At 62.5% G+C, this 113,792-nt stretch carries 101 protein-coding genes and 4 tRNA genes (1 of these 105 running past the window's edge); 39 read left to right on the top strand and 66 right to left on the bottom strand.

Features of this window, described 5'->3' with window-relative positions; all coding sequences use genetic code 11:
- The 9 genes from JQ628_RS21665 to JQ628_RS21705 form a co-directional block, all read right to left on the bottom strand.
- On the bottom strand, positions 1-63 hold the 5' portion of the coding sequence (locus JQ628_RS21665; protein ID WP_212225213.1) for a 50S ribosomal protein L23. Its footprint begins 237 nt before the window's first position; the window shows 63 of its 300 coding nt (coding positions 1-63); the start codon lies at positions 61-63; the stop codon falls past the left edge of the window.
- The gene (gene rplD, locus JQ628_RS21670) at positions 60-680 is read right to left on the bottom strand and encodes a 50S ribosomal protein L4 (RefSeq protein ID WP_212225214.1); all 621 of its coding nucleotides are present in this window, start codon (positions 678-680) and stop codon (positions 60-62) included. The genes JQ628_RS21665 and rplD overlap by 4 nt, the downstream gene beginning before the upstream one ends.
- 1 nt (position 681) lies before the next feature.
- Positions 682-1,404, bottom strand: coding sequence for a 50S ribosomal protein L3 (gene rplC / locus JQ628_RS21675; protein WP_212225215.1), 723 nt, complete (start codon positions 1,402-1,404; stop codon positions 682-684).
- Between the two features lie 54 nt (positions 1,405-1,458).
- Complete coding sequence (rpsJ, locus tag JQ628_RS21680) at positions 1,459-1,767, bottom strand: 30S ribosomal protein S10 (protein ID WP_002712302.1); 309 nt, start codon at positions 1,765-1,767, stop codon at positions 1,459-1,461.
- A gap of 85 nt (positions 1,768-1,852) precedes the next feature.
- The gene (gene tuf / locus JQ628_RS21685; protein ID WP_212225217.1) at positions 1,853-3,043 is read right to left on the bottom strand and encodes an elongation factor Tu; all 1,191 of its coding nucleotides are present in this window, start codon (positions 3,041-3,043) and stop codon (positions 1,853-1,855) included.
- A gap of 39 nt (positions 3,044-3,082) precedes the next feature.
- Entirely contained in the window at positions 3,083-5,155 is a 2,073-nt protein-coding gene (gene fusA, locus JQ628_RS21690) for an elongation factor G (protein ID WP_212225219.1), read from the bottom strand.
- Positions 5,156-5,185: 30 nt separating this feature from the next.
- Complete coding sequence (gene rpsG, locus JQ628_RS21695; RefSeq protein ID WP_212225221.1) at positions 5,186-5,656, bottom strand: 30S ribosomal protein S7; 471 nt, start codon at positions 5,654-5,656, stop codon at positions 5,186-5,188.
- Positions 5,657-5,671: 15 nt separating this feature from the next.
- The gene (gene rpsL / locus JQ628_RS21700; protein WP_028168167.1) at positions 5,672-6,043 is read right to left on the bottom strand and encodes a 30S ribosomal protein S12; all 372 of its coding nucleotides are present in this window, start codon (positions 6,041-6,043) and stop codon (positions 5,672-5,674) included.
- 611 nt (positions 6,044-6,654) lie between these two features.
- Complete coding sequence (locus JQ628_RS21705) at positions 6,655-7,815, bottom strand: GNAT family N-acetyltransferase (RefSeq protein WP_349628101.1); 1,161 nt, start codon at positions 7,813-7,815, stop codon at positions 6,655-6,657.
- 117 nt (positions 7,816-7,932) lie between these two features.
- On the opposite strand from JQ628_RS21705, the gene JQ628_RS21710 reads away from it, so the two are divergent.
- The gene (locus JQ628_RS21710) at positions 7,933-9,132 is read left to right on the top strand and encodes an FAD-dependent oxidoreductase (protein WP_212225223.1); all 1,200 of its coding nucleotides are present in this window, start codon (positions 7,933-7,935) and stop codon (positions 9,130-9,132) included.
- Positions 9,133-9,137: 5 nt separating this feature from the next.
- Here JQ628_RS21710 and JQ628_RS21715 read toward each other — a convergent pair whose 3' ends face one another.
- The 6 genes from JQ628_RS21715 to rplJ all read right to left on the bottom strand — a co-directional run bounded on the left by JQ628_RS21715 (position 9,138) and on the right by rplJ (position 23,576).
- The gene (locus tag JQ628_RS21715; RefSeq protein WP_212225225.1) at positions 9,138-11,198 is read right to left on the bottom strand and encodes an ABC transporter ATP-binding protein; all 2,061 of its coding nucleotides are present in this window, start codon (positions 11,196-11,198) and stop codon (positions 9,138-9,140) included.
- Between the two features lie 125 nt (positions 11,199-11,323).
- Positions 11,324-13,384, bottom strand: coding sequence for an FAD-dependent oxidoreductase (locus tag JQ628_RS21720; RefSeq protein WP_212225227.1), 2,061 nt, complete (start codon positions 13,382-13,384; stop codon positions 11,324-11,326).
- Between the two features lie 274 nt (positions 13,385-13,658).
- Positions 13,659-17,858, bottom strand: a complete 4,200-nt coding sequence (rpoC, locus tag JQ628_RS21725) for a DNA-directed RNA polymerase subunit beta' (protein ID WP_212225229.1) — start codon at positions 17,856-17,858, stop codon at positions 13,659-13,661.
- 154 nt (positions 17,859-18,012) lie between these two features.
- Positions 18,013-22,140: a DNA-directed RNA polymerase subunit beta gene (gene rpoB / locus JQ628_RS21730; RefSeq protein ID WP_212225231.1), complete on the bottom strand. Its 4,128-nt coding sequence runs from the start codon at positions 22,138-22,140 to the stop codon at positions 18,013-18,015.
- A gap of 483 nt (positions 22,141-22,623) precedes the next feature.
- Positions 22,624-23,004, bottom strand: coding sequence for a 50S ribosomal protein L7/L12 (gene rplL / locus JQ628_RS21735; RefSeq protein WP_208829916.1), 381 nt, complete (start codon positions 23,002-23,004; stop codon positions 22,624-22,626).
- Between the two features lie 53 nt (positions 23,005-23,057).
- The gene (gene rplJ, locus JQ628_RS21740) at positions 23,058-23,576 is read right to left on the bottom strand and encodes a 50S ribosomal protein L10 (protein ID WP_212225232.1); all 519 of its coding nucleotides are present in this window, start codon (positions 23,574-23,576) and stop codon (positions 23,058-23,060) included.
- Positions 23,577-24,230: 654 nt separating this feature from the next.
- On the opposite strand from rplJ, the gene JQ628_RS21745 reads away from it, so the two are divergent.
- The 3 genes from JQ628_RS21745 to JQ628_RS21755 are packed head-to-tail and all read left to right on the top strand — an operon-like array spanning position 24,231 to position 26,017.
- On the top strand, positions 24,231-24,608 hold the full coding sequence (locus JQ628_RS21745; protein WP_212225233.1) for a hypothetical protein: 378 nt from the start codon (positions 24,231-24,233) through the stop codon (positions 24,606-24,608).
- On the top strand, positions 24,601-25,146 hold the full coding sequence (locus JQ628_RS21750) for a hypothetical protein (protein ID WP_212225234.1): 546 nt from the start codon (positions 24,601-24,603) through the stop codon (positions 25,144-25,146). The genes JQ628_RS21745 and JQ628_RS21750 overlap by 8 nt, the downstream gene beginning before the upstream one ends.
- Positions 25,124-26,017: a sigma-70 family RNA polymerase sigma factor gene (locus JQ628_RS21755; RefSeq protein WP_212225235.1), complete on the top strand. Its 894-nt coding sequence runs from the start codon at positions 25,124-25,126 to the stop codon at positions 26,015-26,017. The genes JQ628_RS21750 and JQ628_RS21755 overlap by 23 nt, the downstream gene beginning before the upstream one ends.
- Before the next feature lie 5 nt (positions 26,018-26,022).
- Here JQ628_RS21755 and JQ628_RS21760 read toward each other — a convergent pair whose 3' ends face one another.
- The 7 genes from JQ628_RS21760 to JQ628_RS21790 form a co-directional block, all read right to left on the bottom strand.
- Positions 26,023-26,976, bottom strand: coding sequence for a 2-hydroxyacid dehydrogenase (locus tag JQ628_RS21760; protein ID WP_212225236.1), 954 nt, complete (start codon positions 26,974-26,976; stop codon positions 26,023-26,025).
- Positions 26,977-27,057: 81 nt separating this feature from the next.
- A complete protein-coding gene (gene rplA / locus JQ628_RS21765; RefSeq protein ID WP_212225237.1) occupies positions 27,058-27,750 on the bottom strand; it encodes a 50S ribosomal protein L1 in 693 nt (230 codons plus the stop codon).
- Between the two features lie 6 nt (positions 27,751-27,756).
- A complete protein-coding gene (gene rplK, locus JQ628_RS21770; RefSeq protein WP_212225239.1) occupies positions 27,757-28,185 on the bottom strand; it encodes a 50S ribosomal protein L11 in 429 nt (142 codons plus the stop codon).
- 132 nt (positions 28,186-28,317) lie between these two features.
- Positions 28,318-28,848 carry a transcription termination/antitermination protein NusG gene (gene nusG, locus JQ628_RS21775; protein WP_212225240.1) on the bottom strand — a complete coding sequence of 177 codons (531 nt, stop codon included), beginning with the start codon at positions 28,846-28,848 and terminating at the stop codon, positions 28,318-28,320.
- Positions 28,849-28,868: 20 nt separating this feature from the next.
- Positions 28,869-29,060, bottom strand: coding sequence for a preprotein translocase subunit SecE (gene secE, locus JQ628_RS21780; protein WP_212225241.1), 192 nt, complete (start codon positions 29,058-29,060; stop codon positions 28,869-28,871).
- Positions 29,061-29,329: 269 nt separating this feature from the next.
- Positions 29,330-29,405 (bottom strand) — tRNA-Trp (locus JQ628_RS21785).
- A gap of 84 nt (positions 29,406-29,489) precedes the next feature.
- A complete protein-coding gene (locus JQ628_RS21790; RefSeq protein WP_212225242.1) occupies positions 29,490-30,110 on the bottom strand; it encodes a hypothetical protein in 621 nt (206 codons plus the stop codon).
- A gap of 193 nt (positions 30,111-30,303) precedes the next feature.
- Here JQ628_RS21790 and JQ628_RS21795 point away from each other — a divergent pair, with 193 nt between their 5' ends.
- Positions 30,304-31,524 (top strand): serine hydrolase domain-containing protein, encoded by a 1,221-nt coding sequence (locus tag JQ628_RS21795; protein ID WP_212225243.1) that lies wholly within the window; start codon positions 30,304-30,306, stop codon positions 31,522-31,524.
- 153 nt (positions 31,525-31,677) lie between these two features.
- On the opposite strand, the gene JQ628_RS21800 is transcribed toward JQ628_RS21795, so the two are convergent.
- On the bottom strand, positions 31,678-32,445 hold the full coding sequence (locus JQ628_RS21800) for an SDR family NAD(P)-dependent oxidoreductase (protein ID WP_212225244.1): 768 nt from the start codon (positions 32,443-32,445) through the stop codon (positions 31,678-31,680).
- A 131-nt stretch (positions 32,446-32,576) separates the two neighbouring features.
- Positions 32,577-33,284 carry a histidine phosphatase family protein gene (locus JQ628_RS21805; protein ID WP_212225245.1) on the bottom strand — a complete coding sequence of 236 codons (708 nt, stop codon included), beginning with the start codon at positions 33,282-33,284 and terminating at the stop codon, positions 32,577-32,579.
- Positions 33,285-33,419: 135 nt separating this feature from the next.
- On the opposite strand from JQ628_RS21805, the gene JQ628_RS21810 reads away from it, so the two are divergent.
- Positions 33,420-34,205: an SDR family NAD(P)-dependent oxidoreductase gene (locus JQ628_RS21810; RefSeq protein ID WP_212225246.1), complete on the top strand. Its 786-nt coding sequence runs from the start codon at positions 33,420-33,422 to the stop codon at positions 34,203-34,205.
- A 750-nt stretch (positions 34,206-34,955) separates the two neighbouring features.
- Positions 34,956-35,321, top strand: a complete 366-nt coding sequence (locus JQ628_RS21815; RefSeq protein WP_212225248.1) for a DUF2200 domain-containing protein — start codon at positions 34,956-34,958, stop codon at positions 35,319-35,321.
- A 49-nt stretch (positions 35,322-35,370) separates the two neighbouring features.
- On the opposite strand, the gene JQ628_RS21820 is transcribed toward JQ628_RS21815, so the two are convergent.
- From JQ628_RS21820 to JQ628_RS21840, 5 genes are all read right to left on the bottom strand, one after another.
- A complete protein-coding gene (locus tag JQ628_RS21820; RefSeq protein ID WP_212225250.1) occupies positions 35,371-36,165 on the bottom strand; it encodes an adenylate/guanylate cyclase domain-containing protein in 795 nt (264 codons plus the stop codon).
- Between the two features lie 126 nt (positions 36,166-36,291).
- Complete coding sequence (locus tag JQ628_RS21825; protein ID WP_212225251.1) at positions 36,292-37,728, bottom strand: multicopper oxidase family protein; 1,437 nt, start codon at positions 37,726-37,728, stop codon at positions 36,292-36,294.
- 117 nt (positions 37,729-37,845) lie between these two features.
- Positions 37,846-38,757, bottom strand: a complete 912-nt coding sequence (locus JQ628_RS21830; RefSeq protein WP_212225252.1) for a DMT family transporter — start codon at positions 38,755-38,757, stop codon at positions 37,846-37,848.
- A 185-nt stretch (positions 38,758-38,942) separates the two neighbouring features.
- Positions 38,943-40,001: a phosphotransferase family protein gene (locus JQ628_RS21835; RefSeq protein WP_212225253.1), complete on the bottom strand. Its 1,059-nt coding sequence runs from the start codon at positions 39,999-40,001 to the stop codon at positions 38,943-38,945.
- Positions 40,002-40,064: 63 nt separating this feature from the next.
- Positions 40,065-41,300 carry an acyl-CoA dehydrogenase family protein gene (locus JQ628_RS21840; protein WP_212225254.1) on the bottom strand — a complete coding sequence of 412 codons (1,236 nt, stop codon included), beginning with the start codon at positions 41,298-41,300 and terminating at the stop codon, positions 40,065-40,067.
- 175 nt (positions 41,301-41,475) lie between these two features.
- On the opposite strand from JQ628_RS21840, the gene JQ628_RS21845 reads away from it, so the two are divergent.
- Positions 41,476-42,165: a TetR/AcrR family transcriptional regulator gene (locus tag JQ628_RS21845; RefSeq protein ID WP_212225255.1), complete on the top strand. Its 690-nt coding sequence runs from the start codon at positions 41,476-41,478 to the stop codon at positions 42,163-42,165.
- Here JQ628_RS21845 and JQ628_RS21850 read toward each other — a convergent pair.
- The 4 genes from JQ628_RS21850 to JQ628_RS21865 form a co-directional block, all read right to left on the bottom strand.
- A complete protein-coding gene (locus tag JQ628_RS21850) occupies positions 42,162-42,758 on the bottom strand; it encodes a DUF4336 domain-containing protein (protein ID WP_249128219.1) in 597 nt (198 codons plus the stop codon). The two genes, JQ628_RS21845 and JQ628_RS21850, sit on opposite strands and share 4 nt — an antisense overlap.
- A gap of 102 nt (positions 42,759-42,860) precedes the next feature.
- Positions 42,861-44,084, bottom strand: a complete 1,224-nt coding sequence (locus tag JQ628_RS21855; protein ID WP_212225257.1) for a CaiB/BaiF CoA transferase family protein — start codon at positions 44,082-44,084, stop codon at positions 42,861-42,863.
- Positions 44,085-44,328: 244 nt separating this feature from the next.
- Positions 44,329-46,674 carry an ABC transporter substrate-binding protein gene (locus tag JQ628_RS21860; RefSeq protein ID WP_433996155.1) on the bottom strand — a complete coding sequence of 782 codons (2,346 nt, stop codon included), beginning with the start codon at positions 46,672-46,674 and terminating at the stop codon, positions 44,329-44,331.
- Between the two features lie 192 nt (positions 46,675-46,866).
- Entirely contained in the window at positions 46,867-47,565 is a 699-nt protein-coding gene (locus JQ628_RS21865) for an alpha/beta fold hydrolase (protein WP_212225259.1), read from the bottom strand.
- 162 nt (positions 47,566-47,727) lie between these two features.
- Here JQ628_RS21865 and JQ628_RS21870 point away from each other — a divergent pair, with 162 nt between their 5' ends.
- The gene (locus tag JQ628_RS21870) at positions 47,728-48,507 is read left to right on the top strand and encodes a winged helix-turn-helix transcriptional regulator (protein WP_212225261.1); all 780 of its coding nucleotides are present in this window, start codon (positions 47,728-47,730) and stop codon (positions 48,505-48,507) included.
- Between the two features lie 3 nt (positions 48,508-48,510).
- On the opposite strand, the gene JQ628_RS21875 is transcribed toward JQ628_RS21870, so the two are convergent.
- The 3 genes from JQ628_RS21875 to JQ628_RS21885 form a co-directional block, all read right to left on the bottom strand.
- A complete protein-coding gene (locus JQ628_RS21875; RefSeq protein ID WP_212225262.1) occupies positions 48,511-49,716 on the bottom strand; it encodes a M20/M25/M40 family metallo-hydrolase in 1,206 nt (401 codons plus the stop codon).
- Between the two features lie 95 nt (positions 49,717-49,811).
- Positions 49,812-50,189 (bottom strand): YbaN family protein, encoded by a 378-nt coding sequence (locus tag JQ628_RS21880; protein WP_212225263.1) that lies wholly within the window; start codon positions 50,187-50,189, stop codon positions 49,812-49,814.
- A 198-nt stretch (positions 50,190-50,387) separates the two neighbouring features.
- Positions 50,388-54,104: an Ig-like domain-containing protein gene (locus JQ628_RS21885; RefSeq protein WP_212225264.1), complete on the bottom strand. Its 3,717-nt coding sequence runs from the start codon at positions 54,102-54,104 to the stop codon at positions 50,388-50,390.
- A 171-nt stretch (positions 54,105-54,275) separates the two neighbouring features.
- On the opposite strand from JQ628_RS21885, the gene JQ628_RS21890 reads away from it, so the two are divergent.
- Positions 54,276-55,196 carry a LysR substrate-binding domain-containing protein gene (locus JQ628_RS21890; RefSeq protein ID WP_212225265.1) on the top strand — a complete coding sequence of 307 codons (921 nt, stop codon included), beginning with the start codon at positions 54,276-54,278 and terminating at the stop codon, positions 55,194-55,196.
- 5 nt (positions 55,197-55,201) lie between these two features.
- Here the strand turns inward: JQ628_RS21890 and JQ628_RS21895 are convergent, their stop codons facing one another.
- Positions 55,202-58,309 (bottom strand): FG-GAP repeat domain-containing protein, encoded by a 3,108-nt coding sequence (locus JQ628_RS21895; protein ID WP_212225266.1) that lies wholly within the window; start codon positions 58,307-58,309, stop codon positions 55,202-55,204.
- Between the two features lie 230 nt (positions 58,310-58,539).
- Between JQ628_RS21895 and JQ628_RS21900 the strand changes: the two genes are divergently transcribed.
- A complete protein-coding gene (locus tag JQ628_RS21900; RefSeq protein ID WP_212225267.1) occupies positions 58,540-59,214 on the top strand; it encodes a FadR/GntR family transcriptional regulator in 675 nt (224 codons plus the stop codon).
- Positions 59,215-59,216: 2 nt separating this feature from the next.
- Here the strand turns inward: JQ628_RS21900 and JQ628_RS21905 are convergent, their stop codons facing one another.
- The 3 genes from JQ628_RS21905 to JQ628_RS21915 form a co-directional block, all read right to left on the bottom strand.
- Positions 59,217-60,194: a Bug family tripartite tricarboxylate transporter substrate binding protein gene (locus tag JQ628_RS21905; protein WP_212225268.1), complete on the bottom strand. Its 978-nt coding sequence runs from the start codon at positions 60,192-60,194 to the stop codon at positions 59,217-59,219.
- A 63-nt stretch (positions 60,195-60,257) separates the two neighbouring features.
- On the bottom strand, positions 60,258-61,394 hold the full coding sequence (locus JQ628_RS21910) for a serine hydrolase domain-containing protein (RefSeq protein ID WP_349628102.1): 1,137 nt from the start codon (positions 61,392-61,394) through the stop codon (positions 60,258-60,260).
- Positions 61,395-61,396: 2 nt separating this feature from the next.
- On the bottom strand, positions 61,397-63,016 hold the full coding sequence (locus JQ628_RS21915; RefSeq protein WP_212225272.1) for an FAD-dependent monooxygenase: 1,620 nt from the start codon (positions 63,014-63,016) through the stop codon (positions 61,397-61,399).
- A 311-nt stretch (positions 63,017-63,327) separates the two neighbouring features.
- On the opposite strand from JQ628_RS21915, the gene JQ628_RS21920 reads away from it, so the two are divergent.
- Together JQ628_RS21920 and JQ628_RS21925 are read left to right on the top strand one after the other, a co-directional pair.
- Positions 63,328-64,038: a substrate-binding domain-containing protein gene (locus JQ628_RS21920; RefSeq protein ID WP_212225274.1), complete on the top strand. Its 711-nt coding sequence runs from the start codon at positions 63,328-63,330 to the stop codon at positions 64,036-64,038.
- 207 nt (positions 64,039-64,245) lie between these two features.
- Complete coding sequence (locus tag JQ628_RS21925) at positions 64,246-64,818, top strand: hypothetical protein (RefSeq protein ID WP_212225276.1); 573 nt, start codon at positions 64,246-64,248, stop codon at positions 64,816-64,818.
- Between the two features lie 434 nt (positions 64,819-65,252).
- Here JQ628_RS21925 and JQ628_RS21930 read toward each other — a convergent pair whose 3' ends face one another.
- The 3 genes from JQ628_RS21930 to JQ628_RS21940 all read right to left on the bottom strand — a co-directional run bounded on the left by JQ628_RS21930 (position 65,253) and on the right by JQ628_RS21940 (position 66,371).
- The gene (locus JQ628_RS21930; RefSeq protein ID WP_212225278.1) at positions 65,253-65,546 is read right to left on the bottom strand and encodes a hypothetical protein; all 294 of its coding nucleotides are present in this window, start codon (positions 65,544-65,546) and stop codon (positions 65,253-65,255) included.
- A 178-nt stretch (positions 65,547-65,724) separates the two neighbouring features.
- A tRNA-Gly gene (locus JQ628_RS21935) sits at positions 65,725-65,798 on the bottom strand.
- Positions 65,799-66,176: 378 nt separating this feature from the next.
- A complete protein-coding gene (locus JQ628_RS21940; protein ID WP_212225280.1) occupies positions 66,177-66,371 on the bottom strand; it encodes a hypothetical protein in 195 nt (64 codons plus the stop codon).
- Positions 66,372-66,555: 184 nt separating this feature from the next.
- Between JQ628_RS21940 and JQ628_RS21945 the strand changes: the two genes are divergently transcribed.
- From JQ628_RS21945 to JQ628_RS21970, 6 genes are all read left to right on the top strand, one after another.
- Positions 66,556-66,936: a YciI family protein gene (locus tag JQ628_RS21945; protein WP_212225282.1), complete on the top strand. Its 381-nt coding sequence runs from the start codon at positions 66,556-66,558 to the stop codon at positions 66,934-66,936.
- A 522-nt stretch (positions 66,937-67,458) separates the two neighbouring features.
- Positions 67,459-68,871, top strand: coding sequence for an MBOAT family O-acyltransferase (locus JQ628_RS21950; protein ID WP_212225284.1), 1,413 nt, complete (start codon positions 67,459-67,461; stop codon positions 68,869-68,871).
- A gap of 2 nt (positions 68,872-68,873) precedes the next feature.
- Entirely contained in the window at positions 68,874-70,049 is a 1,176-nt protein-coding gene (locus JQ628_RS21955; RefSeq protein WP_212225285.1) for an alginate O-acetyltransferase AlgX-related protein, read from the top strand.
- Positions 70,050-70,245: 196 nt separating this feature from the next.
- A complete protein-coding gene (locus tag JQ628_RS34545; RefSeq protein WP_249128221.1) occupies positions 70,246-70,716 on the top strand; it encodes a hypothetical protein in 471 nt (156 codons plus the stop codon).
- 165 nt (positions 70,717-70,881) lie between these two features.
- Positions 70,882-72,102 carry an ABC transporter substrate-binding protein gene (locus JQ628_RS21965; RefSeq protein ID WP_212225286.1) on the top strand — a complete coding sequence of 407 codons (1,221 nt, stop codon included), beginning with the start codon at positions 70,882-70,884 and terminating at the stop codon, positions 72,100-72,102.
- A gap of 14 nt (positions 72,103-72,116) precedes the next feature.
- Positions 72,117-72,293 (top strand): hypothetical protein, encoded by a 177-nt coding sequence (locus tag JQ628_RS21970; protein ID WP_212225287.1) that lies wholly within the window; start codon positions 72,117-72,119, stop codon positions 72,291-72,293.
- A gap of 84 nt (positions 72,294-72,377) precedes the next feature.
- On the opposite strand, the gene JQ628_RS21975 is transcribed toward JQ628_RS21970, so the two are convergent.
- Positions 72,378-72,635, bottom strand: a complete 258-nt coding sequence (locus JQ628_RS21975) for a GlsB/YeaQ/YmgE family stress response membrane protein (protein WP_212225288.1) — start codon at positions 72,633-72,635, stop codon at positions 72,378-72,380.
- A gap of 150 nt (positions 72,636-72,785) precedes the next feature.
- Between JQ628_RS21975 and JQ628_RS21980 the strand changes: the two genes are divergently transcribed.
- Both JQ628_RS21980 and JQ628_RS21985 read left to right on the top strand, forming a co-directional pair.
- Complete coding sequence (locus tag JQ628_RS21980; RefSeq protein WP_212225289.1) at positions 72,786-73,013, top strand: hypothetical protein; 228 nt, start codon at positions 72,786-72,788, stop codon at positions 73,011-73,013.
- 147 nt (positions 73,014-73,160) lie between these two features.
- Positions 73,161-74,414 carry an ATP-binding protein gene (locus JQ628_RS21985; protein ID WP_212225290.1) on the top strand — a complete coding sequence of 418 codons (1,254 nt, stop codon included), beginning with the start codon at positions 73,161-73,163 and terminating at the stop codon, positions 74,412-74,414.
- A gap of 42 nt (positions 74,415-74,456) precedes the next feature.
- On the opposite strand, the gene JQ628_RS21990 is transcribed toward JQ628_RS21985, so the two are convergent.
- The 5 genes from JQ628_RS21990 to JQ628_RS22010 form a co-directional block, all read right to left on the bottom strand.
- Entirely contained in the window at positions 74,457-77,681 is a 3,225-nt protein-coding gene (locus tag JQ628_RS21990; protein WP_212225292.1) for an SNF2-related protein, read from the bottom strand.
- A 76-nt stretch (positions 77,682-77,757) separates the two neighbouring features.
- On the bottom strand, positions 77,758-79,035 hold the full coding sequence (locus tag JQ628_RS21995) for an EH signature domain-containing protein (protein WP_212225293.1): 1,278 nt from the start codon (positions 79,033-79,035) through the stop codon (positions 77,758-77,760).
- 56 nt (positions 79,036-79,091) lie between these two features.
- A complete protein-coding gene (locus JQ628_RS22000; RefSeq protein WP_212225294.1) occupies positions 79,092-80,021 on the bottom strand; it encodes an OmpA/MotB family protein in 930 nt (309 codons plus the stop codon).
- Positions 80,018-81,736: a hypothetical protein gene (locus tag JQ628_RS22005; RefSeq protein WP_212225295.1), complete on the bottom strand. Its 1,719-nt coding sequence runs from the start codon at positions 81,734-81,736 to the stop codon at positions 80,018-80,020. The genes JQ628_RS22000 and JQ628_RS22005 overlap by 4 nt, the downstream gene beginning before the upstream one ends.
- Positions 81,737-82,042: 306 nt before the next feature.
- Positions 82,043-82,128, bottom strand: a tRNA-Tyr gene (locus tag JQ628_RS22010).
- Positions 82,129-82,340: 212 nt separating this feature from the next.
- Here JQ628_RS22010 and rlmB point away from each other — a divergent pair.
- A complete protein-coding gene (gene rlmB, locus JQ628_RS22015; RefSeq protein WP_212225296.1) occupies positions 82,341-83,168 on the top strand; it encodes a 23S rRNA (guanosine(2251)-2'-O)-methyltransferase RlmB in 828 nt (275 codons plus the stop codon).
- Between the two features lie 160 nt (positions 83,169-83,328).
- Here the strand turns inward: rlmB and JQ628_RS22020 are convergent, their stop codons facing one another.
- The 4 genes from JQ628_RS22020 to JQ628_RS22035 form a co-directional block, all read right to left on the bottom strand.
- Positions 83,329-83,808 (bottom strand): hypothetical protein, encoded by a 480-nt coding sequence (locus JQ628_RS22020; RefSeq protein WP_249128223.1) that lies wholly within the window; start codon positions 83,806-83,808, stop codon positions 83,329-83,331.
- Positions 83,809-83,867: 59 nt separating this feature from the next.
- Positions 83,868-84,326 carry a hypothetical protein gene (locus JQ628_RS22025; protein WP_212225297.1) on the bottom strand — a complete coding sequence of 153 codons (459 nt, stop codon included), beginning with the start codon at positions 84,324-84,326 and terminating at the stop codon, positions 83,868-83,870.
- 166 nt (positions 84,327-84,492) lie between these two features.
- On the bottom strand, positions 84,493-85,188 hold the full coding sequence (locus JQ628_RS22030) for an urease accessory protein (protein WP_212225298.1): 696 nt from the start codon (positions 85,186-85,188) through the stop codon (positions 84,493-84,495).
- Between the two features lie 145 nt (positions 85,189-85,333).
- On the bottom strand, positions 85,334-86,053 hold the full coding sequence (locus tag JQ628_RS22035) for a dienelactone hydrolase family protein (RefSeq protein ID WP_212225299.1): 720 nt from the start codon (positions 86,051-86,053) through the stop codon (positions 85,334-85,336).
- 123 nt (positions 86,054-86,176) lie between these two features.
- On the opposite strand from JQ628_RS22035, the gene JQ628_RS22040 reads away from it, so the two are divergent.
- The 6 genes from JQ628_RS22040 (at position 86,177) to JQ628_RS22065 (ending at position 88,847) form a co-directional block, all read left to right on the top strand.
- Entirely contained in the window at positions 86,177-86,551 is a 375-nt protein-coding gene (locus tag JQ628_RS22040; protein WP_212225300.1) for a hypothetical protein, read from the top strand.
- Between the two features lie 140 nt (positions 86,552-86,691).
- Positions 86,692-86,766 (top strand) — tRNA-Thr (locus JQ628_RS22045).
- A gap of 118 nt (positions 86,767-86,884) precedes the next feature.
- Positions 86,885-87,694 carry a hypothetical protein gene (locus JQ628_RS22050; RefSeq protein ID WP_212225301.1) on the top strand — a complete coding sequence of 270 codons (810 nt, stop codon included), beginning with the start codon at positions 86,885-86,887 and terminating at the stop codon, positions 87,692-87,694.
- Between the two features lie 173 nt (positions 87,695-87,867).
- Positions 87,868-88,017 (top strand): hypothetical protein, encoded by a 150-nt coding sequence (locus JQ628_RS22055; protein ID WP_212225302.1) that lies wholly within the window; start codon positions 87,868-87,870, stop codon positions 88,015-88,017.
- Between the two features lie 53 nt (positions 88,018-88,070).
- On the top strand, positions 88,071-88,280 hold the full coding sequence (locus JQ628_RS22060) for a hypothetical protein (protein WP_212225303.1): 210 nt from the start codon (positions 88,071-88,073) through the stop codon (positions 88,278-88,280).
- 195 nt (positions 88,281-88,475) lie between these two features.
- Positions 88,476-88,847, top strand: a complete 372-nt coding sequence (locus JQ628_RS22065; RefSeq protein WP_349628103.1) for a hypothetical protein — start codon at positions 88,476-88,478, stop codon at positions 88,845-88,847.
- Position 88,848: 1 nt separating this feature from the next.
- Here JQ628_RS22065 and JQ628_RS22070 read toward each other — a convergent pair whose 3' ends face one another.
- Together JQ628_RS22070 and JQ628_RS22075 are read right to left on the bottom strand one after the other, a co-directional pair.
- A complete protein-coding gene (locus tag JQ628_RS22070) occupies positions 88,849-89,697 on the bottom strand; it encodes an alpha/beta fold hydrolase (protein ID WP_212225304.1) in 849 nt (282 codons plus the stop codon).
- On the bottom strand, positions 89,694-90,059 hold the full coding sequence (locus tag JQ628_RS22075) for a hypothetical protein (protein ID WP_212225305.1): 366 nt from the start codon (positions 90,057-90,059) through the stop codon (positions 89,694-89,696). Before JQ628_RS22075 ends, JQ628_RS22070 begins: the two co-directional genes overlap by 4 nt.
- A gap of 433 nt (positions 90,060-90,492) precedes the next feature.
- Here JQ628_RS22075 and JQ628_RS22080 point away from each other — a divergent pair, with 433 nt between their 5' ends.
- Entirely contained in the window at positions 90,493-90,747 is a 255-nt protein-coding gene (locus tag JQ628_RS22080; protein ID WP_212225307.1) for a hypothetical protein, read from the top strand.
- An 83-nt stretch (positions 90,748-90,830) separates the two neighbouring features.
- Here JQ628_RS22080 and JQ628_RS22085 read toward each other — a convergent pair whose 3' ends face one another.
- From JQ628_RS22085 to JQ628_RS22095, 3 genes are all read right to left on the bottom strand, one after another.
- Positions 90,831-91,070, bottom strand: a complete 240-nt coding sequence (locus tag JQ628_RS22085) for a hypothetical protein (RefSeq protein WP_212225309.1) — start codon at positions 91,068-91,070, stop codon at positions 90,831-90,833.
- A 196-nt stretch (positions 91,071-91,266) separates the two neighbouring features.
- Positions 91,267-91,995, bottom strand: a complete 729-nt coding sequence (locus JQ628_RS22090; protein ID WP_212225311.1) for an outer membrane protein — start codon at positions 91,993-91,995, stop codon at positions 91,267-91,269.
- A gap of 258 nt (positions 91,996-92,253) precedes the next feature.
- Complete coding sequence (locus tag JQ628_RS22095) at positions 92,254-92,811, bottom strand: hypothetical protein (RefSeq protein WP_433996156.1); 558 nt, start codon at positions 92,809-92,811, stop codon at positions 92,254-92,256.
- Between the two features lie 347 nt (positions 92,812-93,158).
- Here JQ628_RS22095 and JQ628_RS22100 point away from each other — a divergent pair, with 347 nt between their 5' ends.
- Entirely contained in the window at positions 93,159-93,689 is a 531-nt protein-coding gene (locus JQ628_RS22100) for a tetratricopeptide repeat protein (RefSeq protein ID WP_212225313.1), read from the top strand.
- A gap of 62 nt (positions 93,690-93,751) precedes the next feature.
- Here the strand turns inward: JQ628_RS22100 and JQ628_RS22105 are convergent, their stop codons facing one another.
- The 3 genes from JQ628_RS22105 to JQ628_RS22115 form a co-directional block, all read right to left on the bottom strand.
- Positions 93,752-95,299: a S10 family peptidase gene (locus JQ628_RS22105; protein ID WP_212225315.1), complete on the bottom strand. Its 1,548-nt coding sequence runs from the start codon at positions 95,297-95,299 to the stop codon at positions 93,752-93,754.
- A 142-nt stretch (positions 95,300-95,441) separates the two neighbouring features.
- Positions 95,442-95,684, bottom strand: a complete 243-nt coding sequence (locus JQ628_RS22110; RefSeq protein WP_212225317.1) for a hypothetical protein — start codon at positions 95,682-95,684, stop codon at positions 95,442-95,444.
- 136 nt (positions 95,685-95,820) lie between these two features.
- Complete coding sequence (locus tag JQ628_RS22115; protein ID WP_249128225.1) at positions 95,821-98,232, bottom strand: caspase family protein; 2,412 nt, start codon at positions 98,230-98,232, stop codon at positions 95,821-95,823.
- A gap of 428 nt (positions 98,233-98,660) precedes the next feature.
- Here JQ628_RS22115 and JQ628_RS22120 point away from each other — a divergent pair, with 428 nt between their 5' ends.
- From JQ628_RS22120 to JQ628_RS22140, 5 genes are all read left to right on the top strand, one after another.
- Entirely contained in the window at positions 98,661-100,619 is a 1,959-nt protein-coding gene (locus tag JQ628_RS22120; RefSeq protein ID WP_212225319.1) for an autotransporter outer membrane beta-barrel domain-containing protein, read from the top strand.
- 175 nt (positions 100,620-100,794) lie between these two features.
- Positions 100,795-101,568 carry an NAD kinase gene (locus JQ628_RS22125; protein ID WP_212225321.1) on the top strand — a complete coding sequence of 258 codons (774 nt, stop codon included), beginning with the start codon at positions 100,795-100,797 and terminating at the stop codon, positions 101,566-101,568.
- 209 nt (positions 101,569-101,777) lie between these two features.
- A complete protein-coding gene (locus tag JQ628_RS22130; RefSeq protein ID WP_212225322.1) occupies positions 101,778-102,323 on the top strand; it encodes a response regulator in 546 nt (181 codons plus the stop codon).
- A 1-nt stretch (position 102,324) separates the two neighbouring features.
- Complete coding sequence (locus JQ628_RS22135) at positions 102,325-102,897, top strand: Hpt domain-containing protein (protein ID WP_212225323.1); 573 nt, start codon at positions 102,325-102,327, stop codon at positions 102,895-102,897.
- Between the two features lie 141 nt (positions 102,898-103,038).
- Complete coding sequence (locus tag JQ628_RS22140; protein ID WP_212225324.1) at positions 103,039-104,016, top strand: ABC transporter substrate-binding protein; 978 nt, start codon at positions 103,039-103,041, stop codon at positions 104,014-104,016.
- 120 nt (positions 104,017-104,136) lie between these two features.
- Here JQ628_RS22140 and JQ628_RS22145 read toward each other — a convergent pair whose 3' ends face one another.
- Positions 104,137-105,315 (bottom strand): DUF2336 domain-containing protein, encoded by a 1,179-nt coding sequence (locus JQ628_RS22145; protein ID WP_212225325.1) that lies wholly within the window; start codon positions 105,313-105,315, stop codon positions 104,137-104,139.
- Positions 105,316-105,533: 218 nt separating this feature from the next.
- Positions 105,534-106,601, bottom strand: a complete 1,068-nt coding sequence (locus JQ628_RS22150; RefSeq protein WP_212225326.1) for a transglycosylase SLT domain-containing protein — start codon at positions 106,599-106,601, stop codon at positions 105,534-105,536.
- 292 nt (positions 106,602-106,893) lie between these two features.
- Between JQ628_RS22150 and mddA the strand changes: the two genes are divergently transcribed.
- The 3 genes from mddA (at position 106,894) to JQ628_RS22165 (ending at position 110,544) form a co-directional block, all read left to right on the top strand.
- Positions 106,894-107,676 (top strand): methanethiol S-methyltransferase, encoded by a 783-nt coding sequence (mddA, locus tag JQ628_RS22155; protein WP_249128227.1) that lies wholly within the window; start codon positions 106,894-106,896, stop codon positions 107,674-107,676.
- A 126-nt stretch (positions 107,677-107,802) separates the two neighbouring features.
- The gene (locus JQ628_RS22160) at positions 107,803-108,420 is read left to right on the top strand and encodes a TetR/AcrR family transcriptional regulator (RefSeq protein ID WP_212225327.1); all 618 of its coding nucleotides are present in this window, start codon (positions 107,803-107,805) and stop codon (positions 108,418-108,420) included.
- 3 nt (positions 108,421-108,423) lie between these two features.
- Complete coding sequence (locus JQ628_RS22165; RefSeq protein WP_212225329.1) at positions 108,424-110,544, top strand: alpha/beta hydrolase; 2,121 nt, start codon at positions 108,424-108,426, stop codon at positions 110,542-110,544.
- A gap of 28 nt (positions 110,545-110,572) precedes the next feature.
- On the opposite strand, the gene JQ628_RS22170 is transcribed toward JQ628_RS22165, so the two are convergent.
- Entirely contained in the window at positions 110,573-111,949 is a 1,377-nt protein-coding gene (locus JQ628_RS22170; protein ID WP_212225331.1) for a PLP-dependent aminotransferase family protein, read from the bottom strand.
- An 80-nt stretch (positions 111,950-112,029) separates the two neighbouring features.
- Between JQ628_RS22170 and JQ628_RS22175 the strand changes: the two genes are divergently transcribed.
- Positions 112,030-112,467 (top strand): DUF983 domain-containing protein, encoded by a 438-nt coding sequence (locus JQ628_RS22175; RefSeq protein WP_249128228.1) that lies wholly within the window; start codon positions 112,030-112,032, stop codon positions 112,465-112,467.
- 15 nt (positions 112,468-112,482) lie between these two features.
- Here the strand turns inward: JQ628_RS22175 and hisI are convergent, their stop codons facing one another.
- Positions 112,483-112,908 (bottom strand): phosphoribosyl-AMP cyclohydrolase, encoded by a 426-nt coding sequence (hisI, locus tag JQ628_RS22180; protein WP_212225334.1) that lies wholly within the window; start codon positions 112,906-112,908, stop codon positions 112,483-112,485.
- A 25-nt stretch (positions 112,909-112,933) separates the two neighbouring features.
- On the bottom strand, positions 112,934-113,656 hold the full coding sequence (gene folE / locus JQ628_RS22185) for a GTP cyclohydrolase I FolE (RefSeq protein WP_212225335.1): 723 nt from the start codon (positions 113,654-113,656) through the stop codon (positions 112,934-112,936).
- Positions 113,657-113,792: the final 136 nt, after the last annotated feature.

Genomic DNA, 113,792 nt, shown 5'->3' on the forward strand with positions numbered 1-113,792 from the left:
CGCCTTTTCCGTCACAACCGGAGCCACGATGACGTCGTAATGGCGCGGATCGATGTTCTTCATTTGAAGCGCGCCTCCAGCGCATCGACCGCAGCCTTGGTCAGAACGAGCTTCTGGCGGCGGAGAATGTCGTAGACGTTGATGCCCTGGATCGGCAGCACGTCGATGTTGGGAATGTTGCGGGCGGCGCTCGCAAAACCGGTGTTCAGCTCGGCGCCGTCGATGATCAGCGCGTTGGTGAGCCCGAGACCGGAGAAGTGGCCGACCAGCGCCTTGGTCTTGGCTTCCTTGACCTCTGCACTGTCGATCACGACCAGCCCGCCATCCTTGGCCTTCGCGGACAGCGCATGCCTGAGCGCTAGCGCACGCACCTTCTTCGGCAGCGCGGTCTCGTGCGAACGCACGACCGGGCCGAACGCACGGCCACCGCCGCGGAACTGCGGCACGCGGGCCGAGCCGTGACGGGCGCCGCCGGTGCCCTTCTGCTTGTACATCTTCTTGCCGGTGCGCCAGATCTCGGCGCGGCCCTTGGCCTTGTGGGTGCCAGCCTGGCGCTTGTTGAGCTGCCACTGCACGCAACGCGCAATGATGTCCTGGCGCGGCTCGAGGCCAAAGATGGCGTCGGAAAGCTGGACGGAGCCGGCTTCCTTGCCTTCAAGGGTTGTGACTTTCAGTTCCATCTCACGCGCCCTCCTTCTCGGCCGGCGCTTCCGCGGCAGCCTCACCGCCCGCGACCTTGAACTTGCCGGGCTTGGGGGCTTCCTTCGGCAGCGGCTTCTTGACGGCGTCGCGCACCGAGATCCAGCCGCCCTTGGAGCCGGGAACGGCGCCTTCGACGAGGATCAGGCCGCGTTCGACATCGGTCGAGACCACGCGCAGGTTGAGCGTGGTAATGCGGTCGACGCCCATGTGGCCGGGCATCTTCTTGTTCTTGAAGGTCTTGCCGGGATCCTGACGGCCGCCGGTCGAACCGATCGAGCGGTGCGAGATCGACACGCCGTGGGTGGCGCGCAGACCGCCGAAATTCCAGCGCTTCATACCGCCGGCAAAACCCTTGCCGACCGAGGTGCCGGTGACGTCGACGAACTGGCCGACGACGAAGTGGTCGGCCTGAATCTCGGCGCCGACCGGGATCAGCGAGTCCTCGGACACGCGGAACTCGGCGACCTTGCGCTTGGGTTCGACCTTGGAGACGGCGAACTGGCCGCGCTCGGCCTTCGGCATGTAGACGGTCTTGCGGGAACCCGAGCCGAGCTGCAACGCGACGTAACCGTTCTTCTCGGTCGTGCGGTGGCCCAGCACCTGGCAGTTACCCAGCTTCAGCACGGTCACAGGGATATGCTCGCCGGTCTCCGTAAAGACCCGCGTCATCCCGACCTTTTGTGCGATCACTCCGGAGCGCATCGGCGTGCTTCCTGTTCTTTCTGTCCGCTAAAGCGCGAACCTCGATCCAAAAACTTAGAGCTTGATCTCGACGTCAACACCGGCAGCGAGGTCGAGCTTCATCAGGGCATCGACGGTCTGCGGGGTCGGGTCGACAATGTCGAGGAGGCGCTTGTGGGTGCGCATCTCGAATTGCTCGCGGCTCTTCTTGTCAACGTGCGGCGAACGGTTGACGGTGAACTTCTCGATGCGGGTCGGCAGCGGAATGGGTCCGCGCACCTGGGCACCGGTACGTTTCGCCGTATTCACGATCTCACGGGTCGACGTATCGAGGATTCGATGATCGAACGCCTTGAGCCGGATGCGGATATTCTGGCCGTTCATTGCCGTATCTTTCTATGTCGTCTTGTCGCCAATGGTGGGTGGCGGACAGCGGTTGAAACCACCGCTGTCCGTCATTCCCTTTGCCTTACTCGATGATGCTGGCGACGACGCCGGCGCCGACGGTGCGGCCGCCTTCGCGGATCGCGAAGCGCAGCTTTTCTTCCATCGCGATCGGCACGATCAGGTGCACTTCCATCGCGATGTTGTCGCCCGGCATCACCATCTCGGTGCCTTCGGGCAGGTGCACGACACCGGTCACGTCGGTGGTGCGGAAGTAGAACTGGGGCCGGTAGTTGGTGAAGAACGGGGTGTGACGACCGCCCTCCTCCTTCGTCAGGATGTAGGCCTCAGCCTTGAACTTGGTGTGCGGCTTGACCGAGCCGGGCTTGCAGAGAACCTGGCCGCGCTCGACTTCCTCGCGCTTGGTGCCGCGGAGCAGCGCGCCGATGTTGTCGCCGGCCTGGCCCTGATCGAGCAGCTTGCGGAACATTTCGACGCCGGTGACGGTGGTCTTCTGGGTCGCACGCAGACCGACGATCTCGATTTCCTCGCCGACCTTGACGATGCCGCGCTCGACACGGCCGGTCACCACGGTGCCGCGGCCGGAGATCGAGAACACGTCTTCGACCGGCATCAGGAAGGGCTGATCGATCGGGCGCTCAGGCTGCGGAATGTACTCGTCGACATTGCGCATCAGCTCGAGGATGGCGTCATGGCCGAGCTTCTTGTCCGAATCTTCGAGCGCGGCGAGCGCCGAACCCTTGATGATCGGGATCTTGTCGCCCGGGAATTCGTACTTGGAGAGGAGTTCGCGAACCTCGAGCTCAACGAGCTCGAGCAGTTCCGGATCGTCGACCATGTCGCACTTGTTGAGGAACACGACCAGCGCCGGCACGCCGACCTGGCGGGCGAGCAGGATGTGCTCGCGGGTCTGCGGCATCGGGCCGTCAGCGGCCGACACGACGAGGATCGCGCCGTCCATCTGGGCAGCGCCGGTGATCATGTTCTTCACATAGTCGGCGTGGCCGGGGCAGTCGACGTGGGCGTAGTGGCGGTTCTTGGTCTCGTATTCGACGTGAGCGGTCGAGATCGTGATGCCGCGCGCCTTCTCTTCCGGCGCCTTGTCGATCTGGTCGTATGCCGTGAACGTTGCACCGCCCGTCTCGGCCAGGATCTTGGTGATCGCCGCCGTCAGCGACGTCTTGCCATGGTCGACGTGACCGATGGTGCCGATGTTGCAGTGGGGTTTGTTACGTTCAAACTTTGCTTTGGCCATTTGACTCTCCGTTCAGTCGTTGACTGTTATCAACGACAATCAAGCAAATTTCTTCTGGACTTCCGCCGACACGTTTGCCGGCGCTTCAGCGTAGTGATCGAACTGCATCGTGAAGGTCGCGCGACCCTGGCTCATCGAGCGCAGGTTATTCACGTAACCGAACATGTTCATGAGCGGCACCATCGCGTTGATGACGTTGGCGTTGCCGCGCATGTCCTGGCCCTGGATCTGGCCACGGCGTGAATTGAGGTCGCCGATCACAGAACCCGTATAGTCTTCCGGCGTCACGACCTCGACCTTCATGATCGGCTCGAGCAGCACCGACTTGCCCTTGGTCAGGGCTTCGCGGAACGCCGCACGCGAGGCGATTTCGAACGCCAGCGCCGAGGAGTCGACGTCGTGATACTTGCCGTCAATCAACTGCACCTTGACGTCGACCACCGGGAAGCCGGCGACCACGCCCGAGGTGAGCACGCTCTCGAGGCCCTTTTCGACGCCGGGGATGTATTCCTTCGGCACCGCACCGCCGACGATCTTCGATTCGAATTCATAGCCCTTGCCGGGCTCGTTCGGCTCGACGATGAACGACACCGCCGCAAACTGGCCGGTACCGCCGGTCTGCTTCTTGTGGGTGTAGGACACCTCGGCGCGCTTGGTGATGCGCTCACGGAACGCCACCTGCGGCGCGCCGATATTGGCTTCCACCTTGTAGGTGCGCTTGAGGATGTCGACCTTGATGTCGAGATGGAGTTCGCCCATGCCCTTCAGGATGGTCTGGCCGGACTCGTGATCGGTCGAGACGCGAAAGGACGGATCCTCCGCGGCAAGCTTCGCCAGCGCCACGCCCAGCTTTTCCTGGTCGGCCTTTGTCTTCGGCTCGATCGCGATTTCGATCACCGGCTCCGGGAATTCCATCTTTTCGAGGATGACCTCGTTGTTCGGATCGCACAGCGTGTCACCGGTGCGCGCTTCCTTGAGGCCCGCCAGCGCGACGATGTCGCCGGCATAGGCTTCCTTGATGTCTTCGCGGTTGTTCGCATGCATCAGCAGCATGCGGCCGATACGCTCTTTCTTCTCGCGGGTCGAGTTCACCACGCCAGTGCCCGAGATCAGCACGCCCGAATAGATGCGGCAGAACGTGATGGTGCCGACGAACGGGTCGTCCATGATCTTGAACGCGAGCAGCGCGAGCGGCTCCTTGTCGTCCGCCTTGCGCACGACTTCGTTGCCCTTGTCGTCGGTGCCCTTGATCGCAGGCACGTCGACCGGCGACGGCAGATAATCGACCACGGCGTCGAGCAGCGGCTGCACGCCCTTGTTCTTGAAGGCCGAGCCGCACAGCACGGGATAGAAGGCGCCGGTCAGCACCGCCTTGCGGATCAACCGCTTCAGCGTCGCTTCATCGGGCTCGTTGCCGTCGAGGAAAGCGGCCAAAGCATCGTCGTCGAGCTCGACGGCGGCTTCCACCATCTTCTCGCGATATTCCTTGGCCTGGTCGACGAGGTCTTCTGGAATGTCGACATAATCGAACTTCGCGCCGAGCGATTCGTCGTTCCAGATGATGCCCTTCATCTTCACGAGGTCGACGAGACCCTTGAAGTTGCTCTCGGCACCAATGGGGAGCTGGATCGCGATCGGCTTGGCGCCGAGGCGGTCGACGATGTCGGCAAGGCACTTGAAGAAGTCGGCGCCGGTCTTGTCCATCTTGTTGGCGAAGACGATGCGCGGAACCTTGTACTTGTCGCCCTGGCGCCAGACGGTCTCGGTCTGCGGCTCGACGCCCTGGTTGGAGTCGAGCACGCACACGGCGCCGTCGAGCACGCGCAGCGAACGCTCGACTTCAATGGTGAAGTCGACGTGGCCGGGGGTGTCGATGATGTTCAGACGCTTGCCGTTCCAGAACGCGGTGGTCGCGGCCGAGGTGATCGTGATGCCGCGCTCCTGCTCCTGCTCCATCCAGTCCATCGTCGCGGCACCTTCGTGCACTTCGCCGATCTTGTGGCTCTTGCCGGTGTAATAGAGGATGCGCTCGGTGGTCGTGGTCTTGCCGGCGTCGATATGCGCCATGATACCGAAGTTGCGGTAGTCCTCGATGGCATGTTGGCGGGGCATGGGGCTGTTCCTTAAATCCGTTGTTCGCCGTTACCAGCGATAGTGCGAGAAGGCGCGGTTGGCTTCCGCCATCCGGTGCACGTCTTCACGCTTCTTGACGGCGTTCCCACGGTTGTTCGACGCGTCGAGCAGCTCGGCGGAAAGCCGCTCCGTCATCGTCTTTTCGTTGCGCTCGCGCGCTGCGGCGATGATCCAGCGGATGCCGAGCGCCTGACGGCGCACCGAGCGGACTTCCACCGGAACCTGGTAGGTGGCGCCGCCGACGCGACGCGAGCGGACCTCGATGGTCGGCATCACGTTTTCCAACGCCTGCTCGAAAACCGGCAGCGGACCCTGCTTGGTCTTGGTCTCGATCATGGAGAGCGCGCCATAGACGATGCTTTCGGCGGCAGACTTCTTGCCGTCGTACATGATCGAATTCATGAACTTCGTAATGATGATGTTCCCGAACTTCGGGTCCGGAAGCACTTCACGCTTTTCGGCAGAATGGCGACGCGACATCTGATCTGTTCCCGCTTATTTCGGACGCTTCGCGCCGTACTTCGAACGGCGCTGCTTACGATTCTTGACGCCTTGGGTGTCCAGCACGCCGCGGAGGATGTGGTAGCGCACGCCGGGCAAGTCCTTGACGCGGCCGCCGCGGATCATCACCACCGAGTGCTCCTGAAGGTTATGGCCTTCACCCGGGATGTAGCCGATCACCTCAAAGCCATTGGTCAGGCGCACCTTGGCGACCTTGCGAAGCGCCGAGTTCGGCTTCTTCGGAGTCGTCGTGTAGACGCGCGTGCAGACGCCGCGCTTCTGCGGCGACTGCTGGAGCGCGGGCACCTTCTTGCGCGACTTCTGGACTTCGCGCGGTTTTGCGATCAGCTGATTGATCGTCGGCATGTAGCCTTCACCCTTTTATTCACGCGCTTCCGATAACCGGTTGCGCAAATTCTTCTTTCGGGACTGGCCGTCCCGTCCGGCCGCCTCGCGTGACAAAAAGCATTCACGCAAAACGAAATCGCGCCAACCACTCATCGCTGAGCGGAAAGCGCTTCGACGCCACAGAGGACCTCGGCGAGATGCTGATCAGCGTTCGCTGTTCAGTCCGGCACCGGGGTCATGCATCCGATTCACCCCCAAGAGAACAGGCTCTCGAGAACTACAATCGCACTGGCATTGCCTAGCTATGATCGACAGCGTTTGAGCGGCATTCGTCGAGGTTGGTGCCCGTCCCGGCAAAAAATCCGGTTCGGGTGTTCCGTTCCGACGCTGGCTATGCTCACCGCCTGTCGTGAAGTGCGCGCCTTGTATAAGCGGTATGCCGTCAAGTCAAGGCGAAAGAACGCCGAAGAAACGCCTGCGGCGCTTGCAGAATGTGGAGTTGGCTGGGGCTTATTGCAAGGCAGCAAAGGACGAAGTTGGGGCGCCCCTGAGAGTTCGATTCGCCTGGTCACTCCTTTCGAGCGCCTTCGTTGAGAAAGTCAGGCCCGCAAGAGGTAGAATAGTAGTTGTCAGGCCACTTTCGTGATCTTCGCAGGGAGCGCCGGCCGCTCGCGCAGCCGATCCCGCAAGTCGCGCAGGCGCTGATAACCAGTCAATCGCAAGGCTTCTACCCGATATCCGAATGATTTTCCGGGCCCGACGTCTATCAGCATGTCCGCCATGGCCCGGCGTCCCGACCAGAGCTGCCCCATGAAACTCGATTCGGCCGCGCAGGAATTGACGGCCCGAATCGTCTCGCTCGCGAGGAGCTCGTCCGTGATCTTGTCGACCAGCAGCGTCCCGGGCGAGTATCTGGCGTAGCCCGCGTCAAATGCAGTTTTCCAGGTATAGGCCGTGTTTCCGCAATACATCAGCACCTGGGCGGCGATGACCTCCCCATTGACGCGCAATTGCGCCACCGAGGCGTTCTGTCTCTCCGCCAGATTTTGAATCAGGCGCCGGACGAAAGCGGCATCCGATTCGTGCGAGAGCAAGGCCGTGCCGCGTTCGCCCTTCCACGATGCCTTTTCGAGGGCGAGGAATATCTCGAACGCGCCCTGCACCTCCGCGGGCGTCCTGTCGTTTCGGATGTCGACCGTCCCCAGCGCCGAAAGCCGGTTCCAGTCCTGCCGCAGCTTCTTGCGGGTCGAGCCGGACCGCTTCACGCCGGACTCGCTGGTGACGTAAGGCCGCGAGAGCTTCGACAGGACAAGGGGTTCGGCACCGCGCTCGGCAAGCGCCCGGAGGATGGCCGAATAGACCGGACCTTCCGCATCGATCGACGAAAGATTCAGAATCTTGGGCAGCCCGCTCTTGCCGATCGCCGACAGGAACGCCGCGATGACGGCATCCGCATAGGCCGGATCGACCACCGGACTGGAAACGAAGGCGTAGTTGAACGGCAATGCGTCGAGAACGATCGGCCAGAGCGGCGCGAACTTTCGCAGCCGTAGCGCCCATACCCCGACAAGTTTGCGTGCGGCGCCCTCTCCCTCCCAGGCCAGCAGCACGCGGATAACGGCAAACCCGGTCGCGACCGCTGCCAGCAGTGCGGCCGGGTCCATGAATACGTTCGGCGAGGCGCGCGCGACCAGATCGTCCCAATGCGGGCCGAGGTCCGGCTTTGGTGAATCAATCGTTACCGTGATCATCGGAATCCAATGCAGCCGCGCTGCGACAATCTTGCCCACCCGCCATTGTTTTTCGGTTAAGTCGCTGCCGGCGATGCCGTCATTGTGAGGATCTCCTTCAGGCTTTCTTTGCGTTTGCGGGCGCAATGATCGCCCAAGGGGATCCAAGGCTTTTCCATGCGCTACACGGATGTTGCGATCGTCGGTGGCGGCCTCGCCGGCTCAACAGCCGCGGCGATGCTGGGCCGCGCCGGCATCCCGGCGGTCTTGATCGATCCCCACGAGACCTATCCGCCGGAACTGCGCTGCGAAAAGCTCGGCGGCAATCAGCTCACCCTGCTTCGCAAGACAGGCCTTGCCGACACCACCTTGCGCGCAACGACCCTCGACGGCGAAGTGTGGGAAGCCCGCTTCGGCTATGTCGTGACCAAAAAGCCGTCCGACCAGCACGGCATCATGTACGACACGCTCGTCAACACGATGCGTGCGCAGATTCACCCTGCCCTGGCGAGCATCCACGCCAAGGTGTTGTCCATTGCGAACAGTGCAGACCGCCAGAAGCTCAGGTTGTCGAACGACGAGGAAATCTCGGCACGGCTCGTCGTGCTCGCGACCGGCCTTAATCTCGGCATGCGCCATATGCTCGGCATCAAGCGCCGGGTCATCAGCCCGTGCCATTCGATCACGCTCGGCTTCGATGTCGAGCCCGTCGGCCGGCCCGCCTTCGACTTTCCGGCGCTGACGTACTGGCCGGCGAGCACCGAAGCCCGGATGGCGTATCTGACGATCTTCCCGATCGGCAATGCGATGCGGGTCAACCTGATGGTCTATCGCGACATGGACGATCCGTGGCTCCGGACCTTTCGGACCGCCCCGGAAGCAACGATGTGCAAGCTGATGCCGCGCCTCGAACGCATGATGGGAAAGTTCAAGGTCAGCGGTCTCATCCGGATTCGGCCTGCCGATCTCGTCGTCAACGACAACTATCTACAGCCGGGAGTCGTGCTGGCGGGCGATACCTTCTCCACCTCGTGTCCCGCCGCAGGTACCGGTACGACCAAGGTGTTCAACGACGTCCAGCTATTGTGCAACACCCACATTCCACGCTGGCTTGCCAGCGAAGGAATGGATTCGGACAAGCTCGCCGCGTTCTACGGCGATCCGGAGAAGGTGGCGTGCGAACGGGACTGCCTGGCGAAAGCGTATGATTTGCGGTCGCTCTCGACCGACGACAGGCTGTCATGGCGTGCGCGTCGGCTGGCCCGATTCGGGGTGCGCCTGTCGGACGGAATCGCGCGGTCGATTCGGAAGCGGGTTTTGAAGGGAGCGGCCAGCCCCTCACCAGCCGCCTATCCGAAGCAGAGCCGGATCGCCTGAGCGCCTCACTCCTCCTCGTCGTCCTCATCCTCGTCGTCTTCATTGTTATCGTCGGCTTGAGCTGCATTTTGCAGCGCATGGCCCTGATCGTCCCAGAGCTTGCGGTACATGCCGTTGCGGGCGAGCAGTTCGGCGTGTGAGCCGCGCTCGATCGCCTGGCCGCCTGATATCACGATGATCTCGTCCATCTCGACCACCGATGTCAGGCGGTGGGTCGACCAGATCATGGTGCGGCCTTCGGAAACCTTCATCAGCGTGCGATTGATCGCGGCTTCCGTGGTCTGGTCGAGCGCGGACGTGGCTTCGTCGAGCAGCAGGACGGACGGATTGCGGATGATGGCGCGCGCAATCGCGATACGCTGGCGCTGGCCGCCCGACAGCGTGTCGCCGCGCTCGCCGACCTGGGTCTCATAGCCCTGCGGCAGGCTCACGATGTAGCGGTGGATCTCGGCCTTCTTGGCGGCCTCCTCGACTTCCGCATCGCTCGCGCCTTCCTTGCCGAGCCGGATGTTTTCCCGGATCGTCATGTTGAACAGCATGTTTTCCTGGAACACGACCGCCATGCCGCTGCGCAACGATTCGCGCGTCACGCGGCGGATATCGACGCCGTCGATGGTCACCCTGCCCTCATCAGGCGTATAGAGCCGCAGGATCAGGTTGAGCAGCGTGCTCTTGCCGGAGCCCGAGGGGCCGACGATGGCGATGGTCTTGCCGACATCGAGCTTGAGCGTGAGGTTGTCGAGCACCGGCTGCTGGCCGCCCTCGTACTGGAAGCTGACGCGCTCGAAGGTGATGTCGTTGGTGATCGGCGGCAGATCCGGCGCGCCCGGCCGGTCGGCGCCGCGAGTCGGCTCATCGAGCAGTTCCTGGATGTGGCGCACGGCCGCGGCCGACTGGATCGACACCGGAATGAAATGCATGAGATGGGCGATGTTGTAGGACACCTCCCAGAACGCGCTTTCGAAGGTGACGAAGGTGCCGACGGTGATCTGGCCCTTGGTGGCGAGGTAAGCGCCGATCGCCAGCACCACGAGGTGCAGCAGCAGCACCGAGATGGTGACCGTGCGCTCCACCATGGTCGACAGGAACACGGCCGATGCCGTCTTGATGCGCACATCCTGGTTGCGAAAGGTGAACCAGCCGAAGGTACGGCGCTGTAGGCTGAAGGCCTTCACCACCGCTTGCGCGGCGACGTTTTCCTGCACGGTCGCGAGCAGCGCCGCCTCGTTCAGCTTCTGCTCGTAATTGGCCTGCACCGCCTTCGGGGTGAGGATGCGCGGCCCGATCAGCGTGATCGGAAAGATCAACAACGCGACGGCGGCGAGCTGCCAGTTCAGGAACAGCATCAGGATGATGCCGGCGATCAATTCCAGGAACGGCAGCGCGGCGCTGTTGGCAAAGGTCTTGACCGAGCCTTCGAAGGCGGACAGGTCGATCGAGAAGCGCGACAGGATTTCGCCGCGCTTGGTGCGCGCGAAATAGGAGGCCGGCAGGTTCTGGACGTGCTCGAACAGGTTCGAGCGCACATCGGCAATGATCGAAGCGGCGAGCCGCGCGTCCCAGCGCTCGTACCAGACCGCGATGATCGAGGTCAGGATGCCTGCGACCGCCAGTACGCCGAGGATCTTGTAGAGGGCCTGAAAATCTTCCTCGCCGAGCGCGTCGTCGATCAGGAATTTCAGACTGAGCGGCATGATGACGTTGAACAGCGTCTCGACGAGGACACCGAACGTCACAAATGCCAGCAGCCTTTTGTAATTGGCGAGATGCGGCTTGACGAAGCCGTAGATCGTCGACAGGGCGCCGGCGGCTTCCTTGGCGGTGAAGACGACGAGGTCCTCGTCGTCTTCATCGTCGTCGAGCTCGAGTTCGTCGTCCTCGTCGTCTTCATCCTTCTTGTCAGTCGCTGGAGGCGCTCCCTTGCCGCCTGCGCTTTGATTACCGGCGGCGCCTGGATGGCTGGCGGCGCCTGGAACCGCCGCGGCCGCGAGCTTCTTCTCCAGCTCGGAATCCTCCTCGCCCGGGACGAGTTTTTGACTATCCGATGAAGGAGGCCGCTTTGCCATGAAACCAACCGAAGCATATACGGCCGGCATGACCGCAGGACGAAGAGGGTAGCGGCGTCGCTACCGTTTCGATCCTAGGCGATCAGGATGAATTCGGCAAAACAAATGGAATAACCCCATCAGGGTTATTCGTCGTCGTCGGCCTCGACCTTGTCGAAGAACGAATAGCGAAGGCTGTCAGCGTCCGCGTACCACTGGCCCGGCCCCTTGTTGGCCGCAAGCGTCGCAGCCCACAGCGCATCGGTGCAGTCGCGCCGGTGCATCGACAGATCGAAGCCGTTGCCGAAGAACAATTCCGACCATTCCCACCAGGTGCCGAGCTTCTTGACGCCGCGCAAGAGGTCGTAGCGGTCGATTAAAGCGGGCGCCATGTCTGATGTGACCGAGCCGAACACGAGGCCGGTCCTGACCACGCGGTTGAGCTCGCGCACGGCGCGGGCCACCTGCTTTTCCGCCACGTGGCACAGGCTGGTCTCGAACACGAAGTCGAACGAGCCGTCCTTGAACGGCATGTCGAGAACCGATCCGAGCTTGTTGTACTTCTTCAGCGCCTTCGGCGTTTTGGCATGGATGGCGCGGTTGTTCTCGATGCCCCAGGCATCGATGCCGCGCTCGCGCAGCGCGCCGACCAGTTCGCCGCTGGCCGAGCCGGCGACCAGCAGCTTTGCGCCCCTTGCCTTGCCCCAGACGATCCTGATCAGCTCCAGCAGATAATCGGGGTTGGTGAACTGACGCCACGCCTCGCTGTAAGGCCCGTGCCCGCGATAGTCCTCGAAATAGTCGCGGTCGATCTTGTCGGATACCGGCTTGCCGGCCTGAGTTCTGGCGCGGCGCAGCCGCATCATCTCGGTCAGGATGATGTCGGTCGCTGCGTCCGAGGAGTCGAGCAGCCCGTTGAGCGTGGAATCGAACAGGTAGTCGCCGACCACCACGATCCCCGGATGCTCCTTCGGCTCGGGCCGGTGGTTGGTCATGACATCGCGCACCGGCAGGCCGCCGGGCAGCGCATTCACCGACGACAGCCAGCGATGGATCTTGCCTTCCAGCAAATGCGCGCGGGCATCGCCGAGCGAAGCCGGCAACGATTTCAGCGCCGCGTCGATCAGTTCATTGTCGCTGAGATTGGCGAAGGCCAGCGCATCCGAGCCCGCGATCAGCCAGTTCAAGACGCCATGCTTGCCGACGTCGTGGCGCGCGCCTTCGTTGTAGACGCAGCAGCCGCCGAAAGCTTCCGACATGAACCAGGCGCCGGGAATCTTTTCGCCCCAGAACGGCTCGTCGAACAGGATCGAGACGCGCAAATAATGCGCCGGCCGGTCGAAATAGGCGACGTGTTTGACCATCGACTTGCGAAGTTGCTCGCCGTCCCAGCGCATGGTCGCGAGCCAGGAATGCGGCAGGCACATCAGCACGAGATCGAAATCCCGCGTTTCCGGCCCCTTGCCGTTCATCATGTTGAGCTGATAGCGGCCCGCGGCGGTCTTGCCGACCTTGAGGACGCGGTGATTGAGCTGGATGTCCGCGTTCACTTCCGAACGCAGGCACTCGATCAACTGCTCATTGCCGTTCTGGATGGAATAGAGGCCGATGTAGCCCTCGATATCCATCACAAAATTCTTCAGCGCGTTGAGGCCGTTGGTGTTGTGGCTCTCGGTCGCAATGTCCGAGCGCGCCATCACCTTGAAGAATCGCTTTGCGGTCGGGTCCTCGACTTCCTCGTCCAGTACCTGCTCGCAAGTCTTGTAGGCCCAGGGATGTTCGTTGTCGTGGGCGCCGACGCCTTCGTAATATTCGATCGGCGACACCATATCCGAGCAACGCTTGCGGAATGCCTCGATGGCGGCGGCGGTCTTCGCGCCGTATTTGCGGCGCATGCCCGGCACGTCGTCGAGCAGTTCGCCGTCGAGCAGCACCTGCTCGGCATCCATCGGTATCGTCTGGAGCCCGAAATGCTGGATCAGCTCGCGTAGCGGATCGGGGCCGGTCATCGAGTAATCGTAGATTTCGGCGACGCCCGCCTCGTACATCGCGTTGGCGGTGTCGAACTTGCGGGTGACGATCTTGCCGCCGAGTCGGTCGGACGCCTCATAGATCGTGACGCGGCAGAGATCGCCGAGCTTTTTCTTCAGATACCAGGCGCTCATCAGCCCGCCCGGGCCGCCGCCAACGATCGCTAGATCCAACATGTCCGTTCCGTCGCCTACGCACCCCCCTGCGCAAGCGCGCCGGGCCAAACCGTCCTAGCAAAAGCGCTTTTCATCCTGAAAGAAAGATGAACAAAGCGCGTTCCTGCACCGCAGCAAGCAAAAAAGGCCGGCGCGTGGCCGGCCTTTCGCATTCACCCGTAAACTTACGGACGCCTGGAGCGGGATGACTTTCTTCGAATCGTCATCCCACTCTATCTTTTTGTTTGAGCATGATCTCTTCGGAAAACCGGTACCCACTTTTCCGGATCATGCTCTATTCCGCGGGCGGCAACGCCAGCGGTTCGGCTTCCGGCGCTGTCGGCACGATCGCCGCCTGCTTCTCGCGCTCGTCGAGGATCAGCTTGTCGCGCTTCATGGCGACTTCGCGGATCCGGGCCATCGAGGCGCCGGTGCCCGCCGGGATCAGCCGGCCGACAATGACGTTCTCCTTGAGGCCTTCGAGCGGATCGACCTTGCCGTTGACGGCCGCTTCGGTGAGCACGCGCGTGGTCTCCTGGAACGAGGCCGCCGAGAAGAACGAGCGGGTCTGGAGGCTCGCCTTGGTGATGCCGAGCAGAACCGGCGTTCCCGTGGCGGGCTTCTTGCCCTCTTCCCTGGCCTTGGTGTTGATCTGGTCAAACTCGATCTTGTCGACCTGCTCGCCCGCGATCATGTCGGTCTCGCCCTGATCGGTGATCTCCACCTTCTGTAGCATCTGACGGACAATCACCTCGATGTGCTTGTCGTTGATGAGCACGCCCTGCAATCGGTAGACCTCCTGGATTTCGTTGACCAGGTAGGCAGCGAGCTCCTCGATGCCCTTGATCGCCAGGATGTCGTGCGGCGCCGGATTGCCTTCGACGATGAAATCGCCCTTTTCGACGATGTCGCCGTCCTGAAGGTGGATGTGCTTGCCCTTCGGGATCAGATACTCGCGCGGCTCCTCGGTCTTGTCCGTGGGCTCGATCGAGATGCGGCGCTTGTTCTTGTAGTCGCGGCCGAAGCGGATGGTGCCGGCGGTCTCGGCAATGATCGCCGCGTCCTTCGGCTTGCGTGCCTCGAACAGTTCCGCCACGCGCGGCAGACCGCCGGTGATGTCACGCGTCTTGGCGCTCTCGGTCGAGATACGCGCCAGGATGTCGCCGGGCTTCACCTTCGCGCCGGTGTCGAGCGACAGAATGGCGTCGACCGACAGCATGTAGCGGGCATCGCCGCCGCGCGGCAGCTTGAGGACCTTGCCGTCCTTGCCCTTGACCACGATGGCCGGACGCAGGTCCGCACCGCCCCGCGTCGTGCGCCAGTCGATGACGACGCGCTTGGCGATACCGGTGGATTCGTCCAGCGTTTCGGAGATCGACTGCCCCTCGACCAGGTCCTCGAAGCCGATGGTGCCCTCGACCTCGGTGAGAACCGGACGGGTGTAGGGATCCCACTCCGCGATGCGCGTGCCGCGCTTGACCATGTCGCCTTCGTCGACAAGCATGCGCGAGCCGTACTGGATACGATGGGTCGCACGCTCGGTGCCGTCGGCATCGACGATGGCAACGACCATGTTGCGGACCATCGCGACCGAATGGCCTTCGCTGTTGCGGGCGATCGCCTTGTTCCGGATGACCACCTTGCCTTCGAAGTTCGATTCGACGAACGACTGCTCGTTGATCTGCGCCGCGCCGCCGATGTGGAACGTGCGCATGGTCAACTGCGTGCCGGGCTCGCCGATCGACTGCGCCGCGATGACGCCGACGGCCTCACCGTGGTTGACCGGCGTGCCGCGCGCGAGATCGCGGCCGTAGCACTTGCCGCAGATGCCGTTGACGAGCTCGCAGGTCAGCGCCGAGCGGATCTTCACTTCCTGGATGCCGGCCTGGTGGATGGCGTCGACATGCGACTCCTCCATCAGCGTGCCGCGCTTGACCACGACCGTGTTGGACGCGGGATCGCGCAGATCCTCGCATGCGACGCGGCCGAGGATGCGCGAAGCCAGCGAAGCCACGACCGTGCCGGCATCGATGATGGCTCGCATCTTGATGCCGAGCTTGGTGCCGCAGTCGTCCTGCGTGATGATGCAGTCCTGCGCGACGTCGACCAGACGGCGGGTCAGGTAGCCGGAGTTCGCGGTCTTCAACGCGGTGTCCGCGAGGCCCTTGCGGGCGCCGTGGGTCGAGTTGAAGTATTCGAGCACCGAGAGGCCTTCCTTGAAGTTGGAAATGATCGGCGTCTCGATGATCTCGCCCGACGGCTTGGCCATCAGGCCGCGCATGCCGGCGAGCTGGCGCATCTGCGCCGGCGAGCCGCGCGCACCGGAGTGCGCCATCATGTAGATCGAGTTGATGTCGGCATCCGCGCCCTTCGCGTTCTTCTTGGTGGCGGAGATTTCCTTCATCATCTCCTTGGCGATTTCTTCCGTCGCCTTCGACCAGGCGTCGACGACCTTGTTGTACTTCTCGCCATGGGTGATCAGACCGTCATTGTACTGCTGCTCGAAATCCTTCGCCAGCGTACGGGTGGTGTCGACGATCTTCCACTTGCCGTGCGGCACGACCATGTCGTCCTTGCCGAACGAGATGCCGGCCTTGAACGCATTGTAGAAGCCGAGCGCCATGATGCGGTCGCAGAAGATCACCGTCTCCTTCTGGCCGCAGTGGCGGTAGACCTGATCGATCACGCCCGAGATTTCGCGCTTGGTCATCAGCTTGTTGATGATGTCGTACGAAATCCGCGGGTTCTTCGGCAAGAGATTGCCGAGCATGACGCGTCCCGCGGTGGTCTCGATCCAGCGCTTGGCCGGCTTGCCGTCCTCGCCCACGCCTTCCCAGCGATACTTGATCTTGCTGTGAAGGTGGATGACTTTCGAATGCAGGGCGTGCTCGAGCTCGGCCATGTCGCCGAAGATCTTGCCCTCGCCGGGCAGGCCTTCGCGCATGATCGAGACGTAATAGAGGCCGAGCACGATGTCCTGCGACGGCACGATGATCGGCTGGCCGTTCGCGGGATGCAGGATGTTGTTGGTCGACATCATCAGGACGCGCGCTTCGAGCTGTGCTTCCAGCGACAGCGGAACGTGCACGGCCATCTGGTCGCCGTCGAAGTCGGCGTTGAACGCGGCGCAGACCAGCGGGTGAAGCTGGATCGCCTTGCCCTCGATCAGCACCGGCTCGAACGCCTGGATGCCGAGGCGATGCAGCGTCGGCGCGCGGTTGAGCAGCACCGGATGCTCGCGGATCACCTCGTCCAGAATGTCCCAGACCTCGGGACGCTCCTTCTCAACCAGCTTCTTGGCCTGCTTGACGGTGGTGGACAGGCCCTTGGCGTCCAGCCGCGAATAGATGAACGGCTTGAACAGCTCGAGCGCCATCTTCTTCGGCAGGCCGCACTGATGCAGGCGCAGCTCGGGACCGACCACGATCACCGAACGGCCCGAATAGTCGACGCGCTTGCCGAGCAGGTTCTGGCGGAAGCGGCCCTGCTTGCCCTTGAGCATGTCGGCGAGCGACTTCAGCGGCCGCTTGTTGGCGCCGGTGATGACGCGGCCGCGGCGGCCGTTGTCGAACAGCGCATCGACAGCTTCCTGTAGCATGCGCTTTTCGTTGCGGATGATGATGTCGGGCGCGCGCAGCTCCATCAGCCGCTTCAAACGGTTGTTGCGGTTGATGACGCGGCGATAGAGGTCGTTGAGGTCGGAGGTCGCAAAGCGGCCGCCGTCGAGCGGCACCAGCGGACGCAGGTCCGGCGGAATCACCGGCACGACCGTCAGGATCATCCACTCCGGCTTGTTGCCGGAATGGCGGAAGGCCTCGACGATCTTCAGACGCTTGGCGAGCTTCTTGTGCTTGATCTCGGAGTCGGTCTCCTGCATCTCGGCACGCAGGGTCTGCTCGAGCTTTTCGAGGTCGAGACCCTTGAGCAGCTCGCGGATCGCCTCCGCGCCGATCATGGCGGTGAAGCTGTCCTGGCCGTATTCGTCCTGCGCCTTCAGGTACTCGTCTTCAGACAAGAGCTGACGGTCCTTGAGCGCGGTCAGGCCCGGCTCGAGCACGACGTAATATTCGAAGTAGAGGATGCGCTCGAGATCCTTCAGCGTCATGTCGAGCAAGAGGCCGATGCGCGAAGGCAGCGACTTCAGGAACCAGATGTGCGCAACGGGAGCGGCGAGCTCGATGTGGCCCATGCGCTCGCGACGGACGCGCGACAGCGTGACCTCGACCGAGCACTTTTCGCAGATGATGCCCTTGTACTTCATCCGCTTGTACTTGCCGCACAGGCACTCGTAGTCCTTGATCGGCCCGAAGATGCGGGCGCAGAACAGGCCGTCGCGCTCGGGCTTGAAGGTGCGGTAGTTGATGGTCTCCGGCTTCTTGATCTCGCCGTAGGACCACGAGAGAATCTTCTCCGGAGACGCGATCGAGATCCGGATCTGGTCGAAGACCTGCGCCGGCGTCGTCGGGTTGAAAAGATTCATAATCTCTTGATTCATGGTCTTCTCCTCGCGTGCCGGTCAAAAGCCGGCAGCAAATTCGAAATTGTCTTGTCGCGGGCGCCCCGCCCGATGCGCGGGCGAAACGCCAGAGCCCGGCACATTCGAGCGAAGACGCGCTTCGCGCTTATGGGCCGGGCCTTGAATCTTCGTCTTACTCGGCCGCCTCGGCCGGCGGCGGCACGCCGATCTTGGAATTGTGCAGATCGACGTTGAGGCCGAGCGAGCGCATTTCCTTGACCAGCACGTTGAACGACTCCGGGATACCCGCTTCGAACGTGTCGTCGCCGCGCACGATCGCCTCGTACACCTTGGTACGGCCGGCGACGTCGTCCGACTTCACGGTCAGCATTTCCTGGAGCGTGTAGGCGGCGCCGTAGGCTTCGAGCGCCCAGACCTCCATTTCGCCGAAACGCTGGCCGCCGAACTGCGCCTTGCCGCCCAGCGGCTGCTGGGTGACGAGCGAGTACGGACCGATCGAACGGGCGTGGATCTTGTCGTCGACGAGATGGTGCAGCTTGAGCATGTAGATGTAGCCCACCGTGACCTTGCGATCGAAGGGATCGCCGGTGCGGCCGTCATAGACGGTCGACTGCCCGGAGGCGTCGAGGCCCGCAAGCTTGAGCATCTCTTCGATATCGGTCTCCTTGGCGCCGTCGAACACCGGCGTCGCGATCGGCACGCCATGGCTGAGGTTACGGCCGAGCTCGATCAATTCGCTGTCGTTGAGCGATTTGATCGTCTCGTCGTCGCCGTAGATCTTCTTCAAGGTCTCCTTCAGCGGCTTGGTGTCCTGCTTGTTGGCGCCGTGCAGGTACGCATCGACCGTCTGGCCGATACGCTTGCCCAGACCAGCACAGGCCCAGCCCAGATGGGTCTCGAGAATCTGACCGACGTTCATGCGCGAGGGCACACCGAGCGGGTTGAGCACGATGTCCGCATGCGTGCCGTCCTCGAGGAACGGCATGTCCTCGATCGGCACGATCTTGGACACCACGCCCTTGTTGCCGTGACGGCCGGCCATCTTGTCGCCGGGCTGGATCTTGCGCTTCACCGCGACGAAGACCTTGACCATCTTCATCACGCCAGGCGGCAATTCGTCGCCGCGCTGTAGCTTCTCGACCTTGTCGAGGAAGCGCTGTTCAAGCCCCTTCTTCGACTCGTCGTACTGCTTGCGCATCGCCTCGATCTCGCCCATCAGCTTGTCGTTGGGCGAAGCAAACAGCCACCACTGCGACTTCGGATACTCGTCGAGCACCGCGCGCGTGATCTTGGTGTCCTTCTTGAAGCCCTTGGGACCCGCGATGCCCTGGCGGTTTTCCAAGAGCTCCGCGAGACGGCTGTAGACGTTGCGGTCGAGGATCGCCTGCTCGTCGTCGCGGTCCTTGGCCAGACGCTCGATCTCCTCGCGCTCGATCGCCAGCGCACGCTCGTCCTTGTCGACGCCGTGGCGGTTGAACACGCGGACTTCCACGATCGTGCCCTGCACGCCCGGAGGCACGCGCAGCGAGGTGTCGCGGACGTCGGAGGCCTTTTCGCCGAAAATGGCGCGCAAGAGCTTTTCTTCCGGCGTCATCGGGCTTTCGCCCTTCGGCGTGATCTTGCCGACCAGGATGTCGCCGGCGCGCACTTCCGCGCCGATATAGACGATGCCGGCTTCGTCGAGGTTCTTCAGCGCTTCTTCCGAGACGTTCGGAATGTCGCGGGTGATTTCCTCAGGTCCGAGCTTGGTGTCGCGGGCCATCACCTCGAACTCCTCGATGTGGATCGAGGTGAAGACGTCGTCCTTCACGATCCGCTCGGAGAGCAGGATCGAGTCTTCGAAGTTGTAGCCGTTCCACGGCATGAACGCGACCAGCACGTTGCGGCCGAGCGCGAGCTCGCCGAGATCGGTCGAGGGACCGTCGGCGATGATGTCGCCCTTCTTGACGGTGTCGCCCACCTTCACCAGCGGACGCTGGTTGATGCAGGTCGACTGGTTCGAGCGCTGGTATTTCATCAGGCGGTAGATATCGACGCCCGACTTGGTGGGGTCGAGATCTTCGGTGGCGCGGATGACGACGCGGGTGGCGTCGATCTGGTCGATCACGCCGGAGCGACGGGCGGCAATCGCCGCGCCGGAGTCGCGGGCGACCACGCCTTCCATGCCGGTGCCGACGAACGGCGCTTCGGCGCGAACCAGCGGCACCGCCTGGCGCTGCATGTTCGAGCCCATCAGCGCGCGGTTGGCGTCGTCGTTCTCAAGGAACGGGATCAGCGCCGCGGCGACCGAAACGAGCTGCTTCGGCGACACGTCCATGTAGTCCACCTTGTCCGGCGTCACCGGCAGCACTTCGCCAGCGTTACGGCAGACCACGAGGTCTTCGGTGAAGCGGCCACGGTTGTCGAGCGGCACGTTGGCCTGCGCGACACGGTAGCGGCCCTCTTCCATCGCCGAGAGGTACACGACCTCATCGGTGACGCGGCCGTCCTTGACCTTGCGATAAGGCGTTTCCACGAAGCCGTACTTGTTCACGCGCGCAAAGGTGGCGAGCGAGTTGATCAGGCCGATATTCGGGCCTTCCGGCGTCTCGATCGGGCAGATGCGGCCGTAATGCGTCGGATGCACGTCGCGGACTTCGAAGCCGGCGCGCTCGCGGGTCAGACCGCCCGGGCCAAGCGCCGACAGGCGCCGCTTGTGGGTGATCTCCGACAGCGGGTTGGTCTGGTCCATGAACTGCGACAACTGCGAGGAGCCGAAGAATTCGCGCACGGCAGCGGCGGCAGGTTTGGCGTTGATCAGGTCCTGCGGCATGACGGTGTCGATATCGACGCTCGACATGCGCTCCTTGATGGCGCGTTCCATGCGCAACAGGCCGATGCGGTACTGGTTCTCCATGAGCTCGCCGACCGAGCGCACCCGGCGGTTGCCGAGGTGGTCGATGTCGTCGATCTCGCCCTTGCCGTCGCGCAGGTCGACCAGCGTCTTGATGACGGCCAGGATATCTTCCTTGCGCAGCGTGCGATGGGTATCGGGCGCATCGAGCTCGAGGCGCATGTTCATCTTGACGCGGCCGACCGCGGAGAGGTCGTAGCGCTCGGCATCGAAGAACAGCGACTGGAACATCGCCTGCGCGGAATCGAGCGTCGGCGGCTCGCCCGGACGCATCACGCGGTAGATGTCGAACAGCGCGTCCTCACGCGTCATGTTCTTGTCGGCATGCAGCGTGTTGCGGATGTAGGCGCCGACATTGACGTGGTCGATGTCGAGCAGCGGCAGCTCCTTGTAGCCCTGCTCGTTGAGGGCCTTCAGCAGCTTGTCGGTGATTTCCTCGCCCGCTTCGGCATAAATCTCGCCGGTCTTGGGGTTGACGAGGTCTTCGGCGAGATAGTTGCCGGCCAGCTCCTCATCCGACATGCGCAGCGCCTTCAGCCCCTTCTCCTGGAGTTGGCGCGCGGCACGCACGGTGAGCTTCTTGCCGGCCTCGAGCACGACCTTGCCGGTGTCGGCGTCGATCAGGTCGTTGATGGTCGAGTAGCCGCGGAAACGGGTAGCGTCGAACGGCACGCGCCAGCCTTCCTTGGCGCGCTTGTAGAGGATCTTCTTGTAGAAGGTCGACAGGATTTGCTCGCCGTCGAGACCGAGGGCGAACATCAGCGAGGTCACGGGGATCTTGCGGCGGCGGTCGATGCGGGCGAACACGATATCCTTGGCGTCGAACTCGATGTCGAGCCAGGAACCGCGATACGGAATCACACGCGCAGCAAAGAGCAATTTGCCCGAGGAGTGGGTCTTGCCCTTGTCGTGGTCGAAGAACACGCCGGGCGAACGGTGCATCTGCGAGACGATGACGCGCTCGGTACCGTTGACGACAAAGGTGCCGTTCATGGTCATGAGCGGGATGTCGCCCATGTAGACGTCCTGCTCCTTGATGTCCTTGACCGACTTGGCGCCGGTTTCCTCGTCGATATCGAACACGATGAGGCGCAGCGTCACCTTCAGCGGCGCAGCATAGGTCATGCCGCGCTGGCGGCACTCGTCGACGTCGTATTTCGGCGGCTCGAATTCGTAGCGGACGAACTCCAGCATCGAGGTGCCCGAAAAATCCGAGATCGGGAACACCGAGCGGAACACGGCCTGGAGGCCCTCATCCAGCCGGCCGCCGGTGGGCTCATCCACCATCAGGAACTGGTCATAAGATGCCTTCTGAACCTCGATGAGGTTCGGCATCTCCGCGACTTCCTTAATGTGTCCAAAAAACTTGCGGACCCTCTTGCGACCGGTGAATGTCTGCTGCGCCATCGTGGCCTCTCATTTGTGCCGCCCTTTGGGGCGAACCTTCCGAAGCGCGATTGCCGTCGCCCCCGGGTTGAATTTCGATTCGTTCCGACCGCTGGAGGGCCGAATTTTCAGGGCTCTCGTCCTGAATTCGTTCTCCAGACCTTCAAAACGCAAAACGACGCGCGGATGCATCGCTGCTTCCGCCCGTCCAAATCGCTCATCTCACGGACTGAAAAAGCCCGAAATTTGACTGTCTCCCAACGGCTTGCGCCGGGAACCCTGCCGTTCCCGTCACCTTAACCGTGCTTTCCTGCTGCCAGCCCGATATGGGATGGCAATAGTGGAGATTCGAGGGTTAAGTCCACGAATCCCCACACTTTTTTGTGTACACCCTCCTCCAGGCCCTCCCGGAGCACGGGTTTTGCATACCGAACCCGCTTTTTTGGCGGGAGATCCCGGGTCTGGCGTTGCTCGCCCGGGATCTTTGCTCGAGTAACCCCGCGGTTACTTGAGCTCGACCTTCGCGCCAGCCTTTTCGAGCTGGGCCTTGATCTTGTCGGCCTCTTCCTTGTTGACGCCTTCCTTGACCGGCTTCGGCGCGCCTTCGACGAGGTCCTTGGCTTCCTTCAGGCCAAGACCGGTGATGGCGCGGACTTCCTTGATGACCTCGATCTTCTTGTCGCCGGAGGCGGCAAGCACGACCGTGAATTCGGTCTTCTCTTCAGCCGGAGCGGCAGCGCCACCGCCACCAGCAGCCGGGCCGGCCACCGCGACGGCGGCAGCGGCGGAGACGCCCCACTTTTCTTCCAGGAGCTTGGCGAGTTCGGCGGCTTCGAGCACGGTCAGGCTCGAGAGGTCGTCGACGATTTTCTGCAAGTCAGCCATTGATCTGTTTCCTTAAAACGTTTGGTTCGAACCAGGTTGATATTTGCGAAGGGTCAGGCCGCTTCGCCCTTTGAGGCATGAGCCTGAATGACGCGCGCGAGCTTGGCCGCGGGCGCGTTCGAGAGCTGAGCGAGCTTGGTCGCCGGGGCCACGATGAGGCCGACCAGCTTGCCGCGCAGTTCGTCGAGCGACGGCAGCGAGGCAAGCGCCTTCACGCCGTTCACATCCAGGACGGTTTTACCCATCGAGCCGCCGAGGATAACGAACTGTTCGTTCGCCTTGGCGAAGTCGATGGCAACCTTTGGCGCCGCGACCGGATCGTTTGAAGTAGCGATCACGGTCGGCCCCTTCAGCAGGGAGCCGATGGCTGCGACGTCAGTGCCTTCAAGAGCAATTTTGGCGAGACGGTTCTTCGAGACCTTCACGGAAGCGCCAGCCTGCTTCATCTGCATGCGCAGCTTCTGCATCTGGGCAACGGTCAGGCCGGAATAATGGGCGACGATGGCAACGCCCGTGGTCTTGAAGACCTCGTTGAGCGCTACGACCGCGTCCTTTTTTGCCGCTCTTTCCACAGCAAGCTCTCTCCGGTTGGCGGCCTTCGCATGAAGCGGGACCGCCGGGTTACACCCATCGTCCCGCCCAAAACCTGACCTTGGGACAACAGTCCCGGGACACGAAGGGGCAAGACGACATCTTTAAAGCCTGCCCTCCCGAACCAGATGGCGCGGGGTGTCGAGGTTCGAACCAAACTGGCTTCGCGGCGCCGGAAACCGGCGAGGCGAAGCAAAAATCCGGTCTTCACCCGTCTATGCAGGCCATGCGATTAAGCCGTTGAGAAACTTATCGTTCTCGCTGGCGCCTGCAGTCTCGGACAGGATCGAGGCGATCAGCCGAAGCTGAGCACCCCTGCTCCCATTCCACCAAGACGAAGGTTCCTCTTCCTTTCGGTATCCATGCGGACGGCCGGAAAGGACTAGTCTCCTGTCGATTCGGGTTCGGAATGCGAGCACAGACGCGCCGGCAACAGCCAGCACGCCCGGAGGCGGCTGTTTATCCGCTCTCGTCCCACTTGCCAAGAGCAAAAATCAGACCAGACGCACTCGGCGTCTCGACCAAATTGCGCCCGAAACGGCCCCAGTTTCGTCGATCCATTCCTGCGATTTTGTTTGACCCATCCCTGTCACAAACGAGCCGGCTCGCTCGTCTTGCCTGCGCGGGAGATTCACATGCAGCGTTTGATAGCAGCGATTATTGCGGTACCGACCCTGTTCAACGGGCTGGTCATGATCTTTGCCGGTTCCCGCTGGTACCAAACCGTTCCCGGCGTAACCGATACCGGCCCATTCAACCCGCATTTTGTCCAGGACATCGGCATTGCGTTCCTCGCGGCCGGTCTCGCACTTGCAGCGCGGGCCTGGCGACCCCGCTATTGGCCGGCTGCGGTTGCAGGCGCCGGCTTCCTGGCAGCGCACGCCCTGCTCCACATTTTCATAATCATCGGCGGCCACGACCATCACGCCGCGTTCAGCCTGTTCGCCGTCGTTCTGCCGTCGGCCATCGCCCTCTATTCCGCCTTCCCAAGCCAAGGAGAACGTCATGCGTAGCTGGATCGCGCGCCGCATATTGCGCAAGTACGGCAAACGTTATGGATACGACGTCAGCTATCTCGAAATGATGCTGAATGAGTCCCCCGCCGCTTTCTTCAAGTTCGCACCGGTCATGAAGGCCTCGGGCCATCGCGAGGTGGTTCCGGTCGAGGCAAGCTATGCGGCCAAGATCGTTGGCGCACTGGCGGAGGATTGCGGCCCCTGTACCCAACTGGTCGTCGACATGGCGCTGGAGGCCGGCATGCCGAAGGACCAGATCGAAGCTGTGCTGCGCCGCGATCCGCGCGCGATGAACGACGCGACCACGCTCGGCTTCAGGTTCGCCGACACCTTGGTGCGCCGGTCTGGCGACGAAGATGAATTCCGCGATGCCGTCCGCGCTCAGTGGGGCGATAAGGGCGTGATAGATTTGACGCTATCGCTGCAACTCGGCCGGATGTTTCCGATGGTCAAGGCAGGGCTCGGCTATGCGAGGGAGTGCCGTCGGGTCACGGTGGATGGACATGACGTCGATGTCGTCAAACAGGCCGCGTGACAGCGATCCGCTCGCGCCCCACCGCGGGCGCCTGCTTGGCCTTGCCTATCGCATGCTCGGCAGCCGCAGCGATGCGGAAGACGTCGTGCAGGACGCCTATCTTCGCTTTGCCGGCGCGCAGGATGTGCAAAATCCCGAGGCCTTTCTGGTGACCGTCGTGACCCGGCTTTGTCTCGATCGCCTGAAGAGCGCGCGGGCCCAGCGTGAGCTCTATGTCGGCCCCTGGCTTCCCGAGCCCGTGTTCGACGCGGATGGTCTTTCGGCAGGCGCCGCCACCGAGCTCGCCGACGACCTGTCGTTCGCCTTGCTGCTGGCGCTCGACCGTCTATCGCCGCCCGAGCGTGCGGCCTTCCTGCTTCACGACGTGTTCGATACTCCCTTTCACGAAATCGCGGCGATGCTCGGCCGCAGCGAGGCGGCCTGCCGGCAATTGGCATCGCGGGCCCGCCGCGCGGTGCGCGACAACCGCCCCGCCCCCGCTGCGACACCCGACAGTCATGCGCGTCTTCTGCAAGCGTTCAGCGACGCGGTCGCCAGCGGCGATGTCAAGCAACTGGCCGAACTGCTGCGCGAGGACGCCGTGGCGCTCACGGATGGCGGGGGCCGCAAGTTCGCGGCGCTCAATCCGATCGTCGGCGCCGACAAGGTCGCGCGCTTCTTCATCGGTCTTGCCGGCAAGACCGCCAGCCAGAGCCAGGATATGCGCATCGAGCCGGCCGCCATCAACGGCGCCGCGGGCGCCCTGCTCTATCTGGACGGCGAACTCGATCTCACCCTGAGCATGGCGATCGACGGCGAGAAAATCGCGGCGATCTATGTGGTCCGCAATCCCGACAAACTGCGTCACCTGCCGATTTCAGTAACGCACTGAAGCCGTCAGGGGAGCTTCACCGGATAGGGCAAGGCCTTGCCGGCGAAATACGCATCCAGATTGGCGAGCACGCAGTCCTGCATCGCGACATGCGATTCCAGGGTGTGGCCGCCGGTATGCGGGGTGAGCACCACGTTGGGGAACGCGGTCAGCGTATCCGGCGCGTGCGGCTCCCTGGCGTAGACATCCAGGCCGGCGCCGGCGATGACTTTTTCGGTGAGCGCGGCGACCAGCGCCGGCTGGTCGATCACCGAGCCGCGCGAGATGTTGACGACGTAACCGTCTTCGCCGAGCCGTTTCAGGATGTCGGCGCTGACGGCGTGGCGAGTGTCTTCGCCGGCGCGGACCGCGATCATCAACACGCTGCACCAATCCGCCAGCGCTTCAAGACTTTCAAAGTACCGGTACGGCACCTCGCGCTTCGTACGGCTGAAATAGCCGACCTCGGTCTCGAAGGCCGCGACGCGTGCGGCGATTTTTCGGCCGATCTCGCCCATGCCGTAGACGCCGACCTTTCGGCCGCGCATGCCGTTTTGCGGGCGCATCATCGGCGACGGCTTTGCCCCAGCCCAGTCGCCGTTGCGCACATATTGGTCGGCGACGGTGAGGCGGCGCACCGCCGCCAGCATCAGGGTCACCGCGATGTCGGCCACGGAAGAGGCATTTGCGCCGGGACTATTGCCGACCGCGATGTTCCGCTTCGCCGCCGCCGCAAGGTCGACGCCGTCATAGCCGGTGCCGTAGCAGACGATCGCGCCGAGCTTCGGCAGCATATCCATCGCATCGGCTCCCAGCGGCGTGCCGCCCGCCGTGATCATCGCGCGGATATCGGCGAGTTCGTCAGCGGAAAACACCTCGTTCGGCCGCCGGCCGGCGGCGTTCAGCAATTCATAGCGCTCGCCGAAGCGCACCATCTGCGCCTTGGGGAAGCGCGAGAAAACCAGGACCTTGTCGGGCATCGGCTCAACTTCCTCCTCGACGGAAAAGGCGGGACCGGTTGCCCGATCCCGCCTTTAATTCTTACGCGCAGCGCAAGGACCTTAGCCGAGGATGGTGCCCGGCTCGACCTTCACGCCCGGCCCCATGGTGGAGGAAACTGCGACGCGCTGGATGTAGGTGCCCTTGGCGCCGGCGGGCTTCGCCTTGGAGACCGCGTCCGCGAGCGCCTTGACGTTCTCGACCAGTTTTTCCTCGGAGAACGAGGCCTTGCCGACGCCGGCCTGCACGATGCCGGCCTTCTCGACGCGGAACTCGACCGAGCCGCCCTTGGCGCCCTTCACGGCGGTGGTGACATCCATGGTCACCGTGCCGATCTTCGGGTTCGGCATCATGCCGCGCGGGCCGAGCACCTTACCGAGACGGCCGACCAGCGGCATCATGTCGGGGGTCGCAATACAACGATCGAAATCGATGTTGCCGCCCTGCACCTTCTCGACCAGGTCTTCGGCGCCGACGACGTCAGCGCCCGCAGCCTTGGCTTCTTCTGCCTTGGCGCCACGCGCAAACACGCCGACGCGCAGCGTGCGGCCGGTGCCGTTCGGCAGGTTGACGACGCCGCGGACCATCTGGTCGGCGTGACGCGGGTCGACGCCGAGATTGATCGCGATCTCGATCGTCTCGTCGAACTTCGACTTGGCGCGCTCCTTGACCATCTTGATGGCGTCCGCGAGCGGATAAAGCTTCTCGCGATCGACGCCTTCGCGGGCCTTCTTCAAACGTTTTCCGATTGCCATGGCCCGTTACCCCGCAACTTCCAGACCCATCGAACGGGCGGAGCCCTCGACCATCTTCATGGCCGCTTCAATGGTATCGCAATTGAGATCCTTCATCTTCTTCTCGGCGATCTCGCGCACCTGCGCCTTCGTCACCTTGCCGGCCTTGTCGCGGCCCGGGGCTTTCGAGCCGGACTGGATCTTTGCAGCCTGCTTGAGGAAGTGGGACATCGGCGGCGTCTTCATCTCGAAGGTGAAGGAACGGTCCGCATAGATGGTGATGATCACCGGGATCGGGGTGTTCTTTTCTTCCTTCTGCGTCTGCGCGTTGAACGCCTTGCAGAATTCCATGATGTTGAGACCGCGCTGACCAAGCGCGGGGCCGATCGGGGGCGACGGATTGGCCGCGCCCGCCGGCACCTGAAGCTTCAGGTATCCGGTCACTTTCTTTGCCATGTATCACTCCTGTTGTGCCGGGTTTTGACGCCGGCGGTTTCAGGTTCGTGGTTCGGATCGAAAGCGGCTGGCAACCGCCCTCTTCCTCCCACGGCCTCTTGCTACGCGAGGACAAACCTCACGCAATTACGATCAGACCTTCTCGACCTGACCGAATTCCAGTTCGACCGGCGTTGCGCGGCCGAAGATCGACACGGCGACCTTCACGCGCGAGCGGCCCTCGTCGATTTCCTCGACCACACCCGAGAACGAGGCGAACGGGCCGTCGGCCACGCGCACGTTCTCGCCGATCTCGAACGACACCGATGCCTTCGGGCGCTCCACGCCTTCCTGCACCTGGTGCAGAATGCGCATGGCCTCGGCTTCCGAAATCGGCATCGGCTTGTTTTCCGCGCCGAGGAAGCCGGTCACCTTCGGCGTGTTCTTGATCAGGTGAAACGCCTCATCGGTCAGCTTCATCTTCACAAGGACGTAGCCGGGGAAAAACTTGCGCTCGGCATCGATCTTGCGGCCGCGGCGGACTTCCGTGACCTTTTCGGTCGGCACCAGCACCTGCTCGAACAGCTCCTCGAGCCCGCGCTGCTTGGCCTGTTCGCGGATCGATTCGGCGACCTTCTTCTCGAAATTCGAGTAGGCGTGGACGATGTACCAGCGCTTGTCCATGAGTTGCGTTCCGGCGCTCATCAGCGGATGCCCAGGAGGAAGGTAACGAAATAACGGATGATCAGGTCCGCGGCGAAGAAGAAGATCGAAGCCAGCGTCACCATGACGAACACCATGATGGTGGTGATGGTCACCTCGCGGCGTGTCGGCCAGGTGACCTTGGAGGCCTCCGAGCGCACTTCCTGGAGGAACTTGAACGGGCTGATCGCCATCTTGAGGGGTCCGCGTCGGTCGTGAGACGAAATTAGGTGTTTAAGGGAATCCGAACAGCCGACGTTTGCCCAGCCCTCTGTCGTGAAGGATGAGCCGGAAAAGCGGGCTCGATTGTTCGGGGATTTCAAAGCCGCGCCGGATATCCGCATTTAGCGGGCCGGCTACAGGTTGGCGGCTATGTACTGCCCCGGGGGCGAAAGGTCAAGGTATCGTGAGGCGGCCGCGACGAATGGCGCCGGTTCAGACCGATCAAAATCAAGGATTTAGCTGGCAGGAGTGGCAGGGCTCGAACCTGCGACCCCCGGTTTTGGAGACCGGTGCTCTACCAATTGAGCTACACTCCTACAGGAACCGGCATTGCTGCCGATTCAGGCGCTTTGAAGCATAGGCCATGCCCAGATTGCAAGGGCGAAGCCGCCGGCCGGCCTTCAACTCGTCTTACGGATCAGCCAGTCGCGGTAGTTCTGCCCGTAGCGATCGGCCACCTGCTGGGCGACGCTCTTCGTATTGGCGCTGTCGATCGCGGCCTGCACGATGACGCCGCCCACCCCCTGCCCGGTATACAGCAGCGCCTGCAGGTCCGGATGCGAAATGATCACTGCGCCGGTTCGCGCATCGACCAGATTGGCATCCGCCATCATGCCGCGGTGCCCCCCGATCAGGATGCGCTGCACCGCCCCTGCCACGATGAAATTCTTGACGACGATCTCGAGCCGCACGGGCCTCGTGCCGGTGAGTGCACCTCCCATTGCGAATTCGACGGCGGACTTGATCTGCGGCGCCAGCGCGTTTTGCACGTAGGCCTTGCCTTCCGGCGTGTTCGCCGCCGCTGTGAGCTCGTGGTCGGGAATCGACTTGGCTGCCGCGTAGGCGCGGATACCGTCCTCCCACTGCACGGTGGCTTCCGGCGTATAGCTGACCGTCACGGCCGTCAGCTTCATGCTCGAAATATCGTTCGCCGTCAGCGAATTCTCGACGGTCTTGCAGCCCGCAAGCGCGAGCGCCGCCCCAAGCACGGCAAGCCGTGCCAGCCCCAACAATGTCCCCACGCAGTACCCCTGTCCCCACAGACTTCGCTACCACCCATAATTGTCCGGGAGGAATTACGCAACGCCCCTTGCCGGTTTTCGCGCGGGTCTGCGATGGGGACAGCGATGCCGTGCAGGAAATGCGCTGTTCAAGCCACGCCTTCTGCGTCAGACTTTGTCCCAAGCTGGAACAACAGCAGCATTGGGAGAGACCATGAACGCGCAAGTCGCCGCCAGACAGGCATCCGCCCCGCAGACCCCATCCCTGCCGCAGGCCAAGCCTGATACGATCGGGCTTTCCGCCGCGCGGTTGCAGCGGATGTCGGATGCCTTCAAGCGGGAGGTCGACAAGGGCACCCTGCCCGGCGCGACCGTGCTGGTCGCCCGCAAGGGGCAGATCGGCTGGTTCGACGCCATCGGCCGGCAAGCCCCCGGCGGCGCGCCGATGGCGCAAGACAGCATTTTCCGCATTTTCTCCATGACCAAGCCGATCGTCTCGGTTGGCATCATGATGCTGGTGGAGGACGGGCACTTCATCCTCAGCGATCCCGTCGCAAAATTCATTCCCGAGTTCGCTGGCCTCAAGGTCGGCGTCGAGAACAACGGCAAGCTTGACCTCGTGCCTTTGAAGCGGCCGATGACAGTGCAGGATCTGCTGCGCCACACCTCCGGCCTCACCTACGACCACACCGGCAATGGCCCGGTGCAGCAGCTTTATCAGCAGTCGCGGCTGCGCAGCCGCAAGATCACCAATGCCGAGCACGCGGCCATGATCGCGGAGATGCCGCTGATCTGCCAGCCGGGCGAGGCGTGGAACTACAGCCGCTCCACCGACGTGCTCGGCCGCATCATCGAGGTCGTCAGCGGCAAGACTCTCGGCGCGTTCCTGACCGAGCGCATCCTGGCGCCGCTGCAAATGGCGGAGACCGCCTTCCATACCAGTGAAGCCAATGCCGGCCGTCTCGCCGAGCCGTTCGCGACCGATCCGTGGAATGGCGACAAGGTGCAGCTCTTCAATATGCTGGAGAAGCCGGCGATGGAATCCGGCGGCGGCGGGCTGGTGTCGACCACGATGGACTATGCACGCTTTGCGGCGATGCTGGCCGGCGGCGGCGCGCTCGACGGCACCAGGATCATCGGCCGCAAGACGCTGGAGCTGATGGCGTCGAACCATCTCGGGCCGAACGTCAAGGTCGACTCGCCGCTGATGCCGGCAGGTCACGGCTTTGGTCTCGGCTTTGCAGTGCGCACGCAGGCTGGGCTCGCGCCGTTCACGGGCTCGCCCGGTCAGTATTTCTGGAGCGGGATGGCGGGTACGTTCTTCTGGATCGATCCGGCCGAGGACCTGTTCGCGGTGTTCATGATGCAGGGACCGGGACAGCGCGAGTATATTCGCTCGATGCTACGGAATGCGGTGTACGCGGCGGTGGAGTGAGGCGTTAGCTCTCGCCTCCACTCAGTCGTCATGCCCGCGAAGGCGGGCATCCATTACGCGGCGGCTTCTCGGCTCTATCACTACCGTCTCCGGAATACTGGATCGTCCGCCTTCGCGGACGATGACGGTTGTGTGTGAGGCGATCACCGTCGCTCAACTAATGGTCGCCCCGCCATCGATCACGATCGTCTGTCCCGTCATAAAGTCCCCTGCCCGCGATCCCATCAGTACGGCGGCGCCGGCGATCTCGTCGGGGACGCCGATGCGCAGGAGCGGCGAGCGCGCGGTGGAGGCCTTCAGCGTGTCCGGATTGTCCCACAGCGCTTTGGCAAAGTCGGTCTTGATCAGGCCGGGCGCGATGCAGTTCACGCGAATATTGTGCTTGCCGTATTCGCAGGCGAGATTGCGCGCGAGCTGCATGTCGGCGGCTTTCGAGATCGCGTAGGCGCCGAGCACGGTCGAACCCTTCAGCCCGCCGATCGAGGACACGATGATGATCGAGCCGTCCTTGCGCTCGATCATCTGCGGCACCACCATCGAGATCAGCCAGTTGTTGGCGACGATGTTGTTATCGAGGATTTTCCGGAACTGGTCGTCGGAGATGCCGCCGAGCGGTCCGTAATAAGGATTTGAGGCGGCGTTGCAGACCAACACGTCAATCTTGCTGAACGCGCGGTTGCTCTCGTCGACGAGGTTTTGCAGGTTCTCCTTTGACGAGATGTTGGCCGCGATCGCGACCGCCGTGCCCTTGCCGAATTTGTCATTGATCGCTTTGGCCACCTGATCGCAGACGTCGGCCTTGCGCGAGGAGATCACGACTTTTGCGCCGTGCTCGGCCATGCGCTCTGCGATGGCGAGGCCAATACCGCGCGTCGAGCCGGTGATGACGGCGACCTTCCCCTTCATGTCGAACAGGCTCATCGATTTCCTCCCAGTTATTTTCCGGCTGCGCCGGTGTTTTTTATTTAACGTCATTCCGGGGCGATGCGAAGCATTGAACCCGGAATCTCGAGATTCCGGGTTCGGCTCTGCGAGCCGCCCCGGAATGACGGTCAAGCGAGCTTCTTCTCCGGATTCACTTCCGGCCCCGCGAGCTGATGCATGGCCGCGTGCCTGGGGTCTGCGATCCAGGGCTGCTGGTTGACCATCGGAAATCGCCAGATGCTCTTGCCGGGAGTCGCAAAGTGGTCGAGCCGCGTCACCGAGACATTGTCGATGTCGAAGGCAAGACCCGTTTCCAGCAGGCCGCCGAGGGCGAGAGCCACGGCCGCCCTGATCGTTCCGCCATGGGCGACCGCGATCACATCCCTGCCCGCCTGCTCGGCGTTGATGCGCTCGATCGCACCGCGGGTGCGGTTGTAGAGGTCCATAAAACTTTCGCCGCCGGGCGGCGGCTCGTTCACATCGGCGAACCAGTGGCTGCCGGGTGGGCGGCTGGCGATGAACGCCTTGCGGTTCATGCCCTGCCACTGTCCAAGATTCTGTTCGGCGAAGGCGGCGATGTGAGTCATGACGGCCGGCTTGGGGAAGCCGGCGGCCCAGATCGCTTCGGCGGTCTGGTGCGTGCGTTTCAAATTGCTCGAGAACCACACCGCGTGGTGCGGCAGGATTTTTGCGACGGCCTCGAACACTTCAATGTCCCCGCAATCGCATTCGATGTCCTGCTGGCCGTAGATGTTGCCGCCGTCGCTGCGCACCGGCGCGTGGCGTATCCACCACCAGCGGGTGATGATGACATCGGAGTTGTTGCTATTGGACATCGCTCGAAAAACCCTTCAATAGAGGTGTGTGTCCTACGTCAGAGCATACTTCGTCTCAAGTGACTTTGACGTTTGAAATCTTGTTTGAATTCCGTAAGGCGGCAAGCGCCAACGCAAACGATCCGGGAGAAACAAATGGGCCGCCTTGAAGGCAAATCCGTCATTATCACCGGCGCAGGCAGCGGCATCGGCCGCGCCGCATCGCTGCTGTTCACGAAGGAAGGCGCAAAACTGATCGCGGTCGACAAGACCGAGGGCGTGAAGGAGACCGCAAGGCTCGTGAGCGATGCCGGCGGCACCGTGGAAGCCGTGATGGCCGATGCTGGTTCCGAGAGCGACGTGAAGGCCTTCATCGACAAGGCGGTGTCGAAATACGGCAAGCTCGATGCGATCTGGGCCAATGCCGGCATCAGCGGCGGGCTGGTGCCGCTCTCCGAGCAGACGCCCGAACACTGGCAGGAAGTGCTGCGCGTCAACCTGATCGGGCCGTTTTTGGCGATCAAGCATTCGATCCCGCATATGACGAAGCAAGGGCACGGCTCGATCATCTGCACGGCGTCGGTCGCGGGCCTGAAGTCTGGCGCCAGCGGCCATCCCTACGGCGCCAGCAAGGCCGGCGTGATCAGCCTGGTGCAGACCACCGCCTACTCGCTGTCGGGCACCGGCGTGCGCATCAACGCGGTGTGTCCGGGCCTGATCGAGACCGGCATGACCAAGCCGGTGTTCGACCGTGCCAAGGAGCGCGGCACGCAGGACAAGATCGGCCAGCTCAATCCGCTCAAGCGCGCAGGCCAGCCGCATGAACTGGCGGCGATGGGCCTGTTCCTGGCGAGCGATGAAGCGTCGTATGTGAATGGTCAGGCGATCCCGGTGGATGGCGGGCTGACGGCGTCGATGCCGTATACGGGGAAGCCGGTTTAGTCCCGGCCGTTGCCGCAACAACAGGCGTCGTCCCTGCGAACGCAGGGACCCATAGCCCCAGTCGGTTGTTGTTGAAGCAAAGCCGTCTGCCATCTTGATCTTACCATTTCCGCCGCGGCGTATGGGTCCCTGCGTTCGCAGGGACGACGTGGAAGAGAATATGGGCTCGCGTTCTCGCGGCATGTTTTTGCCCGAGCTTTCAAATTCATCGCGCCTCCAAAGATAGAGGGCGCAGGGAATGCCGGGTGCGCGCTGCACCCGAGGTCTCGTGTGCGCTGCTTGCGCATCAAAAAACTGCACACGAGCATACAGGTGAGCGGAGGCAGTCCGACATCCCCTGCGCAATGGCTTTACGACTTATATCGCGCTCTCCCTGGTGAGCGGGCTTGTTGTCACCATCGCCTGCGGGATTGCTCCCGCCGACTTAACGCCAGCGTCGCGGCGCCAGGACCACACGACTTCGCCGTACGCCCTTGCCCAGTCGTCTGCTGAACAAGCGCGTCCACCGCATCCCATCCCAACGTTTGGTGGCGATGGCCAACGCCCCTCCTTGGGGATGAGGTGGCCCTGTTATAATTCTGATTTGCCGAATTTGGCCAGCGGAATATTTTTTATTTCGGGGCTTGACATTTCTTCCGAAAATCAGAAGTTGATTTGCCCGTCGGGTCATGGCTTTCTTGTAGCGCTCAGTCGACCGGGTTGCCGACAGCCGCCGCCAGGTCCTCAGCCTGTCACCTTGCAAGAGCGCCCATGACAAAACACCGCATCTACACAACGAGCCTCGCAAGCGTCTATCCGCTTTACATCGCGAAAGCAGAGAAAAAGGGACGCACGAAGGCAGAAGTGGATCAGGTTATCTGCTGGCTGACAGGCTACAGCCGGAGGGCGTTGGACACTCATCTGAGAAAACAGACTGATTTTGAAACGTTCTTTGCGAAGGCCCCCGCAATAAATCCGTCGCGAGCACTGATCAAAGGCGTGGTTTGCGGTGTTCGCGTCGAGGACATCAAGGAGCCGACCATGCGGGAGATTCGCTATCTGGATAAACTGATCGACGAATTGGCGCGAGGAAAAGCAATGGATAAAATCCTGCGAGGAAACGATCCCGGGCTATGAGACTCGGCTGCGATCCGCTGGCGACAAGCAGGCGCCGTTGCGGGACACCCTAATGTTCGACCCGGTACAGGCGCCATCGCTTCGGCACGCCTTTGAGCTGGTGAACGCCGCGATCGGCGAAGCGAATTTCGGACTCCGATATCAAATCCTTGACCGCGCTCGAGACCAGGACTTCGCCGGCGCGCGCTTTCGCGGCGACGCGCGTGCCGATGTGAAACGCGAGGCCGACCACCTCCGATCCGCTCACCTTGTACTCGCCCGCATGCAGCCCGATCCTGATCTCCAGTCCCAGCGTGCGCACCGCCTCGCGGATCGCGGCCGCGCAACGGATGCCGGCAGCCGGCGCGACGAACGTCGCCAGCAGGCCGTCCCCCGTCGTCACGATTTCCTTGCCACGCAGGATCTTCAGCTCCCTGCGGACGGCGGCGTAATAGCGATTCATCACCTGCGTCCAACGCGCATCGCCCAGCCGCGCAGCTTGTTCGGTGGATCGGACGATATCGACGATGAGAATCGTGGCCAGTGCCTGTTTGAGCTCGGTGCCGCGATCGGCGGTTCGGCGCCGGTTCGCAATATTTCCTGTCAGCGGTTCATAGCGATGACTGCGGCGCCGGGCGATTGCCGCCCTTGCATATTCGTTGGCGCGCTTCACCGTGCCGCAGCGAATTGTTTTGTCCCTCGGCGGAAGTGTCCAGTAAACCTTCTGCCCATCCCCGGCGCCCTGAACCTCCACCGCACCCCATTTCAGGAAAATCGTCGAGCCAACCCGCCGGATACACCACGCCTTTGACGTGTATCCGGAAACGTTCTTCTGATGGACGCCGATGCGAAGGAATTTTGGCATGAACGTGCGGCCGACTGATGACCGTTTGGGCCTACCCTCGGAGAAAGCGTAGTCAGACATTCCTGCATTGGCAACAGCGCTCGCAATCGCACTGCGCCGACTGAACTGGAAACCGGCTTCGATCGATCATTCATACAAGATCAACCCGGCGAAGCCCTCGTCCATATGGTCCTGGTGATGGCAGTGGAACAAGGTCGGCCCGGGGTCGTCAGCCACGAAATCGACCTCCGCCGTCGAGAAGCGCGGCAGGCTGATCGTATCCTTGATGATAGCGGATGTCGGCTTGTCGCCGACCTTCGTGATTTCAAAGGAGTGGCGGTGCAGGTGCACCGGATGTTCGTCGCCACTGTTGTTGTCAAGGAGCAGGCGGTAACGCCTGCCCTGCCTGACAGTGAACAGAGGATTCGTGTCCGGCCAGGACTTCCCATTGATCGTCCAGCGGTTATAGCCGCCCCGTCCTCCCGGCACCTTCTCGAATTTGAGACTGACCGTTTCGTCAGGCGCCGCGGCAGCCGCACCGGAACGTCCGAAGACGGTGTAGTCCCATTTGGAAGCGGCGGACGCTCGCCAAGCGGGCCGGCCGGTTTGATTGGCGTATTCAACGACGACGCCCATTCCCATGTTGCGATCTTCGTCGTCGGTCGAGCCGAAAACCCATATACCCGGATTGTTCATTTCCACGATCACGTCGGCGCGCTCCGCCACATCCAGTTTGAGCACATCGACGGTCGCGGTTGTCGGAACCGGATTGCCGTCGAGGGCCAATACCTTGAAGCGATGCCCCGGCAGGGCAAGTGAAATGCCCATGTTGCCGCTCGCGTTGAGCACTCGGAAAAGCACGCGTTCACCCGCGCGCACTTTGATCGGATCGCCATGACCGAGCATACGATCGCCCAGCGTAGCGGCGTGGTACATGACTTCGAGACCGTTATCCGGAGGCGGCCCCTTCTTGATGTCCTGGAGGCTGACCCAATGGCCTTCCCAGTGGTGCGCTGCGAGCAGCACCTCCCGATCGTAGCTTCCCGCGTCGCCAGCGGCGGGCTCCACGATGAGAAAGCCGAACTCGCCCGAATAGGTGCTCCTGGCCAGATCGGTCATTGCCATCGCATGGCTGTGATACCACCGGGTGCCGGAAGGTTTCGCGACGTACGAATAGGTCAAGGACTCCCCGACCCCGATGATCGGAGAGCCCTCTTCCGTTGCGCCATCCTGTAGCGAGGGAATCATCAGGCCATGAGAGTGGATCAGGTTGGGATAACCTGAATCATTCGTGACATCGATCCGGACAGGCCGGCCCTCCTTGATCCGCAGTACCGGGCCCGGGACGGTACCGTTGTAAGCGGTGGTCCTGATCACCTTCCCGGGCGCTATTTCGATGGAGGCCGGCGCGATCCTGATCTTGTAGTCCGCGCTCTCATCTTGCATTGCCTGCGCGTGCGCGCGCGGTAAGGTCCGGGCTGCTGCAAGTGAGAATGCGCCGGCCTGCGCGCCGCGAAGCAGCGCTCTCCGGCTGAGCAGCAGTTGGCTATGGCGCGTTCCTTCCCGTTGATCGAACTTCGCCATCACGCACTCCCTTCACAGCAACGTCACGCTGGAAGTAGGCATTGATCGGCCGAACGGCGCGGCGAAGCGGCTATGGGCAGGACAAAACAATTTGATCCTGATGTAGCGATCCCTTCGCTACACGCCTTCCGGCGGCGGGCCGGAGGCGCTGGCGGCGAGCTCGCGGTGGCGAACGCGCTCGCGGTAAAAAGCGTAGAGGCCGGACAGCACGATGATGCCTGCGCCCAGCAGCATGAAGGCATCCGGCCGGTCGCCGAAGGCGAGATAGCCGAGCAGCATCGCCCAGATCAGCGCGGTGTAGCGGAACGGGGCGACGGCGGAGATGTCGCCGGTGCGCAGCGCCGAGATGATGCATTGATAGCCGATCAGCAGCAGGACGGCGGCGACCGCGAGCAGTCCAACCGCGCGGCCGGACGGCGGCGTCCACCCGCCGAGCGGATACATGATGGCGGCCCCGCCGGCGCTGACCGTGAAGGTGGTCAGGAGCGCGATGAACAGCGAGGGGATTTCCGCAGGGATTTTGCGCGTCGCAAGATCGCGCACGGTGCAAAAGGCGACCGACGCGAGCGCCAGCAGCGAGAACTCGTTGAACCCCGCGGTGCCCGGCCGGACAATGACGAGCACGCCGATGAAGCCGAGTGCGATCGCCAGCCAGCGCCGCCAGCCGACGGGCTCGCCGAATATCAGCGCGGCGCCGAGCGTGATGACCAGCGGCAGCGCCTGGAAGATTGCCGCGGCGTTCGCCAGCGGCATGTGCGCGATCGCGGACAGGAAAGTCAGCGTGCCGCCGATCTCGCCGATGACGCGTATGCCGACCGGCCTGATGAACAGCGTATTTAGGGGACGCAGCGCGCCGCGCCAGGCGGCGAACGCCGCGATCAGCACCATCGCGAACAGGCCGCGCACCACGATGATCTCGCCGATGTTGAGCTCCGACGACACCGACTTGGTGATGGTGTCGTTCAGCGTGAAGGCCGCCATGGCTGCGGCCATCAGCAGGCTGCCGCGAATGTTGGGGGAAAGGGGCAAGTGAAATTTCCGGCGATCGTCGTGTGGGCAAATCGCTGCACACCCACCGCATGTCATCGCCCGCGAAAGCGGGCGATCCAGTATTCCAGAGACGCCGATGATAGAGCCGAGAAGCCGCGGCGTACTGGGTCCCCCGCCTTCGCGGGGGACGACGAGTTATTGTTGCAGAAACAGCGTTGCCCGCATCACACCGCGCCGGCCTTTTGCGCGTATTCCCATGAAGCCTGCGACAGCGGCACGGTGCGTTTGGCCGACTCGATGGCCTTGGCGTTGGCGGCGGTGCCGTCGCGGATGCGGCCGGCGATGCCCTGCGTGATGCCGGCAAGGCGGAACAGGTTGTAGGAGAAGTACCAGTTGAGGTCGGGCACGGCCATGCCGGTGAAGTCGCAGTAGATTTTTGCCGCCTCTTCCTGGCTCGGGATGTTCAATGCCTTGAGGTCGGTATTGGCGAGACCGGGCATGGTCCACTGCATCAGCAGATAGGTGAAGTCGGCCATGGGATCGCCGAGCGTCGACAGTTCCCAATCCAGCACCGCGAGCACGCGCGGCTCGGTCGGATGGAAGATCATGTTGTCGAGCCGGTAGTCGCCGTGAACGATCGAGATGCGTTCCTGCGCCGGCACCGTCTTCGGCAGCCATTCGGCGAGCTTGTCGAATTCCGGGATGTGCTGGGTCTCGGAGGCGCGGTACTGCTTGGTCCAGCGGTCGATCTGGCGTGCAAAGTAATTGCCGGGCTTGCCGAAGTCGCCGAGGCCGATCTGTTCAGGATTGAACATGTGAAGCTTCGCCAGCGTCTCGATCTTGCTGGCGAAGATTTTTCGCCGCGCATCCGGCTGCTGGCTCGGCAGCGTCGGATCCCAGAACACCCGGCCCTCTTCCATCGACATGATGTAGAAGGCCGAGCCGATCACGGCATCGTCCATGCAGAGCGCATAGGCGCGTGCGACCGGAAAATCCTGCTTGCCGAGCGCGGAGATGACGCGGAACTCGCGATCGACCGCATGCGCCGACGGCAGCAATTTGCCGAACGGGCGGCGGCGCATCACATAGGAGCGCTTTGGCGTGTTGAGCCGGTAGGTCGGATTGGACTGGCCGCCCTTGAATTGCAGGACGGTCAGCGGGCCTTCATAGCCCTCGACATTTTCCGACATCCATTTGGCGAGGTTGGCCTCGTTGACGCGGTGGCGTTCCTCGACTTCTCGTGTGCCGGAAAATTCCTCGTCTTTCCTGACGCCGTCGTTCACGCTGACGCTCCCTGAAAGTTTCTTCTAGGTTTTTAGGGAGCGCCGCGTGACGTGGCGTTCCCTTTAGTGCTGCGGAGCGTTTTGATACTTCCGAAGTTCAAGTCTGGCAATGGCGCGGTTATGCACCTCGTCCGGGCCGTCCGCCAGCCGCAGCGTGCGGATACCGGCATAGGCCTTGGCGAGCCCGGCATCGTCGGAGACGCCGCCGCCGCCAAAGGCCTGGATCGCCTGGTCGATGATCTTCAGCGCCATGTTCGGCCCCGCCACCTTGATCATGGCGATTTCAAGCTGCGCGGTCTTGTTGCCGACCTTGTCCATCATATCGGCGGCCTTGAGGCAGAGCAGGCGGTTCATTTCGATATCGGTGCGGGCCTCGGCGATACGCTGTTCCCAGACCGAATATTCGATGATCTTCTTGCCAAAGGCGGTGCGCGACATCAGCCGCTTGACCATCTTCTCCAGCGCTTCCTCGGCAACACCAATGGTGCGCATGCAGTGATGGATGCGGCCGGGGCCGAGGCGGCCCTGCGCGATCTCAAAGCCCCTGCCCTCGCCGAGCAGGATGTTTTCCTTGGGAACGCGGACGTTCTCGAGCAGCACTTGCGCGTGGCCGTGCGGCGCATCGTCGAAGCCGAACACGGGGAGCATCTTTTCGACCGTGATGCCGGGCGTGTCGAGCGGAACGAGAATTTGCGACTGCTGCTGGTGGCGCGCGGCGGAAGGATCGGTCTTGCCCATCAGGATCGCGATCTTGCAGCGGGGATCGCCGACGCCGGACGACCACCATTTGCGGCCGTTGATGACGTAATGGTCGCCGTCCTTCTCGATGCGGGTCTCGATGTTGGTGGCATCGGAGGAAGCGACCGCCGGCTCCGTCATCAGGAAGGCGGAACGGATCTCGCCGTCCATCAGCGGACGCAGCCATTTGCGCTTCTGCTCTTTCGTCGCATAGCGCATGAACACTTCCATGTTGCCGGTGTCGGGCGCCGAGCAGTTGAACACTTCGGAAGCAAAGTTGATGCGGCCCATTTCCTCGGCGAGCGGCGCGTATTCGAGGTTGGTCAATCCCGCGCCGCGGAATTCGTCATCTTCATGCGAATTCGGCGGCATGAACATGTTCCAGAGGCCTTCGGCCTTCGCCTTCTTCTTGAGATCCTCGAGGACCGGGATGACCTTCCAGCGCGGGCCTTCGGCGTCCTGCTGCTTGTAGATGGGCACAGCGGGCCGGACATGTTTGGTCATGAACGACTGAACGCGGTTCAGCCAGTCCTTCTGCCGGTCGGTCATCGTGAAATCCATCGGACGCTCCTCGCCTGGTGCTTTTTGAATGCGGCGGCCGGCACTGTCCGCCCGCGGCCGCATCATCGCAAGGTCATCTTGCGTTTAGACGCCGCGACGGATTGACATTTCCGACCCTTCAAACGATAGTTTCATACATATGTTTGAAAAGCAACTCCCGGAGCGGGGGTAACTCATGGCCAGCGATCAGACCCGATCTGCAATTCTCGCCGCCGCCGAACGGCTCTATGCCGACCGCGGCTTCGGCGATGTGACGCTACGCGACATCGTCGCGGAGGCGAATGTCAACCTTGCAGCAGTGAACTACCACTTCGGCTCGAAGGACGAATTGATCGCCGAACTGTTCGTCACGCGCAGCATCGCCGGAAACCGCGAGCGCCTCGCCGAACTGCGGGCCGCGGAAGAAGCCGGCGGCGGCAGAGCCAGCATCGATGCGATCTTCCGCGCGCTGGTGGGCCCGCCCCTGCGCGGCTGCCTCGGCCGCGACCGCGAGAGCTCGGCGGCGGCGCGCTTCATGATCCGCGCCTCCATTGAAACGGTGCCGCCGATCCGCCGCATCCGCAATCGCGAGATCGACCACCTGCGAAAATTCGCCGCCGCGATGCGCCGCGCCCTGCCGGGCTATGACGAAGCCGAACTCTATTGGGGCCTGCACTTCGCGCTGGCGATGAGCCACCACACCATCCGCGAAAAGGAACGGCTGACAAAATTGTCGGAAGGCAAATGCGACCTCGGCGATGTGCAGGCGATCATCGAGCGCGTCGTCTCGGTGTCGGTGATGGCGCTGACGGGCGGCGAGGCAAAGAGCAAACCGCCGGCGCGGCCGGCGGCGCTGCACGGGCGGCTGACGCGGCAGGATCTTTAGGTTAGCCATGCGAACGCGCGGCGCAGGAACGCCGTGGCATCCCCTTCGACCGGTGTTCCGTGGGCCATCACTACCCTTTCGGCGGGCCAGGCGAGAACGCGCCGTAGGGATTTTCGTGCCGCGCGGCGATTGACGAACGCGACGCGAAATTTGCGCGGCACCGATGGCTCCGGGCCGACCATGAGGTCCAGCCTCGCGACAGCCGCCCGCCAGCCTGACAGCGTGTCAGGCGGGATCTGCTGCAACAGGTCGGTGAAGAGGATGGTCCCGCTCCTTGCGTGAAAGAACACCGCTTCGGTCGTGATCAGGTTGCCGTGCATCAGGACATGATCGATGTCTCCGGCCCAGTCCGGGTTCGGCGCATCTGTCAGGTCAGCGTCGAAGGCGATGTCGCTGCGCTTCTTTCGCAGCCCCGGCGGCGCATGGAGCCTGGCGGCAGGATAGGCGCGCTGCCATTCGCCGAGAAACAGGTGATGGAGCGAATTGGGCGCAACGATGTGCCGCACGCGACCGATGGCATCCACTTCCGAGCGCAGGCGATCGGTGAGCTGGATCGGCGACCAGACGAAGAGCCCCCCGTCCGGCAACCTCATGACGGCCATCCGGGTCGGATAGTGAAATCCGGCCACTGCGACGCCGGAGCCATCCGCAATCCAGATATCGCGACCGAACTCCCTCAACGCCGCTGGTCCCGTTCAGACGATCTTCCGCTCCTTCAGCGCCGCCAGCTTCGCCTCGTCATAGCCGATGCCCGCCAGCACTTCCCTGGTGTCGGCGCCGAGCAGCGGCGGCGCGCGGTATTCCTTCACGGGCGTGCCGGAGAAGGTGATGGCGTTGCGGATCAGCGACAGCTCGGGCTCGAACGGATGGCTCGTCTTCACCCGCATGCCGCGCGACTGCACGTGCGGATCGTTGAATATCTGTTCAAAACTGTTGATCGGCCCGGAGGGCACGCCGGCCTTTTCCAGCTCGTCCAGCCAGTAGGCCATCGGCTTCTTCAGGAACAGGCCGGCAAAGATCGCCATGATCTCCTTGCCATGCACGACGCGGTCGTTGTTCTTGAGGAAGCGCGGGTCGCTGGCGAGCTCGGGCTGGCCGAGCACGGCGCAGGTGCGCGCGAACTGGCCGTCATTGCCGACCACCAGCATCAACTCGCCGTCGGTACAGCGGAACACGCCCGCGGGCATGCCGCCATTGCCCCAGGTGCCGCGGCGCGGCGGGGTGACGCCGTTGACGAGGTAGATCTGGAGCCAATGCGACAGCGAGGCGATTACGGTATCGAGCAGGCAGACGTCGACATGCTGCCCTTCCCCGGTGTTCTTGCGGTGATAGAGCGCGGCCAAAATGCCGATCGAGGAATTCATGCCGGTCATGTAATCGACGATGGAGGGGCCGACCTTCATCGGCCCTGCACCGGGCTCGCCGTCGAGATGGCCGGTGACGCTCATCAGGCCGCCCATCGCCTGTAGGATCGCATCATAGCCGGCGCGCGGCGCGTAGGGTCCGGTCTGGCCGAAGCCGGTGACGGAGCAATAGATGATGGAAGGGTTGATCGCCTTGATCGATTCATAGTCGAGGCGATAGCGCTTGAGGTCGCCGACTTTATAATTCTCCATCATCACGTCGCAGGTTTTCGCCAGCTCGCGGACGATGTCCTGGCCCTCTTCGGAGGCGATGTTGACGGTGACGGATTTCTTGTTGCGGTTGGCGCAGAGATAGAACGAGTTGTTGTTGTTCGCCTTGCCTTCGGGGTCCTTGAGGTAGGGCGGGCCGAAGGCGCGCGCATCGTCGCCGCCGCCGGGGCGCTCGATCTTGATCACCTCGGCGCCGAGATCGGCCAGCATCTGCGCCGACAAGGGCCCTGCGAGCACCCGCGTCAGGTCAAGGATTTTGATGCCCGAAAGTGGCAGAGCCGACATGAAGCATTCCTCCGGAGGATTCTTGGGTTTTTCGGCGCGGGAACTTTCCGCGCCGTTCCGGAGGAAGCGAATATACTATTTTTGCGAGGCGAGCACTGCACCTGCGGCATGAAGCCATACACGGCTTGCTGCCCGGCGATCACCTAGAGCAGGATGACTTTTCTTCGAATCGTCATCCCGCTCTATCTTTTTGTTTGAGCATGATCTTTTCGGAAAACCGGTGTCCACTTTTCCGGATCATGCTCTAACGGCTGGCCTTGGCGCGTTTGGCGCGCCACTCCAGGAATTCGCGATAGAGCGCCTCGTTATTCCGCGCCGGATCGGCCTGAGGTACGGCGCCCGATGCGGCCGACACCGCCGCCGATGGCGGCATGTTGCGGTCGAGCCAATCCTGCGCCGCCTTGAAGCGGGTCCATCCGGCCACCGGCGCGCGCGGCGTGAACTCTTTCCACTTCGGATGGAATGGCGGCCGCTGCAATTGCGAAATGCCGGTGAAGAGCTGATCGACCAGCAGCGACAGGCGGCGATGGCGGTCGGTGTTGGGCGCCCAGTTATAGGACGCCAGCACCGCCTCGGCCGCGATCGTATCGACATAGCCGCCCTCCGGCACGAGGTTCGGATAATCAGCCGCGGAGATCTTGGACGGCAGATATTCCTCATGCAGGGATTTGGCGTAGTCGACCGGCACCAGATGCAGGTTGCGGTCGGTGAGTTGGCTCAGCCATGTCAGCGGCTTGCCTTCGATCGTCACGATCGCGTCGACCTCGCCCTTGCGCAGCATGTCCAGCGCAAGGCGCGGCTCGACATAGAGCAGATGCGGCCGGATCGAGAGGCGTTCGAACACGTTGATCGCGGTCACGAAGGTGGAGCTATCAGGCAGATCGACCACCACGGTCTTGCCGTCGAGGTCCTTCATGCTGGCGATCGAGCGCGGGGCCAGCACGTGCATTTCCTCGTTGAACAGTTTTGCCATATAGACGAACTGGTTGCGGATGTCGTTGGCAAAGTCCTTGCGCTCGAGAAAGGCCAGCGTGTCCTTGCGCACGATGCCAGCATCGATCCCGCGCAGCAGCAGGATGTCGGCCACCGCCTGCACCGACCCGCGGCCCATCACCGGCAGCACGCGCAGGCTGGTGCCGCTGTCGAGCACGGAGGCAAGATCGGCGCCCATCTGCGCATAGGTGCTGCCGAACGAGCCGGTCACGATGCTCACGGTATTGGCGTTGGCCTGGTTGGCGAGATCGCGCTTGGCGGTGCCGTAGCGGAAGATCGTCTTGAAGGATTCGCTGACGCTGCCGGCATCGACGCCGCTGCGCACCGGTCCGACCGGCTCCCACCGTCCGCCGGCAAAACGCGTCACCTGCATCTGCTCGAGCGGCGCATGATCGCTCGGGCTGGTGTTGATGCTGATGCCGGGCAGCAGCATCGGGACCTGTAGGCCTTTCAGCGAGGCCGCCTGCCGCATCACGTTTTCGCGCGACAGGTCGTCACCGCTTCGCTTCAACACCTCGACCATGGTCTGCGCCGTGATGTAACCGTAGATGGTCAGCGCATTGGCTTTGTTTGCGCCCGGCGCGTAGCGCTCGAGGAACGCGCTGAATTCGCGATAACCGGGATCGCTGGCCACCGCCGGATCGTCGGCCTCCATCGTGTAGCCCGTCGACAGCACGCCTTCCGCCATCGGCAGGCCCGCCGGCGGCAGCACCGCCGACAGCGACCTCGACACCGAGGAGATGATGTGAACCGGCTTCCAGCCGATTTCGGCCGTGCGTTTGATCGCCATCGCGGCAAATTTCGGCGTGACGACGTCGAAGAAGATGTCGGCGCCGGACGCCCTGAGCTTGGCGATCTGCGCATCGATCGACGTGTCGGAGACCTTGTAGGGCACTTCCGCCACCACCGGGATCTTGCCGCCCAGCCCGTCCTTCAGGCCCTTGACCGAGTCCCTGCCGAAGGCGTCGTCCTGGTAAAGGATCGCGATCTTGCCGCGCGGATGGTTCTCCAGCAGATATTCCGCGTAGATGTGGCTTTCGGTCTGGTAGCTCGGCTGAAAGCCCGTGGTCCACGGGAACTCGCGCGGCTTGTCCCACATGGTCGCGCCGGACGCGATGAAGAGCTGCGGCACCTTGCTCGCGTTCAGATAGGGCTGCACCGCCGCCATCGTGTCGGTGCCAAGACCCGCGAAGGTCAAAAGGACCTTGTCCTCCTCGACGAGCTTTTTGGTCAGCTCTAGCGTCTTCGCCGGATTGTACCCGTCATCATACGAGATGAACCTGATCCTGCGGCCGTTGATGCCGCCCTCGCCGTTGACCTTGTCGAAATAGCCCGAGATGACCTTGCCGATGATGCCATAGGCGGCGGCCGGGCCGCTGTAGGGCATGGTGTTGCCGATCCGGATTTCATCGTCGGCCGGGCCTGCCGCGAACGCCCGTTCCGCGGCGAGCGGCCCCGCCATCGCGGCAAGCGCCAGCGCCGCGGCGTGGCGTCTCGCCGTGCGAAGCCAGTTGATGGCGTGAGTGATCTGGGCGTGAAGGACTTGAGGCTGGAGCCATAGCTCCGCACCCCGATCGAGATCGGCGACGACCCGCATTGCACGTTCCCCCGGGCATGTTTCTTTTTCTGGAACCGGTTGTTTTTGAAACCAGCTAAACGCAGGGGTAGCGTTGCAATGCTACTCGCCGACATTGTGTCTCAGTCGGACTGATTTTGTGTCGAGGCTTGGCCTTTCGCGTGCGAGGGGAACTGAATCGCTGTCCCCCCGGCGATGGCAACCGCCGGCTTGCTATGCCCGCTCCAGCAGCAAGGCCGTGAGTTCCCTGGGCATGTCGAGCATCACGTCATGCCCGCATGCAAGCTCCGCCTGCCACCAGCCGCGCTCCGCCGCCGTGGCGTAGAACTGACCGAAAGACCCCTCGTAGCCCCGCGCCAGAATGTATCCAATGGACGAAATTTCGTCACAGGCGCCGCTGATCCGTGCCGGTGTCTCACAGGTGGACAACGGGTGCATCGTGCACTGAAGGTCAACCCAGGCGGCATCCACCTGGTTGACGGCGAAGACCGATGCCGGGATCGGCGGAATCTTCCAGCCCTCGCCGTGGGCTGCGGCCAGTTCGCGCAGGCCCTTGCCGCCGTCGGGCAGGTAGTCAATGAGGGCCTTGCCGTTTTCGGGAACGAAGGCGTCGAGATAAATGAGCGAGCGGATGCGGTCCGGCATCCGGTCAGCGACGTGGCGAACGACGACACCGCCGTAGGAGTGTCCGACCAGGACGATGTCGCGCAGGTCCTCCCACATCATGAGATTGGTCACGTCGGCGACATGGGTGTCGAGGCCGACGTCGCGGCTCAGGAGATGGCTGCGCTCGCCGACCCCGGTCAGGGTCGGCGTGAACACCCGGTGCGAATCCGCCGCCAGCAGGCGACGGACGCGGTCCCAGCACCAGCTACCGTGCCACGCGCCATGGATCAGGACGTAATCGGTCATTGCAAAATACTCCTTGCGATCTCATCGCCATGACTGGAGGCGAGCTGAAAGTGAAGGCAACGATGCTCCATCGCTGCGCCGCCGACATGTGGGGGAGCACCTGATACGGCCAAGTCTGTTTTTCAGACTGGCAATTTTGGCCGCGCTCACTAGATCGCACGCATGTCAGCAAGCTATGGCCAGTTCTGCCCGGTCGCGAAGGCGGCGGAGATCTTTGCCACCCGTTGGACACCGCTCATCGTGCGCGAGGTGATGACGGGCGGGCACACCTTCAACGACATCCATCGCGGCCTGCCGCTGATTTCCCGTGCGGTGCTGGTCGCGCGGCTGCGCGAGCTCGAGGACCATGGTGTGATTGAACGCCGGCCGCGTGCCGGCGCAGCCGGTCACGAATACTGGCTCACGCCGATGGGCGAAGGTCTGCGCCCGGTCATGAACGCGCTCGGCCAGTGGGGAGTGACTTACACCCACGACCGCATCACGCGCGCCGATCTCGATCCGGCCCTGCTCATCTGGGGATTACGCAAGCGGATCGATCCGGGCGCGCTGCCGGATCGCCGCATCGTGCTGCGTTTCGAATTCTCGGGCGTGCCGGCGAGCCGCACGAAGTTTCGCATCATGTGGCTGATCCTCGGCCGGTCCGGCTGCGACGTCTGCATGAAGGATCCGGGATTCGCCGTCGATCTTACGCTGCGCGGCAATATCGGCGATTGCGTCGAAGTCTATCTCGGCCACGCCAGATGGCGCGACGTGGCCGGCACGGCGCTGAAGCTCGATGGCGACATGCAGATTGCGCGAGCGCTTCCTGTCTGGCTGCAATTTGAAACGCCAGGTCGCGTGAACGCCCCCGCTCCCCACCCTTCGGCAGGAAGTCACCGGCCGTCGCGGCGTCGCTCGTCCAGCCGAATGGATCCTGTTGCAGCAGGCTCGACGGTCCGGTGATGCTCAACGCATCGTCGCGAGTTGCACGGCGAGTGCGCATGCCCGGTCATATTCGTCGAGATTGATCCACTCGTCGATCGTGTGCGGCTCGTTCTGTCCCGCGCCGAAGGTCACGGTCGGCACGCCATGGCGGACCATCCAGTTCGCATCGAGCCCGCCATTGGCGGCGCGGATATTTGGCGTGGCGCCGATCTCGGAGACGGCCGCCATCGCGCGCTTGACCACCGGCAGATTCTCCTTCATGCGGAACGGATAATAGTCGGTCTCGGCCTTGAACTTGACGCGGCCCGATTTGCCGTCAGCATTCTTGACGGTTTTCGCCGCCTTCTCGAACGCGGCCTTGTAGGCCTTGGTGATCTCCTTGAAGAATTTGCCGTCATGGCTGCGGCTTTCGCCGCGCACATGCACGTAATCGGTGACGACATTGGTGGCATCGCCGGCGGGACGGCCCTCGCCGCCGGTGACGGGGCCGACATTGCTGGTGCCTTGCTTCGCGTTCTTGCCCTTGCCCTTCACGACCTTGCCGAACCAACCGCCGGCCTTCACCTCCGCGAGTGCGAGCGCCAGGATCATGGTCGAGGAGATGCCCCGCTCGGGCGCCACGCCGGCATGCGAGGCGCGGCCAAAAATCTCGACCTGCCAGCGGTCCGCGCCGACGGCACCGATCGTGACGTTGGAAGCTGAGCCGCCGTCATAGTTGAAGGCCATCACGGGCGAGCCGAGCTCGGCCATCTTCACATGCCGCGCGCCATACAGCCCGCTCTCCTCGCGCACGCAGAACAAAAGCGTGATCGGCGGATGGTCGAGATTTTGCTTTTCAAGCTCGGCCGCCAGCGTGACCAGCACGCCGCAGCCGCAGCGGTTGTCGCCGCCGAGCGCGGTCTTGGCCTCATTGACGATCTTCCGCCCGGAAAGCTTTGGCTTGGCGCCGGCGCACAGCGGCACCGTGTCCATGTGGGTCATGAACATGATCCGCGGCTGGTTGTGCATCGCGCCGCGGCCCGGCAGATCGACGATGAGGTTGCCGGTCTCGGTCGGTACCGGAATGCGCGTATTGGCATCATCGAGCCGGATCGCCTCATCAGGCACGCCCACTTCCCGCAGCGCCGCGCTGATGTCGCGCCCGATCGCCGCCTCCTTTCCAGTCACGCCCTCGACGGCGAGGAAGCGCATGAGGCGGTCGGTGGCGGCTTTGACGTCGACGGGCATGGCGAATTTCCTGATGAGGCTGGCGGGGGGGGCTCGTGAGCATCGTTCGAGATGCGACGCTTCGCAAGGCCTTCAACGTGGAGGCAGACCCTCGGCTAGATCGACGTGTCCTGACCCGCTTCCCCCGGACGCGACACGACGTAAGCAGCGCAGGCCAGAAATCCCGCCGCGACGGCCAAGGCAAACGGCAGCGACGGCTCGACGCTGTAGCAGAACACCGTGAACCCCATCGCCATGCCGGCACAGGCGAATATCTTGGCCGAGCGCGGAATTGCACCGGCTGCGCGCCAATTCCGCAACGGCTCGCCCAATGTCGGGTGATTGAGCAGCCAGGCTTCGAAGCGCGGCGAGGAGCGCGCAAAGCACCAGGCCGCCACGATCAGGAAAACCGCGCCCGGCATCATCGGCATGATGAGGCCGATCACGCCGAGGGCGACAAACACCCAGCCGAGGGCGAGATAGACGATGCGCATCAGGGATCGCTCAGCTCCGTAGCGGGAGCTGACTTGATAGGTCGATTCCCGCCGGGTGCAAACGGCTGCCGCACGAATTTGACTCGCCGATCGGTAGCTCGCTGCCGCCGGTCGGCCTCGCCTGTTGGACGGGCGCGGCCGGCAATTTCAAGCAGGTCTCCGGTCAAAGCAGATGAAAGTCAGGCTGCGGGGGTTAAATCAGGCGATGATGTGCCAATTGTTCGGTATCACGCCCAGCGAGGTGGCCTGGGCGATGGCGTCATTATTCATCTCCCACATCTGCGCGAGGCCGGAGTCGTGGCGCAAGACGATATCGCTCGTGTGGTCGCCGTTGTAGTCGCCGATGCCGGCGATCTTCCAGTCGTTCGGGATCAGGCCGAGCCAGGGGGTGCTCTGGACATTGCCGTTATTGATATCCCAAATCTGCGCGACGCCGGAGTCGTGGCGCCACAGGATATCGCTCGTGTTGTCGCCGTTGAAATCGCCGATGCCGGCGACCTGCCAGGTGGTCGGGATCGAGCCGAGATCATGGCTGTTGAGGATATTGCCGCCATCCATGTCCCAGATCTGCGCGAAGCCGGAATCATGACGCCACAACAGGTCCGTCTTGCCGTCGCCATTGAAGTCTCCGGTGCCGGCGAGTTGCCAGGCGGCCGGGATCACCCCGAGCGTATCAGCTCCCACAAAGTGACTGTTGCTCATGCTCCACGTCTGGACGGTGCCATTGTCGTGACGCCATAGCAGATCCGTCGTGCCGTCACCGTTGAAGTCACCGGTGTCCAGGATATGCCAGGCAGTCGGAATCGCGCCGAGCGCGCTAGCATTGGTGATGGTGCCGTTGTCCATGTTCCATATCTGGGTTCCGCTGGGATCGTTGCGCCAGATCAAGTCCGCCTTGCCGTCACTGCGGAAGTCGCCAGTGCCGGCGAAGTTCCAGGTGGGATTCAACCCGCCGAGCGTGTTGGCCTGCAGAATGGTGGGGCCGTCCATGTCCCAGATCTGCGCGAGGCCGGAATCGTGACGCCAGACGATGTCGCTCATGCCGTCGCCGTTGAAGTCATGCGACGCGCGCGGCCTGACCGTGATCGAAACAGTATCGACATCGCTCAGTGGACCACCGGTACCGGTGCCGCCGTCATCGGTCGTGACCGTCAGGGTGTCGGGTCCGGCGTAACCGACCGCGCCGTGATAGGTGACGTGGGTCGCATTCGCGAGCGTGGCATTGATCTCGGCCATCGTGCCGGTGAGAGTCACCGTGCCGGTGCCGCTGCCGGAAACAGCGGCGTAGCCGGCGGCAACCGTCAGCGTGCCATGATCGACATGCAGGATCGTCGTCAGCGACGTCGCATCGACGTCGCTGACGGACAATCCCGAGATCACGAAGTTGGCGTTGCCGGGCGTCGTCAACGGCCCCGCGGGCACCGTGTTCACCGGCGCATCGTTGACGGCATTCACGGTCAGCGTCACGGTCGCCGTGTTGCTGTCGTCCGTGCCGTCATTGGCCTTGAAAGTGAAGCTGTCGCCGCCGTTGTAGTTGGCATCCGGCGTATAGGTGTAGCTGCCGTCCGGATTGACCACGACAGTGCCGTGGGCCGCGTCCGCCACCAGGGCATAGGTCAGGTTGCTGCCGGCATCCGCGTCCGTTGCCACCAGCTGGCCAATGATATCGGTATCTTCGCTGCCCGTTCCGGTCCCGGCCTGAGCTACCGGCGTTTCGTTGGAGATTCCGTTGATGGTGACCGCGATATCGCGCTCGACCAGCCCACCGTTGGCGTCGGCAATCGTGACGCGAAAGTGCTCGACGCGAGTAGCGCCGGGGGCGAGGAATGCAATGTCAGCGTTGTCGACGGTGTAAAGCCAGTTGATCGCACCTCCCGTCCCGTCACCGGTGGTGTCGCTGTGCACTGTGGCAGTGAATGTGCCGATCGCGCCCGGCGTTAGCGGCGTGACCGTGACGGTGTGCGCGTCGGCGGCGTCGGAATCCGAGAAGCCGAACGAGCCGGCGGTCGCGAGCAACCCCGTGCCGCCCTGCAATTCGGTTACCTGTCCGGGGGCCGTCCAATGTGCGTCGAGCGAGAAGCCGAGCGTCGCTGCCGCGACTGCTTGCAGCGCCGCGGCCTCTGCCGGCGTGATGCCGAGATCGGTCGCGGCGTGCTCGGCGGCGCCGAGCGCGCGGGGATCGAGACCCGTGAGCGTTCCGAACAAGGTGAGCGCGCTGAGATAGGAGCCGTATTTGCTGGCATGCAAATTGTCGTCCCACCACAGGTCGACCTTGCCGTCGGCGCCAGCGTCGGGCGCATAGGGATCGCGGGTCGCCGTGCCGTTTTGAACGGCCGCCAGGAAAGCTGCGCCAACCGGAGCCACACCCGCGAAGATCGGATTTGCCGCGGCAAGGCCCTCGTAGGCGGCACGCAGGTCCGCTGTCATGTCCTCGAGCGAGGCGTAGTACTCGGGCGCCGTTGTCGCCGTCGTCGTGACGGCCCCCGTCGCGTCGTCGGTGCTCGCGACATGCGCACCCGCGACCATGTTCGGCCGCGCCCAGGTCTCGTACAGGTAGACGTCGGTTGCGGCGTTGGCGTTCGGGTTGACCGGAATGCCACCGTCGGCCGCGCCCGTGGTTGCGTACTCGGCAAGCTTCACGGCGTAGGTCTTGAAGGACTGGAGGTTCGGATCGGCTGCCCCTGATGTCGAGAAGCTGTCTGCGCCTGTTACGGTGAAGTCGCCGCCCGGCAGCGTTGCCGTTCCCGATACGTTGAAATTGACGGTCAAAGGATCGGCGTTCGAGCCCGTCCGTGTGAACTCGTAGACCAGATTGCCGGAGCCGTCCTCGTAGACGGCTGACGCAGCGAGGCTGACCGAGATGTTCGGCAGCGAGGTATCGGTGCCGGCCGCGAAGTCGTCATTCAGGATGGTGACGTAGACGGCGCCCTGCGTGCCGACATTGTAGGCGGCGTTCGAGCTGAGCGTGAGGCGGATCGATTCATCGTTCTCCACCGTGGCGTCCGGCCTCGGATCGAGCGTGAAGGTCACGCTCGTGGCGCCGGCCGGAATGGTGACGGTGCCGGTGTTGCTCGTGAAACTCATGCTGCCGGTCGCTGCCTGGCCGGTGTCGGCCTGGAAGCTGCTCGTAAACTGACTGACGTTGTTCTCGAAGTCGCCCGTGCCGATGGCAACCGAGGGCGCTGTCGACCCATCACGGAAGGCAGTGAAATTCACCGTCAGTGCCGAGGTCGTCGCTCCCGTGCGGGTGAAAGTGTAGACGAGCTTCTGCGTTCCGTCCTCCAGCACCGCACCGGGCGAGGCGACGAGCGTGACCGTCGGGAGATTGGGATCGACGACGGGGCCGCTCGGGTCGTCGTTCAAAATGGTGCCGGTGATGACGCCCGCGCTGGTGCGATAGGCGGAGTTGGCAGTGACCTGAATGCCGACCGTCTCGTCGGTTTCGACCGTCGCGTCGGCCGTCGGATGGACGGTCAGCGTCGCCGTCGAGGAACCTGCCGCGAAGGTGATGGAGCCGGAACCCGAGGGCAGCGCCTGCGTGCTGTTGTCCTGTAGCACGACGACATCCCAGGACTGGCTCGCGACGTTGCCGCGCAAGTCCCAACCGGCAGGATTGCTATTGAGGTATTGGCCCTGCAACGTTGCGGCGTTGCGGGCCGAGATGGCGACGTCGAGCTCGAGGCCCGCCTGATGGGCGAAGGCCTCGAAGATGCCGGGAACGCCGCCCCAGGGATGCGGTTCGTACGGGTTGGAGCCGGTGGTGTTTTCGAAGGTGGTGCCGGGCACCGGCGCCGTCAGGTCCCTTACGTTGTCGGTGTTGTAGCTCATGACCGGATCGACGCGGCCGAACGTGAAGCTGTTGCCCACGAAGAGAATTGAGCCGCCGGAATCGAGCTGGATCGAGCTGTCAGCCATCTAAGTCCTCCCTGAACGCCACGCGCTGACAAGCGGCTTAAGCGCTCACCACATCATTGTTTTTCTTGGGAATTTCCCAGTCCGTCGCGGCCAAGAAAGACTGCGCGGCTTGTGATGTCAAATATATGTAAATGCGATATACGATATTTTATGCATATGGAGCTTCGACACTTGCGCTACTTCCTGGCGGTTGCCGAGGCCGGACACCTGACGCGCGCCGCCGCGCTACTCAACATCCAGCAGCCGCCGCTCAGTCAGCAGATCAAGGCGCTGGAAAACCATCTCGACACGGTGCTGTTTCGCCGTCATGCGAAGGGCATGGCGCTCACCGAGAGCGGCGAGCTCTTCCTCGAAGAGGCCCGGCGCATCCTCGACAACGTGGCCGTCATGGAGCAGCGCATGGCCGGCGTCGCCAAGGGCGTGCGCGGCCGTCTCGCGATTGCCTTCACGACCTCGGCGGCCGCCCATTTGTTGACGCCGCGCGTGCTGCGGGTGTTCCGCGCCCGGCATCCCGAGATCGAGCTCTCCCTCTCCGAGAACAACGCAGCCGAGATCACCGAGAAAATTGCCTCGGGCGTCCTCCATTGCGGTTTTCTGCGAGAGCCGGTGTCACGGCCGCCCGGCCTGGTGTTCCGGACCTTGTTGAGAGAACCGGTGCTGGTCGCGGCCCCGCTCGACCACCGCCTGGCGCAAAAGACTCGCGCCGGCAAGCACGCAGCCGTCACGCTGAGGGATTTCCAGGGCGAAAATCTGATCCTGGTGCGACGCTCCGGAGCGCCCGGGCTATATGCCAATCTGCTGGCGCTGTGTGCAGAACGGGGCGTCTATCCAAACGTGGTGGCCGAAGTCGAACGCATGATGACGAATCTCAACCTGGTGGCAGCGGGTGCAGGGATTTCCGTCGTTCCAGCTTCGATGCAGCACGTGCACGCGAAAACGGTGGCATATCGTCCACTCGGGAAAAGCATCCGTCTGAATGCGCCTCTGACCCTCGTGTATCGCGCCGCCGATTACACCGGCGCGACGGCGTTTTTCGTAGAGCTGGTGACGACAACCACCGCCCGCAGCGACGGCGCTCGCGAGGTATCCTAGGGATACTACGCGATGATGTGCCAGCTTTGCGGCACCACGCCCAGCGAGGTAGCCTGAGCAATCGCGCCGTCGTTCATCTCCCACATCTGCGTGAGACCGGAGTCGTTGCGCCAGACAATATCGCTCATGCGATCGCCGTTGTAGTCGCCGACGGCGCCGACCTTCCAGTCGGTCGGGATCAGCCCGAGCTCACGGGTGCTCTGGATGGTGGCGTCATTCATGTTCCATATCTGCGCGAAGCCGTTGTCGTTACGCCACAGAATGTCGCTCATGTCGTCGCCGTTGAAATCGCCGACGCCGGCGACCTGCCAGGAGGTCGGGATCGTGCCGAGCGCAGTGGCGCTCAGGACGTTGCCACCGTCCATGTCCCAGATCTGAGCGTCGAAGGAGTCGTTGCGCCACAAAAGATCGGACTTGCCGTCGCCGTTGAAGTCACCGGTACCGGCAAGCTCCCAGGTGTCCGGAACCACGCCGAGCGAATGGGTGTTGGCGATGGCCCCGTTATTCATCTCCCACATCTGCACGTCGCCGTTGTCGTGGCGCCAGAGCAGGTCCGCCTGGCCGTCACCATTGAAGTCGCCGGTGCTCAGGAGATCCCAAGTCGTCGGGATCACGCCGAGGGTGATGTTGCCCATGTTCCAGATCTGGGTGGCGCCAGCATCGTTGCGCCAGACCAGGTCCGTTATGTCGTCGCCGTTGAAGTCGCCGGTCCCTTCGAGATTCCAGTTGGTGGTCACCGGGCCGAACGAGACGGCGTCGCGGATGATGGGGCCATTCATGTGCCAGGTCTGCGGCTCGCCGGAATCTTGGCGCCACACGATGTCGCTCCTGCCGTCGCCGTTGAAATCGTTGTAGACGACAGCGAACGGGCCAGTGGCGGTCAGCACGACGTCGTTGCCGTCGCCGCCGTGGTAGCTGATCTGGAACACGTGGCCGCCGACGTTGAAGATGGCGCCTTCGGCGCGGCCTGCGAACGTACCGGTGACGGCGTCGACGCCGTCATTGTCGATGATCTTGAAGGCCGTGCCGGCCTGGGGGATGAAGCCGTTGATGAGCGAGGCGTCGAGTGACGCCCCTGTGAGATCGACCGTGCCGGTGACATGGACCTGATCGGCCTGACCCGCGCCTGCGCCAGCGAGTTCGACCTTGAAATGAGCGCCGCCGACCATCGTCAGATTGCCCGTCGAGAAGGTAGCCGCGGCGGTGCCGGTACCGGCCGACAACCAGCCGCCGTTCTCGACATAGACGGAGCCGACCGTGCCGTGCCCTCCGAGCGTGCCGTGCCCTCCGAGCGCGCCGCCGCCGTTCACGGTGACCGCGGAGCTGCCGAGCGAACCATCGACCAGCAGAACGCTCCCCGCGACCGTGACGCCGTTGGCGTAGCTCTCGGTATCGGCAATGGTCCAGGTGCCGCCGCCCATTACGATAAGCGCTTCGAAATTGATGATGTCGGCGAGCTGCCCCGTGGCGTTGCCCTGCAGCGTGACCGTATCCGTGCCGGCGCCGCCATCGATCCGGCCGGTGATGCTCTGGCCGGTGAGCAGGTTGAGCGTATCGGTGCCGCCTTCCATGTTGATGGCGCGGCCGCTGTTGCCGACGATGCTGCCGTGGTTGGTAAGGACGTCGTTGCCCTCGCCGGTCTGGATCGCCGAACCGTCACCCAAAATGAAGCGGGCATTGCCGGCGTTGTTGGCCGACGTATAGGTCATCCCGTCCAGCGTGCCGTTGACGCCGGGATCGGCGTTGCCGTCCTGGCGCAGCACGGTGCCGTTCGGGTCGGGGATCGAGCCGTTGCCGGTGATGGTGCCGAAATTCGTGATCGCGTCGTTGTCGGCGGCCGTGCCGGTCTTGTTCTCGAAACGGATGGCGAAGCCGGACTGGCCGATAATGCTGCCGGTCGCGCCGTTGGTGACGGTCGTCGCCAGAACGCCGCTGCGGCTGTTGTCCGGGTTGGAATCGTTGTTGACGATGATGCCGAAGCTGGCGCCGCTGATCGTGCCGTCGTTGATGATGATTCCACCGCCGATCGAGATGCCTTCGCTGCGGTTGGTGCGGCCGTTGCTGTCGAATCCGCCGGCGCCCTGTCCGTTGAGCACGCCGCCCACGCCGGAGCCGGCGATCAGCGCACCCGTATGGTTGATGATGGTGGCGCCGCCGTCGACGTCGACGCCGTCACCGTCGCCATCGACGGTGACGTAGCCGGCGCGATCGTATCCCGGCGCATATTCGCCAAGGATGGTGCCAAAATTCTCGACGACGACGGTGGTTGCTGCGACGCCCACGGTATCGGCGCCAACGCCGGAGCCGTTGTGGCCGATAATGGTGGCGCCGGCGAAATTCTTGACGACGATGTTGGTGGCATTGACGTTGCCGACGTCGATGGCGTGCTGGGCGCCTTCGATACGGCCGTGGTTTTCGATGGTGTCGTTGGTCGCGGTGGCGGCGTTGATGCGCACGCCGCGCGACACGTCGTACTTCTGCGTGGTGGACTGATGGTTCACGTCCGGATTGAAGACGTTGTTGGTGGCGGCGTCGTTGATCGGGCCGTTGCCGTCGATGGTGCCCCAGTTGACCAGGGTCTGGTGAGCACCCATCCGGATCGCATCACCGCTGTTGCTCTGGATCAACGCCGTGTTGTTGACGGCGGAGCCGTTGGTGATGACGCCGCCGCTGGTGAAATCGGTCGAAGGCGCGCCGGCGGCGCCGACCGGAGCATTGAGGTTGATCGCGAACGCGGCACCCGCCGGCGCCGGGCCGCCAACGCTAATGGTGGTCTCGGACCACTGCGAGATGATCTGGCCGAGGTTGGTGATGTTGACGGTCGGATTGGTCGACTGCACCTGAATGGCATCGCCGTCCAGCGACTGCACGAGGCCATTGGCGCCGATCAGGATCTCACCGCCGCCGCCAAGATTGGCGCGGAGCGCGCGCTGACCGGACGCGGTGTTGTTGAGCGTGCCCTGGATGTCGATCGTGGTGCTGCCGGCGGCGACGGTCGCCTGCACGGCAGTGTTGGCGGTCTGGGTGCGTGTGGTCCCGGCGAGCAGAATGTAGGTATCGGCAGCGGTGATGGAAAAGGTTGTCGAGAAACTGCCGTCGGTAATCGTCGCCATAATCCAAACTCCCCCATCATCTCGCGCCGACCGGGCGTCGAGGTTAAGAATTACTTAACATGTTGGGCTATTCACCTTCCATGAAAGAAAGATGACGGGACGGCAGGCGGAGCCGCAGCCTGCGGCCACCCGGTCGCATGACGACCGCAATTAGTTGTTTTTGGTAGCAAAAATCGACGACATCCCCGGCGTTTGCGGTAATATTCGGCGGCTAAAGGACCTTGGCCCAAGTGACCAAATCTGAACCACGATCAGCAGCCGCCGAGACCAACGAACTGCTGGCCTTCATCGCCCAGAACGAGTTGGCCGAAGGCGACAAGCTGCCTCCCGAGCGCGAATTGGCATCCGAACTCGGCATCAGCCGCCGTGCGTTGCGGCACCTCCTCACCCGGATGGAGCTTGATGGGCAGCTCTGGCGCGGACGGCGCAACGGCACCTTTCTCGGCCGCCGAACGGTCGGGCCGGTCAGCGTGGACCAGCGCATCATCAGGGGGAGTCCGGCCACCGTGCTCGAGACGCGCCTCGTCGTAGAGCCTTCGATGACCGCGATCGCGGCGGTGAAGGCCAGCGAGGCCGACCTGCTGCATATCGAGACCTGCATGCGGCGCACGGCCGAGGTCAAGAACGACGAGGACTGGATCAAGTGGGACGGTGCGTTTCACCTTGCAATCGCCAAGGCGACGCGGAACGATGTTCTCGTCGGCCTCGTCACCGCGTTCAACGAAGCGCGCTCGTCCGGCGACTGGCAGGCCTTGCGCCTTGCGACCATCACACCCGAGAAACGGCGCAAGACGATCGCCCATCACCGCACGATCTGCGACATGCTGCGCAAGCGGTCCGCCGACGATGCCAGCCGGGCGATGCGCGATCACCTGCTGAACACGCAGCGGAATTTGTTCGAGTAGTCCTACTTGATCACGCCGAGCTCGCGCGCCCAGCGCTGCTGGGTGCTGAAATCGCGTTCCAGGAAGCGCGCGAACTCTTCCGGGGGCGTGGCCTGCGTCGCCTGGCCGAATGTCAACAGCAATTCCCGCATGCTTTGTCGCGCGAGCGCCTTCTGGACGCCGTCGTACAGGCTCGCCACGACTTCCTTGGGCGTATTGCCAGGGGCCCACAGGCCGATATAGCCGAGCACCACGAAATCCGGAAAACCGGACTCGCGCATCGTCGGCACGCCATTGAGCACAGGCGCACGTTCCGCGCCGGTCGAGGCGAGGACCTTGATCTGCTTGTTGTCGATGTAGCCGCGCGCACCGGAAATGCCGACAAAGCACAGATCGACCTGTCCGGTGATCAGGTCGCTCAGCACGGCGGCGGTGCCGCGATAGGGAATGCCCGACAGCGGCATGCCGGACTGTAGCTTGAGCAATTCGCCGGCGACGTAGGAAATGTTGCCGATGCCGGCATGGCCGAAGGTCAGGCCATTCGGCTGCGTTTTCGCAAATGATCTGAGCGCGGCGATGGAGTCGGCCGGAATGTCCTTGCGCGCAACAAGGACAATGCCGCTGGATTCGATCAGCCCGGCTACGGGCGTAAAACCCGTCAGCGGGTCGTAGCGGACCTGTGCGGCATTGAACAACTTGTTTCCGATGTGCGATCCCGTCGTCATCAGCAGCGTGTAGCCGTCGGGCGCGGCGCTGGCGACGGATTCGCTGCCGATGATGCCGCCGGCGCCGGACCGGTTTTCGACGACCACCGTCGCGCCCATGATTTCCTGCATCGCCAAAGCGAGTGGACGCGCGATGGCGTCGATCGGGCCGCCCGGTGCGAACGGCACGATGATCTTGATGGTGCGGTCCGGAAACGCCGCATCGGCATTCCGCGCCCCCATGGTGAGCCCGATGAGCGTGACGACAAATGCGGATACCAAGGCCACACGACGCATAGCGCTTCCTTCTTCCATAACGGGCTGGCCATTGCGGCCGGATATGTCACGGTCCTCGCGCGCTCACTCCAGAATCGACGCATGGACGAGCGTGCTCAAAATATCCATGCGCTTGTTGTGCCACGCGTTGTCGCGGCGGCAGTTGCTGAGGAAGGCAAAGGACACGCCGCTCGCCGGATCGGCCCAGCAGTAGGACGTGCCGACGCCGCTGTGTCCGAACGTGCGGGGGTGCCCGATGGTGCCGAGGCCCGGATGACCGGATTGACCGAGGGAGAACGGGCCGAGGCCACGATGCATGGGGTAACCGGTGTAGGCGTCGGCGAGATCGCCGGTGAAGTCGCGAGTGACGTAGTCGATCATTCGCGGCGAGACGATGCGTATGGCGTTCCACACCCCGCCCTGCGCCATCATCTGGTAAAAGACGGCCATCGCGCGCGCCGTCGCGTAACCGCCTGCGCCCGGGATTCCGGCGCGCATGAAGCGAGACGACAGCATCGGGTCGAGCGGGAATTGCTCCGCCTGTTTGGGAGGGTACATCGCGGCTGCGCGATGATCCTCCGCCTCGGGCAGGCCCAGAAACATCTCGCCGCTGAGCCCCAGCGGCTCGATCACGCGCTTGCGGATTTCATCGCGATAGCCGTTGCCGGTGATCGCTTCGATCAGCACGGCAACGACCCAATGGGCAGAAGTGCGATGGTAGATCGAGTTAGATCCCGGCGGCCATTCGAGCTTGAACTCGCAAACCGTGCGGCGCAGCCGTTCGCGATCCCCGAAGCACTCTGCCGGCACTTCGGCGCCAGGAAATCCCGCCTGATGTGTGAGGAGATGCGCGAGCGTCACATCCTTCTTTTCGTGCGCCTCGAATCCGGGGACGTGCTCCGCGATCCGGTCGGAAAAGCGAAGCTTACCTTCCTCCACCAGCGTCCAAACCGCCGCTGCTGTGATGACCTTGGTGTTCGAGAAAAGCGGAAAAAGTGTTCGCTCATCGACGGCGCGCGAGGGATCGACCGTCGCATCGCCAAAGCCGCGGTAGAGCACGAGCTTGCCGTGCCGCGCCACAGCGAGTTGGGCACCCGGATGGAAACCGCCGGCGATGTGGGAAGCGACGATCTCGCAGGCGCGCTCGAGTTTCGCGGCATCGAGACCGACGGCTTGCGGACTGGCGGGCGGAATCAGGGAGTGCTTTGTCTTTTCGAGCACGGCTAGACGGCCTGCTTCAGGACGGCGCGGCCGAACATCTGTCCGAAAGCCTCGGTGAGCGCGCGCGCGGGATCGGCCGGCTTCGACGCAACGCGCCAGGCGACATATCCGTCCGGGCGGACGAGGACGGCGCCACCTTCCCCCACCCCGTAGCTGGCCATCCACGAATCCTCGGTGTCGATGACGTCTTCTCCGACAACGCGCACGTCGATGCGCGGCAGGCCGTGCTGGCCGGCCGCGGATCGCCAGAACGCGCCGCCAGGGGCTGCCAGCAGCACGAAACCACGTCCGACGAGATCGATGGTCGAGATCCGCTCGCCCTTGTTCTCCAGCCAGACGTGTGGTGCGCGACAGCCGGGATGCGCCGACGGCGCGTATTCGGTGACGGGATCGGCCACCTCCGGCGGCTTCGACCCGTCGGGTATGACGGCCGGCGATTGATAGCGCGCGCCGAAGATGAGGCCGCGCTCGTTGAGGAATTCCTTGCGCGGCAGCCGCGCCTCCGCCTGGCGCTTGCTGCGGTCAAAGCTCTGCATGTTGAGCAGCGTCGCGTGCACGACCTCCAGAGCGTGCGGCCGGCGTTCCGCCTCGTAGGTGTCGAGCAGCGCGACGTCGGCCTCGCCGCGAAGCACGGCGGCGATCTTCCAGGCCAGGTTCTGGGCATCCTGCACGCCGATATTCATGCCGAAGCCGCCGCTTGGCGTGGTCTCATGGGCGGCATCGCCGACCAGAAACACGTTGCCGCTGCGAAACCTGTCGGAGACCATGGCCGAGCAATTCCAGAAGTTGATGCCGAGGATTTCCACGGGAAGATCGGCGGCGCCGACGGCCTGGCGAACGAGCGCGATGCATCGTTCCTTCGTGAGGTTCTCCTTTGTGAAGCCGTAGGCGCTCAGGCTGTGCACCAGAAAGCCCCAGCGATCGGTGCCGTTCACGGTGAGAAACGTCGCCCGCAGCTCCGGCTGCTCGATGAGATAGAGGGCCGCCGGCCGTTCCTCGACCCACGGACTTAAGTCCGCGCGAAAGTGCACGTTCACCGAATCATAGATGTCCTTTTCGCCCGTGCGGCCGATCCCGAGCTTCCCGCGGACGAAACTGCGCGTTCCATCGGCGGCGACGACATAGCGCGCGCGGAACGGCGTCGTTGCGCCGCTTGCATTATCTTTCAAAAGACCGGTTACACCGCCGCCTTCGTGCTTGAGATCGCAGAGCTCGGTGTTGAACCTGACGCTATCAGGGGCCAACGCTTCCGCGTGACGGCGAAGCACCGGTTCCAGAAGATCCTGGGAGCAACCGCAATTGGCGACCGGCGACATCGCCCGCCCTGCCGGTGTTGCGCGCCCTGGCGTCAGACGATTGATTTCCTTGCCCGCAAGACTTTCCGCCCAAAGGATCATGCCTCCAAATCGCGCAGGCATTCCGGCTGCGCGGATGTCGTCCTCGACGCCCATCTGCCGGTACATTTCCATGGTGCGCGCGTTGATGCCGCGGGCCTTGGGTGCAACGGAGGTGCTCGGATGGCGCTCGACCACGACATGCCGGACGCCGTGCTGGGAGAGAGCGATCGAGGTCGTCAACCCAACGGGTCCGGCACCGACGACCAGGACGTCAGTCTCCAACATGGCAGCCTCCCTGTTATCGCGACGTGCATCGCTTTCTAGCGTCCACGCTTGCTTTCCGGATGCGTGGCGGTTTTGCAATTGGTAGTTCTCGAAAGGAGGACGTGTCAATATTGAAAACGAATGGTTCGCTATTCGATATTGCATCGCTATAAATAGCGCGTAATTTCGGGCTAACTAGACGACAAATGGGACCTTTTACAATGAATGGTTTCACACCCCGCTCGTTTATCCTTCAATGACGCGAACGACCAATCATCACATGTCAGACGCCCTAGAATTCGAACAACGCGCAGCCGCGGTAGGAGCAGATCATGGGCACGGCATCCGACGACAGATTGACGTTCCTTACCGCCGTCGCGGTCCACGCCGAGATCGAGGACCTGATACCGCAGTTCAAGCGCCGGCACCGGATCGAGGTCGACGTGAACTATGACGTCAATCCGGCCGTTGCCAAGCGCGTCATGGACGGCGAGGACTTTGACGTCGGGCTCACCAATCCCTGGTATGTCGAGGAGATGATCGCGATCGGCCGCGTCATTCCGGACATCCACGTTCCCTTCGGGCGCGTTCCGCTGACGATCGGAGCAGCCGTGCGCGAGCCAGAGGAAATCGCCAGTTCGCATGAGGCTGTGAGCAGGATTCTATCGAACGCGGATTCGATCGCGTACACGTCGACGGGAACGAGCGGGAAGACGTTCCTGCGAGCCATCGAAATGATGGGCCTGAAGGATCAGCTCCGCGATCGCTTGCGTCCGATGGGGGCCGGCGAGCCGCCCATCGCCGCCGCGAAAGGTGACGTGCAGTACGCCATCGCCCCGCTTTCGCGGATCCTCGCCGCCCCCGGCATCGCGCCGATCGCGAACTTTCCGCCGGAGCTGGGCCTGAACATCGACATGTCGATGTTCGTCCACAAAGACAGCCGCCGCGAGCCGGCTCTACAACTCATCCAGTTTCTGTCGGACCCGGAGCAGGATGCCTATCTCCGCTCTCACGGCGTTTACCGGTATGAGCTGTCGCGATAAGCGGGTGAAAGGCAGTTCACCGATGTCAGAACGCCGTTCGCGATGATGGCCCTCAGCGGACCGGGGTCGGACTTGCCGTCAAACCACGCGTAGATATTCCCTCCACCTTGTTCGGATTGCCTAACCGATGCGCGTCAGCAGCAACGGGCGAAGAAAGGTCTTGCCTGTCGTTCTCGATCGCCGTGGCGTTGTGGCCAGGATTTGCAAATGCCAGGCGCCACGAGAGCGGAAATCGGACGGCGCCAGATTGACGAACCGGCAAAAGCGTTCTGGGATGGGCGGCACTTTCATTTTTTTAGGAGTCTTGAAATGTCTTTTGCTCGCTTTCCTCTATTCGTGGTTGTTGCCGCCGCGCTTGTCATTGGAAGTGGTGCCAAGGCAGTCCCCGTGACTTACGGCACGTATTTCGATGAGACGGCATCCCCGCCGGGCATCTGTAGTGCTTCACTTTGCACGGTGTTTTTCTCCCAAGTGCCGACCAACAAGCTGCTGCTGGTAACGCATGTAGCCTGCTACTTCATTACACCGTTCCCCGTGACCAACCTGATACTTGGGATCAACACATTCCCGACGTCGGGGCCGCTCCAGCGCCAATATCCGCTCCAGCTTCCTCAACCCGTGCTGCACGCCGGCACTTACTATACGCAGATCAGCCATCCGGTTAACTTTCTCGTCGGCCAGGGAAGATACCCGTTTGTCCAGGCGCAGACGGGAGGCGGAGGAGGAAACTGGGGCATGCAGTGCACCTACTCCGGCACGCTGGTCAATCCGATCCCGTGAGCGCGTCGAGAAGAGCCGCCTCAATTGGCGGCCTCTTCATTTTTCGCAGCTCGTGAAACGGTCTCGGCTTGAAAGCCGGGATTCGATCGAGGCGACAGTTCGACGCGCTTGTCGCTCGACCCGGCGGCGCGAATGGGCCTTTGATAACATGGCCTGATGGAGCGAGTGGACGCGGAGTTCGTGCGTCAGCGGTGGCCGGCGCGCGGGTGATGCCGGGTTGTGGATTTCGGTCGGGATCGGCGTTGGCCAGCTCGTCGAACAGCTTCTCGCTCGCGGCTTCGGTCTTTTGATCCGATACGCCGCCGGAAACCCAAACCTGCTGGGTGGCCGGCGGCACAGACGACCTCTTCCATGCCTGAGCAAGCAGGCACGCAGGCCCACCGCGGCATGGCAGCCTGAAGGAAATCAACCATCGGCCCTACGGAAGACTGACGCTATTGCGTCCGCATGGTCCCGTTCGGGGCGAAGTCGTTCTTCTTGTCGTAGCCGGAGTCGCGCAGGTTTCGGTAATACAAGTCGCGGTCGCCGCTACTCACACCGCCCTGCCAGAGGACCGGAGACGGACCCATGCGAGCATATGCGTTTGGGACATTCGGGTTTTGAGTCATCGCGGCGGCAGGTGCGCCGGGCTGCGGCTTCATCGCGCGGCTTTGAGTACGCTGCGCTGCCAAAGCGACAGAGGTGGAGAGAGTCAGGATTGCAAGGCTAACGAGGATGCTTTTGGTCATAGCCAGCTCCACTGAACCGGAAGAGGCCCCAGCGCCAACAGAACTACCTCGGAGAATTTTCGTTCCAACGATGGCCAGGATGCCGAGACCGCGCGAGCATATGTGGATAAGATGCGGAGAACATTCGACTTGTTGCATCCAGCAACCGTCTTCGCGCCCGATCCCGAAGCGGGTCATTTGGAGCGGGTGAAGGGAATCGAACCCTCGTATTCAGCTTGGAAGGCTGCTGCTCTACCATTGAGCTACACCCGCGTTGCCCGATGACCTAACACGGCGGACCGGCGGCCTCAACCCGCCCCGCCCGCTGCAAAAAAGTCGCGTGCTGGGCAGGCATCCGCGATGGAATCTCGCGCTGACGCGCCCCCGGAATGACGCGGAGAGACGCCCTGCCCGGCCCTTAACGCGGGGCGATTCGCGGCCTATATTGAGGGTCCCACTAACAACGAAAGGAGGTGATCCAGTGTCTTATCTCAAGCGCTGTCACCTCGCTGGGATCGCCCGCTAAGGCTAGCGCAGCCTGGCAGTAAGGGCGCTCTCAGCCCTGGACCAGCGAGACAAGCAATGGGGCGCGGCGGGAGACGTTCCGCCGCGCCTTTTTGTTTTTTCGCGCGGCGAGTGGCGGAGGAAAAATCAGAAACCGAAGAAGCTCAGCCAGCGGCGGCGCGGGCGCGGGTCGCGGCGGGTCTCGACGATGCGCTCGCCGCCGTTCAAGGCGGAAGCGCCGTAATAGCGGTGATGGCGCGGGACGTCCTGCCAGTCGCCGGCGGGCGTCGATGCAAGGGCGCGGGTGGCGTCGCTGATGATCGTGCCTGATATGCGGGACATGACGTGCTCCGAAGATGCTGCGCGGCTGCCCGCGTTCTGCTCATCAGTCGTAAACCATGCGCCGCGCGTTCAAGCGAAAGCGGCAATATCGTGTTTCAAATGTGTTTCATGGGAATTGCATTGTCGGCTTCGGTGTCGCTAGAACGTCCTTCGCAAATTAGCCGCGCAAAACCAGAGGTATCCGATGCTCTACGCGATCCTGGCCTATCATGTGGAAACGACGGTGCAGTCCTGGACCGCGGAAGAGGATGCGGCCGTCATGACCAAAATGCTCGACGTGCACGCGAGACTCGACAAGGTCGGCCGCTTCGGGCCGGCAGCACGGCTGGGCGATACGCAAAAGGCCCGCACGCTGCGCGGCAAGGCCGACAGCATGGTGACCGACGGCCCGTTTGCCGAGACCAAGGAGCAGCTATTGGGATTTCACGTCGTGAACTGCGAGACGGAAGAGGAAGCGATCCAGACCGCGCGCGAGTTGAAGCAGGTCAATCCGACCGCGGTTTACGAGATACGGCCGATCGCATTCTATCTCCCCGGCCTCGCCATACCGCGGACGGAGAGTTGATCTGATCCTGGCCCTGCGATTTCGCGGGGCTCGTCCGGAAAAAACGGCGGTAGAGCCAAACCAGCAGCTTAACGGTCAGCCCGATGGCGCCGACGGTCAGGCTCACGAAGGCCTGAACGATCTCAATCACCCCGAGATAATCGAGGATGTAAAGGATCAGGATAATCACGATCAGCAGGGGAATCAGCCAGTCAAACATCTTTGCGCTCCTGCCCGCTTGGTCGCGGCCTGTGCGGCCCTGGTTCAGGCTGCGTCTCCCATCATGAAGTCGTGATGAGTTGCTGGAGGCTCCCGCCCTATCCTTTTGTCGGAACTTGGCTTTTCGATCCGCTTGGCGGGGCTTGAACGAAAACTGCGCTTCCCCGATGATCTGATATCACGCTGCCGAAACGGCAGATTCCGTCCCCTGGGCGGGATGACGCTTCCTTGAATCGTGATCTCGCTCTGGCTCTTTGTTTGAGCATGATCTAATCGGAAAACCGGTATCCACTTCCCGGACCGTGCTCTAGCCATCAGCGCCGAATGCTCTTCTACGAACCTCTGTTCGTCACCTTCTTCCTTGCCTTCTATGCGCTTTACTTACAGGCGAGGCAGGCCCTTTCGAAGAAGTGGACGCTGCTGATTGCGAGCGCCCTGTTCTATCTCTGGGGCGAGCCGGTCTTCGTGCTGGTGCTCCTGGTCTCGACCGCTTTCGATTACGCGCTGTCGTTTCACCTCAACAAGCCGACGCCGGAACGAACGCGGCGCCTCGTGCTTGCGGCGGGTGTCATCGGCAATCTCGGCATGCTCGTCGTCTACAAATATGCCGACTTCCTGATCGACAATATCAATCTCCTGTTCTCCCCGTTCGGGCCGAACAGGATCGCGCTGCTGCATCTGGCGCTGCCGATCGGCGTGTCCTTTGTGGTGTTCGAAAAAATCACCTATCTCGTCGACACCTGGCGCGGCGTCTCGAAGCCGGCGGCATCCTTTGCCGACTACTGCCTGTTCGTGCTGTTCTTTCCAAAGCTGCTCGCAGGTCCGATCCTCAAATATCACGAGATGAAGGACCAGATCGCCTCGCCGCCGGCGATCCAGTGGGACGACATCTTTGCAGGCTTTTTGCGCTTTGCGCGCGGCATCGGCCGCAAGCTGTTGATTGCCGATCCGTTAGGCGCCTTTGCCTCGCAGATCTTTGCGGCCGATCCCGCCACCATCGGCTCGGGCTACGCCTGGCTCGGGCTCGCGTGCTTTACGCTACAAATCTATTTCGACTTTGCCGGCTATTCCGACATGGCGATCGGCCTCGCCCGCACGCTCGGCTTCCGGCTGAAGGAAAATTTCAACGCGCCGTATGTCGCGCAATCGATCACGGAATTCTGGCGGCGCTGGCACATCTCGCTCACCACCTGGATCCGCGACTATCTCTACATCCCGCTCGGCGGCGACCGCCGCGGCGATGCGCGCACCTACACCAATCTCTGGATCTGCTTTCTCGCCTCCGGCCTGTGGCACGGCGCGAGCTGGAATTTCGTGCTGTGGGGCGCCTATAACGGGCTGTTCCTCACCCTCGACCGGCTGTTTTTGCGCGAGGCGCTGGCGCGCAGCGGCAAACTGGTCGCGACAGCGGTGACGCTGTTCATCGTGATGATCGGCTGGGCGATCTTCCGCTCGGAGAACACCGCGCATATCGGCCCGTTCCTGGCCGCGCTGTTTGGAAAATCGAAATCGTCGGGCGCGCTGGATGTGCCGGGGGAAGTGCCGCTGGCGCTGGCGATCGGCGCGGCGATCTCGCTGTTTCCGGCAACGCCGCTCTATCCGTGGCTGGTGCGCCAGCACGAGCAGCACACCTGGCTCAAGGTGGTCACCATCGCCGTGCTGCTTGTGATCTATTTGCTGGCTCTGGCGCGCGCCTTTGCGGTGCCGTTCCAGCCGTTCATCTATTTCAGGTTCTGACCATGAACCGCTTCGCCCTCACCCGCCCCATCATGCGCCTGATCGTCGGTCTGGCGCTAGCGCTGTTGCCGCTGATCAGCGCCTGGAATCTGCTGGTGCCGACGAAGCAAATCCAGATCGGGCCGACGCTCGGCGGCGTCACCAACGAGGCGCCGGTAGTGTTCTCGTGGTCGGCCATCCGCGACGGCAGTTTCCAGAAGGCGGTAGCACACCGCCTGACCGACGCCTTTGCGCTGCGCCGGATCCTGATCCGCATCAATAACGAAGTCCGCATGGAGCTGTTCGGCGAACTGACCGCGCCCAACGTCCTGCGCGGCGCCAAGGGACAATTGATCGAACGCCTGTATCTGGAGGATTACTGCACACGCACCGAGGGCATGGCCGCCGAGCTTGCCGCGAGAAACATCCCGAAGCTGCGCGACATCCAGAACTACTATGTCGGCCGCGGCGGGCAGTTTCTCTATGTGCTGTCGCCGTCGAAGGCCGCGCATCTGCCGGAGTTCTTTGTCGACAAGGTGCCCTGCGCGAGCACGCCGGCCGCGCGCACCGGGCTTGTCGGCGAATATGTTGCCGCGCTGAAGCAGGCCGGCATCAACGTGCTCGATACGGCAACGCTGATTCATTCGCTGAAGGGCAAATACGATTTTGACCTGTTCCCGCAGGGCGGCGTGCACTGGAACGATGTCGGCGGCGCGCTTGCCGTTTCGGCCATCGTGGACGAACTCAACCGGCAGGCCGGCCGCGAGATCGTGCCATCCTTTACCTTCACGTGGAAGCTGTCGAGCGCGGCCGGCGCGGACCGCGAACTGATCGATCTGCTCAACGTGTTCTTTCCGCCGCTCGCCTACCTCACGCCGAAGGTGAAATACACGACATCGGCTTCATGTGCCGATCATCCGGCGCGGCAGCTCGAAATCGCGATGGTCGGAAGCAGCTTCAGCCATCTGCCCGCTGCCATTCTGGTCGAGCACAATTGTCTGGCAAAGCTCAACCTCTATTACTACGCGCGGCTCGGCCGTTTCGGCGGCGTGCCCTATCACGAATTGCAGCGCAATCTCGGCGAGGCGGAAATGCGTCCGATGCGCGACGCAAAGATCATGATTCTGGAAGAGAACGAGGCCTTTGCCGCACGCAACGGCTATGTCGACATCTTGAGGGACATTGTAACCAAGCCCTGATGTTCATGTTTGCGTCGGAATTCGGGCGGGTAAAATTAGGGCGGGCAGAATAACAGGCCCGCTTGCGATGCAGGCCGCGTTACTTGCAAACGGTTCCACACCGGCCTAGCCTTTTCGGCGTTATCGAAGCGTTTTCACCTAAGTCTTTTTGAACGCCTGCACGGCAGGCGATGAACTCAACGAGCCGGAGGAATCAATGGCCAAGCCTGCGCATCACCGCCCCCTCAAAACCCTTTCGATCGCATTGGCGACATCAGCCGCGCTTGCATTCGCATCCGTGACCGCTGCCACCGCAGCGCCGTTGCAGCCGATCGATCTGGCGGGTCAGCACGCGACCGAGGCTTCCGACGTCAATAACGTCGCTGTCGTCGTGCGTCGCGGCGGCGGCGTCGGACCGCGCGGCAATGCCTATCGCTATCGCAGCACCACCGTGGTGCGGCCCGGCGGTGGTGCCGTGGTGGTGCGCCCGGGCTATCCCGGCCGCTGGGCGCGTCCGAGCTGGTATCGCTGGGGACCGGGCGGCGCCATCGCCGCCGGCGCTGCGCTCGGCTTTGTCGCCGCCGCAGGCGCGGCCGCCTATGCCGCGAGCGCCGCTCCCGCGCCGGGCATGTGCTGGTACTACACCGACCCGACGCGGACGCAGGGTTTCTGGGATTACTGCCCGTAGTTGACGACGTCGAACAGGCGCGAGCTCGGGGCGGAAGGCTTTAAGCCTTTCGCCCTTTCTTTTGGTCGATGCGCCGCAATCCCGCCCTTCGGCTTGATCTAAGTCAAGCGCGGGTCGGCCAGTGCGCTGTACCTGCGAGCAACTCCTTGCAGCCGAGCGCTTGCGATGCACGGATTTGGCCGAACGCTTCTGGCGATTGTGGTTGCGCTGGCCTCCCTGAGCGCCGTGTCGCAGGACGTGCGCGAACAGGGCGTCACCGACACCGAAATCCGCATCGGCAACCTTATGCCCTATAGCGGGAGCTTGGCGGCGTTCGGAGCGATCGGAAAGGCCGAGTCCGCATATTTCGAGATGATCAACGAACGCGGCGGGATCAACGGCCGCAAGGTGCGCTTCATCTCGCAGGACGACAAGTCCGATCCGACGACCGCGCTCAAGCTGACGCGCACCCTTGTCGAGGACGACAATGTGCTGTTGATGTTCGGCTCGTTCGGAACGCCGGGAAATTTCGCGGTCCGGCAATATCTGAATGAAAAGCAGATCCCCCAACTCTTTGTCGCCTCCGGCGACGATCATTTGACCGATCCATCCCTGTTTCCGTGGACCATGGGTTGGCAGCCGTCGTTCCGCGAGGAGGGACGCATCTACGCCAACTACATCCAGGCGTTCTACCCGGGAAAGCGGATCGTGGCGCTCTGGCAGAACGACCATTTCGGCCGCGAAGTGTTCAGGGGGCTACAAGACGGACTCGGCGACGTGACCCGCATGATCAGGGTCGATGTCGCCTATGATATCGCCGACGAGCATCTCGACACGCACGTATCGATCCTGAAGCGATCGGGTGCGGAGATATTCGTATTCGCCGGCGTGCCCGAGAACGCCGCGAAAGTGATCCGGACCGCGGCGCAGCTCGACTGGCATCCCGTGTTCATCCTCAATCATCTGGGTTCGTCGATTTCGACGGCGCTGAAGCCGGCGGGTCTGGACAAGTCCGTGGGCGTGGTCACCGCCACCTTCTCGAAGGACGCGAGCGATCCGGCCTGGAAGGATCAGCAGGCGATCAAGGACTGGCAGGCGTTTATCGAGAAATATCAGCAGGCCGGCGGCAAGGACGAGAGCGCCGCCGTGTTCGGCTACGCGGCCGCCGAAGCACTGGCAGAGGTGCTCAGGCAATGCGGCGACGACCTGTCCCGCGACAACGTCATGAGGAAGGCGGCCACCCTGCAAGATTACCAGGGCTCCGTCCTGCTGCCGGGCATCAAGATCAGCACCGGGCCCTGGAGTTTCCGGCCGATCAAGCACCTGCGGCTGGTGCAGTTTGACGGCCGGACATGGCAGCCGATCGGAGACGTGCTCGAAACCGCCTTCGCCAATGCCCAGAAGTAGCCAGAGGAAACACCATGGCCGACACCAAAAAGCTCTCCGTGGAAAAGGCGCTCAACAAGATCCGCAGCGCCGACGAGACAAAATCGAAGTCCGAGCGGCGCGACGAGGAGATGAATGAACTCGACAAGGAGATCGAGCGGATGAGAGCGCAGCGATTGCGCCTCGAACGGCACCAGCGCAAACGCGATTGAATGAAGCGACAGCCGTAGACGCGTCCCGGCCGGCAAGCAGCGCGCGGCCGGGCTGATCCCGCGATCGAAAATCAAGCCGGTCGTTCAGGCGCGCTGCCGGCCGGTGATGAGGCCATAAACAAACAGGAGGATCACGGCGCCGATGATGGCTCCGATAAAGCCCGCACCCTCTCCCGCGCGATACCAGCCCACGGCCTGACCGAGATACGTCGCAACAAACGCGCCAACGATCCCCAGGATTGTGGTGAGGATGAATCCTTTCGGTTCGTTGTCGCCCGGCATGATGAACTTGGCGATCAATCCGACAATGAAACCAACAATGATCGTCCAGATAATGCCCATACGTGTGCTCCCTGAATTGGCCCAGGTTTATTGCCGATCAGAGCGGACATTGGCGCGCCGATGTCCTTGCCGTCACCTTGATCTAGGTCAAGGCCGGCACCCGATTTCATCGAATGCATACGTCGACATTCATGGATGAGGTGGAAGACGATGCGGGTTGGGTTATTCCTGGGAATTGCAATTGCCCTCGTCGCCGAGACTGCCGTCGCCAAGAACCGATTGACCGATCCCGTCCGGGTCGCGCGCGATTGCAAGGACGAGGTCGAGCTCTACTGCAAGGAGGTGCGGCCCGGAAGCCAGCGGATCACAGGCTGCCTCAAGGCGAAGGCTCCGCAATTGTCGCCTGCATGCACGGCGACGCTGAAGTCGACGGAATGATCCGCGGGGCCGCCCCCTTCGCCGGCTTTCCCAAACTGGTACGCACCATGCTCATAGCTGCGTCCGAGCCAGCCACTGCCCGCACGGCCCGGATGTGTGCTAGCGTTCCAGCCAGTTCTGCGTGAGGGGCGACCTTTGGCTCAAGGCATGGACCATTCTGCAAGTGCAGCGCGTTCGAGGCACGATGCCGCGATCGTACAGTTTCCGCATCAGCCGGCGCTTCAGCTCATTTACGATACCGCTCCCATTGGCCTCGCCTGCCTTTCGCCTGATTGCCGCTATCTGCGGATCAATCAGCATCTGACCGAAATATGCGGCATCTCGGTCGAGGATCATCTCGGGCGCTTTGTGCGCGATTGCGTTCCCGCGCTGGCCGATTCCGTCGAGCAGATCGTGCGGTCGATCGTCGAGACCGGCGAGCCCGTCATCGGCGTCGAGGTGGCGGGCCAGCGCAAGGATCAGCCGGAGGATCGTTTCTGGATCACCTATTGGCATCCGCTGCGCGCCGCAGGCGGCGAAATCGTCGCCGTTAATGTCGCCGCCGAGGAGATTACCGAACGCAAGCGCGCCGAGCAGGAGATGGCGCGCGCGAAAGACGCAGCCGAAACCGCGCTGCGACACTTGAGGGAAACCCAGGAGTCGCTGATCGAGGCCGAGAAGCTGGCGGCGCTCGGGCGGATGGTGGCGGGCGTCGCCCACGAGATCAACAGTCCCGTCGGCAGCGGCCTGACGGTCGCCTCGAGCCTCCAGCGCAAGGCAGAACTGTTCGCGGCGGAGGCTGCGCGCGGCCACTTGAAGCGATCCAGCCTCAATGAGTTTGTCGATCTCATCCAGCAAGCCTCCTCGCAACTGGTGTCGAATCTGAATCGCGCAGCCGAACGGGTGCAATCGTTCAAGCAGGTGGCGCTCGATCAAAGCCAGCCGCACCGGCGCAGCTTCGACGCCAGCGAGATGACCGAACAGGTTCTCTCTCATCTCGGGCGCGAGCTGAGGAATCGCGGCATTGCGCTCAAGCTACGGCTTGAACCGGCGCTCGAGCTCGACAGTTTTCCCGGAGCGTTCGGACAGGTTTTGGTCAACCTCGTCACCAACTCCCTGATCCACGCATTTCCCGACAACCGCAAGGGCGGCATCGACATCCGCCTGCGCCCGGCGGACGCCGATCACATCGAGCTGCTGCTGGCCGACGACGGCTGCGGCATGACGCCGGAGGTCAAGCGCCAGGCCTTCGATCCGTTCTTCACCACGCGCCGCCATCAGGGCGCGACAGGTCTTGGCCTGCATATCGTCCACACCATCGTCACGGAAAAACTCGGCGGCCGCCTCAAGCTGACCAGCGAACCGGGCGCCGGGACGAGCGTGCAGCTGGTGTTGCCGAAAGTGGCGCCAAGGGCTGGGTGAGACGATTCTCAGTTCAACCCAAAATTGCCATCAGCAACACGACTAGGGAAGTGGAAAATTTGCGAGTTGATCACGCGAAATTAACCGCCCACCGATATTACTAAACTCATCAACGACGCGCGGTGCAAATTTTTTCCCATTGGAGACGCCAACTACGATAGCACCCTCCGCCTGCCAGTTTGCCTTTACTCGTTGAGCGTCCAGAACCAAGCCACCGTCAACCGGCTGATCGATGTTGTTCGTATATTTGCATTGAATCAAATATACTATTTTTCCAATCTCATCCCGAACAACAATGTCCGCACCACCGTCGCCGGTCTTCTTTGTCAGATTTGCATCGAACCCTCTTAAAACAAGCCTGTCGCGAACAAACTCCTCAAGTCCAAGAAATCCGGATTGATCAATGTCGCGCAGCAATTGATCAGCGGATTGTCCCTCACTTTTTGCATTCAGAGCTTCCGCAAAATCACCGGCAGTAATTTCCGACGAAACAAAGATCCGACGCGAGGTGTCGCGACGACTCTCAAGCAGCTCGTCGAGAATTATGTCGTAAGAATTTTCCATGAGCACGGGGTGCACCGCGCCGACCGTGTAGACATGGACATCCTTCGTTGCACCAATGCGGTAAGCCCGATCTGTGCATTGATCTTCCACCGCTGGATTCCACCATCTGTCCAAATGGATAACATGGTTCGCGGCAACTATATTCAATCCTACGCCGGCAGCTCGCGGCGAGAGAATCAGTGCTGCAAACCCCTTGAGCTTGGAAAAGCGATTGACGATCTCTTGGCGCTGACTAGGTATCGTGTCCCCACGAATAAACTCGGGCTTCTCGCATCCAAACTTCAATCTTATGAGGCGAGAGAGAACCGTCTGCATTCGCCGACTATTGACAAAGATGATCACCTTCTCGTCGCGTTGTGCGATCTGATGCAACCTTTCGAAGGCCTGGCTTAGCCGGGCTGACATCCTTATGTATTCGTCCGCTTGGACTTGTCCGCCCTCAACAGCATCCGGATCGACCGGATGTAGAGAGATTGACCGAAAATCGTGAAGCGCGCGCAGTATATTCAAATGGCCAGCCTGCGTCGCAGAACTCACCTCCGCGTATCGTTGAGCCTGCAGTTCGGGCATAAACGCCCGCATCATTCGACTCTGATGCTTGGTGGGCAGATCCTTCGCTACATCCTCCTTCATGCGCCGTAGTGCGTAAGGTGGCACCGACTGATTTCCCACCGCAGCGGCACTTAGCAACTCTTCGGAAAGAGATTTTAGTGCGACCTTTCTCTCCTCGACAGGCAGCGCCTTGCCGTAGGCTTTCATGAAGTCTTTCAGTGGAGCGAAATATCCCGGTGCAGCAATATCTGTGATCGCCCAAAGATCGGAGATACTGTTCTCGACGGGCGTGCCCGTCATGGCAAGCACGAACTCAGGATTGAGCGCTTTTAGCGTCGCATTTACTCTTGTGGTCGGATTCTTCGCCTTCTGAACTTCGTCTAGAACTGCAATCGAAAATGGAACCTGCGCAAAGCTTATGTGGTAATCGCGAATGGTCTCGTACGTCGTCAACACCCAATTGCGTTTCGATATCTTCTCGGCGTCTAACAACACCACTCCACTAGATTCCACCTTACCAAGCCTCAAGTCACGCAGCTGACTACCGAAAGCAACCAACGGCTTTCCGAGGCCTTCATCAACCACGAACTTATCGTGTTCATCTTGCCAATTTCGCAGGAGGCTAGTCGGAGCAACAACGAGAGCTGGACGCCCCCTTCTGATTACCCGTTCACGCAGCAACAACATGAGAAACGTCAGGCTTTGAAGCGTTTTGCCAAGCCCCATATCGTCCGCCAGCAAAACTCCAGGCCAGCCGGACTTGTAGGCTGCCGTGAGCCATGAAACTCCGTCAACTTGATGGCCCTTTAGCATCGTCCTCATCAGCGGAAGGCTGGTATCATTCAGACGGCGCGACCTCATTTGTCGTTTGAATTCGACACTATCGAAGTTGTTCTTGGTTTGCAGAATGGGAGGCCTTCGGCTGGGACGCTCCTTCTTGTCCTCTTCCTTTACGTCACCGCCAAGCGGCAACTCTTCAGGAGGACGCAGTTTTTGCAGCATCGGAAGCAGACCGGGAGATTGCGTCGGCAACTCTACGTCACCAAGCCGGACGGTTTCCGCACCCTTCGCGATGGCGGCGCGCACCAACTCTATCCAGTCCGGCACGTCTTCCGGCTCTCCGGTTACCAACTTGCCCCCTAGCACAACGGAAAACCGCTCAGGCAACCAACTATTTTCTCCCTTTTCTAGGTAACTAAGCTGCGGTGGAATCCACTCTCCCATACCCGTTATGCGATCCGAGTACTGCGAAGTCTCAAAGAAGATCGTTTCACCAATCGGCACCTCACGCTCCGGCGAAACTTGCGCAGAATATGCCTCCGTCAATGCTTTTGCAGGCGACATCAGGAAGGCCATCCGCTCCTCAAGCGCTGCGCTCTGCTTTTGCTTGACTACTCGGAGGGCGGTACGAATAGAAGGGTCAATAAAGACGTACTGGCCCGATTCGATCGCGTACGTCGAGTTGACATGCTTTTGTCTACGGAACTCAATGCCGAACTTCTCCATCGCGAGCGGGGTGACTGCCAACTCCGCTCCCGCCTCGTGGTCCTCGGCGTCAATCCTGCGCATAGGCACCGGATCGAAACTGACATCCCCAGCGACTATCGACGGCTTCAAACTAATCGCGGTTACGTGCGCTATTCTAATTCGAAGGAGGTACTCTTCGGCAAGCACGCTCGAGTTGGATGCCTCATCCGGCAATAAAAGACGAAGAGCCGCAAAATGCTCCATTTTGGACGCTGCGGTCTGGGCGGCGTTGACGGCTTCGATCCGGGCCACAAGCGAGAACAGCACGCCCGACATCCGATATGCTCGGTCTCCCGTGTTAAAGAGCCCAAGCGAGAAGGATCCCGGAATACCAATGCCGCCCTGTGTCGCCCTATAGTCGATTTGAAAGTTATCCTTACCCAGCGTACCGTGGCTCTGGATGTCGAGCTGATAGGGAAATGACGGCAATAAATTCAACAGCTCTGCATCGCCGGCTGGAATCTCGGCGGCGTCATAAAATGTCAGCAACCTGGAGCTAGAATCGATGACTTCCAACTTTTCCAAGTGCTGAAGCTCGTCCAGAATCGCCGCATTTAGGGGGAGCAGCTCGGCGACTCCCCTTGTCCAATCAGATACCGGCTCAAAGACGATTCTCTTGCGCAACAAGCCCTCTTGGCGTCGTTGGCACACTTGGAGCAGATAGCCCCTATCAGAAACGGTTGAGCGAACCTCTAGCATCTTAAATTCTCACACCCGTGTGAAACTCGATCGCATCGCTCGCCAAGGCCATCCACTGACCGTTATGCGAATGGACTATCGAGTCTCGATAGCCGCCATGAGTCCTGACTTTGAGACTGTCCCCGCGAAGTTCACGTGCGGAGTATTCATTCTTGTGGAATAGAGGGGCTGATTTGCTGCCCGCCTTCCAAAAGCGAAGAGCTCCATCGTGGCTCCACTCAGCTATCACTAAATCGCCTAGCCGCATCAGCAGCACTGAGTGATCTGGCTGCGACTTAAGACTGGCCCATTTCATATATTCGGATTCGACACTTTGACCTTGCGTCCGTCGAGCGACAGAGTTCGCATCGCTTGCTAGTATCAGCGTCAAATCGGAGATTATGCCCTTTTCGAAATATCGGAGCCAAAACTTCTTGCGCGGCGCGAACTGGTGATCGACTGCTGTCTTCTCGATTATCTTGATGAACAAATCGAGATACTCAATCGAGAGCCATCGCTTAATTGTCATCAAGCAATCCTCTCTCCGCCTAGCGCCGTCACGACCATTTAACCGAGGCCACTCGGAGATTCGCGGATCGCCGAACTGCTTCACGAGCACGCTCAAGACCAGTTTCTGAACATCCGCGGGCGGCGTCACACGCTGAAAAGGTGCAAGGCATACTTCGTAGAAATCACTTGTTGGCACACCTCTCACGCCAGCTAACGCCCAATCAAACATCCGCTTGATTGTGTCGCTCCGCCCAGTGGCCAACGCTGAGCCGACGGAGGCCAGCTTCAGTGCATGTCCGTAGCTCGTAGAAAGAATGCTGCTAGTGATCCCCCTCGAAATGCATGAATAGGTAACATTTCCAGTTCGAGCGAGCTCATCAGCCAATCCCTCGATGTTACCGTCCCCATTGAGAACTCCAGAGGAGCGGCAGAATTGTTGGATATCGACCGACAGGTCGGAAAGCCGAGGCAAGAGAAATTCCTGCAGCATCGCTCGCTGAGGGCTAATACTGTAGCTTGCTAGCAGCGCTCTAAAAATTGCGCGAGTAAGTCGAGGGTCTTTGCGGAGGTGCACCTCCCTTAGAACTGTGGATACCAGCTGCTCATTAATCTCTGGATGGCTACCGATTGCAGCCGCAACAAACCGAATGTCACGTGAACTCAGTTGCGATGATTCTGGAGTGCCTAAAGCAACAATTATACGTGCAATTCGCGCAGTGTCCTGCTCTCGCAGCACTTGAGTGGCCGCAAACTTCTTACATGCATTATCCAACGACTTAACTGTCGGCATTGACAGCTTATTCAATCGCCGCGTCGAAAACTCTCGTATGGCTTTCGAAAGATGCATTAGCGCTTCAACAACCTCTGTAAAGCGTCCATCTTCTCTGTGTGAGGGGTGTACATTAACAGCCTCACATCGATCCGCCGATTGCTCCTTCGCCCTTCTTCCGTGTCATTTGAGAAAGCAGGCCTCGTATCACCGAATGCCGCCGGATTGATGAGCGGCGACGTACCTTCCCCCAATTCCCGCCCCTCTTGACTGGGCGAGATACTGAACATTTGGAGCAGCACCGGCTGGTCAAGATGGATCGACTGCGTAGCGTTTATTGCGCGGCGCGCCGAAAGAGAAAGGTTGTCTCTAATACTACCTTGGAGAATGCCCGTGATAGGAATGTTATCGGTATGCCCTTCAACAAACACCGCGTCGATGAAGACGGCATTGGGATTGCACCACCGCATTGGATTGCTGGCGGGTCCGACACTAAAGCAAGACAGCACCTTTGCTAAGGCCGCCGCCAACGCTCTCACAGCGCCATCGCTTGGAGATCCCGGCACAATGTCAGATACGCCCTTTGGGAACAGCATGTCGCCGGAGAGACGCAAAATCCCCTGCTCGGCGATGACCTTGACATCGCTTTCATTGACACCGTGCACATTTTTCAGACTTTGCTGAAGGTCATTGAGAATGCTTTCGCGCGCAACGTCAGCCTGCTTGAGATATCTTTCGAGCGGATTTTGGTTCAGTCGCTCAATCTCTTTCTCCAAAACGGAAATTCGAACAGTAGACCATGTCAGTAAACTTGCGAGTTCATCTCGGTCAGCTATCACGGCCTTAAGCTCGGAAACGGGCACCATCGGCTCGCTTGTGTTCTGAATGCGGAACACGAAGTACATCAGCAATATGATGAAAACGAAGACCATTCCGACCATGATGTCGGTCATGGAGATAAAGTAACTCTCCTCGCCTTCGTGTTCTTGGTACTCAGCCTCGCTCATTCTCGCCTAACCCGGTCACGCATTACGACGGTGAGATCTTCTATCAACTGATCAAATTGATTTACTGCACGAGCCAGCGCTTGATCCATCGTTGCTAGTTGCTCACCCATTTGAGTTGACTGCGTTTCGAGATGTGACCCGATTGAGGTAAAGACCCTCGCCAATGTTTCGTCCACGGTATTAAAGCGATCCATATGTACGGACATCTGCCTTTGCAATGCCTCGATAGTCTCTCGAATCGTTGCCTGCGATTGCTGTGAACTGCGGTTAGATTCAATGAGCAACCGCGACACGTTATCGACCCCATCGATCAGCTTGGACAAATTGCTATCCACGCTTTGACTGGCCTTCGAGACGCCCTCAGCTGTGGATACGATTTGAGACGACAAGGACTGAAGATCAGATCTGATTTCTTGATTCTTTACGGACAGACTGGACAGAGTCTCAATATAATTATCCCAACTTCCATTCAGCTTCTCGAGCATACCTTCGATGCGAGCCGCACTTGCTCCAAAGTTGGCGCTCGTATTGTCCAATCCTTGAAGCAGACCTTTTGTACCGCCATCAATGTTTTCAGCGATTCTTTTGCCAGCTTCGGCGAGCATGGAGGTGATCGCCTCCTTTATCTGACTAGCCAGCTGCTGTTGCTGTTCCGCTGCTGCGCTTCCAATCTTCTGGATTGAATCGGCCGCTTCGCTAAGTCGGGCGGGCAATTCCTTGAGCTCAGAGGCGACACTGCCAATCGCATTGCCCGCCTCCTTTAGGCTGGTGTCGAAGGCTCCCTTCATAGCCTCTCCGACTGCAGCACCAGCGCCTGCGCCCGAAGCTTCGATTAATTTTGAGAATGAATCTGCGATTTCAGAAAGTTTGCTGGTTAGGCTATCATTACTTTCTTCGACCGCGCTTCTTACTGCATCACCTATCTTCATCGCGATGTTGGTATTGAAGAGTCGCAGCTCGGATAGGCTTTCTTTCTGAACCGTCAACTGCTGTTCGGTAATGTATTGCTCGCTCACCAGGAGCAAGCGCTCCTGCAAGGCAGCATTTATGCGATATACCTGCGCGTGAAGCTGCTTGAGGGTCAAACGTATTAGGAGCGATAAGATGAGCGAGGCAACCAATCCAGCCGCAGAGATATAGAACTTGGCTGCTGCAGTGGTGAGGAGTTGATTGAGAGCGTCCTTAATTGCTTGTTGATCGACGGCTGCCGTCAGACTTTTAGTTGAGAATGTCAGCGCTGCTATCAATCCAATGAACGTACCAAGCAAACCCAGCCCGACGAAGTAGTTCGGAAGGCTGCGGACGAAATCGTATTGGACGAACAGACTTCGAGGATTGAAGTAATAGCTTGGTCTGGCGGCGGCCAGAATTGTTGCCCTCTCTCCGCTCCCCTTAAAGATCAATGATTTGCGGAACTCTTGCCACACCTTCGATGTGGCCCAATTTGAGAGCAAGGCGTTGTCAATCGCCGGATAGTTTCGCTGAAACTCCAGTCGCATTTCCTGCTCGGTTTTGCTGTCGGATTTTCCCTTGATTGAAGTTAAGGCAGAGCGGAGCTGATAAGCTTGAGGCAGCGCGAAACATAGAAAACAACAGAAGACCACACCAGCTAGGGCGAGCAGGGCCGTAGCGAGTTTTGGACCAAAGTCCGGCGTTCCGAATGGCTCAAGTATCACGCTATAGAGCGTGATTATTTGATCCAAAAATCCTTCCATCGACCCCCCCACCCTCGCCCAAGGGTTGCACCACATTTTAGTGCAGTGCTTGCTTTTCTGGCGAGTCTCCATAGGAGAAAGGTCGAATAGGCGGATATCCCGTACCTTTACGGCCTTTGACCCTCTCGAAGTAGGGCGTGATGAGACTGATCAAAAGGACGATCTGACGAGCCGCCCTGTCCCTCGGGACCAGCGATCCCTCGCTCAAGAAAATGCGCGTTACGTGTTACCCCGAATGCTACCCGGAGCTCCAACGGGGAGCGCCGAGCCATTTCAGGAAATAAAAATATCCCTGCAATCACAGGATGGTGGGGGAGGAAGGACTCGAACCTTCGAAGTCGTAAGACGGCTGATTTACAGTCAGCTCCCTTTGCCGCTCGGGACACTCCCCCGTCTGGCAGCGTCGGCAGACCACCCGCCTGAGCGGCGACGGACAGGGCCATGAAATGACGCTGAGGCCGCGAACCCGAAACGGGGCGCGACAGGGCGCGTTTATGGGTAAGCGGGCCCGCAAAGTCAACCAATGGAAGCCGCCAAAAGCGTGCCCAAATGCCTCGAATGAGACCGAAATTGCCAGAATCCGGAACCCGTGACACAAGCGCCTATGCGAGATCGCGACCGAAAGCCGCCGTTCCGCCGCCAAGGCGGCAAACCCTTTGAAAAGGGCCGCAAATCGCCCGGGCGGCCGGCCTGGCGCGACCGCGAGGCAAGCGCGGACGGACCGGCGATTCTCTATGGCTGGCACACCGTTTCGGCCGCGCTCGCCAATCCGGAGCGGCATATCCGAAAACTGCTGGTGACCGAGAATGCGGCGCGGCGGCTGGCGGAAGAAAACATCGACACGCGGGTGACGCCGGAAATCGTCCGCCCGAACCTGATCGACCAGCGGCTGGGGCCGGATGCCGTGCACCAGGGCCTCCTGGCGGAGGCCGATCCCCTGCCCTCGCCTGATATCGACACGCTGGCGCAGCAAGGCATCGTGCTGGTGCTCGACCAGATCACCGATCCGCACAATGTCGGGGCGATCATGCGCTCGGCGGCGGCGTTTGCGGTGAAGGCGATCGTCACCACCGCCCGGCACAGCCCGGAGGCGACCGGCGTATTGGCAAAGTCCGCCTCCGGCGCACTCGAACTGGTGCCGCTGGTGCTGGTGCAAAATCTGGCGCGCGCGCTGACCGCGCTGAATGAGCGCGGCTTCCTCACCGTCGGCCTCGACAGCGAAGGGAGTGAAGATCTCGGCAAGGTCGAATTGCGCGAGCCGCTCGCGCTGGTGCTGGGGGCCGAAGGCAAGGGCCTGCGGCAATTGACGCGCGAGACCTGCGCCACGGTGGCGCGGCTCGACATGCCCGGCGAGATCAAGAGCCTCAATGTGTCCAATGCCGCAGTGCTGGCGCTCTATATCGGCGCGAGCCGCCTGGGGCTGATGGGGTAGCCTCCGTAGGATGGGTAGAGCGAAGCGAAACCCATCAGCGCTGCCGCCGTCCGAAACATGATGGGTTTCGCTTCGCTCTACCCATCCTACACGACAGCAAACAACAGCGCCCGCTCGCGCAAGGCGAGCGGGCGCTGTTGCCAGTTATGCCGCGCAGCGCTCAGTAATAGCGGCGCAGGACACGGGGGCCGTAGCCGTAGTGGCGCCCGCCGTAATAGCCGCGGGCGTAACCGTAGCGGTAGGCGGCGCGGTACGGACGGTATCCGTAGCCGTACACGCGCGGACGCCAGCTGCGATAGCCGTAACCATAGCCGTAGCCGTACGGGCGGACGGCGTAGGAGCCGCCTTCCGAATAGGTCGGGACCGGCGCCCAGTTGCCCGGACCGGAATAGGTCGGGCCCTGGTTGACGTAGTAGTACTGCTGCACGGGATCGGCGAGCCGCTGGGTGGCCCAGCCGCAGCCGCCAGCGCAGCCATAACCGTAACCGTAGCTATTATAGCTGGAGATCGGCGCGACATAGGTCGAGCCGCAGGTGCTATAGCCGCAGGGCGAGCACGAAGAATAACCGCACCACGCCATTGCGGGCGAGGCGGCCATGACGGCAACTGCCGCAACCATTCCTGAAATCAATTGACGCATTACTCTCTCCTGTAGATGTCTTCTCGTTGGCGTGGGTTTTTTTGGTCTTGAACTCGGATTTACCTGCGTGGCCTTGGGTAGCGGTGAGGATTCCAGTCGTCGTTGATCTGCGGCGCGAGGATCACCGGCGGCGGATTGGCGGGAATCTCGAGCTGCGGCGTCGACTGCGCCGACCATGACTGCTGATAGCTTTCGGCCGGCTGCGGCAGACGCCGATTGGCCGGCGGCTCGATCTCACGCCGGCCGTAGCCCGGCGCGTGGCCCAGACTTGGATAATAGCGGCCGACGTTCGGCACGGGATCGCCGATATAGCGGCCACCATAGATGGTCGGCTGCACCTGCTCGCCCTTGCCAAGGCCCCACTGGCCTTCGACCACCGCATAGGATGCATCGATGCCGTTAATGATGATGGGCACGCCGGGACGGCCTGGGATCACGATGTCAAAACCGCCCGCTCCGCCGGCAAACGCCGTCGAATTCATCGCGATCAAAACTGCCAGTGCAACGCCTGCCCGCATGGGTTGGAACCCCGCCTTTTTCTCGCCGCAACCTAGACGAAAGCGCGCGTGCAAGGGTTAAAGGGCGGGCCGAAACTGCGGGTAAGCCTAACGCGTAAGCATCAGGCCTTGCTCAAATGCGAAACAACGCGATCAGGAAACGTTAATGCGCGAACGGAACCGGGGCTTACGCGAACATCGTTTCCACGAATGTCATGATACCGATGGCAATCGTGACCGCGCCGACCGCACCCTGCAAGCCGCGATTGGCCCAGGTGAGCCAGCGCGCGGAGACCGCGAGCGGGACGGCGATGACAGTCGATAGTGCGCCCATCCCGATCATCGAGCCGATGCCGAACAGGACGATATAGCCGAGCCCCGCCAGCGGACTGGATGCCTGCGACACCGTCAGCACCAAAAGCGCGGCCGAGCCTGCCATGCCGTGCATCAGCCCGACCAGCAGCGTGCGCCAGCGAAAGCCGTGCTCGTGGACATGCGCGGCGCGGGTATGCGGAGTGGCCTCGCCGGCATGGCTGTGAGCATGGAAATGCACGGTGCCATCGCCATGGCCGTGGCTATGAAAATGCACGCGGTCGCACCACAGCCGCCACAGCACATGCGCTCCCAGCCCGATCAGCATCAGGCCGACCGCAGCTTCGAGCGGTCGTGCGACCGTCTCGGGAATCGCGCGGCCAAGCAGGATGGCAGCGCCCGCGAATACGAACAGCGTCAGCGTGTGGCCAAGCCCCCAGGTCAGCCCGTGCTTGACGATATCGCCGACGCGGCTGCGACGCGCCGCGATGCTGGAGACCGCTGCAATGTGATCGGCTTCGAGCGCATGCTGCATGCCCAGAAGAAAGCCGAGACCGAGAATGCCGAACATGCGCGCCCTGTTGCTCCCACACCGTCATTGCGAGGAGCGAAGCGACGAAGCAATCCAGTCTTTATTGCGCAAAATGGATTGCTTCGCTTCGCTCGCAATGACGCGATGCTGTAGCAATGCTTATGCCACGAAGCCGGAGCCCTTGTCAGGCCAGCACCTCGTCAAAAAGCCCCTTCATCGCGGCCCAGGCGCGGCGGTCGGACTGCGCGTGATACAGCGCGGTGCGCATCATCGAGCCGTCGGCAGCGGGATTGGTAAAGCCGTGCAGCGTGTTGCCGTAGCTGATCACCTGCCAGTCGCGGACCTGCGCGGCCCGCATCTCTTCCTCGAAAGCTGCGACCTGATCCGGCGGCGCCAGCGGATCGTCGGCGCCGGTGCAGACCAGCACGCTGGCTTTGACCTGCCCGGGGCTTGCCGGCGTTTTCGTCGTCAGCACGCCGTGAAAGCTGACGGCGGCCTTTAGCTCGGCGCCCGCGCGCGCCAGCTCCAGCACGACCGAGCCACCGAAACAGAATCCGACCGCCGCCAGCCTGTTCGCGTCGACCTGCGGCAGGCCCGCGAGCGCACCCAGCGCCGCGCGGCCGCGCCCGCGCAGTTTTTCCGGCTCGGCGCGCAAGCCGCCGACCGCGGTTGCGACCTCCTGTAGGTTGCGCGCCTGCGCGCGCCCGCCGTACATGTCGGCGGCAAGCGCGACATAGCCGAGCTCGGCCAGCATGCGGGCGCGAGTCATGACGAAGTCGTTGAGCCCCAGCCCCTCATGAAACACCGCGACGCCTGGCCGCGGGGTGGAGATCGCGTCGTCCCACACCAGATGGCCGCGCAGCGTGACCCCGTCACAGCGGTATTCGAGGTCGCGCGCTTGCATGACGGTTTGCCCCTGCCCTTGTCAGGGCAGAACTTCACATCGGTTTGATGCCGGCACAACCCCGTTTCCGGAACAGCACCTGCCACCCGTTCGTTGGTTTTCGATACACACAGGAGACTTCCAATGACAGGGTTGAGGATCTTAGGCGCGAGCGCGCTATTGGCGGCGGTCATGGCAACGCCGGCAGCGGCGCAGCCAGCGCTACAGGAGCCCGGCGCGTACCTACAGGACCATCCGTGGGCAACCAATTACGGGTACTATTACGGCTACCGCCCGTGGACGCCGGCTGATGTCGCCGCCGGGGTAATCGTGGGCACCGTCGGCACGGCCGCCGCAATCGCCACCGCGCCTTATCGCGATTCCTACGCCTATTACGGCGACAGCTCCGACGACACCTACGCCTATTACGGCGACCGCCCGATCAGCCGCCGCAGCACCTGCGGTCTACAGTCCGGCGCGACGTATCTTGGCCCGGACGGACGCTGGTATCCGTGCTGACAATGTCGGCGGCAAAAGCAAAGGCGGCCCGAAATGGCCGCCTTTTTCGTGCCTGGAGGGTTCTAGCCCTGCGCGGTCAAGTCTGGTATTCGACCGGCCTGATGAGCGGCCCTCGCGCCGCACCGATTCCCATTCATTTCGCCGGCTTAGCTCAGCGGTAGAGCAGCGGTTTTGTAAACCGAAGGTCGGGGGTTCAATCCCCTCAGCCGGCACCACGCTTTCCTCAATCGCTGTCGCCGGCAGGCGCTAGCTGTCATGTTCTGCAACATGTTCGCATTTTATGGTTGCATCCTGACACGATCCAACCGCAGTCGAATCGACCGGAGAATTGCGATGGCCTTGTTTCAGATCGATCCGAAAATGCAGATCAAATTCGGCGGCAGGCCCGAACTCATGATGGGAGTCCAAATCGCGCTGGACACCCGGGAAGACATGCACATCCGGGAAGACAGACAAGAGAGCCGCAATCTTTACATCCTGCTGAACGGCCAGGTCCTGTTGATACTGGACGACGAATTGCCCGCCGCAATTCGAACCATGTCGTCTCAGGATTGGATGATCGCGAATCTGGCCCAGGAGGCGGCCGCCCGGCGATTTCAGGAATGGTACGGGCGTCTGCCATTCTTCGAAACGATCCGGCCTCTCACCGCCGAAGAAGAACTCCTCTACAACCAACCGTCCATTCTCGGGATGATCTTTCACGGACCAGTTGGCCCCCTGCCTCCGCCGCCCGCGCGGCCACCCTATGTCCACGGACACCTGCAATTCCACGCGACCGCAGATGCCAATGATATTTTCTATCGATATGAGCAATTCCCGACGAGCAGAAGAATACTGCCCGACGACCCAACCGACCCGAACGACACGCGCCTGATCAGAGTTCTGGCGGGCACCTATGCCGCCCCCTTCTCCGAAGCGCCGTTCGTGCCGACTGGTTTTGCCGCGGTCGGACGCTTTGCGCTTCCACTGATGACGCCCGCCCGCTGGCGCTACGAACTGAGACCCGTGCCGGGCGCGTCGTTCAAGTGCGGCGCCTGTGTCCCCCTCTACGGACAAGCCGGCGGTGGAGTTGAGGTGATGTATGTGAACGACACGCCAAACGATGGGGAGATCGCGAAGCCCGTCGTGCTTTCCATCCTGTGACGCATCGAACTTGCGCTTTCCGTCTTCGTGCGCTCGAAGCGCTCTTTCACGACATCGTGCTCCCGCGATTTGTGACCTAGCCCACGGAATTTACCGCGCGTTAGCCATATGCTCGGACGATGCGGAACGAGCGCATTTGTCTCAAATTGTCTGACCGGACGAAGGAGCCGGCCATGAGCAGGATTCAGTATCTTCGCGAGCAGGCAGCGCGGGCCGAACGGCTGTCGCAAGGCGGGTTCGATACGCTCACGACGGAGCGGCTGAAGCAGGCGGCGCGGGATTTCCGGATGCAGGCGGAGCAGCTCGCGGCCAGCCAGTCGTAGCGGCCGGCGACAGCGGGCGGAACCAAGCCTCACCGCCGGGCGTTTTTTCCGGCATGAGAATCCCGGAAGAAAATTGCAACATGGTGCTGCTGGCGGCGGTGACAGCCATTAGCCTGGCGGTTGCAGGCATTGCCTCCGTGGTGGAACCGGAACAGCCGCTCCGGCAGGCGGAGGCCAGCAAGCCGGTCGCTCCCGCCGAGCAGACGCCGGTGCGCCTGATCGGCACGCCGTTCGTGCCCAACACCAATCCGCGCGAACGCTGATCTCGCCTTCAAGGTGGCCCGACACCGCCGCGAGGCTTGCGCGTGTCACCTAATTGTCACCTCGGCCAGATTTCCACCATCTGTTCGCCGCGACGGCGCCATCCCGCTTGATTCCATAAACTTCCTTTGCTGGAATTCCGATCAGTTATTGAAAGTGATTGCGTTTAAGCCTTTTGGGTGGGCGTCATGAAGTGGATGCGCGAACGCGATCTTCTGATCGCGCAGACATTGGCCTTTGTGGAATCGGTCACCGGTAAGAAGCCGGATGCGGACAAGCCGCTTGCGCTCACCGCGCCCGCTTTCGATCCGCCGGCCGCCTCACCTCCCATGCCGGACATCGAGGCGATGCTCGCGGAAACCGTCGCCACTCACGAACCGTCAGAACCGCTCCAGGTCGCGCGCGCGCCACAACGCAGCGAGTACCGGAACGAAATCCAGGCCCGGGTCGCAAACTTCCGCGCACATCAGCAACGCTTCCTCAGGGAGCGCGAGGAGTATTGCGCCTCGACCATGGCGAAGGTGCAGAAGGTCTTGAGCGACATGCCACCGCCGCGGCCCGACAAATAGTTCAGCGCGCGCCGATTTTCTCCAGCACCGGCAGCAGGTGATTCAAGAACGCCTGCGGGTCCTCGCTCATCGGGAAGTGACCGAGGCCCTTCATGATGGTGACCTCGCTGCCGGCAATGCTGCGTCCGACCGCCAGCGTCTCTTCGGGCGTGCAGGAATAATCGTATTCGCCGGTCAGCAGGAACAGCGGGCAGCGCCTTGTGTCGATCTGCGCGACGCGGTCGCGGATGTCGCCGTCGATCTTGTAGAAATAGAGGTCGCCCTTGAAGATGCCGGGGCCGCCCTGCATGTAGTGCCACAGCGTCTCCCAGCGCTCCTTGTCAGGCGCATCGGGGCCGACGAGACCGGAAACGATGGCGCCGCAGACTTCGCCGCCATGCACATCCTGCCGGTGCAGGAAATTGAGATCGTAATAGGGATCGAGACCAGCGCCGGCCTGCAAGCCGATGATGGCGCGAAAGCGCTCGGGATGTTCGAGCGCCAGATGCAGGCAGATGCGCCCGCCAATCGAGCAGCCGATCAGGATCGGTTTTTCCAGCTCGAGCGCGCTCATGATCTCGAGGATCATGCTGGTGTAGTTGGCCGATGTGAGCTGGTACTCCTCCTCGTGCCAGCCGGGCGGCGGCGAGGACTTTCCGTGCCAGGGCATGTCGAGGGCGATCACGCGATGTCTTGAGGTGACGCGCGTATCATTCATCAGGCCGCGATACTGCCGTCCGTCGCTGCCTGCGGTGTGCAGGCAGAGCAGCGGCGTGCCCTCGCCGGCCTCCTCGACATAGATCCGGTGCGGACGGCCGAACAGATCGAGATGCATGTAGCGGCCGACGATCGGCTCGAATTTTGCGCTCATGCGGATACTCCCGCGCGCAGCTTGGCGAGCGCTTCCTTGAAGTAGCGCAGATGGGCCATGAAGATTTGCAGATTGCCTTCGGTCTTGAGCACGCGCCGGCGCACCATGGCGAGCAGGTCGTTGGAGCCGGGCGGCGGCCGCCGGCTCCAGAACTTCTGCCATTCCTCCTCCGGGGCGCGCAGCGCAAAGGCGGATGAGGGCATCACGAACGGGCCCCTGGTCACCGAGACGATTTTGCCTTCGAAGATCTGGATCAGCCAAGGCGTGGGGCCGACCTCGAGCAGGAACGTGGTGGTGAGGAATTTGCCGCGCCGGACGAGTCCCGCGTCGTCGTTCACCCGCTGCTTGAGCGCTTCGATCATCCCTGCCCCATTTCAAAATTCGCTGCTGATCTGCGGCAGCTTTACGGGCCATGATGGGTGGAATGAATGCGGCGTCAATCGGCCCGGACTACGTGGCGCCTAGAGCCAAGCGCATACCAGCGCCACGTTGGCGAGGCAGGCCGCAAACAGCCCCACCGTCAGGGTGAGCTGAACGCGTTCGCTGGAAATATGGAGCGTCGCTATCATGGGCGGGCCGTCGTTCCGATAGGACGACCATCCGGCGATTCTACCCGTGGAGTCCCGGGGTTTCTTTTTCGCCGGATTCACCCCTTGTTAGGGACTCAGGGAGACCTGCAAAACGGCCCGAAACGGACCATTTTCGGCCCTCACCCGTCCGTGATGCGGCGGTGAATTGGCCCAGGCGAAACCCCTGCCCCTTCCGCACGTTAGATGGTTTTGACGGAGCCAAGAGATGCCCTATGCGCTGTTTTCCAATAACGACAGGCTGAGCAAGGCCTATCCGACCGAAGCGGACGTATGGAAGATCGCCCGGCGCTCGGGTCTGGTTGTCGATGCCGTATCAGACGAGGAAACAGCACACCCGCGGCCGGTGCTGGACAACGACTATGAGATCAAGCCCTGCCAGGCCGAGCCGAACGAGGATCCGGCCAGGAACAAGGCCGAGGCCGAACGCGACGCCAAGCTGGAATTGGAGTGGGCCTCGTAAACCCGCCGCCGGCCAATCGACAGACAGATGCTTTCAGCCACCACGATCCGATCGTGGTGCGGAGTCCCTTGGGGACGAGTGCCTTACGGTGTCGCGCTCACTAGAGAGGCCTGCTCCGAAGCCAGCGTCACGCAAACCTTCTTCCGGTTAAGCCCACGGATTGCGCCCGTCACCTTGAGTACCTTGCCCGTCCCGCAGGAAGCATCCTGCACGAAGGCAATCTCATAGGGCGCAAGAACGAGAGGTTCGGATTTCAGGATGGTCTGGGCGAGGCACGGCACCGCGAGCGCGGAAAAGATCAGCCCTAACGCAAAAGCACGCATGTTTGTTTGTCCACCAACCCCGGTGAAACGCATAATAGCGCATGACAGTGAAAGTTCCGTGCATCGCAGAAAATTATTTTTCGAGCCGAGCGCAAGGGCCGGCGCGCGACGCCATCGTGCGAAATCGGAAGGCGCGCGGAATCAAAAAGGCCGGCTTGCGCCGGCCTTTTCTTCGTCTTGCTGATCCGCCTTGATCTCAGTACCGCGCCGCCGCGGGCCCACCCCAGCCGAACCGGTAGTTCACGCCGACCTTGACGGTGTGCTCGTCGTTGCGGAAGCGCGTCCCGACCACGTCGGCCGGTGCCGCGGTGAAGGTGGTGTTGCCGAAATTGTAGTACTGGTACTCGGCCTTGGCCGACCAGTTGGGCGCGAACATGTATTCGAGGCCGCCGCCCACGGTGTAGCCGTCCTTGCGGTTGCCGTCGGTGACGAAGGGCTGCGGCACGCCGGCGATGCTCACGCCGATGTTGTTGCCGTCGCGCCAGGCGTAACCGCCCTTGGCGTAGAGCAGCGCCGGACCCCAGGTGTAGCCGACCCGGCCGGTCACCGACCCGATCTGGTCGGCGCCGTTGGCGGTCACCAGGGTGCCGCCCGGGAAAATCACCCCGTTATTGTTGTTGTTGCTGCTCAGCCAGGAATACTGGGCCTCGGCACCCAGCACCCAGTTCGGCGCGAACTGATAGTCAAAGCCGCCCTGCACGCCGCCCAGGAAACGGGCGTCGCTGCTGACGAGGCTGTTGTCGCCTGCGAAGGCGCCGCCGACATGGCCGCCGATATAGAAGCCGGTCCAGTTATAGACCACCGCCGGCGCGGTATAGGCCGGCGCCTTGGTATAGGGTCGGGCCGGCATATCAGCCGCAAAAGCCTGGCCGGCGAAGGCGGCAAAGGCAGCAAGGCTGGCAGCACCGGTCAAAAACTTCTTCATCACTGATCCCCGTTATCTCAGCTACGACACTCAACAAAACAACGTGGCCTCAATTGGGTTGCTTCGCGGCAGCGTTCATTCACATATGTGACGCCCGGGCAACAAAACCCTTTTGTTCCAATGGGAACCCGGGATTTTTGCACGTGACGTCTCGGTTTGCGCCCGTCAATTAGTCGGCACTGGTAAACGAGGGTTCAACGCTCGCTGAAACGTGATCGAGGCGTCCGGGTCATCGCACAAACGGCGTCCGCCGGGGTGCTAACGGGTCATCTTTTCCAGTTCGGGAAATGCCGCGTAGGTCGCTCCGGCACAGAGGTCGGTGGGGTTTTCGATGACGCGATCGAGCCGGCCGTCGACGTAGAGCACCGCCCGTTCGCGCGGTTCGCGGTAGGAGCCGTCGGCTTCGCGGGTGCCGAACCGCAGGCAACTGATGTAGCGCAGGCGACCGCCGACGGTCCGTTGCACCGGCTCGGCCATCGCCGCCTCACGCACCCCCAGAGGGTTGTTCAGGTAGGTCTTCATGAAGGCCAGGATTTCGGCGCGGTAGTTGCCGGGAAAGGGCTGGTTGGAGACGCCGCGATCCTCCGTGAAGGTGATGCTCTTCACGTCGTCGCTGGCGGCGCAGCCCGCAAGCACAACCGGCAGCAGCACGATGGCTGCGCGTATCCGATATTTCCCCAAGGCGCCAAACCCGAACATGACCGCGGCGGAAACTAGCCGCTCCGCCGGCAAATTGGAATTCGCGAACAGGGGAGCAAAAAAGCGCCGGCCCGCCGCCACTGGGGAAGCAATGGCGGCGGACCGGATATCCGACAAGGCGCACGGCGGGGGGCAATGTGTGGATCTGGCCGCGGCGCTTTTCGGATCACATCAAAGCTTGGGGTTTAGCGATGATGTCGATGGTTGCGATCCTGGCGCAGGCGCGCTGAACGGTTCCTGAAGCGCCTTGTCGGGCTTCGTTCATCTGCATGACATCTCCGTTATCGCGCTGACGATGCGAATTCACACGAAATTATGACGCTGGAGCGGGAATACGCGGCGGCGGCAGATGTTCAATCCGGCAGGCTTCGGTATAGGATCGGCGCCACCGGAACGCGGAAGCGATCGGGTCTATGCGACAGGCCGCCCGGCGCCGACCCGTGCGACGCGAACAGGAGAACTGCATGAAGAAATTCACGAGGCTTTTGACGCTGGGAATACTCTCCGTGGTGCTGGCCGCAGCACCCGTCGTGGTCTATGCCGCGCCCGACAACGATCCGCCGCCTTCCGACAGCAAGAAAGGCAAGAAGAAGAGCGAGCTGCGCCCGGACTCCGAATATGCCGCATTCGCATCCGGCTACCGCGCCGCCTATGCTGCGATCTACGACCGCGGCGAATATGCCTCCGCCATCGAGCAGTTGAAGGCGCTGCACCGCGACGACAGCGCGGCGGTCGCCAATCTGATCGGCTATTCCTACCGCAAGCTCGGCGACTACAAGGTCTCGCAAGTCTGGTACGAGCGCGCGCTGAAGGCCGACCCCAACCACGTCAAGACCTGGCAGTATTACGGCCTGTGGCAGGTCGAACAGGGCAACCGCGATCAGGCGCAGTATCATCTGAGCCGCATCGCCGCGCTCGCCGGTACGCAAAGCGAAGAGTACAAATCGCTCGCCGCAGCCTTGGAGAAGCCGCCGGGCACCGGGCTGGTTTACTGATCGACGCGATCGATTGAATTAGAACGGCGCAGCCTCCCCGCTGCGCCGTTCTATTTTGGCCGTCACTTCATCAGGCCCTGCACTTCCGACCGGAACGCCTGCCGGGCGGCGTCGCGCGAATAGAACATGTGGCCGCCCGGATAGACCACGAGCTTGACGCGATCGGGGCTCGCAAAGGCCGGCAGTTGATCGAGCATGATCCTGGTTGCGAAATAGGGCGTGGCCAGATCGAACAGGCCGTGGCCGACCAGGAGCTTCAGTTTCGGATCGAGCGCCAGCACCTGCCGCAGCTCAGAGACCGACTCGGCGGGGCCGCGGCCGAAATCCCAGGCCCGGCCAACCGAGTCATTGAGCAGGTAGTACGAGCCGTCCGGCCGCCAGTTGAGCTTGTTGCGGGTGAGCTCGACCGCCGCGCTGGTCAGCGGCGCGGTGAGCGAATCGCCGGAAGGGTCGCCGAAGTGAAAGTAGCTCGAATCCGGATAGGGATCGAAGCCGGTCACTGAGGCGTCGTATCGCCCGGTCACCCTGCCACTCTTCCGATCGAATTCCCGGCGGAATTCGCCGACGTTGAATCGGCCGGCAAGCCGGCGGCTCACCGCCTGATCGATGCCGGTCAGGCTTGCGACCTTGTCGGCGAGGCGATTGGTCGCTTCGGCATCTGCCTGCCCTTTGACGAGATCGACCAAAAACTCGCCGCTTGCGTAGCGCTCGACATCGGCGAGATCCTTGTGCGCCACGGCTCCCTTGGCCTCCCGCGCGACAGCAGCCATGGTGGGAAGGCTCGCGACATACTGCATGACGCTGGAGCCGCCGCGCTCCCGGAAATCGAATACCGGCGAGACCATGACCAGTCCGCGCACGCCGACGCCCTGCTCGGTCTGAAGATTGCGCACGACCTTCGGGCCGCGGATGCCGCCATAGCTCTCGCCCGCGACGAATTTTGGCGACAGCAGGCGGTCGTATTTCTCCAGCCAGCGGCGGATCACCACCGCGATCGAACTGACATCGCCGCCGACCGAATAGAAGCGCTTCCGCACGTCCTCGCCGGTCGCGACAAAACGGCTATAGCCGGTGCCGACGGGATCGATGAAGACGAGGTCGGTGAAGTCCAGCCACGTCTCGGCATTGGGCGACGGCTCGGGCGAAGCGGATGCGACCGCCCCCTCGCCCGCGATCGACAGCCGCCAGGGGCCGGCGGCGCCGAGCTGTAGCCAGGCGGAGGACGCCCCCGGTCCGCCGTTAAACAGGAACGTTACCGGGCGGTTGCGGTGGTCGGCTCCATCGAGCTGGTAAGAGGTATAGGCGATATCGGCCTGCGGCTCGCCCTTGTCGTCGAACAACCGGATCGAGCCCGCGGTCGCGGTAAAGGACAGCGTCCGCCCCGGCAGCGCCAGCGTGTGCTTGGTGGTCGAATCCGGCGGCAAGCGGTGCTGCTCGGCGGCGGCTGGCGTGGGTTGACTGCTGCCGCCCTTCTGGCCGGAAGGCGCCGACGCGGCGGGCCGGGCCGGAAGCTCCTGCGCATCGTCCGCGCGGGCATGGAAGGCGAAAGCAACAGCGACGAGCACGGCCAGCACGCGCAGGCAGCGCGTGTCGGCAAAACCGATGGTCATGTGCAGGGTCTCCGAACCGGCGTGTTTCGCCCCGGCCCGACTTCTAGCCCAAAAATGCGACAGGCCTCATTTCACAACGGCTTGAGGCGGTTACCAAACGGACAGTTCAATCAGAAAGCCGTCCACGACGTGATAGTTAGCCTCAATAGCTGACACCGAGGATCAGGACGAATTGCCGGCCACACCAGGGTCCCGCGCAATCCGGCCGATAATCGCGCCGCGCATAGACGCCGCGCCATCCCGGACCCTTGGCGGCGACTGTCCGGGACACACGCTGGTCCCCACCAACCGCCTCGGTGGCCGAAGCAGGAGCCAAAAGCCCGACCACGGCCGCGATGCTTGCGGCGGCCACGAACTTCAAGAACAAGCTTCGATTTGCAGTCACCGGGCGACCTCCTCGATTTGCATATTCAGTCGATCGCAGCGCACCAGAGCACGATGACTTTTCTTTGAAGCGTCATCGCGCTTATCCCTTGTTGAACATGATCATGCTCGAGGCCAGTAGCTTACCGGCCAAACGCTCAGAAGCCAACGCCGATCATGGTGTGGCTGCGGCCTCCGCCTCCGCCACCGCCGCCGCTCACGATGCTCGGCCGGGCAACGGCTTCCTGACGGACGCGCGGCGGCTCCGGTCTTGCGCGGCGCGGTTCCTCACGCTCCTGACGCTTCACCTGCTTGCGGCGCGGTCTTTCGTCTTCGTCGCCATCCCGGTTGCGCCGGGAGGCAGTCGCAGGCGCCGGCTTCTCAGCGGCCACGCAGGTCTCGCCCTTCAGCGTTTCGCCGTCCTTGCACTCGATCGGGCAAACCCGGGTGGCGTGCTTGGAAAGCTCGGCAACCAGTTTTTCGGTCACATTGACGTTCTCGGTCGGCTGGCCGCCGATCTTCAGGTAGCGGTTCAGGGCGTTCTTGGTCGGGCTGTCGAGCGTGCCGTCAGCCTTCTTGCCGGTCAGGCAGCCGACACGGGTTAACTCGGCTTGCGCCGAACGGACCAGTTCGGGTGAATTGGGCATCGCGGCGGCGCGCTTGGCAACCTCTGCCTTGAACTTGTCGAGCGCGGCCACCACCAGGCCGCCAAGGCGCTCGCAGGTCATGGCCTTGGCGAATGCCTTCAGGTCGTCCATGCCGGAGCCTTCGCTGCCCTTGGCGGTGATCTGTTCAAGCTTGCTTTGCTCGCTCTTGCAGGCGGCTTCCTTTGCCGCAGCCAGTTCAGCCTTCTTGCGGGCTTCTTCGGCCTCTTTGGCCTGCTTCTCGGCGGCGGCACGCGCGGCGGCTTCCGCGGCGATCCGTTCGCGCTCGGCCTGCTCCGCCTTGCGCTTCTCCTCGGCGGCCTTGCGCTCGGCTTCCGCTGCCCGGGCCTTCTGCTCGGCCTCCTGCGCCTTGGCGGCCTTCTCCTCGGCTGCGCGTTTGGCGGCAGCTTCCGCGGCAAGGCGATCGCGTTCGGCCTGCTCGGCGCGCTGCTTGGCTTCCTGCGCCTTGCGTTCGGCTTCCGCCGCCTTGGCCTTCTGCTCGGCCTCCGCCGCCCTGGCGCGGCGCTCGTCTTCTTCACGCTTCTTGGCCGCAGCGGCTTCGGCGGCCGCTACCCTCGCCTTTTCGGCGGCCTCGGCCTCGCGGGCGCGCCGCTCATCGTCCTCGCGTTTCTTCTGGGCGGCGAGCTCCGCCTTGCGCAACTCGGCCTGGCGGCGGGCTTCCTCGGCTGCCTTGCGCTCGGCCTCGCGCGCGGCGCGGGCCTGTTCTTCCCGTTCCTGCGCGGCCTTGTGGAGCACTTCGAGGCGCGCATGGGCGGCGACCGCGAGCGGCGAATCGGGGAAGCGCTTGATGAAGCGCTGTAGCGCCACGATGTCGGCGCTGTCCTTCACCTTGTCCCATTCGATCGATTCCGGCGTCGGCGTCTCGCGGCTGCCGGGCGGCCTTGTCGGTTCGATGGCGGCGAGCGTGGTGGCGGGAGCCGCAGGCGCCGGCGTCGGCACCGGCGGGACCGACAGCCGCTCGATCTGCGCGCGGGCAAGATCGGCATAAAATCCCTTGGGATGGGTGCCGAGGAACACCTGCCAGGCCCGGGCCGTTCCGATCTTTTCGACCAGCTCGTAGTCCTTCTTGATGTCGGCCGAGGATATCTCCTGCTGAACGACCGGCGCGGGCACCAGCGCGATGTTGCCGCCGCCGAGCGAACCGTAGACAAACGGCTCCTGCCGGTTGCCGGTCGACTTCAACACCTCGTCGCGGATCCGTCCGAACGCGAGGCGGACATCGAGCCCCGGCACTGTCAGATTTTTCAGGACCGCGGTGGTGAACGGGCTGTGCTCGCCGACGCCATCATCCGCCGTCGAGCCAGCTTTCGCGGCGTAGGCGATCAGGGTGTCGGTGCTGGTGGGCTCGACCTTGCCGAGGCCGGAGGCGGCTGCCGCGCGGTTCGCCATCTTTTTTTCCCGCCGCATCTTGGTCAGGAACGGATTGTCGCGGCAGGCGTCGAGGATGATGAGACGAAGGCGCCGGGCGCCGTCAGCAGACGACACCAGACGCTCGAGCGTGATGGCCTCATCGTCGGCATCGCGATCGCTGGCAAGCCGCGCATCGACCGGGATCAGGTAGTTGACCCCGCCGATTTCCAGACCGTGACCGGCATAAAAGACCACGGCAATGTCCGCGTCATCGGCCATGGATTCGAATTTCCGGATCGCGCGCTTGAACTCGAGATTGCCGACGTCGAGCGCAAGATCGACCGTTTCGAAGCCTGCGTCCCTGAACATCTTCGCAACCGAGCCCGCATCGCGCGATGGATTCGGAAGCCGCGGAACGGCCTGATAGGTCGAATTGCCCACAATCAGGGCCACGCGCCTGTCGGCCGCGAAAGCGACATTGATCGCCAGAACCATCGACAGAATGGTTCCTCCGATCACCGCAGCCAATGATGCGAGACGCCTGATCATTGTCATTTGAGCGCTGGGCTACCCCTAACCGCGCCAATCCCTTCAAGTATCGGTGAATTATAACCGAATTTTCTGCCGACCGCGACCGCGTTCGAATCCGAAAGCGGCACGTCCACAGTCTAGCTCCAGCGCGGCCGCAGCATGTGATGGACATCACGCCCGGCAGGGTCATAAGCGGAGGCGGAAGTCGGCTTGCCATCCCGCCCAAACCGCCCGGACGCTCGCCTCGGCGGGGGCCCGAGGGCGGCACGCCTCCTACCGACGGCGCCGTCGCGATGTTGCCATATTGGCACAGAGCCCGGAATCTTGCTGTGCGAAGCCCGGTAAAGCCTCCCCGGAACTTCCGGAGTCCCGCGCTCTCATTTACGAATTGCAGCACGAGGGTGCCGAGTCCTCGCTTATTTTGAATTGCGCTTTTATTTTGGGGACTGCTCATGAAGTTCGGACCGATTGGTGGCAAAGGCCGAATCCTGGCGGGTATCGCCTTCGCGATGGCCGTCTCGACAAGTTCAGGCGCTTTCGCACAGTGCGTCGGCGCCGTAACCGGACCTGGTGCAGGTCCGCCCGCCAATTTCGGCCCCCAGTTTGCGGCGATCGCGGCAGCAGGCGGCGCAGCCTCGGGCTCCTTCGCGGCCGCCTTGGGCAACATGAGCACGGCCTTCCTCAGCCAGCAGGGCAGCGCTTTCGTTTCTGCCCCTGGCGATCCGAAGCCGAACCAGCCGGGCGGCGGCGTCTGGACCCGCAGCGTCGGCGGCGAAGTCACCAACAAGTTCAACTCGGCCGCAACCGGCAATGTGAACGCCGGCGTCTTCAACCCGGTTCTCGGCACTGACGCCAATTTCAACTGCGCCGGCAGCGTGAAGTCGACCTTTGTCGGCACCCAGGTCGGACAGGACATTTCGAGACTCAACGTCGGCGGCTGGAATCTCCACGTCGGTACGACGGCCGGCTACTTGTCATCCCGCGCCACCAGCAGCACGGGCTCGACCGATTTCGAAATCCCGTTCTTCGGCGCCTACGGGGTGGCGACCTATGGCCGCTTCTTCGCCGACATCATGGTTCGCGAGGAATTCTACAACTCCAACCTCACCAACACGGCGGTCGGACTGTTCGGCCAGCAGGTTGGCGCACGTGGTGTTTCGGTTTCGACCTCGGCCGGCTACAATTTCGCGCTGGCCAATAACTGGTTCATCGAGCCGTCGGCCGGATTCATCTGGTCGCGGACCAAGGTCGACGACTTCAGCGTGAGCGGCGGCGTCATCGGCAACGGCATCGTTTCGACCTACCGGACGGCGCCGATCGAGAGCCAGATCGGTCGCCTCAGCCTGCGCGGCGGCACCACCATCGTTTCATCGAACATGGTCTGGCAACCGTTTGCGTCGGTCAGCGTGTTCCACGAGTTCGCCGGCAATGTCGAATCGAGCGCGGTCAGCCTCAATGCGCTGGCGCTGGCCTTCGTGCCGCCGATTCCGCTCACCCTCACCGGCACCAACAGCACCACGCGCGTCGGCACCTACGGCCAGTATTCGCTCGGCGTCGCTGCCCAGCTTCAAAATACCGGCTGGCTCGGTTTCGCCCGTGTCGACTACCGCAACGGCAACAACATCGACGGCTGGACCGGCAACGCCGGCCTCCGCTATCAGTTCACGCCGGAGCAGATCGCCGCGGCCGTGATGCCGCGCAAGGCCCCCGTCAAGGCGTTGGGCACCGTCATTCCGGTGACCAACTGGACCGGCTTCTATGTCGGCGGCTTCCTCGGCGTCGAATATGGCAACACCGACATTCGGCTTCTCAACACCGGCGGCATCGGCAACAATCCGCGCGTGATGGGCGGCATGGGCGGCTTCCAGGCCGGCTACAACTATCAGTTCGCCAACAACATCGTGCTTGGCGTCGAGGGCGACATCGGCGCGGTCAACCTGCAAGGCTCGCGAACCTGCACCACCGGTATCGATTTTGCGGTGAACTTGAACTGCCAGAACTCGTCGAACTGGATGGCCACCGTGGCGGGCCGCGCCGGCTATTCCTGGGACCGCATGCTGTTCTACGTGAAGGCCGGTGGTGCGTGGGCCGATGACAGCGTGAACGTGAGCTGCATCTTCGGGCCGCTCAACGGCCCGGCTGGTCCCTGCGTCAATCAGTTCGGCGTAGCAACCAATGGCTTTAGCACCAGCGGTCACCGCAGCGGCTGGCTGGTCGGCTACGGCACCGAATTCGACCTCGGCAAGAACTGGTCGGCCAAGGCGGAATACGACTACATCGACCTGGGCAGCCGCACCGCGCTCGCCACCGATGGCGTCACCACGCTGCGCAGCTCCGGCGCGATCAACCAGGTCAAGGTCGGCGTGAACTACCGGTTCAGCGGACCGACCGCGGTCGTCGCCAAGTACTGAGCTGGTCGTTAACCGACGACGATTTCCGGGCGGTCGCTTTCAGCGGCCGCCCGATTTCATTTACCTTGCCCGAAAGGCGGCCCTGGTCATCTCGACAAGGATAGCCAAGCTGTATAGACGAGCCCCGGCGCATCTTTAACGCGCGAGTACGGGTAGCTATCGAGTACGAGTAGCCATGGCCAAGCGGTACGAAAAGATCGCCTTCGTCGCGAGCGCCGGCGCGGAGGCGCAGGCGGCGTTGAAGCAGCTCGTCGATATCTACGGCAACCATGACTCCAACCATGCCGACGCGGTGGTGGCGCTCGGCGGCGACGGCCTGATGCTACAGACGCTGCATGCGCACATGCGCACGGGCAAGCCGATCTACGGCATGCACCGCGGCACCGTCGGCTTCCTGATGAACGAGTTCTCGACCCACGACCTGCATGCGCGGCTGGAAGCCGCGCGCGAATCCCTGATCAATCCCCTGCTGATGCGCGCCACCGACGTGCACGGCACGGTACACATCCATCACGCCATCAACGAGGTCGCGCTGTTTCGCCAGACGCATCAGGCCGCGCGGCTGCGCATCCTGATCGACGAGCACGAACGGATGCCGGAATTGATCGCCGACGGCATCCTGGTCGCAACGCCGGCCGGATCCACCGCCTATAACCTCTCCGCGCAAGGGCCTATCATCCCCATCAATGCCGCGCTGCTGGCACTGACCCCGATCAGCGCCTTCCGCCCGCGGCGCTGGCGCGGCGCGCTTCTGCCCAACACCGCCTTCGTCGTCATCGAGGTGCTCGAAGGCGACAAGCGTCCCGTGGCGGCGGTTGCCGATCATGACGAGGCCCGCGACGTTCGCCGGGTCGAGGTGCTCTCGGACAAGACGATCTCGATGCGGATGCTGTTCGACCCCGGCCACAGCCTGGAAGAGCGCATTTTGCGCGAGCAGTTCGGGTACTAGGACCTAAACTTCGAAAACAACCCCATGCACAGTAGACCGGCCGGTATCCTGGTGGTGGTCAGCCTATCTTCGCGCGTCGCGAGCCGGCGCGGCGGCCAATTCCAAATTCGACCCGGCTGCTCCACCCGGCAACCCTTCGTTAACTCGCGCCGCGATATGGTTAACGCTGGGTAACGCCGTTTGGCCCGGCCTGCCCGCGAGGCCCGACCATGTATCGCATCGATTTCAACAAGCTGCGGTTCCTGATTTGCGACGACAACCCGCATATGCGGCGCATCCTGCGCACGCTGCTGCATTCGTTCGGCGCACGCGAAGTCTATGAAGCCGAGGACGGCGCCACCGCGCTCGAAATGTACACCCACTACGTGCCCGATATCGTCATCACCGACTGGTCGATGCCGATCTTCGACGGGCTCGAGCTGGCGCAGATGATCCGGCAGCCGGAATCCAAGGGTAACCCCTACGCGCCGATCATCATGCTGACCGGCCATTCCGAAAAGCGGCGCGTGACGGTAGCGCGCGACGCCGGCGTCACCGAATTCCTGGCCAAGCCGATCTCGGCCAAGGGGCTCTATCAGCGCATCATGAACGTGGTCGCCAATCCCCGCCCCTTCATCAAGACCAAAACCTATTTCGGGCCCGACCGCCGCCGCAACCCCAACGCCGCCTATATCGGCCCCGAGCGCCGCGTCGGCGGCGAGATGGAAGTGATGCAGCAGCCCTCGCTGCTCGAGAAGGCGCGCGCGGGGATCTAGCATGGCGAAATCTAGGGATATCGAGGTCACGAAGTTCTCGACCCACCATGTGATCGTGCAGCCCAATCCTTTGCGCAAGGTGCTGCGGCGCGTGCCGGAGGACGATCTCGACGATCCCGTCGCACGGGCGGAAAAGGCGCTGGCCGGCCTCTCCGGCGAGTTCAAGAACTGGATGGCGATCGAGGCCGACCGCCTGTCCGCCGCGCATGCCGCGATCCTGATGAACGGCTTTAGCGATGCGACGCGCGAAGAACTGTTCCGCGCCGCCCACGACATCAAGGGCGATGCCGCAACCTTCGGCTACCCTTCCGCGGGTGCTGCCGCCGAGAGCCTGTGCCGGATCATCGAGCACGCGCCCGATCTGGAAAGGGTGCCGTCGGATCTGATCGCGCACCACATCAACGCCGTCCAGGCCATCGTGCGCGAGCGCACCAAGCTCGACACCGCGGCGATGGCCGGCGAACTGAGCCGGCAGTTGCGCGGCATCGCCGATGCGTTCCTCACCCACGCCAATCGCGACCGGCCGGAGCATCTCGAGGCGATTTTGGCGCCGAGCATCGCTCCGGCGGAATAACTCACCGTCGTCCCGGGCAAGCGTGAAGCAGGCATCCGTCCTTGGGCTAGGGGATGTCTGCAAATGACGTCGTCAGTCACCACGTGTCGGCAATCCCGATCTGCTATATCCTGAGCTGTCTTGACGCTCGAGGAGAGCTACATGCGTCGGCGCGAGTTTATCACGCTGGTTGGGGCGGCCGCCGCCTGGCCGCTCGTGTCGCGTGCGCAACAGGCAAAAATACCCGTAGTTGCATTCCTCGGTATTCAATCGGCAACCGCTTTTGCGGAGCGACTGAACGGGTTCAAAAAAGGATTGAGCGAAGCCGGCTACGTCGATGGACGTAATGTGACGGTGGAATACATATCGGCTGAAGGCCGTACCGATCAATTTCCCAAATTGGCCGCCGATCTAGTCCTGCGTCAGGTCGATGCTATTGCTCTGGCTGGCCTGCCTGCCGTACTGGCCGCCAAGGCTGCGACGACCAGAATTCCGATCATCTTCACAGGAGGTTTTGATCCTGTCGCGTTCAAAGTCGTCGCCAGTCTAAATCGACCAGGCGGCAATATTACAGGAATAACAGAGTTAGGCGTAGTGCTGGCCCAGAAACGGTTGGAGCTGATGCACGAGCTTATTCCCGCGGCGACTACATTTGCGCTCCTTGTCAATCCGGCCAATCCCAATGCTGAAACTACCATAGCGGAAGTTCAGGCAGCGGCACGCATGCGCGGTTTGCAATTGCACATCCTGCGCGCGAGCACCGAACAGGAACTCGACATCGTGCTTGCGACCCTGGTCCAGCTGCGGGCCAAAGGGCTCGTGATCGCAGCCGAACCCTTCTTGGGAAGCCGGACCGAGCAGATCGCCAAGCTGGCCAACCGCTATGCGGTGCCCACCATATCGCAGTTTCGCATTTTCGTCGCCAACGGCGGTCTGATGAGCTACGGCGGGGACATCGTTGATCAGCACCGTCGCGTCGGCATTTACACTGGCCGCATACTCAAGGGAGAAAAGCCCGCTGATCTGCCGGTAGAGCAGGCCACGAAAGTGGAGTTGATCATCAATCTGCGGACCGCCAAGGCGCTCGGCGTCGCTGTGCCATCAGCACTGCTCGCGCGGGCCGACGAGGTGATCGAATAAATTCGCGTATGTACGCTTGTGGCCCATCGCGTCATTTCGATGTGCTGCGGAATTTGGTCCCTATCAGGGCATAGCGGACTCTGGCAAGCCGACCGGCAGATTTATGGGTTCACGGCCTAGCTAAGCCGCGATCAGATCGTCGTGCTGCATCGCCTGTAGCGATGCTTCCGCCACCAGCTCGTCGCAGAACAGGCGGGCTTCTTCCCGAGCCGATTCCGTCGCAAAGCGGCGCAGCAGGATCAGCAGCGGCTCGGCCGAGCGGCCGTCGGTCTCGCAATGGGTCAGCACGCGCTCGACCATGCGGCGCCGCAGCCGCGCCACCACGGACACGCTGTCGATATAGCCCATCTCGTGGCTGACCTCGAGCGCGACGCGGAAGGCGGCGAACGTCGATTCCGGCAGGCCCGCTCGGATCAGCAGCGCCTGCACGCTGGCGCCGCCGCGGTCGTGCAACAGCGCGCTGACGCGGGCGAGCGGCAGGCCGGACAATTCGGCGAGCGCACAGTCGAACAGATCGAGATTGCCCGACAGCAGCGCGCGCAGGATCAATCCCGCAGTAAGCTGGCCGGTGACGCGCAGATGCCGCACGAGGCCAATCATCTCCTCGCCGCGCGAGCGCGCGGCGATGCTCACGGTGGAGCGGTCGCGCGCTTCGCTGGTGATGCGCCCTGCCCGGTCGGCAGACAGCCAGTTGCGGGCGACCACGAACTGCGCCAGCGTATCGGAGAGTTTTGCAACGAGCGCGGCGCGGGTCGCGGCCGGCAGATCTTCCAGCACCAGCATCGATTCCCGGATGGCGGCGAGATGACCGTGGCGCTCGACGATGCGGTCCCAGGAGAACGGCGCGAGCTCGGCATAGGGATTTTCGATCAGTTCGAGTGCGGCCGCGGGCGAACCGACTTCGGCGATCGCCGCGCAGACGGAAGGCGGCAAACTGATGCGGCGCGCGATCGCGCATTGCATCTCGTTGTTGCCGGTGGCGACGATGTCGACGAGATCGGCGTCGATCAGAAGCGGTGAATGTTCGAGGATAGGCAGCGCGACCGACGGCTGGTCGACCGAGAGCGCCTGCACGATCGCCGCCGGCGCATCGCTGCTGCGGCAAAACACTTCCGCCATGGCCTGGCGCACCAGCGGCGAGGAATCGTCCAGCAGCATCAACAGCGCGCCTTCGGCGGCGGCGCGGTCGTCATCGGAAAGGTCCGAAATCAACCAGGCCCGCGCCAGCGCCCGGGTGGCTTCCGCCCGCTCACCTGCGGACGCGGTTCTGATCCAACTGATAAACTGCCGAACGATCATGGTCCTGCCGGCTTACGCAACGAGACGACACCGTCACGCGATGCCACTGCAAGGGAAAATAAACCATGACGGTTAATAGAGGGTTCACCATAAATGTTTGGGATTATTGACGTTTCGTTAATGACGCGGGGCCGCGGCTGAGGTGCCCATGCGGTGGCGATCCGGGGAAACAGCGCGGAAACGATACGCGCCGCGCCACTGTTTCGTGCGCTATCGTGCTAGCTGCTGAACGTGCCGGCGCGGTCGCTGAAGAGATCGAGCCTATCAGGCGCGCGCACTTCGGGCTTGTTGGTCGGCAGTGAAGCGACCGGGCTTGCGATCGCGACCGAGGTTGCTGACGCAACCGAGGTCGGCGCGGACGAATTGCCCCACAATTCCTGCACCGCCGGCGAGATCGGTTCGCTGCGCTCGCCGCCCTGGAACAGCGAGCGGAAGATGGGCTCCTGCTGCGGCAGCGACGCTGTCTTCATGTCGGCCGCGGCTGATGCCGTGGCCGGCGTCACGCTGCGCGCATCCGGAAAGCTGGAGAGATAGGCGGCATTATCAATCGCCGGCGCCGTCTGCGGCGTGGCGCTTGCGAACGCCATCTGCGTCGGCGCGGCGTCGCCAAGCGCGGCGAAGGCGGTGCGGGTGTCCTTGGCGTTGGCTGCGCCGGCATAGCGGGTGGTCAGCACCGAATAGACCTGCGAGACGGTGCGCGCGTTGCCGCCGCGATCGTAGAAGATCGAGCGGTTGGCCGCCGCGGCATTCGGAAACAGCCGCGCGGCAGACGCGTTCGGATTGTCCTCGGCGTTGGAGATCAGCTTTGCCGCGCCGCCGACGCCCATGAAGTGCGCCATATAGAGTTCGCTGTCGGTCGGGCGGCGGCCGATCTTGCCGGTGAGCTTGAAGCTGTTCGATTGCGTCAGCACCGCGGCCATCGCGGAGGCCGCATTGGGATCGTCGCGCAGCTTCATGATCGAGCCGCGCATCGAGGGATCGTTGACGTAGTAGGTGCCGGACGCTGTCTTCGAGATCGCGTCGGCATATTTGCCGTAGCCGAGCTGGCTGCCCGCTTCCTTCACCGTGCCGAGCCAGGTCTGGTCGATGAACTGGAACAGTCCGCGCGCCGACGAGGTGGTGGCGGCCGCCTTCGGGTTGAAGTTGGATTCCATCTTGGCGGTGGCGAGCAGGTATTCGAAGCTGGCGCCGGTGGTGCTGGCCGCGTTCTTGATAGAGGTCGCGATCTTCAGGCGCGACGGATCGATGCCTGCCGCTGCATTGGCGCCTAAGGTGTCTACCGCCATGTGATGGCGCCCCGCTTCCCTCGCGAACCGCGCGGCCCTCGCCGGACGCCGGCAATCGGCGCCCATACGCTGATAACACTGGGTCAATTATGGTTAATTCTGCGTTAAGGAGCGCCGATTGCCCCAAAACCCGCACATTGCCATGAACCAATTCGGTCGTTCGACCGACTGAATATCTGACGAGCCATCGGGACCGTTCGAACGTCGGCAAAGACGCTGTGGCGAGGGTTTCTCCCACTCACAACCATGGAAGGCACCTCCCCCGTCCTTTCTCATGAAGAGGATCAAAGCCATGACAGACCACGCAATGCATCCGCCCTCTCCCAAGACCATGACCGGCGGCATGGTCGCGGTGCTCTACGGCGCCGTGACTTACCTGTTGTTCCTCGGAACCTTCCTGTACGCGATCGCCTTTGTCGCCAATCTGCCGGTGCCAAAAACCATCGACAGCGGACAACCAGGACCGTTCGTTCCTTCCCTCATCATCAACGCCCTGCTGCTTGGTGTGTTCGCGATCCAGCACAGCCTGATGGCGCGCCCCTTCTTCAAGCGATGGTGGACACGTATCGTACCGCCATCAGTGGAGCGCACGACCTACGTGCTGTTCGCGAGCCTCGCGCTGCTTCTGCTCTACTGGCAATGGCGGCCGATGCCTGACGCCGTATGGTCGGTGACCGATCCGACCGCGGCGACGATCTTGCAGACGATCTCATGGATCGGCTGGGGAATCGTGCTGGCGAGCACTTTCATGATCAACCACTTCGAGCTGTTTGGCCTCCGCCAAGTGCTGGCGCGCCTGCTGGGCCGCGAGCTGCCCGCACCCGAATTCAAGACGCCGATGCTCTACAAGAATGTGAGGCATCCGATCTATCTCGGCTTCCTGATTGCCTTCTGGGCGACGCCCGTGATGACGGTCGGCCATCTCTTGTTCGCGGTTGCCACCACCGGCTACATCCTGATCGGCATCTGGCTGGAAGAGCGCGATCTGATCGCCCTGTTCGGCGACAAGTACCGCCGCTACCGGGAACAGGTTTCGATGTTGATCCCGCTGCCGAGACGCAAGGCCGACAGGTGAAGCGGACCGGCGTTTTCGATGCCCGGTCTCGCGCCGGGCATTGGAATTTCCAGATCTTGAAAGCCTAGCCAGTCCGGCCGGGATTCATGTAGCGTTTCCAACGGACCAGGGAAATCGAGAGACAACATGGCGCGCGCGGCGGCGAAGAAGATCGAAACCAGCACGAGCTTGCTCGAAGCTGCCAAGAAGGTGCTGCGCACCGCCGGCTATGCCGGTCTCTCGACCCGCGAAGTTGCCGCAGCGGCCGGCGTTCCGCTGAGTCAAATCCACTATCACTTCGGCTCAAAGCAGAACATGGTTCTGCAACTGTTCGAATATCTCAATGTCCAGTTGCTCGATCGGCAGAACGAACTGTTCGGGGACGCGTCGCTAAAACTGTCCGAACAGTGGGATCGCGCCTGCGACTATCTGGACGAGGATATCGCCTCCGGCTACGTGCGGGTGCTACAGGAGCTGATTGCGGTTAGCTGGCACGACGCGGAAGTTGCAAAAGTGATCCGGGCCGGCCTTATGGGCTGGGTCGACCTGATTTCGGGTCTGGCACGGGAAGCGGAAAAGAAGATCGGTCCGCTCGGCCCTTTTTCGGCCGAGGAAATCGGCGCGTTCGCCGCCTCGCTCTTCATCGGCGGCGAAAGCCTGTTTCTGCTGGGACTGGAAAAGAAGGGATCGCCGATACGCGCATCGTTGCGACGCGTCGGCGACCTGATCAGGATTGCGGAGAGTTCTTCACCCGGCAAGAGGTGATGCATGCGCGCAAAGCTGCCTGACAGCGAGGGTTTCGTCAGCCGCGACGGCGTCAAGCTCGCCTATGAAGTCTACGGGAACGGCGCGGACACTATCCTGTTCATTCCGCCCTGGAGCATCGTTCACTCCCGAATCTACAAGGCGCAACTGCCCTATTTCAGCGAGCGCTTCCGCTGCATCGCCTATGACGGGCGCGGCAACGGCAAATCCGACCGGCCGGAAGACGTCGCCGCCTACACGCTGGACAATTATCTCGCCGATGCCCTTGCGGTGATGGACGCACTCGACGTCAGGCAAGCGATCCTCGTCGGACTTTCATTCGGCGGCCTGCTCGCCTCCGTTCTCGCGGCCTACCATCCTGAACGCGTCAAAGCGGCGATCCTCGTCGGCACGGTCACGACCATCGGACCTACGCACCGCACGAGATTTACCGCCTCCTCCTTCGTGGCCGAACACGACCGCTACAAAGGCTGGGACAAATTCAATCGCAAATACTGGCTGACGGACTATCCCGACTTTGCCGAGTTCTTTATCCGCAACATCTGCAATGAGCCGCATTCGACCCGGCAGATCGAGGACGGAATGGATTGGGCCGCCGGGACCGACGGGCCCACGCTGGTCAAGACGATCGAGGCGCGCAATGTTCCTCCTGCCTTCGACGTCAGCAAGGCTATGTACCGCAAGATCGGTTGCCCGGTATTGTTCATCCACGGCGACAATGATCAGATCCAGCCTTACGAGCGCGCCGAGGCTGCGCACGGGGAAATGACGGGGGCGGAATTCGCCACCTTCGCCGGCGGCGGACACAACCCGCTCGGCCGGTATCCGGCAAAATCGAACGCGTTGATCAACGACTTTCTCGATCGCCGCCTCGGTATCGCCGCCCCTGCCCGCAAAACGTTCCGGCGCACGGCGCGCGAGAAGCGCGTCCTCTATCTTTCCTCTCCGATCGGTCTTGGCCATGGCCGCCGCGACATCGCCATCGCACGCGAACTGCGCACATTCCACCCCGATCTCGAGGTCGACTGGCTCGCTCAGGACCCGGTCACCCGTTTGCTCGAAACCAGTGGCGAGCAGGTTCATCCGCTCAGCACGCGGCTGGCGAGCGAGACGCGGCACATCGAGCTCGAAAGCGGTGAGCACGAGCTGCATTGCTTTCAGGCGCTGCGCCGCATGGACGAAGTGCTGATCAAGAATTTCATGATCTTTCAGGACGCCGTCGAACAAGGCGGCTACGACCTCGTGATCGCGGACGAGGCGTGGGATATCGACCATTACTGGCACGAGCACCCCGAACTGAAGAAAGCAAAGCTGGCCTGGCTGACCGATTTCGTCGGCTACCTGCCGATGACGTCCGGCGGCGACCGCGAGGCGCTGCTGACGTCCGACTACAATGCGGAAATGATCGAGCACATTGAACGGCACCCGGCGGTGCGGGATCGTGCGATTTTCGTGGGTCACCCCGACGACATCGTGCCGATGTCATTCGGCGCAAACCTGCCAATGATGCGCGATTGGGTGCCCAGGCATTTCGAGTTTGCCGGCTATATCATCGGCGAGCATCCGAGCACCTTCGGCGACCGCAAGTCTCTTCGTGCAAGGCTTGGCTACCGCGACGACGAGCAGGTGTGCATTGTCACCGTCGGAGGCTCGGGCATCGGCACCCACTTGATACGGCGCATCCTGCAGGCCTACCCGATCGTGAAGGCAAAACTTCCCGCACTCCGCATGATCGTGATCGCCGGACCGCGCATCGATCCGGCATCGCTCAACGCACCAGCAGGCGTCGAGGTGCGAGCCTTCGCGGCCAATCTCGACCGCCATCTGGCGGCCTGTGATCTGGCATTGGTCCAGGGTGGACTTACCACCTGCATGGAGCTTGCCGCGTCCGACACGCCATTCGTCTACTTTCCGCTGCGAAACCATTTTGAGCAGAACTTTCATGTCGTCCACCGCCTCCGCCGCTATGGCGCCGGCATTCAAATGGATTTTTCAGCCTCCACCCCCGACATGATTGCAGATGCCATGGCGCAGGCCCTTTCCAGTCCGAACCGGCCAAAGCCGGTTGAAGCCGATGGAGCGGGAAAGGCAGCACGTATGATCAGCGAGTTGCTGACGGCATGATCCGAAGGGCCGGTTTTGCTCGCAAAGCTTACACCACCTGCCGCGCGCCGACCGGCGTCTTGACGGTATTCGCCAGCACTTGCAGGGCCTGACTTAGCTCGGCGCGGTTGCGCGCTGCCCCCAGCGAGACGCGCAGGCCGCGCGGCGCGGATTGGCCGGCGGCAAAGGCATCCTCGCCGACGACGGCAAGGCCGTTGCGCATCAGATGCGAGAGTAGATCGGTGCCTTCGAGGTGCGGCGGGAGCGGCATCCAGAGGTGATGGCTGGCGGGACGCGCCGCGTAAGTCACTCCTTTAAGGAAGCGCGCGGCAAGTTGCTGGCGCGCGGCGGCCTCGCTGCGGATCGCGCGGATGATTTCGTTGGCGATGCCGGAGCGGAGCCAGTGCGTGAGCAGCGCCACCATCAGCGACGGCGGCATCAAGAGCGTGGCCTGTAGGCCCGCCCGCATTTTCTGCTCCGCGGCCAAATCCGGCGCCAGCAGATAGGCAACGCGCAGGGCCGGCGCGATGCACTTTGCCATGCTGGCGGCGTACCAGGTCCTGTCAGGGATGAGATTGGCGATCGGCGAGACCTGTGGCTCGAGCGCGCCATAAGCATCATCCTCGATCAAGACTGTCGCGCGCTTGCGGATGATGTCGGCGATCGCCTTGCGCCGCCCCACGCCCATCGTCGCGGTGGTCGGGTTGTGTTGCGTCGGCACCAGATAGACCGCCTTCGGCTTGCGCTTGCGGCAGGCCTCATCGAGCGCGGCGGGCAGAGCGCCCTCGCCGTCCATGGCGATGCCGACCAGTTGCACGCCGAGGCGTGCGGCGGCCGCCTTCACGCCCGGAAAGGTCAGCACCTCCGTCACCACCACATCGCCCGGCGAGGTCAGCGCGAGCAGCGCGTTGAAGATGATCGGCTGCGTTCCCGGATAAATGACGATGCGTTCGGGCGTAGCCTGCGGCACGCGCGCCTGAAGCCAGGACGCCGCCACCTCGCGCTCATCGGCGCTGCCGCCCGGCCGCGAATAGCTGAGGAAGGCGGAAAAGCCGGCGGCAGAGCGGATGCTTTCCAGGCCTTGCGCGATGCGCAGATCGAGATTGGCTTCCACCGGCTGCGGCGGCAGATTCATCGAGAGATCGATGTTGACCGGCACCGGAAGATCGGCTGCCGCGCGCGCCGTCGTCTCGGAAACGAAGGTGCCCTGCCCGACCTGCGCATCCAGCAGTCCGCGGCGGCGCGCTTCGCCATAGGCGCGCGTGACCGTGGTCAGATCGATGCCAAGCGCATTCGCCAGCGCGCGGTGGGTGGGAAGCCGCTGACCGCGCACCAGGCGCCCGCCCGCGATATCGGCTGCGAGCGCATCGACGATGCGCTGGAACACCGGGCCATGCCATTCCGAAAGCGTAGGGAGCCAATCCATGCAATTCGGCCGATTGTCTTTGAATGTATGCTTCTTGGGACATATTGTATGGATCGTCAACAAGGTCAAGGAATTCAGCCATGACGCAACCGGTCTCCCTCACCAAGGCACTGGCGCGCGGCTTTGCGATGAAATGCCCCAATTGCGGGCGCGGTCACCTCTTCCGGCGCTTTCTGAAAGTCACCGATCATTGCGAGGTCTGCGGCGAGGACTACACCGCGCAGCGCGCCGACGATTTTCCCGCCTATCTCGTCATTGTCGCGGTCGGACACATCGTGGTCCCGGCGCTGCTCGCGGTCGAAACTGCCTACGCTCCGCCGGCCTGGCTTCAGCTCGCGATCTGGCTGCCGGTGACGCTGTTCAGCGCGCTCGGCCTGTTGCAGCCGACCAAGGGCGCCATCGTCGCGTTGCAATGGCACAGCGGCATGCACGGCTTTGAGGAAGCCAAGCGAAGGCGGGAGAGCGCGAGCGGCAACCCGCTCGCGGGGCACGATCACCTGCGATCCCTCAAGACCTGACGCGCAAAAGCGGCGTTACTTGTAGACTTTGGCCGGATCAAATTTCCGGTCGGCATCGACAAAGGCGAGGCTGACCTTGCCGTCCTCACCCTTTACGGCGCGATAGAAGCAGGAATGCCGGCCGGTGTGGCAGGCCGCGCCTGACTGCTCGACGCGGATCCATACCGCGTCCTGATCGCAATCCATGCGCAGCTCGACCACGCGCTGGGTGTGGCCCGAGGTCTCGCCCTTGCGCCACAGCGCGTTGCGCGAGCGGCTGAAATACCAGGCCTCGCCGCTGTCGATGGTCCGGCGCAGCGCTTCCTCGTTCATGTGCGCGACCATCAGCACGTCGCCGGTCGCAGCATCAGTCGCCACACAGGTGACGAGGCCCGACGCGTCGAATTTGGGTTGGAGGGCCAACCCCTCTTCGCGCTCGTTCAAACCCGGAGAGGTGGACACGAAAGACCTCGCAGTGCTTGCGAGGTCACCGCTGCGGTGCTCGCACCATGGACATGAAACGCGCCTGCTCCGCCGGATTGTCGCGGAACATGCCGGTGTAGCGGCTGGTGAAGGTCGAGGCGCCGTGCTTGGCGACGCCGCGCACCGACATGCAGGTATGCTCGGCCTCGATCATCACGGCAACGCCGCGCGGTTTCAAAATCTCGTCGATCGCCGCCGCAATCTGCGCGGTCAGATGCTCCTGGGTCTGGAGCCGCCGCGCGAAGATGTCGGTCAGCCGCGCCAGCTTGGAAAGGCCCACCACCCGCTCGACCGGTGTGTAGGCGATATGCGCCTTGCCGTAGAACGGCATCATGTGGTGCTCGCATTGCGAGGTGAACTCGATATCGCGCACCAGCACGAAATCGTCATAGCCGGCGGTCTCGCCAAAGGTGCGGTCGAGCACCTCGGCCGGGCACTGGTGATAGCCCTGATAGAGTTCGTCGAAAGCTTCGACCACACGCCGCGGCGTATCGATCAGGCCCTCGCGCCGCGGATTCTCGCCAATATAGCCAAGCAGGGTCTGCACCGCCTGCTCGGCCTCGGCGCGCGAGGGGCGCGGCTGGTCGGCGCGGACGGCGGCGGCCAGGAATTCGGCCGGATCGAGCTCGGCCGGACGCATCTCCGGGGCCTTCGCTTCGGTGGCCTTATCGGAAGTCTTCAGGTCAGAAGTCTTGCGGGGATTGAGGGATTTGATCAACGCGTCCATATCGTCTCCGTTCGACCGGTCCCGCGAGACCGGAGTGTCACCGGGCAGACGGGGCGGTTTTCCGCCGGGCGCCTGAGTCCCATGTTATTGCGCCCTGACCTAACACCCAAGAGCCCAAATGGCTCCCGAAGGGGTG

Source organism: Bradyrhizobium lablabi, assembly GCF_018129385.1.
Classification (GTDB): Bacteria; Pseudomonadota; Alphaproteobacteria; order Rhizobiales; family Xanthobacteraceae; genus Bradyrhizobium; species Bradyrhizobium lablabi_C.

What these genes read in the sequence shown, in the direction of transcription:
- JQ628_RS22115 (WP_249128225.1), bottom strand. Translation starts at nt 98,232, where the DNA reads ATGACAATGATCAGGCGTCTCGCATCATTGGCTGCGGTGATCGGAGGA.
- JQ628_RS21870 (WP_212225261.1), top strand. Translation starts at nt 47,728, where the DNA reads ATGTCAGCAAGCTATGGCCAGTTCTGCCCGGTCGCGAAGGCGGCGGAG.
- JQ628_RS21745 (WP_212225233.1), top strand. Translation starts at nt 24,231, where the DNA reads ATGCAGCGTTTGATAGCAGCGATTATTGCGGTACCGACCCTGTTCAAC.
- JQ628_RS22080 (WP_212225307.1), top strand. Translation starts at nt 90,493, where the DNA reads ATGCCCTATGCGCTGTTTTCCAATAACGACAGGCTGAGCAAGGCCTAT.
- JQ628_RS22050 (WP_212225301.1), top strand. Translation starts at nt 86,885, where the DNA reads ATGGCCTTGTTTCAGATCGATCCGAAAATGCAGATCAAATTCGGCGGC.
- JQ628_RS22150 (WP_212225326.1), bottom strand. Translation starts at nt 106,601, where the DNA reads ATGGCGGTAGACACCTTAGGCGCCAATGCAGCGGCAGGCATCGATCCG.
- JQ628_RS21975 (WP_212225288.1), bottom strand. Translation starts at nt 72,635, where the DNA reads ATGGGCATTATCTGGACGATCATTGTTGGTTTCATTGTCGGATTGATC.
- JQ628_RS21980 (WP_212225289.1), top strand. Translation starts at nt 72,786, where the DNA reads ATGCGGGTTGGGTTATTCCTGGGAATTGCAATTGCCCTCGTCGCCGAG.
- JQ628_RS21845 (WP_212225255.1), top strand. Translation starts at nt 41,476, where the DNA reads ATGGCCAGCGATCAGACCCGATCTGCAATTCTCGCCGCCGCCGAACGG.
- JQ628_RS22160 (WP_212225327.1), top strand. Translation starts at nt 107,803, where the DNA reads ATGGCGCGCGCGGCGGCGAAGAAGATCGAAACCAGCACGAGCTTGCTC.
- JQ628_RS21750 (WP_212225234.1), top strand. Translation starts at nt 24,601, where the DNA reads ATGCGTAGCTGGATCGCGCGCCGCATATTGCGCAAGTACGGCAAACGT.
- JQ628_RS21815 (WP_212225248.1), top strand. Translation starts at nt 34,956, where the DNA reads ATGACAAAACACCGCATCTACACAACGAGCCTCGCAAGCGTCTATCCG.
- JQ628_RS21875 (WP_212225262.1), bottom strand. Translation starts at nt 49,716, where the DNA reads ATGCCCGTCGACGTCAAAGCCGCCACCGACCGCCTCATGCGCTTCCTC.
- JQ628_RS22085 (WP_212225309.1), bottom strand. Translation starts at nt 91,070, where the DNA reads ATGCGTGCTTTTGCGTTAGGGCTGATCTTTTCCGCGCTCGCGGTGCCG.
- JQ628_RS21925 (WP_212225276.1), top strand. Translation starts at nt 64,246, where the DNA reads ATGCCAGGCGCCACGAGAGCGGAAATCGGACGGCGCCAGATTGACGAA.
- rlmB (WP_212225296.1), top strand. Translation starts at nt 82,341, where the DNA reads ATGCGAGATCGCGACCGAAAGCCGCCGTTCCGCCGCCAAGGCGGCAAA.
- JQ628_RS22125 (WP_212225321.1), top strand. Translation starts at nt 100,795, where the DNA reads ATGGCCAAGCGGTACGAAAAGATCGCCTTCGTCGCGAGCGCCGGCGCG.
- JQ628_RS22060 (WP_212225303.1), top strand. Translation starts at nt 88,071, where the DNA reads ATGAGAATCCCGGAAGAAAATTGCAACATGGTGCTGCTGGCGGCGGTG.
- JQ628_RS22055 (WP_212225302.1), top strand. Translation starts at nt 87,868, where the DNA reads ATGAGCAGGATTCAGTATCTTCGCGAGCAGGCAGCGCGGGCCGAACGG.
- rplC (WP_212225215.1), bottom strand. Translation starts at nt 1,404, where the DNA reads ATGCGCTCCGGAGTGATCGCACAAAAGGTCGGGATGACGCGGGTCTTT.
- rplK (WP_212225239.1), bottom strand. Translation starts at nt 28,185, where the DNA reads ATGGCAAAGAAAGTGACCGGATACCTGAAGCTTCAGGTGCCGGCGGGC.
- rpoC (WP_212225229.1), bottom strand. Translation starts at nt 17,858, where the DNA reads ATGAATCAAGAGATTATGAATCTTTTCAACCCGACGACGCCGGCGCAG.
- JQ628_RS21810 (WP_212225246.1), top strand. Translation starts at nt 33,420, where the DNA reads ATGGGCCGCCTTGAAGGCAAATCCGTCATTATCACCGGCGCAGGCAGC.
- JQ628_RS21895 (WP_212225266.1), bottom strand. Translation starts at nt 58,309, where the DNA reads ATGGCGACGATTACCGACGGCAGTTTCTCGACAACCTTTTCCATCACC.
- JQ628_RS22075 (WP_212225305.1), bottom strand. Translation starts at nt 90,059, where the DNA reads ATGATCGAAGCGCTCAAGCAGCGGGTGAACGACGACGCGGGACTCGTC.
- secE (WP_212225241.1), bottom strand. Translation starts at nt 29,060, where the DNA reads ATGGCGATCAGCCCGTTCAAGTTCCTCCAGGAAGTGCGCTCGGAGGCC.
- JQ628_RS21855 (WP_212225257.1), bottom strand. Translation starts at nt 44,084, where the DNA reads ATGTCGGCTCTGCCACTTTCGGGCATCAAAATCCTTGACCTGACGCGG.
- JQ628_RS21995 (WP_212225293.1), bottom strand. Translation starts at nt 79,035, where the DNA reads ATGCCGACAGTTAAGTCGTTGGATAATGCATGTAAGAAGTTTGCGGCC.
- rplA (WP_212225237.1), bottom strand. Translation starts at nt 27,750, where the DNA reads ATGGCAATCGGAAAACGTTTGAAGAAGGCCCGCGAAGGCGTCGATCGC.
- JQ628_RS22040 (WP_212225300.1), top strand. Translation starts at nt 86,177, where the DNA reads ATGACAGGGTTGAGGATCTTAGGCGCGAGCGCGCTATTGGCGGCGGTC.
- JQ628_RS21940 (WP_212225280.1), bottom strand. Translation starts at nt 66,371, where the DNA reads ATGTCCCGCATATCAGGCACGATCATCAGCGACGCCACCCGCGCCCTT.
- JQ628_RS22140 (WP_212225324.1), top strand. Translation starts at nt 103,039, where the DNA reads ATGCGTCGGCGCGAGTTTATCACGCTGGTTGGGGCGGCCGCCGCCTGG.
- JQ628_RS22030 (WP_212225298.1), bottom strand. Translation starts at nt 85,188, where the DNA reads ATGTTCGGCATTCTCGGTCTCGGCTTTCTTCTGGGCATGCAGCATGCG.
- JQ628_RS21720 (WP_212225227.1), bottom strand. Translation starts at nt 13,384, where the DNA reads ATGTTGGATCTAGCGATCGTTGGCGGCGGCCCGGGCGGGCTGATGAGC.
- JQ628_RS21915 (WP_212225272.1), bottom strand. Translation starts at nt 63,016, where the DNA reads ATGTTGGAGACTGACGTCCTGGTCGTCGGTGCCGGACCCGTTGGGTTG.
- JQ628_RS21985 (WP_212225290.1), top strand. Translation starts at nt 73,161, where the DNA reads ATGGACCATTCTGCAAGTGCAGCGCGTTCGAGGCACGATGCCGCGATC.
- rpsG (WP_212225221.1), bottom strand. Translation starts at nt 5,656, where the DNA reads ATGTCGCGTCGCCATTCTGCCGAAAAGCGTGAAGTGCTTCCGGACCCG.
- JQ628_RS22175 (WP_249128228.1), top strand. Translation starts at nt 112,030, where the DNA reads ATGACGCAACCGGTCTCCCTCACCAAGGCACTGGCGCGCGGCTTTGCG.
- JQ628_RS21880 (WP_212225263.1), bottom strand. Translation starts at nt 50,189, where the DNA reads ATGCGCATCGTCTATCTCGCCCTCGGCTGGGTGTTTGTCGCCCTCGGC.
- JQ628_RS22100 (WP_212225313.1), top strand. Translation starts at nt 93,159, where the DNA reads ATGAAGAAATTCACGAGGCTTTTGACGCTGGGAATACTCTCCGTGGTG.
- JQ628_RS22035 (WP_212225299.1), bottom strand. Translation starts at nt 86,053, where the DNA reads ATGCAAGCGCGCGACCTCGAATACCGCTGTGACGGGGTCACGCTGCGC.
- JQ628_RS21860 (WP_433996155.1), bottom strand. Translation starts at nt 46,674, where the DNA reads ATGCGGGTCGTCGCCGATCTCGATCGGGGTGCGGAGCTATGGCTCCAG.
- JQ628_RS21920 (WP_212225274.1), top strand. Translation starts at nt 63,328, where the DNA reads ATGGGCACGGCATCCGACGACAGATTGACGTTCCTTACCGCCGTCGCG.
- rpsJ (WP_002712302.1), bottom strand. Translation starts at nt 1,767, where the DNA reads ATGAACGGCCAGAATATCCGCATCCGGCTCAAGGCGTTCGATCATCGA.
- JQ628_RS21945 (WP_212225282.1), top strand. Translation starts at nt 66,556, where the DNA reads ATGCTCTACGCGATCCTGGCCTATCATGTGGAAACGACGGTGCAGTCC.
- rpsL (WP_028168167.1), bottom strand. Translation starts at nt 6,043, where the DNA reads ATGCCGACGATCAATCAGCTGATCGCAAAACCGCGCGAAGTCCAGAAG.
- JQ628_RS21805 (WP_212225245.1), bottom strand. Translation starts at nt 33,284, where the DNA reads ATGTCCAATAGCAACAACTCCGATGTCATCATCACCCGCTGGTGGTGG.
- JQ628_RS21865 (WP_212225259.1), bottom strand. Translation starts at nt 47,565, where the DNA reads ATGACCGATTACGTCCTGATCCATGGCGCGTGGCACGGTAGCTGGTGC.
- JQ628_RS22105 (WP_212225315.1), bottom strand. Translation starts at nt 95,299, where the DNA reads ATGACCATCGGTTTTGCCGACACGCGCTGCCTGCGCGTGCTGGCCGTG.
- JQ628_RS22090 (WP_212225311.1), bottom strand. Translation starts at nt 91,995, where the DNA reads ATGAAGAAGTTTTTGACCGGTGCTGCCAGCCTTGCTGCCTTTGCCGCC.
- JQ628_RS22065 (WP_349628103.1), top strand. Translation starts at nt 88,476, where the DNA reads ATGCGCGAACGCGATCTTCTGATCGCGCAGACATTGGCCTTTGTGGAA.
- JQ628_RS21800 (WP_212225244.1), bottom strand. Translation starts at nt 32,445, where the DNA reads ATGAGCCTGTTCGACATGAAGGGGAAGGTCGCCGTCATCACCGGCTCG.
- JQ628_RS21885 (WP_212225264.1), bottom strand. Translation starts at nt 54,104, where the DNA reads ATGGCTGACAGCTCGATCCAGCTCGATTCCGGCGGCTCAATTCTCTTC.
- rplL (WP_208829916.1), bottom strand. Translation starts at nt 23,004, where the DNA reads ATGGCTGACTTGCAGAAAATCGTCGACGACCTCTCGAGCCTGACCGTG.
- JQ628_RS21850 (WP_249128219.1), bottom strand. Translation starts at nt 42,758, where the DNA reads ATGAGGTTGCCGGACGGGGGGCTCTTCGTCTGGTCGCCGATCCAGCTC.
- JQ628_RS21825 (WP_212225251.1), bottom strand. Translation starts at nt 37,728, where the DNA reads ATGGCGAAGTTCGATCAACGGGAAGGAACGCGCCATAGCCAACTGCTG.
- JQ628_RS22020 (WP_249128223.1), bottom strand. Translation starts at nt 83,808, where the DNA reads ATGCGTCAATTGATTTCAGGAATGGTTGCGGCAGTTGCCGTCATGGCC.
- rpoB (WP_212225231.1), bottom strand. Translation starts at nt 22,140, where the DNA reads ATGGCGCAGCAGACATTCACCGGTCGCAAGAGGGTCCGCAAGTTTTTT.
- JQ628_RS21955 (WP_212225285.1), top strand. Translation starts at nt 68,874, where the DNA reads ATGAACCGCTTCGCCCTCACCCGCCCCATCATGCGCCTGATCGTCGGT.
- JQ628_RS22120 (WP_212225319.1), top strand. Translation starts at nt 98,661, where the DNA reads ATGAAGTTCGGACCGATTGGTGGCAAAGGCCGAATCCTGGCGGGTATC.
- JQ628_RS22005 (WP_212225295.1), bottom strand. Translation starts at nt 81,736, where the DNA reads ATGGAAGGATTTTTGGATCAAATAATCACGCTCTATAGCGTGATACTT.
- JQ628_RS21950 (WP_212225284.1), top strand. Translation starts at nt 67,459, where the DNA reads ATGCTCTTCTACGAACCTCTGTTCGTCACCTTCTTCCTTGCCTTCTAT.
- JQ628_RS22135 (WP_212225323.1), top strand. Translation starts at nt 102,325, where the DNA reads ATGGCGAAATCTAGGGATATCGAGGTCACGAAGTTCTCGACCCACCAT.
- JQ628_RS21820 (WP_212225250.1), bottom strand. Translation starts at nt 36,165, where the DNA reads ATGCCAAAATTCCTTCGCATCGGCGTCCATCAGAAGAACGTTTCCGGA.
- rplD (WP_212225214.1), bottom strand. Translation starts at nt 680, where the DNA reads ATGGAACTGAAAGTCACAACCCTTGAAGGCAAGGAAGCCGGCTCCGTC.
- JQ628_RS21930 (WP_212225278.1), bottom strand. Translation starts at nt 65,546, where the DNA reads ATGACCAAAAGCATCCTCGTTAGCCTTGCAATCCTGACTCTCTCCACC.
- JQ628_RS21965 (WP_212225286.1), top strand. Translation starts at nt 70,882, where the DNA reads ATGCACGGATTTGGCCGAACGCTTCTGGCGATTGTGGTTGCGCTGGCC.
- JQ628_RS22170 (WP_212225331.1), bottom strand. Translation starts at nt 111,949, where the DNA reads ATGGATTGGCTCCCTACGCTTTCGGAATGGCATGGCCCGGTGTTCCAG.
- mddA (WP_249128227.1), top strand. Translation starts at nt 106,894, where the DNA reads ATGACAGACCACGCAATGCATCCGCCCTCTCCCAAGACCATGACCGGC.
- folE (WP_212225335.1), bottom strand. Translation starts at nt 113,656, where the DNA reads ATGGACGCGTTGATCAAATCCCTCAATCCCCGCAAGACTTCTGACCTG.
- nusG (WP_212225240.1), bottom strand. Translation starts at nt 28,848, where the DNA reads ATGGACAAGCGCTGGTACATCGTCCACGCCTACTCGAATTTCGAGAAG.
- JQ628_RS34545 (WP_249128221.1), top strand. Translation starts at nt 70,246, where the DNA reads ATGGCCAAGCCTGCGCATCACCGCCCCCTCAAAACCCTTTCGATCGCA.
- fusA (WP_212225219.1), bottom strand. Translation starts at nt 5,155, where the DNA reads ATGCCCCGCCAACATGCCATCGAGGACTACCGCAACTTCGGTATCATG.
- JQ628_RS21710 (WP_212225223.1), top strand. Translation starts at nt 7,933, where the DNA reads ATGCGCTACACGGATGTTGCGATCGTCGGTGGCGGCCTCGCCGGCTCA.
- JQ628_RS22025 (WP_212225297.1), bottom strand. Translation starts at nt 84,326, where the DNA reads ATGCGGGCAGGCGTTGCACTGGCAGTTTTGATCGCGATGAATTCGACG.
- JQ628_RS21755 (WP_212225235.1), top strand. Translation starts at nt 25,124, where the DNA reads ATGTCGTCAAACAGGCCGCGTGACAGCGATCCGCTCGCGCCCCACCGC.
- JQ628_RS22070 (WP_212225304.1), bottom strand. Translation starts at nt 89,697, where the DNA reads ATGAGCGCAAAATTCGAGCCGATCGTCGGCCGCTACATGCATCTCGAT.
- JQ628_RS21970 (WP_212225287.1), top strand. Translation starts at nt 72,117, where the DNA reads ATGGCCGACACCAAAAAGCTCTCCGTGGAAAAGGCGCTCAACAAGATC.
- tuf (WP_212225217.1), bottom strand. Translation starts at nt 3,043, where the DNA reads ATGGCCAAAGCAAAGTTTGAACGTAACAAACCCCACTGCAACATCGGC.
- JQ628_RS22165 (WP_212225329.1), top strand. Translation starts at nt 108,424, where the DNA reads ATGCGCGCAAAGCTGCCTGACAGCGAGGGTTTCGTCAGCCGCGACGGC.
- JQ628_RS22000 (WP_212225294.1), bottom strand. Translation starts at nt 80,021, where the DNA reads ATGAGCGAGGCTGAGTACCAAGAACACGAAGGCGAGGAGAGTTACTTT.
- JQ628_RS21760 (WP_212225236.1), bottom strand. Translation starts at nt 26,976, where the DNA reads ATGCCCGACAAGGTCCTGGTTTTCTCGCGCTTCCCCAAGGCGCAGATG.
- JQ628_RS21905 (WP_212225268.1), bottom strand. Translation starts at nt 60,194, where the DNA reads ATGCGTCGTGTGGCCTTGGTATCCGCATTTGTCGTCACGCTCATCGGG.
- JQ628_RS22145 (WP_212225325.1), bottom strand. Translation starts at nt 105,315, where the DNA reads ATGATCGTTCGGCAGTTTATCAGTTGGATCAGAACCGCGTCCGCAGGT.
- JQ628_RS22130 (WP_212225322.1), top strand. Translation starts at nt 101,778, where the DNA reads ATGTATCGCATCGATTTCAACAAGCTGCGGTTCCTGATTTGCGACGAC.
- JQ628_RS21795 (WP_212225243.1), top strand. Translation starts at nt 30,304, where the DNA reads ATGAACGCGCAAGTCGCCGCCAGACAGGCATCCGCCCCGCAGACCCCA.
- JQ628_RS21715 (WP_212225225.1), bottom strand. Translation starts at nt 11,198, where the DNA reads ATGGCAAAGCGGCCTCCTTCATCGGATAGTCAAAAACTCGTCCCGGGC.
- JQ628_RS21840 (WP_212225254.1), bottom strand. Translation starts at nt 41,300, where the DNA reads ATGGATTTCACGATGACCGACCGGCAGAAGGACTGGCTGAACCGCGTT.